We start from the raw sequence: 113,656 nt of genomic DNA on the forward strand, positions 1-113,656 counted from the left end.
GGCGCCGATACGGCAGCCGGTGCCGGCGTGATCCTCAGCAGCTTGCCGTCGGGCGCGGGCGCGTCCACCAGCACGTAGAGCGCGCCATCCGGCCCTTGCCGGACGTCACGGATGCGCTGGTTGCGGTCCAGCAGCAGGCGCTCCTCGTGCACGACGCGGTCGCCGTCCAGTTCGAGCCGGATCAGCGCCTTCGACGCGAGCGCGCCGAGGAACAGGTTGCCCTTCCATCCCGGCAACGCATCGCCGGTGTAGAACGCCATGCCGCTGAGGCCGGGCGACTTCATCCACACGTGGTGCGGCGGTTCCATTCCCGGTGCGGCGTTGCCTTGCGATCCGGGTACCGGACGCCCGCTGTAGTCCACGCCATGGGTGACCACCGGCCATCCGTAGTTGAGGCCGGGTTTCGGCAGGTTCAGTTCGTCCCCGCCCATCGGGCCATGCTCCGTCGCCCACAGCTGGCGGGTGACCGGATGCAGCGCAGCGCCCTGCACGTTGCGGTGCCCGTACGACCAGATCTCGCCGCGTGCGCCGGCTTTCGCCACGAACGGATTGTCGGCCGGCACCGTGCCATCGGGATGGATGCGCACGATCTTGCCGGACAGCTTGTCCAGTTCCTGCGCGGTCGCCGCGCCGACGCGGTTGTCGCCGTGGGTGACGAACAGGTCGCCCTGGTCGTCGAACACCAGGCGTGCGCCGACGTGCGTGCCATGCGAAAGCTTGGGCTCCTGCCGGTAGACGACGGTCGCATCGACCAGTGCGTTGCCCTGCAGCTTCCCGCGCACCACGGCGGTCCCGGCCTTGTTGCCGCGGAAGGTGGGTTCGGCGAAGGCCAGGTACACCAGGCCGTCGGTGCGGTAACCGGGTGACAGGACGACATCGAGCAGGCCGGCCTGGCCATCGACGAAGATGTTCGGCAGCCCTTCGACGGGCTCCGAGACGCCGCCGTCGGCACCGATCTTGCGCAACCGGCCGGCACGCTCCGTAACGAGCATTCCGCCATCGGGCAGGAACGCGACCGACCACGGATGGTCGAGTCCGACCACCTGCTCCGCTACCACGAAAGCCTGTTTTTCCGATGCGTAGGCCCGGGGCGACGGATCCTGCACCGTGCGCGGCGGCGCTGCGGGTTGCGCCACGGGCGCGTTCTGCCGGCAGCCGGCCAGCGCCACGAGGGCCAGGATCAGGAAGGAAGCACGCATCGTGGACTCCTGTCGGTGACGTCGGGCGGCGATGGTAGCACCGCGAATGTCCGCCCTGCCCCCCTGTCCCGCTTGGCCGGTGAACGTCCGAACCGCCGTTCATCTGGACAGCAACGGAACAGGAAATGCCGGGGACACCATGCCGCAGAAGCAACAGATCAAAGCCTTCATCCTGCAGAACTTCCTCTTCTCGGACGATCCGTCCGCCGTGGGCGATCAGGATTCGCTGATCCAGGGAGGCATCATCGATTCGACCGGCATCCATGAGCTGGTCTTCTTCCTCGAGGACGCGTTCAAGCTGCAGATCGCGGCCGAGGAAATGACGCCGGCCAACTTCGATTCGATCGAGACCGTCGACGCCTTCGTTTCGCGCAAGCTCGCCGTCGCCGTCTGATCCGGACGGCCCGTCGATGGAGCGCCTGACCGCCCGCCTCGCCAGGAACGCACGCAGCGCCCCACAGCGCGTCGCGATGATCGACGGCGCGCGGACGATCGCGTACGCGGACTTCTGGGCACAGGCGTGCGGCTTCGCCCGCTACCTGCGCGGCGCCGGCCTGCAACCGCAGGACCGCGTGGCCCTGGTGCTGCCGAACCGCATCGAGGGCGCCGTGGCGATCTATGGCACATGGCTGGCCGGCGGCGTCGTCGCGCCGCTCAATGCGCAGGCGCGCTCGCGCGATTTCGGTCCGTGGCTGCGGCACTCCGGCGCGCGTTTCGTCGTGCAGGAAGCCGGCCATCGCGACATGGAGCAGACGCTCGTCCACTGGGAAGGCGCGACATCCGCGCCGCTGGCGATCGAGCTCGCTGCGGAAGCGGCACTGCCGCAGGTGGACGGCGACGACACGGATTTCGCGACCGAAGGCGACGCCGACGCGACCTTGGCGCAGTTGCTGTACACCTCCGGCACCACCGGCGACCCCAAGGGCGTGATGCTCAGTCATGCCAACGTGGCGTCGAACACGGACGCGGTGGTCGCCTACTTGGGACTGACGCCGGACGACACGGTCGTCAGCGTGTTGCCGTTCTACTACGCCTACGGCGCTTCGGTACTCCACACCCACCTCGCCAGCGGCGCCTGCATCGTGCTGGGGCCGAGCATGGTGTTCCCGATCCAGGTGCTCGACGCCGTCCAGCACCACCGCGCCACGGGTTTTTCCGGCGTGCCGTCCACCTACGTGCTGCTGATGGACATGCTGGAGCGGCGTGGCCATGACCTGGCTTCGCTGCGCTACCTGACCCAGGCCGGTGGCGCGATGGCGCCCGCCATCGCTGACCGCGTGCGCGGCCTGCTGCCGGAGGTGCGCCTGTTCCTGATGTACGGGCAGACCGAGGCGACGTCGCGGATCAGCTGGCTGCCGCCCGAGCGCCTGGACGAGAAGCGCGGTTCGGTCGGCATCCCCGTGCAGGACACCCACTGGCGCATCCTCGCCGAGGACGGCACCGCCGCCGGCGTCGGCCAGGGCGGCGAGGTCTGCGTGCGCGGGCCGGGCATCATGCTCGGCTACTGGAACAACCCGGCCGCCACCCAAGCCGTGCTGCGCGACGGCTGGCTGCACACCGGCGACCTCGGTTACGTGGATGCGGAGGGCTACCTGTTCCTGCAGGGCCGCCGCAGCGACATGATCAAGACCGGCGCGCACCGCGTTCACCCCACCGACGTGGAAGAAGTCATCGCCGAACTCCCCGGCATCCGCGAGGTCGCGGTGGTGGGCATCGACGACGACGCACTGGGCCAGGTCATCAAGGCCTTCATCGTCGCGGACGAGGTGCTGCCGCGTGCCGAAGACCGCATCAAGGCGCACTGCCGTGCGCGCCTGGCCGCCTACAAGATCCCCCGACTCATCACCTTCGTCGACGCCCTGCCGCGCACTGCGTCCGGCAAGGTCCGACGTGTCCAACTGACGGAGCAGACCGCAAGCCCATGAGCCAGCTCGACCACCACGTCCTCGACATCGACTACCAGAGCGAAGCCGACCGCATCTGCGCGCGCCTGCGCGAGATCACCGCCCGCCAGCTGCACCGGCGCGGACTCGTCGTCGCGATCTCCGGCGGCATCGACAGTTCGGTCAGTGCCGCACTCGCGGTGCGTGCGCTGGGCGCCGACCGCGTGTTCACGCTGATCCTGCCCGAGCAGGATTCCTCCGACGACAGCGCCGCACGCGCGCACATCCTGGCCGAGCATCTCGGCGTGCGGACCGAAACCGTCGACATCGCCCCCGCGCTGGCGGCGATCGGCTGCTACCGCGCCCGCGACGAAGCCGTGCGCAACACCCTGCCGGAGTACGGCGAGGGCTGGAAGTTCAAGATCGTCATCGACGGCGGCACCGAAGGCCGCATCAACCGTTTCCGCCTGATCGCGCAGTCGCCTGACGGCGCGATGCACGAACGCGACCTCGCACTGGCCGACTACCTCACCATCGTCGCCGCCACCAACTTCAAGCAGCGCATCCGCAAGACGCTGGAGTACTTCCACGCCGATCGCCTGAACTACGGCGTCGTCGGCACCCCGAACCGGGTGGAGTACGACCAGGGTTTCTTCGTCAAGAACGGCGACGGCTCGGCCGACGTCAAGCCCATCGCGCACCTGTACAAATCGCAGGTGTACGGCATGGCGCGTCACCTGGGCCTGCCCGAGCGCGTCTGCGCGGCGATCCCGACCACGGATACCTACAGCCTGAGCCAGGGCCAGGATGAGTTCTATTTCGCCCTGCCGTACCAGCAGATGGACTTGGCGATCTGGGCGCTCAACCACGACCGTCCCGCCAGCGAGCTCGCCACCGCCCTGGGCATCACGCCGGCGCACGCGCAGGCCGTCTACGACGACGTCCGCAACAAGCGCAGGACGACGAAGTACCTGCACATGGCGCCGGTCCTGGCCGGCGACGTTCCCGAACTGGACTGAGCGATGAACGCCATGCCCACCTCACCGCAGTACCTCGTGGAGGCCGGCCGCCCGGCGCGCGACCGGGATACGGTGCTGGCGCTGTGGCGCGGCAACCTGGGCCAGGACGCCCGGATGACGGCGAAGTACGAATGGTTCTACCTGCGCTGCCCGCATGGCGAACCGCTGCTCGAGTTGTTGCTCGATGTGCCGGGCCAGACCCATGTGGGCACCGCGTCCGCGGGTCGCCGTCGCCTGTCGTGGCGGGGCCAGGAGCTGCGTGCCGGCGTACTGGTCGACCTGGCGGTGTTGCCGCAGCACCGCTCGCTGGGGCCCGCGCTGATGCTCCAGCAGGGGCTCATCGCCGCGGCGGACGAAGCGCTCGATGTGCTCTACGGTTTTCCGAATCCCAAGGCCGCGCCGGTGTTCAAGCGCATCGGCTATTCGCAGCCGACGCACCTGGTGCGCTACGCCCGCGTGCTCCGGCATGCGGGCTATCTGCGCAGCCGCATGCCGGCCTGGCTGGCGACGCCCGCCGGTTGGGCCGCCGATGTCGCGATCGCGTGTCGCGACGCCTTCACCCGCCTGCGTGGCCCGTCCCTGTGTTCCGCCTGGGCGGACCAGGCCGATGCGCGCATCGACGCGGTGTGGGCCGAATCCGCGAAGGACGACGCCGTGATGGCGGTCCGCGACGTCGCCCACCTGCGCTGGCGCTTCGACGAATCCCCGTTGGCGACCACGCGCTACCTGCTGGTGAAACGCGAGCAGGATCGTGCGCTGCAGGCCTGGTTCGCGGTGCAGCGCATCGAGGGCACGTTGCACGTGCGCGATTTCTGGTCGGTGGACGGCGCGCGCGGCATGGCCGCGGCGCATGCCGGCGAGTTGCTGAGTGCGGCGCGCAAGCTGGGCTGCAGTGCGGTCTCGGTGGAAATCTGCGCACCGGAAGCACAGCGCGCGGGCTGGCATGCGGTCCACTTCGTGGAACGCGGCCATCGTCCGGTCTTCATGCGCTGGACCTCGCCGGAGGCCGCCTTCGCATCGGCGCCGATCTTCCTGACCTCGGCGGACGAGGACGAGTAACCCGCCGCCCCGCATCGCGGGGCAGGCGATCAGGCCAGGCGGCGCGCCTGCCGCCGGAACAGGTACAGGGCCAGCAAGTCGTCGCGGAAGCGACCCTGCGCATCCACCACGGTATCCGTCTCGAAACCCGTGCGCCCCAGCAGCCAGCCCACGCCGGACACGGTCGGGTTCAGCACGGGCACGCTGGTGAACACCAGCTCGTACCCCGCCTCACGCGCTCGCTGGGCGATGCCCGCATCGAACGAACCGTGCGGGAACGACATCGACTCCGCACTCGCCTGCGCCTGCCCCAGCTGGTGCGCCAGCGACGCGCGTGCGCCCGACAATTCCGCATCGAGGTCGGGAGCGAGCTTCATCGGTGTGTGCGTCTTGCCGTGCAGGCCCAGCGCAACACCGCCGGCCTGCAGGCGCTGCAGTTCGTCCACCGTCACCATGTGCCGGTGGCCGTCGTCGAGCTTGGCCATGAACGGCGCGAGCACCTGCGTCCTGACGCCGGCATCGAGCGCCTCAAGGCGTGCGATGACAGCGCGCAGCGAGGTCATCGATTCGTCTCCGGCCGATGCGGCCTCGCCCGCGGGCAACGCGTCGGACAGCTCGCGCACGGTCACCGCGCCGCGCCGCCATGCGGCGATCAGACGCTCCTGGAAGAAGGGCTGCCGCGTACCCACCGCATCGGCGACGACGAACATCAACGCGGGCAGGCCCGCCCGCTCCAGCGCGGGCAACGCGTAGTCGGCGTTGTCGGCCCAGCCATCGTCGAAGGTGATCAGCAACGCCCGCTTGGGCAACGTGGCGCCCGTCCGGCGCGAGGCGAGCACCTGCTCCAGCGACACCACGTTGTAGTGGCGCCGGAAGAACGCCAGCGACTGTTCGAGCCACCCGGTGGCCAACGTGTAGTCCGGATCGCAGGTGGTCCAGCGCGGATCGTCCGGACTCAGGGTACGATGGAACATCACGACGGTCAGGCTGTCCGCATTGCGCAGCCGGTGATAAAGACCGAGCAGCCCACTGGTATAGAGCAGCTTCTTGGAGACGTCCTTCAGCATGGCGGCCCGCATCGAAGTTTCAGTGATTATACCGACGTACAACCGTCGGGACCTGTTGCCGCGCGCGATCGATTCCGTGCTCGCGCAGACCCGTACCGTGGACGAGATCATCGTGATCGACGACGGCTCCACGGACGGCACCGACGACATGCTTCGCGCGCGCTACGGCGATCGCGTGCGCTACGTATGGCAACCGAACGCCGGCGTATCCGCCGCGCGCAACCACGGCCTGCGGTTGGCGCAGGGGCGCTACCTGGCCCTGCTGGACAGCGACGACCTGTGGTTGCCCGAGAAGACCGCGCTTCAGGTCGCCTTCCTGGAAGCGCATCCCGATTTCGGCATGGTGCTGTGCGACGTCGAGCGCGTCGACAGCGAATACCGGCACATCGACGTGTTTCGTCGCCGCGACACGTTGCGCGAGGACGGCTGGGTGCTGCGCTGGATCCTGCACAATCCTGCCCTGGCGCCCGCATCCGTGTTGCTGCGCCGGGACGTCGTCGACCAGCTCGGCGGTTTCGACGAGGGACTGCGCACGGCCGAAGATCTGGAGTTCCACCTGCGCGTGGCACGGCACTGGAAGATCGGCGTGGTCGAACAGGCGCTGGTCCGCGCGATGCGCGGCCACGACGGCCTGTCGGCGGCCGACAGTACCTACGACGACTATGTGCGCGTGGTCGAGGCCGCCGTGGCCGATGCGCGCGGCAGCGTGGACGACCGGGAGCTCGACGAAGCGCTCGCGGGTACCTACGTCCGGAACGCGCGCGGCATGCTGATCCGCGGACGCTGGAAGGACGGCGCCACGCTGGCCCGGCGCGCCTGGCGCCTGACCCGCGACGCGCAGCTGCGCGGCCAGATCAGGGCGCTCGTGCCCTTCGGCCTCAAGCGCGCGTTGCGCAGCCTCGTGCCGGGCTGATCCCGCGGCACGCGCCGGCGATGCGCGCTCAGCGCGCGCCACGGCCGAACAGCACCACTTCCACGGTCTGCAGCAGGATCATCAGGTCGAACACCAGCCCGTGGTTCTTCACGTAGAAGAGGTCGAACTTCAGTTTCTCTTCCGCATCGCGCACCGACGCCCCGTAGGGGTAGCGAAGCTGCGCCCAGCCCGTCAGGCCCGGCTTCACGCTGTGGCGCACGCCGTAGTAGCGCACCTCGTCGTTGAGCATGTCGACGAAATGCGGGCGTTCGGGGCGCGGACCGACGAAGCTCATGTCGCCGCGCAGCACCGCGATGATCTGCGGCAGCTCGTCCAGGCGCGTCTTGCGGATGATGCGGCCGACCCGCGTGCTGCGGTCGTCGTCCTTGCTCGCCCACACCGCCACGCCGTTCTTCTCGGCATCCACCCGCATGCTGCGGAACTTGGTCAGGGTGAAATGGCGCCCGCGTTCGCCGACGCGCGTCTGGCTGTAGAACACCGGACCGCCCGACTCCAGCCACACGGCCAGGCCCACCAGGATCATCAGCGGCCAGCTCACCAGCAGCAGCACACTGCCCGCGACCAGGTCGAAGAACCGCTTGCTGAGGCGGCGCGGCGTGGAGTAGTCGAAGCCACCCGAGAACACCAACCACGACGGGTCCACCGCATTAAGCTGGACCATGCCGGCCTCGCGCTCGAAGAAGCTGGACAGGTCGACGACAGACATGCCGCGCTGAACGCAGAGCAGCATCTGCTCCATGGGCAGCCCGCCGCGGCGTTCGTCGGGCGCGATCACCAGCTCATCGATCTGCAGGCGCTCGGCCAGGTCGTGCAGGCCCTCTTCGCCGCGGTGGATCAGCAGGTCTTCGCGCACCTGGACGGGCTGGCCCGGCACCGGCACGAAGCCCACCACCGTGAACGTGCGGCGGTCCGAGCGGCGACGCATGCAGGAATTGATGAGGTCGGCGTTGCGCCCGGCACCCAGGATCAGCACCCGCTGCTTGAGCACGTCCGAATGGAAGAGGCGAACCCAGGCCACGCGCACCAGCACGACGCCCGCGAGGCCGATGGCCAACGAGATCGCCAGGACGCCGCGTCCGAGGTACGCCTGCGGCAGCAGGTAGTAGAGGACGACCAGCGCGATGCCGCCGAAGGCGAACGACAGCGCCACGCGCAGGACGAAGTCCATGCGGGTATGCCGCACGTGCGTCTGGTAAAGGCCGAATGCCGTCATCGCACCGGTGAGGGCCAGCGCCACGATCAGGGCGCGCCAGGGCGTCTGCTCCAAGAACTGGACCTGGTACTCCGGCTCGGTATGGAATCGGATCCATGCCGCCGCCATGACGGCCGCGAACAGAACGACCACTTCCCCCAGCCACAGGAACCGGATCACCCGGTCCTTGCGGCTCTTGTGTGTTGCCTTCATCGACATCCCCCTGATGCGGCGCTGGCTCCGGCTGCCAAGCCAGGCCGCGCTGTGTTCGTTCCGACGCCAGCGACCGTGACCCTTCCAGGGCCCGTGGCCGCCGCATCCCAATGCACGTACATGTCCGACACATTGTTCCAACGCGACTTGCCGGCGCCTCCGGACAGGCCACCACAAAAAAGCCGCCCAGTGGGCGGCTTCAGGACTCCAGGCGGAATCGACGATCTCAGGGTCTGATGACGCCCCTGCGATAACGCGCCGCCGGCGACTGCCGCCAGCGCGGCCGGTCCCTGGCGGGCGTCGGCGCGGTGGCATCCGGCGTCGCCACGGCCGGCTGGGAGGCCGTGACGGGCTGCGCCGTTGAGCCCGGCAGCCCGCCCGGGATCAAGGGATGCGCGCCGTTGACCCGGATCGGGTCGGACACCTGGTCGATATCGAATTGCTCGAAGGCGCCAACGTCGATCCTGCCCTCCAGCGACAGGCGGGCGTGCGCATCGCCGATGGCCAGCTTGGTCCTCACGGGAGGATCAAACGCAGGCAGGAGCTGCGGCGACGGGAACGGGAATGCGCCGGGGGCAGGCGGCGTGTTGTTGCCGGCATTGAGCAGCGGACTTCCCGCGCGCGGGCGCAGGTTCCGCTGGGCCAGGTCGACGAACATCGGGTCCGTGCCGCGCAACGTACCGCTCCATTCGCCAGGCACCAGCGTGGCGGCGGTCTGGACCCAGTTGTTCGAGCCGGACACCTTGCGCCCGTCGGACCACGGCTCGCGGCTCTGCGGTCCGCAATACGGCGTGTCGACATTGCTGGCCGGATTCTCCCGCACGATCGCGGGCGCGCTACCCGACGCCGGCTGGTAGACCACGTTGTTGTGCATCTCCAGCGAGCCTTGGCCCAACTGGACCAGCACGGCATTCGCCGAGCCGGAACGGTCCAGCAGGATCGTATTGTTCACCAGGCGCGTACGGCCCTGGTTGCGTCCGTTGAGGTCGCCGCCGATGCGCAAGGCATTGCCCGAACGACTGGTCGATCGGTGGATGATCACGTTGCCGACCAGTTCCGCGTCCTCGCGGCGCAGGTCCGCGTTCCAGCCCGCCTTCTGCGTTTCGCAGTCCGGCCCGATCAGCTCGACTTCGTGCAGGTCCGAGCCCTCGATCCAGTTGTAGTGGATCTCGGCACGCTGGTGGCGCACGCGCACGAGCACGCCGCCGGTGGCGCTGTGCACGTAGTTGTAGCGCATGCGGAACACGGTATCGGGGTACGTTACCTCGTCCGATTGTATGTAGAGGGCGTGCCGTCGATCGCCCTGACCGGAACGCGCGATCTCGCTGTACTCCAGCGTAAAGGAGCCAGAATTCTGGTCGGCGGCGAGGATGCCGTGCGACGGGCAGTCGTGCACGTACGCGTCGCGGACGGTCGCGTTATGGGCTTCGCTGAAGATGCAGCTGCTGGTGCCGCCGGTGACTTCGAAGCCTTCGAAGACGATGTGGTTGGACTGCTGGAACTTGATCGTGTGCGCGCCCCCCGACAGCACCGGGCGGGTGACGCCCGCGACGCGGCGCCAGCGGATCGTCACCGGGCTCGCCGCGGTACCGCTGTCGTCGTCGCCCACCACGATATTGCCCGCATAGGTGGTCCCACCGTCCACTTCGACGATGTCCCCCGGCGCGAGGTTGACGCTGTTGAAGAACGTGGTGAGTTGGGTGTACTGGCGGCCGGGCCCGACGTTGTACGTCGCCGCCGCGGCGCTCAGCGGCACAGCGGCGAGCAGCCCCAGCCCGAGCAGGGGTTTGGAAAGAAGCATCAATTCGACTCCCGCGACTTTGCGCGTTCTGTAGTTCCCCTGCCCGGCCATTCTCGCGGCCCGGGCGTGAATGCCCTGCTAATCCAGGCCTCGATTATGCAAACGGGATGAGACGCTCGCCTCAAATCCGGCATCGGCTTGCCGTCATCGGAGCAGGTGCATGCTCGCCCGGCCGCACCGCCTTCGAAAATGTTGCCGGGAAGTTATTGACGGGTGAAACCGCTTCGTGCAGAATTCCGCGTCTAACGAAACGCGCCCGTAGCTCAGCTGGATAGAGTACCTGGCTACGAACCAGGCGGTCGGGAGTTCGAATCTCTCCGGGCGCGCCATCTCGAAACAGGCAGACTTAAGGTCTGCCTGTTTTTTTTCGTCCGCATGCTGCTCCCGCACGCGCCGCGGGCGCGGCGAGCCGATCAAAAAAAAGAAGGCCCCGCGATGCGGGGCCTTCTTTTTTCAAACTGGCGGAGTGAGAGGGATTCGAACCCTCGATAAGGCTTTTGACCCTATACTCCCTTAGCAGGGGAGCCCCTTCGGCCACTCGGGCATCACTCCGGGTCTTGTTGCCCGCCGCAGTCGTACCGCAGCGGCCGCATAGAATAGCGGCTCACCGCGCAGGCGGCAAACACATTCACTCCGAAGTGGCGTTCTCCGATGCGGAGGGCGAACCGATTTCTTCACCGCGCTGGATGCGCTGATAGATTTCTTCGCGATGCACGGCCACATCCTTCGGCGCCGTGATGCCGATACGCACCTGGTTGCCTTTGACGCCAAGCACGGTCACCGTGACCGAATCGCCGATCATCAGGGTTTCGCCGACACGGCGGGTCAAGATCAACATGTTTCTTCTCCGTAATCCGGCAAGGATAGTGCCGGGGGCGCGCCTGCCTCGTGAAAAGGGGCTGGCGGCTTCCTGGTACATTCATGAACCTAAAGCATGTTAGCGGCCGGGGGCGCACGGCCGCAAGCACCGCATAGTCCAATAAGGGGGGTCAGCCGAGGCGTTGCTGAACCCATTCAGGAACGCCCTGAAGGGCCGTGGCAAGGGCGGGTCCGTCCTCACCACCACCCTGGGCGAGGTCCGGGCGACCACCGCCCTTGCCCCCGATCTGACTGGCGACATGGGAGAGGAGTTCCCCGGCCTTGACCCGCCCGGTTGCGGCACCGTTCACGCCGGCGACCAGGGCCGCCTTGCCGTCCGCGGTGCCGGCCAACAGGATGACCGCGTCGCCCAGCTGCTGCTTCAGGCGGTCCATGGCGTCGCGGAGCGCCTTGCCGTCGAACCCCTCCAGGCGGGAAGCCAGGACCCGGATGCCGCCCACGTCCACGGCGGAACCGGCCAGGTCCGAGGTGGCGCTGGAAGCGGCCTTGGCTTTCAACCCCTCCAGTTCCCGCTCGAGCTTCTTCTGACGGTCGGCCAACGCCCGAACCTTTTCGACCACCTCCGTCGCGTTGCCACCCAGCAGCGCGGCGGCCTCGGCCAACCGGTGCTCCTCGTCGGCCACGTAGTCCAGCGCGCCCTGCCCCGTGACGGCCTCGATGCGACGGACGCCCGACGACACGCCGCCTTCACTGACCAGCTTGAACAGGCCGATGTCGCCGGTCCGGCCGACATGCGTGCCGCCGCACAATTCGGTGGAATAGCCACCCATCTTCAGTACGCGGACGTGTTCGCCGTACTTCTCGCCGAACAGCGCCATGGCGCCGAAGTCCAACGCTTCCTGCATGCCCATGTTGTGGACTTCGGCTTCGTGGTTGGCACGGACCTGCGCGTTGACCCGGCGCTCGATTTCGGCCAGTTCGGCGGCCGTCAGCGGCTGGAAATGGGAGAAATCGAAGCGCAGGCGATCCGGCGCCACCAGCGAACCTTTCTGCTGGACGTGCGTGCCCAGCACTTCGCGCAGCGCTGCGTGCAGCAGGTGCGTCGCCGAGTGGTTGAGGATGGTGCTGGCGCGGCGCGCGGCGTCGACCGACGCGACCACATGGTCGCCGACCTTCAGGCTGCCCTTGGCGACGCGCCCGACATGGCCATGGAACTGGCCCGCGAATTTGAGCGTATCGGCGACATCGAATTCGACGCCTTGTTCCGCCAGCACACCGGTGTCGCCGACCTGGCCACCGGACTCCGCATAGAACGGCGTGCGGTCCAGGATCACCACCGCCTCGTCGCCCGCATCGATGGATGCCACCGGACGACCGTCCTTCAGCAGTGCGACGATCTGCAGGCCACCGGCATCGAGTTGGTCGTAACCCAGAAAGCCCGTCGGCGACATCTGCGCGACCAGATCGGCAGGCAGGCCGGTACTGGAGGCGAACTTGCCGGCAGCGCGCGCGGTTTCCCGCTGCTGCTCCATGGCCGCATCGAAGCCGGCCATGTCCACCGTCAATCCGCGCTCGCGCGCGATGTCGGCGGTCAGGTCGACCGGGAAGCCATACGTGTCGTACAGACGGAACGCATCCGCTCCGGGAATCACGCCATCGGACACACGCGACGCGACGTCGTCGAAGATGCGCATGCCGGCGTCGAGCGTCTCGGCGAAGCGTTCTTCTTCGGCCTTCAACGCCCTTTCCACGAGGTCCCGGGCAGCGGGCAGTTCCGGATAGGCGTCCCCCATCAGGTCGGCCAGCGTGCCGACCATCTTGTGGAAGAACGGCTGCCGCACGCCCAGCATCCAGCCATGGCGCAGCGCGCGGCGGATGATCCGGCGCAGCACATAGCCACGACCCTCGTTGGAAGGCAGCACGCCATCGACGATCAGGAAGCTGCAGGCGCGGATATGGTCGGCGATGACACGCAGCGACTTGTTCTCCAGATCAGCCGTGCCGGTCAGCTCGGACGCCTTGCGGATCAGCGCCTGGAACAAATCGATCTCGTAGTTCGTATGGACGTGCTGCAGCACCGCGGCGAGGCGTTCCAGGCCCATTCCGGTGTCGACGCATGGGGCCGGCAGCGGCACCAGGGTGCCGTCCGGCTGGCGATCGAACTGCATGAAGACGTTGTTCCAGATCTCGATGTAGCGATCCCCGTCCTCGTCCGGAGAACCCGGAGGGCCGCCGGCGATGTGGTCGCCATGGTCGTAGAAGATCTCGGTGCATGGACCGCAGGGACCGGTGTCCGCCATCTGCCAGAAGTTGTCCGACGCGTAGGGCGCACCCTTGTTGTCGCCGATGCGGACGATGCGTTCGGCCGGCAGGCCGATCATGTTGTGCCAGAGGTCGTAGGCCTCGTCGTCGGTGTGGTAGACCGTGACCAGCAGGCGCTCCTTGGGCAGCTTCCAGACTTCGGTCAGCAGCTCCCACGCCCAGGCGATGGCGTCCTTCTTGAAGTAATCGCCGAAGGACCAATTCCCCAACATTTCGAAGAACGTGTGGTGCCGCGCCGTGTAGCCAACGGAATCAAGATCGTTGTGTTTGCCGCCCGCGCGCAAGCAGCGCTGCACATCGGCCGCGCGCACGTAGCTGCGCTTCTCCGCACCCAGGAACACATCCTTGAACTGCACCATGCCAGAGTTGGTGAACAGCAAGGTGGGGTCGTTGCCGGGCACCAGGGAGGCGGAGGGCACGATGGTGTGGCCCTTGCCGGCGAAGAAATCGAGGAAATCCTGGCGGATCTGGCGGGTGCTGAAGGTCGTGGGCGTGGTCATCTGGCAGGCATTGGCTGGAAGGCGCATCCTGGCGCCGCGTATCCGCGATATGCGGGTGCGGCCGGGCGGAAGCAACCCAATGCACTAGATTATCAGGCCGCCCCGTCCCAGTCCTCCGCCCCTGCCCGGCTGGCGGCCCTGACGCTCGCGCCATCGAAACCACGACGGAGCAGAAAATCGGCGATCTTGCGCCGCTGCGCGATATCGGCCGGATCGACTGGACCGAAACGCCGGCGGACGAGGTCGCACGCCGTTTCGGTCCAGTCGCCGTCGAAGGTGGCCATGGCGGCTTCCACCGCCTCACGATCCAGCCCGTGGGTGGACAGTTCGGCCCGGATCCGCAGCGGGCCATGGCCACCGGCAGCCCGGCTGCGGACCAGGGTCTCGGCAAAGCGCGTGTCGCTCTGCCATCCCTCGTCCACCAACCGATCCACGGCCGATCGCACTTCGGCCGCGTCCAGGCCGCGGGCGGTCAACTTGCGGGACAGCTCTCGCCGGGAGTGTTCCCGGCGCACCAGCAGACCCAGGGCGCGTTGCACGGGCGTCTGCTCGGCGGTCCGGCGACGCGGCTTGCGGCCGCCCTCGCTTTCACCCGCCACGCTGGACACCCCGCGACGCCATCAGCGCTTACTCATCACCGTCGTCGTCGGCCTTCTCATCACGCTTGGCTTCTTCCGGCTGGAACTTCTCGCGAAGCTCGGCTTCCAGCTTGGCTGCCACCGCCGGATTCTCGCGCAGGAAGGTCCGCGCATTGTCCTTGCCCTGGCCGATGCGTTCGCCGCCGTAGCCGTACCAGGCGCCCGCCTTGTCGACCAGCTTTGCTTCCACGCCCATGTCGATCAGTTCGCCTTCGCGGCTGATGCCTTCGCCATACAGGATCTCGGTGACCACCTGCTTGAAAGGGGGGGCCAGCTTGTTCTTGACCACCTTGATCTTGGTCTGGTTACCGATGATTTCGTCGCCCTTCTTGATGGCGCCGATGCGACGGATATCCAGGCGAACCGAGGCGTAGAACTTCAGCGCGTTGCCGCCGGTCGTGGTTTCGGGACTCTGGCCGGGCATCATCACGCCGATCTTCATGCGCAGCTGGTTGATGAAGACCACCAAGGTATTGGAGCGCTTGATGTTGCCGGTCAGCTTGCGCAGCGCCTGGCTCATCAGGCGTGCCTGCAAACCGGGCAACTGGTCGCCCATTTCGCCTTCGATTTCCGCCTTCGGGGTCAACGCGGCCACCGAGTCGATGACGACGATGTCGATGGATCCCGAACGCACCAGCATGTCCGCGATCTCGAGCGCCTGTTCGCCGGTATCGGGTTGCGACAGCAGGAGATCGTCGACGTTGACGCCCAGCTTGGCGGCGTAGATCGGGTCCAGCGCATGTTCTGCATCGATGAAGGCTGCCGTGCCGCCCTGCTTCTGGCACTCGGCGATGGCCTGCAGCGTCAGTGTCGTCTTGCCGGAGGATTCGGGACCATAGATCTCGACCACGCGCCCCTTGGGCAGGCCGCCGATACCCAGCGCCAGGTCCAGCATCAGCGAGCCGGTCGGGATGATCTCGACGGGCTCGATGACCCGGTCGCCCATGCGCATCACCGAGCCCTTGCCGAACTGGCGCTCGATCTGGGTCAGGGCGGCGGAAAGGGCGCGCTTCTTGTTCTCATCCATCGTCGTGGTCCTAGTCAAAGTGGTCAGGTGCGATCAGTGTGGAGGGGGCCCATCGCACAGACTGCGACGGAGCGGGCATGAGGGAGATTAATTACCGACGCAGCGCCAATGGATCGGCGATCGACGCATGTACCGGTCGGAGATTGCCCCGTGACAGGGCCGGGAAGCGCGAAGGGGACGCGGGCACTCACCGGTTCGGCCTCACCAGCCCGCAGTACAGGCCCTCGATGGCGAAGTCCTGGTCCGGCAGCACCTCGATCGGCGCGTAGTCGGGGTTGCGGGGCAGCAGGCGGATGCGGTCCTTGCCGATCTTCAGCAGCTTGACGGTGATGGCGTCGTCGATGCGTGCCACCACGATCTGGCCCGAGCGGGCGTCGCGGGTGCGGTGCACGCCGATCAGGTCGCCATCGAAGATGCCTTCATCACGCATCGAATCTCCTTTTACCTTCAGCAGGTAATCCGGCGCCGGCGCGAAGAAGGCACGGTCCAGCAGGACATAGTCGTGATGGTCGGCGTCCGCCCCGATGGGGGCGCCGGCGGCGACCTGCCCGAGGACGGGTACTCGCAGCCCCTCGTCGTTGGCGGCGGCCGGGAATGCCAGGCCGGATTGGGGCGCGGGCGGCGCCTTGAGGACCCGAATGCCCCGCGCGCGACCGGGCACGCGTTCGATGGCGCCCGCCTGCTCCAGCGCTTCCAGGTGGTACTGGGCCGCCCTGACGCCCTTGAAGCCGAACGCCTTGGCGATCTCGGCCTGCGACGGGGGCATGCCCTCGGCTTCAAGCCGTTCGGCGATCAGGGTGAGGATGGCGAGCTGGGTGTCGGTCAGGTCCATGGTTAGTAGTAATACTACTAACAGAGTGTGCTGGCAATACCTTCTTGCCCCTCAAGGTTGGCGATACGTGGCTAGAGGAGCTCCAGCCCCTGCAACGCCCTGGCGACGGTCTGCCGACGCACGGCGTCCCGATCGCCGTCGAAACGGAAGACTTCCGCGCGGGCGTACCCACCGCGCCGCTTCCAGCCAATCCAGACGGTGCCCACCGGCTTGTCCGCGCTCCCGCCCCCCGGGCCCGCGATGCCGGTCACCGCGACCGCGATGCTCGCGCCCGAATTGACCAGCGCGCCGGACACCATTTCGATGACGGTCTCCCGGCTGACCGCGCCGTGCGTCTCGAGGGTCTGCGGCCGCACACCGAGCAATGCCTGCTTGGCTTCATAGCTGTACGCCGCCATGCCGCAGTCGAACCAGTCCGAAGAACCGGCGATGTCGGTCACGCATTTCGCGATCCAGCCCCCGGTGCAGCTCTCTGCGGTGACCAGGTGGTCGCGCGCCTGACGCAATCGATCGCCCAGCGCCTGGGCGAGGACGCGCAGTGCTTCATCCGAGGGAGCGGACATCGTGGTTCCTACATGGTGGGGGTATGCCTGTTGTAGCCCATTTGCCCGCCGCCTGTCGCGCCGTTTGCGGACACCGGAAAGAAAACGGCCCGCCAGGGGGCGGGCCGCTCGCCACGATCAGCGAAGGGGGATCAGTAGCGGACGCGCAAGGTCACGCCGTACATGCGCGGCGCACCCAGGAACGCGTTGAAGGTGTTGAAGGGATTGTTCGGCGCCGGCGAGACGTTCTGCAGCGGACCATCGAAACCGACCTGCACGTAGTCCTCGTCGGTGATGTTGGTGCCCCAGAACTCCAGCATCCAGCGCTGATCCTGTGCGCCGATGCCGAAGCGCGCATTGGCCACGGTGTAGGCGTCCTGCATCTTCTCCGGATCCAGGTCGGAGCCGGTGTTGTACTTGGACACGTACTTGGCGCCGATGTTGAATCGCGCCGTCAGGCTGCCCACGTCCCATTCGTACGTCACCGACGCCGAGCCGGACCACTTCGGCGCGAAGCTCATCTGCGAGCCCGGGAGCTTGTACAGCGCACCCGTCGGCGCGACGAAATCGCCACCGGAGATGTTGTCGCCGTACTTGGTGTCGGCATACATCAGGCCGCTCTGGAACATCAGTCCCTTGATCGAACGGGGCTGCCACAGCAGTTCCGCGTCCAGGCCCTGCGAGGTGACTTCCGGAATCGAACGCACCACGAAACTGGTGCCCAGGAAGCTGTTGAGCTGGAAGTCCTCATACTTCTGGTGGAACAGCGTGGCATTCAACAGCAGGTTGCCATCCAGCCAGGTCGTCTTGGTGCCCAACTCGTAGCTGTCGACGAACTCACCCGGGAACGAGGTGTCCAGCACCGGGATGATGCCGTTCGCACTGCCGCTGCTCAGTCCGTTCGAGGACTGCACGCGGTCCAGATTGAAGCCGCCCCCCTTGTAGCCGCGCGCGAACGAGGCGTAGGTCATGATGTTGTCGTTCCAGCGGTAGGCCGCCTTCACCGTACCCGACCACTCCTTCTCTTCGCGCTCCTGCACGGTGTCGCGCGTGGCCGCGTTGTGCAGCGGGTTCGCCCACGGCAGGCAGCCGTAGCCGATCACCGTCGGGGCGGCGGCGACCGCCTGCGCCTGGGTCAGGCCACGTGCCATCAGCGCGCCCACCACGCCCGCCTGGTTGGCGAGCATCGCGCCGCAGCCGGCGCCGCCGTTGGGGTTGCTGTAGTTGGAGACCAGGTGCTTCTTCTCCCGGGTGTAGCGCAGGCCCAGGGTGATGTCGAGCGCGTCCGTGGCGTGCCAGGTGTTGTTGGTGAACAGCGCCGTGCTCTTGGCATTCTGCTTGTAGTTGTCCAGCGCGCCCAGGCCGGCGAAGACCGTGCCGAACGGCCGGCCGGACGCCTGGGACAGGAACAGCGGCGCGGTCGGCGACTGGCCCAGGGCAGGATTGATGATCGACAGCAGGGCGACCGACAGGTACGGCTCGTAGTGCGGGCCGATCCGGTACGTTTCGGTGCGGTCGAGGTCCTCATCGGAGTAGAACGCACCCACCATCCAGTCGATACGTTCCGTCGAACCGGTCAGGCGAAACTCCTGACTGAAGGTGTCGAAGCCGGTGAAGGATTCGTCCTCGTCCGCGTTGCGGTACAGGATGTCGGCCGTGCTGAAATCGTAGTCCAGGCCGTTGATGGCCTCCCACGTGCGCTGGGCGGTGATCGAGGTCAGCGTCGCATTGCCGAACCACGGCGAGTCCCAATTGACCTCCACCGATACACCGCTGTCCTTGATGTCCTGCGTGGTCGGGCGGTTGCTGTAGGCCACGCGGTCGAACGGATCGTCGCCCGGGGCAGCCACGGCCTGACCATTCACCAGACGATTGAGGATGGCCGCCGTCGCGCCGACCGTGGTCTGCACGGCGGTGCAGCAGTTCTCCTCGCGGCTGGTGAAGTCACCGGCCACGAGGATGTCGAGGGTGTCGGTCGGCTCCAGCAGCAGCTTGCCGCGCACGGTGTGGAAGTTCTGGTCGTAGTCGTCGGTTTCCTTGCGCGGCCCATTGCCGGTGCGCACGTCCATCCAGCCGTCGCGCTTGCGCTTGGCGGCGTAGATGTTGAAGGCGCCGACTTCGCCCAGCGCGTCGTTGTAGGCTCCGGACACGCCCATCGCACCGTGGTTGCCCACCGTGACTTCGCCTTCGGCGCTCTGCATATATCCCGGGCGGCGGGTCACCACGTTGATGACGCCCGCGGAGGTGTTCTTGCCGAACACGGTGCCCTGCGGACCCTTCAGCACTTCGATGCGCTCGAGCTGGCCGAGATCGCCGAAGCCCACGCTGTTGCGCGGGCGGTACACACCGTCGATCACCACGCCGACCGAGGACTCCAGGCCCACGTTGTCGCCGACCGTGCCGATGCCGCGGATGCGCGCGGTGGTGATGGCCTCGCTCTGCGTGCTGGTCACGGTCATGCCCGGCACCAGCACCTGCAGGTCCTTGATGTCGCGCACGCCGGTATCCTGCAGCAGCTGCTCGGATATGGCGGTTACCGCGATGGGCACGTCCTGCATGGCCTCCTCGCGCTTCTGCGCGGTGACCGTCATGGTCGCCAGTGTGGTGGGCTCTTCTTCTGCAGCCGGCGCGGCGGCCTGCTGTGCGTAAGCCTGCGAAGTCGCGCACAGCGCGCCGAAAACGGCGAGCGAAAGCGCTTTGTGCCTGGGCAATGCCTTGACCATGTTCTCCCCTCCCAAGGGTCATTTTTATGAGCGACGGGCTTGCAGTGATCCCGATGTTGGCGCGCGGCGATGCCGCCATGAAGAACGCAACTCCCCTTGCGTCCATTGCGAAATTAACACCCGCTTCACAGCGCGGCATTCTGCACTGCGTCGATACGCAGGCCATCACTTTGGCATGGATAAGCCACTGATTTTACGAACGATCGTGCGGAACCATGGTTACGCCAAACTCGCTCATTCCGCCTGCCGTCGCCGTGGACAGGGTGCCGCAATGCCTTCCCGAGGGCTGCCGAGACGAGCGGTGCCGGCGTGGCCTGCGGCTACAATCAGCGTCCTTTTTGCCTCCCCTTCCCGCTGGCCTCGTGAGCAAAGACAAGTCGGAACACACGCCCCTGATGAAGCAGTTCTTCGCCGCCAAGGCGGAGTACCCGGATCTGCTGCTGTTCTTCCGGATGGGCGACTTCTACGAATTGTTCTATGACGACGCGCGCAAGGCCGCCCGGCTGCTCGACATCACATTGACCCAGCGCGGCAGCTCGGGTGGCGCGCCGATCCCGATGGCCGGCGTGCCGGTTCACGCTTACGAGGGCTACCTCGCCCGGCTGGTGGCGCTGGGCGAATCGGTGGCGATCTGCGAGCAGATCGGCGATCCCGCACTGGCCAAGGGCCTGGTGGAGCGCAAGGTCGTCCGCATCGTCACCCCCGGCACGGTGACCGACGAAGCGCTGCTCAACGAGCGCCGCGACACGCTGCTGATGGCGGTGGCCCGTGGTCGTTCCGGCTACGGCCTGGCGTGGGCCGACCTGGCCGGTGGCCGTTTCCTGGTCAATGAAGTCGACAGCGACGACGCGCTGGAGGCCGAACTCGCGCGCCTGGAGCCGGCCGAACTGCTGTTGCCGGACGAAGAAGGCTGGCCCGCGTTCCTGCAGCAGCGCACGGGCACGCGCCGGCGCGCGCCCTGGCTGTTCGATCCGGACAGCGGCCGCCGGCAGCTGCTGCAGTTCTTCGGCCTGCACGACCTGACCGGCTTCGGCATCGAGGACAAGGCGTTGGCGACCGCCGCCGCCGCCGCGTTGCTGGGGTATGTGGAAGAAACCCAGAAGCAGCGGCTGCCCCACCTCACCGCGATCGCGGTGGAATCGGCAGGCGATGCCATCGCGATGAACGCGGCCACCCGCCGGCACCTGGAGCTCGATACCCGCGTCGATGGCGATACCCGGCACACCCTGCTCGGCGTGCTGGACACCACCGTGACCCCGATGGGCGGCCGCCTGCTGCGGCGCTGGCTGCACCGTCCCTTGCGCGACCGCCGCGTGCTCGGCGAACGCCACCACGCCGTGGCCACGCTGATGGGCGGCGCGGAACGGGACCTGCGGATCGGCTTCCGCGCGCTCGGCGATCTCGAACGCATCCTCACCCGCGTCGCGTTGCGCTCCGCGCGCCCCCGCGACCTGTCCACCCTGCGCGATGGCCTGGCGCTGCTGCCCGACGTGCGGGCGAACCTCGCACCGCTGGATTCGCCGCGCCTCGGCGCGCTGGCCGCGGAACTCGGCGAACACGCCGACACCGCGGCCCTGCTGCTCGCCGCCGTGGCGCCGCAGCCGCCGCTGAAGCTCAGCGACGGCGGCGTGCTGGCCAACGGATACGACGCCGAACTGGACGAACTGCGCCAGCTGAGCACGAACGCGGACCAGTTCCTGATCGACCTGGAAGCGCGTGAGCGCGAAAGCAGCGGCATCGCCACGCTCAAGGTCGGCTACAACCGCGTGCACGGCTATTACATCGAGATCAGCAAGGGCCAGGCCGAACGCGCGCCGGTGCATTACACGCGCCGCCAGACCCTGACCGGTGCCGAGCGCTACATCACCGAAGAGCTGAAGCAGTTCGAGGACAAGGTCCTCTCCGCGCGCGAGCGCTCGCTGTCGCGCGAGAAACTGCTGTACGACGCCCTGCTGGACGCCCTCAATGCGCGCCTGGAACCGCTCAAGCGCTGCGCCGCCGCGTTGAGCGAGCTCGACGTGCTGGCCGGCTTCGCCGAACGCGCGCAGGCGCTGGACTGGGCGCAGCCCGAATTGAGCGAGGCGCCCGGCCTGCGCATCGAGCGTGGCCGCCACCCGGTGGTGGAAGCCGTGCGCAAGGAGCCCTTCGAGCCCAACGACCTGTTGCTGGAAGGCGATGACGGCGACGACGGACGTCGCATGCTGGTGATCACCGGCCCGAACATGGGCGGCAAGAGCACCTACATGCGACAGAACGCGCTGATCGTGCTGCTGGCCCACATCGGCAGCTTCGTGCCGGCATCGCGCGCGGTGCTGGGCCCGATCGACCGCATCCTGACCCGCATCGGCGCCGGCGACGACCTCGCGCGCGGCCAGTCGACCTTCATGGTGGAGATGGCGGAAACCAGTTACATCCTCCACCACGCCACCGCGCAGTCGCTGGTGCTGATGGACGAGATCGGCCGCGGTACCTCCACGTACGACGGCCTGGCGCTCGCCGATGCGGTGGCGCGCCACCTGGCCACGGCGAACCGCTGCTACACGCTGTTCGCCACGCATTATTTCGAGCTGACCGCACTGGCCGGCGAACGCGGCAGCGGTATCGCCAACGTCCATCTCGATGCGGTCGAACATGGCGATGCCCTGGTCTTCATGCATGCGGTGAAGGAAGGCGCGGCGGACCGGAGCTTCGGCCTGCAGGTGGCCGCACTGGCCGGCCTGCCCAGGACCACGCTGCAACAGGCGCGCCGGCGCCTGGCGGAACTGGAACAGCGCGGCCGCGAGACGCACGCGTCGGACATGGCGCCGCAGGCGCTCGATGCTCCGCAGCAGTTCGGGCTCTTCGCCGCTGCCCCATCGGCCGCGCAGGAGGCGCTCGCCGCCCTCGACCCCGACGATCTGACGCCGAAGCAGGCCCTAGAAGCGCTGTACCGGCTCAAGGCCCTGCTCTAGGCCGGGCACCCTCCGCAACGACACCCTGCCGGCTTCACTGCGGCAGGTGATGCGCGCACGTCCCTACAACACCTGCGTAACGCGCGCGGAGTATCGTGACGCTCCCCCAGCGGGGCTTCGATGGCGCAGCGCACCATTGAATGGCGCTATCGGATCCTTCGCCACAAACGATTTTCATTGATCGTCCGCAGTACCTAGTCTGGTCGTCATCCGCCAACGCCCTCGAGGACGTGAGCCCATGCTTCCCACTCAGGTCCGCCCCGACGCCGCGCCTGCGGACCGTCCTCCCCCGCCTCCCTAGAACACGCCGCACGAGGACTTCGCCGAGCCCTCGCGCGCGACGCCATCGTGTGCTCCCCATTCCAACCGACGACCCACCCACCGCCACAGGAAGGAAACCCATGACGACCGAATCCAAATGCCCGTTCCACGCGTCCGCCGGCGGCGGTACCGGGAATCGCGACTGGTGGCCCAACCAGTTGCGGCTGGACCTGCTCAATCAGCATTCCGCACGTTCCAATCCGCTGGATGAAAGCTTCGACTACGCAGCCGCCTTCAAGAAGCTCGACTACCACGCTCTGAAAAAGGACCTGCGCGACGTGATGACCGATTCGCAGGAGTGGTGGCCCGCGGACTTCGGCCATTACGGCGGCCTCTTCATCCGCATGGCCTGGCACAGCGCCGGCACCTACCGCATCGGCGATGGCCGCGGCGGCGGCGGGCGCGGTCAGCAGCGGTTCGCGCCGCTCAACAGCTGGCCGGACAACGTCAGTCTGGACAAGGCCCGCCGCCTGCTGTGGCCGGTGAAGCAGAAGTACGGGCAGGCCATTTCATGGGCCGACCTGATGATCCTGGCCGGCAATGTCGCACTGGAGACGATGGGCTTCCGCACCTTCGGCTTCGGCGGCGGCCGCGAGGATGTGTGGGAACCCGACCAGGATGTGTACTGGGGCCGCGAGACGACGTGGCTTGGCGGCGACGTCCGCTACGCGCATGGCTCGGAAGGCGTGGAGAAGCCGGCCGATGAAGGCGTGCTCGTCTCCGACGACGATGCCGACGGCGACGTGCATTCGCGTCGGCTGGAGAACCCGCTCGGCGCCGTGCAGATGGGCCTGATCTATGTGAATCCGGAAGGCCCCGACGGCAATCCCGACCCGTTGCTCGCGGCGCACGATATCCGCGACACCTTCGGCCGCATGGCGATGGACGATGAAGAAACCGTCGCCCTGATCGCCGGTGGCCATACCTTCGGCAAGACGCACGGCGCGGGTCCGGCCGACAACGTCGGTGCCGAGCCCGAAGCCGGCGACCTGGAGCAACAGGGCTTCGGTTGGCACAACAAGTTCGGCAGCGGCCGCGGTGGCGACACCATCACCTCCGGCATCGAGGTGACGTGGACGCAGACGCCTACACTGTGGAGCAACAAGTTCTTCGAGAACCTGTTCGGCTTCGAGTGGGAACTGGAGAAGTCGCCGGCCGGCGCCCACCAGTGGGTCGCCAAGGACGCGCCGGAAGACGTGCCGTTCGCGCACGACAAGACGAAGAAGCAGCGGGTGAAGATGCTGACCACCGATCTGTCGCTGCGTTTCGATCCGATCTACGGCCCGATCTCCAAGCGCTTCCTGGAAAATCCTCAGGCGTTCGCCGACGCGTTCGCCCGCGCGTGGTTCAAGCTGACCCATCGCGACATGGGCCCGCGCGTGCGCTACCTCGGTCCGGAAGTGCCGAAGGAAGAACTGATCTGGCAGGACCCGCTGCCCACCGCCGACCACGCGGTCGTCGAAGCGGCCGACGTCGAGTCGCTCAAGAGCAAGATCGCAGCGTCCGGCCTGTCGGTCGCCGAACTCGTTTCCACGGCATGGGCCTCGGCCTCCACGTTCCGTGGCGGCGACAAGCGCGGTGGCGCGAACGGTGCTCGCCTGCGCCTGTCGCCGCAGAAGGACTGGGCCGTCAACCGCCCGGACTCGCTGGCCAAGGTACTGAAGGCGCTGGAGCGCATCCAGATGGAGTTCAACCTGGATGCGAGCGGCGGCAAGAAGATATCGCTGGCCGACCTCATCGTGCTCGCCGGTGGCGTGGGCGTCGAACAGGCAGCGAAGGCCGGTGGCATCACCCTCACCGTGCCGTTCCGTCCGGGTCGCACCGATGCGCGCCAGGACCAGACCGATGCGGAATCGTTCGCGGTGCTTGAGCCGTTCGCCGACGGCTTCCGCAACTATCTGAAGGCACGCTCCGCGGTGCCGGCCGAGCATCTGCTGGTCGACAAGGCGCAGTTGCTGACGCTGACCGCGCCGGAGATGACCGCGCTCGTCGGCGGCCTGCGCGTGCTTGGCGCGAATGCGGACGGTGATGCCGGCGTGCTGACCGACAAGCCGGGCACGCTCAGCAACGACTTCTTCGTCAACCTGCTCGACATGGGCACGGAGTGGAAGGCCACCGGCGCCAACAGCTACGCCGGGCACGACCGCAAGACCGGCGCGAAGAAGTGGACGGGCAGCCGGGTTGACCTGGTGTTCGGCTCCAACGCGGTGCTGCGCGCCCTCGCCGAGGTCTACGCCAGCGCGGACGGTAAGGACAAGTTCGTGAAGGACTTCGCCGCCGCCTGGGTGAAGGTGATGGAACTGGACCGCTTCGACCTGCGCTGATCGTCAACGCGGTACCTCAAGACGCCGCATGACCCGCCCGGGCATGCGGCGTCGCCGTTTCCGCCGGTCGGCCCGCTTTAACTGTGAGTCGGCGATCGGTCAGATTGGCGCTAGCATCATCCGCGGCTTCCCACCCCCGTCCAGGAGGACGAACGCACGATGAGCAACGCTTCCCTCGCAGAAGAACTCTTCGCCCAGTTGCAGGGCGCGCCGATGCAGCAGGTTTCCCAGCAGCTCGGCATCGGCCAGATGCAGGCGTCCAGCGCCGTCGGCGCCGCGCTCCCACTGTTGCTGGGTGCCCTCGGCCGCAACACCGCGCAGCCGCAGGGCGCGGAAGCGCTGTTCGGCGCCCTGCAGCGCAACCACAGCGGCCTGGATATCGGCAGCGTGCTGGGTGCGGTGCTGGGCGGCGCAGCGTCACCGCAGGCCAATGGCGCCGGCATCCTCGGTCATGTCTTCGGCGGCCAGCAGAACCGCGCGGAACTCGGCCTTGGCCAGGCGACCGGTCTGGGCGGCGAACGCGCCGGCCAGTTGCTGAAGATCCTCGCCCCGATCGTGCTCGCCTTCATCGCGCAGCGCATGACCCAGGGCAGCGCGCAGAACAATCCGCTTGGCCTGGCCGAAGTGCTGGGCCAGGAGCAGCGCCAGGTGCAGCAGCAAGGCGGTCTCGGCGGTGGTCTGTTGGGTGCCGTGCTGGACCAGGATGGCGACGGCCAGCTGGGCCTGGGCGACATCCTGAAGATCGGCAGCGGCATGTTCGGCGGCGGACGCTGAGCCTCGGACATCCGCGATGACGAAGGGCGCCTCGGCGCCCTTCGTTCTTTACATCGCGTCGATGTCGCCCAGCGCGCGGATCAGGCGTCGCGCACGCTTGTCGGGTTTGGAGTGCGGCGCCTGGTAGCCCGTGCGCTCCGCTCGGCGCAACGCCAACGCGGCGTCGCGCTTCTGTCGCGACGCCTCCGATTCGAGATACAGCGCCTGCGCGACAGGTGCCGGGCCGCGTTGGTCGCTCACCCCGCGCACTTCGACCTCGTAGATCTCATCGCCGCGCGTGATCGCCAGAATGTCGCCCACGCGCACGGCGCGCGAGGACTTCGCACGCTGCCCGCCCGCGTCGACCTTGCCCGTCTCGACGGCGTGCTTGGCGACGCTGCGGGTCTTGAAGAAGCGCGCCGCCCATAGCCAGATATCCAGCCTGACGGCGTCCATTGAAGCGTCTTTTTCCGACATTCGAGAAATGTGGGCCGACTGCAGGCCGAAGGAAGAGACAGGTATCGGACAGGGCACGATCTTGCCACCCTGCGATGCCGCGAACAATGAAAGCCGCGCCGCTACGGCAGCTCGTAAAGCCCCGCCCTTTCGGCGATGGTGCGCGACAATTCCACGCTCCGGGGTGCGGCGAGCCCGCCATACTGCGCATCCACGGATGCCAGAAGACGCCCGGCTTCTTCCAGTTTGCCTTCGGCGATCCGGGCAGCCACCCCATCGAGCTGCTTCCCGATGCGCTTGTCCAGTTCGGCCAGGCAAGCACCGGCTTCGGCATTCTCCTGGATGGGCTTTTCCACAGCATCCATCGCCCTGCTGAAGCCACGCCCATCCGGGACCCAGTGCTCGACGCCGTTCTGGGGCACCAACCGGACGCCTTGCATGCACAGCATCTCCAGATTCTTGCGCGTGCGTGCATCCTTCGAGCGATTGGGCGAATCGTTGCCGCCCGTCGAGAACACGAAGCGCGTCTGCCGCTGCATCATGCGCGACAGGCTCTCGGACGGCAGGGTGAAGCCGCTCTCGCCCCCCAGCGCATCGCTGCCGCCCGCAAGGAACACGCCACGGAACACGTCGGGGTAGGCCATCACCGTACGCTGCGCGGTGCGGGACCCTCCCGAGAAACCGCCGATGTAGACCCGTTCCGGATCCAGCGCGTACCGGCTCCGCACGTACTCGTAGCCGTGCAGCGCCAGCGGCACGCGTCGATCGAAGATGTTCTCGATATTGCTGGACCGGCGCGACGCCACATAGATGATGTGCCGGTCACGAAACACCTTCCACCAATCGTGCGGCACCTGGATGTCGTCGGCGGGCCAGATGAACACCATCAGGCCGTACTTCCCGTTCGCGTCGGGTTCGGGAACGAACAGCTCGAACGGTTCTTCGCCCGGCGTGATCGTCTGCTCCTGCAGGCTGAAATCCACCTTCTCGCGAAACTTGACGATGCGGTCCTGGGTGACCGGCGTGAGCAGCCGCGACGTGAGTTCGGACGCCGATGCGAGCGGAGACAGCGTGTCCAGGGTGAACGGGCGACTGGGCGAATTGGCCGCGGCCAGGCCGCCCGACAGGACAAAGGCGACGACGGTCGTCAGGAAGCGGAACAACCGGAGTGCGGGACGACGCTGCATGGGACGCTCGTTCGAAGGGCGGGGAGAACCGGAAATCACTGCACCGATCAAGAAGCCGCACGGAGCGCCGGAACGCAAACGGCCACCCGAGGGTGGCCGTTCGTGCACCGCATTCAGCCGGATGTTACTCGGCAGCGGCAGCCAGGCGCGCGGCCTTGGCGGCGGCGTTGGCGGCCAGGTCTTCCTTGATGCGGGCAGCCTTGCCTTCCAGGTCGCGCAGGTAATACAGCTTGCCGGCGCGGACCTTGCCGCGGCGCTTCACTTCGACCGAGTCGATGGTGGCGCTGTGGGTCTGGAACACGCGCTCGACGCCGTAGCCGTGCGAGATCTTGCGCACGGTGAAGGCGGAGTTCAGGCCGGCGTTCTTCTTGGCGATGACGACGCCTTCGTACGCCTGCACGCGCTCGCGATTGCCTTCCTTCACCTTCACGTTGACGACGACCGTGTCACCGGGGCCGAACGCGGGCAGCTCGCGCGTGATCTGGGAGGCTTCGAATTCCTGGAGGAGCTTGCTCATGTTGGCACCAATGCTTGTATGCGTGATCGTGTCTTGCGACAGCGGAAACTGATGCAGTCGCCGAATTGCGCTGCACGATATTGTTATGGGGTCCGGGGGCGAGAACCGCCCAAGGGTCGCGCATTCTACCGGATTTCCCGCCCGGGTGGCTACCCTGCCCCGTCCCGGTCGGCCAGCCCGGCCCGGAAGGCCTCCAGCAGGGCCCGGTCGGCCTTGGACAGGCCGGCCTCGTCCAACAGGTCCGGTCGCCTCAGCCAGGTCCGGCCCAGGGCCTGCTGGCGCCGCCAGCGCGCGATGGCCGCGTGGTCGCCGGAGCGCAGGACGGCCGGCACGTCGCCCAGCAGATGGCTCGACGGCTGGGTGTAGTGCGGGCAATCCAGCAGGCCGTCGCCCTCGAAACTGTCCTGGACCGCGGAGTCCGCGTCGTTCAGCGCGCCCTCCTGCAGGCGGCCGACGGCGTCGATGACCACGGCCGCCGCCAGCTCGCCGCCGGACAGCACGTAGTCGCCGATCGACAGCTCCTCGTCGACCTCGGCCTCAAGGAAGCGCTCGTCCACGCCCTCGTAGCGCCCACACAGCAGGATCATGCGTGGGAGGGCGGCCAGTTCGCGCGCCTTCTTCTGGGTCAGCGGCGCGCCCTGCGGGCTCATGTAGATCACCGGCGCCGGGGCCGGATCCGCGGCGCGCACCGCCGCCAGGCAGGCCTGCAGCGGTTCGATCAGCATCACCATGCCGGGGCCGCCGCCGAACGGGCGGTCGTCCACGCGGCGGTACCCGCCGGTGGCGTAGTCACGCGGATTCCAGCCATGCAGCGAGAGCAGCCCGCGTTCCTGCGCACGCCCGACCACGCCCACGGCCGCGGCCTGGGCGATGAAGTCGGGAAACAGGGTCATGACGTCGATGCGCATGGCGATCGGCTGCAGCTCGGTGGGAAAACAGGGTAACCGCCGCGACAGGCGACGGCGAGGCGCTTAGAACTCGGGGTCCCAGTCCACCGTGACCACACCCGCTTCGAAATCCACCGAGCGGACGAAATCGGGTTCGACGAAGGGAATCAGCCGTTCGCGGTCGCCGCGTGCGACCAGCACGTCGTTTGCGCCGGTGGAAAACAGATGCGAAACGGTGCCGAAGTCGGTGCCGTCGCTATTCATCACGCGCAGACCTTCCAGATCGACCCAATAGAACTCGCCGGGTTGCGGCGGCGGCAGCGCCGAACGCGGCACGTGGATCTCGGTGCCGTGCAGCGCCTCGACCGCTTCGCGGTCCTCGACATCGGGCAGCGTCGCGACGAGGTGCTTGCCGGACGCCTTGCCGCGCACCCCGGTGAGCGCGCGCTCAGCGCCACGCGCATCGCGCAGCGTCCACGGCTGGTAGCGGAAGATGGCGTCGCGCGGCTCGGTCCAGGATTCGATCTTCACCTGGCCGCGCACACCAAAAGCGCCCAGGAACCTGCCCAGCAGAATCATCTTCTGCGGATCGGTCGGGCGCTCTTGGCTCATGCGAAAAGGCCGCGCGCGAAGCGCGGCCGGACCACTCAGGCCGCCGGAGCGGACTTGGTGGCTTCCTTGTACAGGTTGCGGACCTTCTCGGTCAGCTGGGCGCCGTTGCCGACCCAATGATCGACGCGCGCGATGTCGAGTTCGACACGCTTTTCGTTACCGGCGGCGACCGGGTTGTAGTAACCCACGCGCTCGATGTTGCGGCCGTCGCGCGCGCTGCGCGAGTCGGTGACGATGATGTGGTAGAACGGACGCTTCTTCGCGCCGCCGCGGGTGAGACGGATCTTGACCATGGTGTTTTCCAGTGTTGCCCAGTCGCCAGAATGGCGAGGTAAGCCGGCTATTCTAAGCCATTGAATCGGTCAGGAAAACCCACCCGGGGTCTTCAGCCTCCCCGGTCAGGCCAGCGGCTCCCAGAGCGAGGCCTCCCACGCCCCTGCCATCCGTGCCATCAGGGCAGTATCAATGCCCCATGCGACAGCGTCGACGCCCACCACCGGCTGTAACCCACTGGCGTTGCAGGCAAAAGCGGCCTTGAATCGCCCGAGGTCATCCTGCTGGACCGGTGTCGACCGCTGCGGCACCCCGGCCCGGGTCAGGGCGCCCTGCAGTAGCCGTTCAGCCGTGCCCCGCAGGGCCGGCCCCTCGGGCCAGGTAACGGCGTCGCCATCCCACAGGCCGAGGTTCCAGATCGAGCCCTCCACGACCTGCCCCGCCGGATCGACGAACAGCGCATCGTCGAACCCGTCCGCCAACGCCTGCCGGCGGTAGTGGAACAGCGGGAACGTGCCCACGTGCTTGAACTGCGGCAGCGGGCGCACGAACGGGTAAGTCTTCACGCGCAGCGCCGGCTTCTCCGTCGCGGCGGGCGGCGACAGCGTGACCAGGACATCCGGCGTCACGGCGCGCGCCGGATCGCGGTAGTCGAAGTGCATGGAAAACACGGTGATGCGCACGGACGCGTCACGCAGGCCGGCCGAGTCCAGCGCATGCGCCGCCTGCCGCAGGGCCGCAGCGCCCTCGAGCGCGGTGCCGAACAGCGCCTGGGTGGCGTCTTCGAGTCGCTGGATGTGCAAGTCGCGGCCCTGCACCGCGCCGTCGCGCACCTGCATCGAGGTGAAGTGGCCGTAGTTGGCCAGCGCCAGCGCGCGCAACGCATCCGCGAGGGCGGGTTCACCGTTGAGGAAAGCGAGGGTCATACCGCCGGATCTCCGCTTCAATCAAATGTGGGAGCGACGTAAGTCGCGATGAACGGAGGCAAGATCGCGACTTACGTCGCTCCCACAACAAGCGAAAGCATCAGCGGAACGGCATGCCGCCGCGGCCGCCCATCATGCCCTTCATGTTGCGCATCAGGCCCTTCATCCCGCCGCCGGCCAGCTTGCCCATCATTTTTTCCATCTGCTGATACTGCTTCATCAGCTTGTTGACGTCGGCCGGCGTCAGGCCTGCGCCCTTGGCGATGCGGGAGCGGCGCGAACCATTGAGCAGCGCCGGATTGCGGCGCTCCTTCTTCGTCATCGAGTTGATAATGGCGATCATGCGCGGCACTTCCTTGCCCTGCTGCACCTGCTGCTTCACGTGCTCGGGGATCTGGCCCATGCCGGGCAGCTTGTCCATCAGGCCGCCGATGCCGCCCATGTTCTGCATCTGCTCCAGCTGGTCGCGCATGTCGTTGAGGTCGAACTTCTTGCCCTTGATGACCTTCGCGGCCAGCTTCTCGGCCTTCTCGCGATCGACGCTCTGCTCCACCTGCTCGACCAGAGAAAGCACGTCGCCCATGTCGAGGATGCGGTTGGCCACGCGCTCGGGGTGGAACACATCCAGACCGTCGGGCTTTTCGCCGACGCCGATGAACTTGATCGGCTTGCCGGTGATGTAGCGCACCGACAACGCCGCGCCGCCGCGCGCATCGCCGTCGGTCTTGGTCAGCACCACGCCGGTCAGCGGCAGCGCTTCGCTGAAGGCCTTGGCGGTATTGGCGGCGTCCTGGCCGGTCATCGCGTCGACGACGAACAGCGTCTCCACCGGCTTGACCGCCGCGTGCAGCGCCTTGATCTCGGCCATCATGGCCTCGTCGATCGCCAGGCGGCCGGCGGTATCGACCAGCAGCACGTCGACGAAGGACTTGCGCGCATCGTCGATGGCGGCGCGGACGATGTCTTCCGGCTTCTGGCCGGCGTCGGACGGGAAGAACAGCACGTCCACCTGCTGGGCCAACGTCTTCAGCTGCTCGATCGCGGCCGGGCGGTAGACGTCCGCGCTGACCACCATGACCTTCCTCTTGCGCTTCTCGCGCAGGTGTTTGGCCAGCTTGCCGACGGTGGTGGTCTTGCCGGCACCCTGTAGGCCGGCCATCAGGATGACGGCGGGCGCGGGCACGTTGAGGTTCAGGTCGCTGGCCTGCGAGCCCATCACCGCCGTCAGCTCGTCGCGGACCACCTTGATCAGCGCCTGGCCCGGCGTCAGCGACTTCAGCACTTCCTGGCCCACGGCGCGCACCTTGATGCGCTCGATCAGCGCCTGCACCACCGGCAGGGCGACGTCGGCCTCCAGCAGGGCGATGCGGACCTCGCGGGTGGCCTCGCGGATGTTCTCCTCGCTCAGGCGGCCACGGCCGCGCAGGCGTTCGATGGTGCCGGAGAGTCGCTGGGTCAGGGATTCGAACATGGAAGCAGGCACGCCAGGGGAAAACGGAGGGCGATTATAGCGGCCCCGGTCTTCCGCCTCCGTTCCGTGCACGCTCGGGCCGCCCACGCCCCTGCGCCGGCCCTGCCCGCTGTGCGACACTCACCGGATGACAGTCATTCTCATCGCCATTGCGCTCTATCTGCTGGCCGCCGGCCTGCTGGTCCGGTCCGTGGCCCGCGATACGGGCGAAACCTCGCGCCCCTGGCTGTGGCCGGCACTGGGCGCGGTGGTGCTGCACGGGGCCTACCACCTGCTGGTGGCCTGGCGCACGCCGGGCGGCCCGGACATGCATTTCTTCGCCGCGCTCTCGCTGGTGGCACTGGGCATGGCGGCGATGACACTGCTGGTCGCGATCCAGGGCCGGATGGCGGCACTGGGCGTGGTGGCGTTTCCGCTGGCGGCCGCACTGCTGGCGGCCTACCACGTCTATGGCCACCAGGCCTCCAGCGGCCTGGACTGGCGTCTGCAGCTGCACGCCTGGCTCGCCCTGCTGGCCTATGCCGCGTTGGCGATCGCCGCGCTGCTGGCGGTGATGCTGTGGGCGCAGGAACGCGCCCTGCGCCGGCGCGAATTCCACTTCTGGCTGCGCGCCCTGCCCCCGCTGACGGAACTGGAAGACCTGCTGTTCCGCACGATTACGGTCGGCTTCATCCTGCTGACCGCCACGCTGCTGACCGGGGTGCTGTTCGTCGAGAACTTCTTGATCCAGAAGCTCACCCACAAGACCGTGCTCAGCGTACTGTCGTGGCTGGTCTTCGGTGGCCTGCTGGTAGGCCGCTGGCGCTACGGCTGGCGCGGCGCCAAGGCCGTGCACTGGACCCTCACCGCGATGGCGCTGTTGCTGCTGGCGTTCTTCGGCAGCAAGTTCGTCTATGAAATGGTGTTGAGGCGCTCCTAAGCGCCGCCCTACTCCGCTGCCGCCTCCAGCGCCTGCGACAGCCGCTCCACCGACACGACTTCCAGGCCCTTGAACGTGCCCGACTTCGGCGCGTTGCCCTTGGGCACGATGGCGCGCTTGAAGCCGTGCGTGGCCGCTTCGCGCAGGCGCTCCTCGCCGTTGGGCACGGGGCGGATCTCGCCGGACAAGCCTACTTCGCCGAAGGCGATGGTCTTCTCGGCCAGCGGGCGGTCGCGCAGCGAGGACAGCACGGCCAGCAGCACCGGCAGGTCGGCCGCGGTTTCCTGCACGCGGATGCCGCCGACGACATTCACGAACACGTCCTGGTCGCCCACCACCACGCCGCCGTGCCGGTGCAGCACGGCCAGCAGCATGGCCAGGCGGTTTTGCTCCAGGCCCACCGCCACGCGGCGCGGGTTGGACAGCGGTGAGCTGTCCACCAGTGCCTGCACTTCTACCAGCAGCGGGCGCGTGCCCTCGCGGGTGACCATCACGCAGCTGCCGGGCTGCTGGACGCTGCCGGACAGGAAGATCGCCGACGGGTTGGGCACTTCCTTCAGGCCCTTCTCGCCCATCGCGAATACGCCCAATTCGTTCACCGCGCCAAAGCGGTTCTTGAAGGCACGCAGCACGCGGAACCGGCTGCCGCTCTCGCCTTCGAAATACAGCACCGCGTCGACCATGTGCTCGAGCACGCGCGGGCCGGCGATGCCGCCCTCCTTGGTCACGTGGCCCACCAGGAACACGGCCGTGCCGGTTTCCTTGGCGTAGCGCACCAGGCGCGCGGCGCTCTCGCGTACCTGGCTGACCGAACCCGGCGCGGCGGTCAGGGATTCGGTCCACAGGGTCTGCACGGAGTCGGCGACGATCAGTTTCGGCCGCGCCACCGAGGCGTGCTGCAGGATGGCCTCGATACCGGTCTCGGCCAGGGCCTGCAGGTTGTCCAGCGGCAGATCCAGGCGCACGGCACGGCCGGCGACCTGGGCCAGTGATTCCTCGCCGGTCACGTACAGGGCCGGCAGGCTGGCCGACATCCGGGCGAGGGCCTGCAGCAGCAGCGTCGACTTGCCGATGCCCGGGTCGCCGCCCACCAGCACCACGGCCCCCTCCACCAGGCCGCCGCCCAGCACGCGGTCGAATTCGCCGATGCCGGTAGTCACGCGCGCCTCTTCGCTGTGGCGCACGTCCTTCAGGGCGGTGATCTTGGGGGTCTCGGCCTTGCCGGCCCAGCCCGAGCGGCGGGCGGCGGCGGGAGCGCCGGCGGCGGTCTCCAGCACGATCTCGCTGAGGGAGTTCCACGCCCCGCAGTCGGCGCACTGGCCCTGCCACTTGCTGTGCTCGGCCCCGCATTCGGTGCAGACGTAGGCGGTACGGGACTTGGCGGAGGTCTTGGCCACGGGGAACCTGTCGGGACGGCGAGCGGCTACTGTATCGGGCGGCCGTCTCCGGGGGCGAGACCCGGAAAAAACAAAGCCCCGCCGAAGCGGGGCTTTGTCACACCTGGTGCCGGAAATAGGAATCGAACCTACGACCTACGCATTACGAATGCGCCGCTCTACCAACTGAGCTATTCCGGCGGAGCCGCGAATTTTAGGGGTTGGGCGGGGGCGGGTCAATGTGGGTTTTCGAAGGCATGCAGTTGGCACAGGAGGATGGCATGGCGGCCCTTACTCCCCGTCCACCGGAGGCGAGACGTAGGCGGGCGCCTGCTCGACCCAATCCGGGGCGCAGTCCAGGCACACATTGCGCTTGTCAGCCGCGGTGAGCCCATCTGCGACTGCCGGGATCGTAGCGAAGGCAGACACTGCCGTTCGACGTCTGCGTGAAGTCGATATCCAACGTCTGCGCCTGCTGCCCCTTGCTACGCAGCGTGGCTTGATGGCGAGCCTTGATGTCAATGAAAACCGCAAGGTGCGAAGCGGCATCGAGCGGCAATACTTCCTTATCGTTGACTTGCAAGGTGATGTCGCCCTCCCTTGCCTCCGCAGGCAAGCCCTGTCCGGACAGGCACAGCATGCCGTCGTTTTCGGTGATGGGCCGTGAAGCCCATGCAGACATGGACACCCCCCACAAGGCGATAATCAAAACGACCTTTGCGATGGCCATACCCTTTCTCCTGTACCAATCGAAAATCAGATGCGGCTTTGCCCGACTACGGGCACAACCCATGCTGCTTCGCCAGCGCGGCCTTCTCCGGCTCCGTCTTCGCCAGGTAGTCGCAGACCAGGCTCTTGCCGTAATCGGATGAGACCTGGTTCGCCTCGGCCGAATTGATGTAGGCGATGGTCTTCTTGAAGCAGGGCGCTTCGAACATCGCGGCGATGGCGTCCTTCTTCGGCGGGGGCAGCTTTTCAAGCTCCGAGAGCAGGTCGTCGAGCGTGGCGACCCGGCGGGCGGCGTCGGCCAGGTCGGTCCCGCTCTCGGACGCGATCAATGCCGCGCAGTGCTCGGCTTCCTGTGGCGTAAGCAGGCGGGACAACGGCACGTCGAGGCGCGCCGCCAGTGCGTTGACATCGAACGCGGCGATCGAGCCTTCCATCATCGCCTTCTCCGCGGGCTCGGTGGGCATCTGCTCGCGCATCGACTGCAGGATCACCTCATGCCCGCGGAACACCTCGAACAGATACGTCACCAACTTCGCGGACCCGGAGGCGGGTGCCGTCTGGGCCGCCACGGCGCCACACAGCAGGAGCAGCAGCGCGGCTCCCGCCGCCATCGTCGAACGCTTCATTCATTTCCCCTGGAATCATCTGGCCTGGGTCGCCCGGCCCGCAGGCCGCCGTCCCCTTGCACCCACGGCGCCCGACACGACGCGCCTTCCCCTGGATGTGGGTCGATCTTAGGTGGGACGGAGGCCGTCGAAAAGGTCACCGCGGCGCCGGACGCGGACACGATGCCGTCACTGGCACTCTCAACGCGCGGCGGGTGAGGCGGTCGAAGGCGTGGCTTTCAGCTCACGCCAAGCGGCGCGCAGCACGCGCGACGAGGAACGCAGGAACATCACCAGCAGCGCAGCCGCGATCAGCAAATCGGGCCAGCCCGCCCCGAACAGCCACACCAGCGCGGCAGCCAGCAGCACGGCGCCGCCTTCGAAGATGTCGTTGCGCGAGCATTCCCAGGCCGAAGCCATGTTGACGTCGCCCGTGCGGTGTGGCGTGAGCAACCACAGGCACACGGCATTGGCCGCCAGGTTAAGCGCCGCGGCGATGCCCATGCCTTCGAACATCGGCACCGCGGGGTTGGCCAGCCGCCAGGCGATCTGCGCACCCACCGCCACGGCCGCGCCCAGGATCAGCAGGCCCTTGAAGAAGGCGACTTTCGCCTTGGCCCGCATCGACGCGCCCACCACCGCCAGGCTGATCGCATACGTCAGCGCGTCACCGAGGTTGTCGAGGCTGCCCGACAGCAGCGAGGACGAGTGCGAGTACCACGCCGCGAACGCCATCATCGCGAAGGTGGCGACATTGATGGCAAGGACGACGCTCAGCACACGGCGCTGCTTCGCCTGCAGCGCGGCGACATCGACCACTTTCCCGCATCCGCAGCATTCCGACATGACGATCCCGATCAGATGATGGCGTGAGTCGCTGCCGGATGCTGCCCGTGCCGGGTGTCAGCTGACCAGCTGCAGCCGCAGTTCCTTGGGCAGCGCGAAGACCATGTTCTCCGGTTCGCCGTCCAGTTCACTGACGCCACCGGCACCGAGGTCGCGCAGGCGCTGGATGACGCCGTCGATCAGCACGTCCGGCGCGGAGGCGCCGGCGGTCACGCCGATGCGCTGCTTGCCTTCGACCCAGCGCGGGTCGATCTCGTGCGCGCCGTCGATCAGGTACGACTCCACGCCATCGCGCTCGGCCAGCTCGCGCAGGCGGTTGGAGTTGGAGCTGTTCGGCGAACCGACCACCAGCACCAGATCGCACTGCTTGGCCAGGTCGCGCACGGCGTCCTGGCGGTTCTGCGTGGCGTAGCAGATGTCGTCGTTCTTCGGCCCATGGATGGCCGGGAACCGCGCCTGCAACGCCTGGATGATGCCGACCGTATCGTCCACCGACAGCGTGGTCTGGGTGGTGTAGAACAGGTTCTCGGGCTGGCTGACCTCCAGCGTGGCGACCTGGTCGATGTCCTCCACCAGATAGATCCGCCCTTCCCCGCCCTCGCGGTTCCACTGCCCCATCGTGCCTTCCACCTCGGGGTGGCCGGCGTGGCCGATCAGCACCACGTCACGACCGGCGCGGCAGTGGCGCGCCACTTCCAGGTGCACCTTGGTGACCAGCGGGCACGTGGCGTCGAAGACTTTGAGACCGCGCCGGGTGGCTTCGCCGCGCACGGCCTGCGAAACGCCGTGGGCGCTGAAGATGACGGTGGCGCCGTCCGGCACTTCGTCCAGTTCTTCGACGAAGATCGCGCCGCGCTGCTTCAGGTCGTCGACGACGAAGCGGTTGTGCACCACTTCATGGCGCACATAGATCGGCGCGCCCAGTGTTTCGATGGCGCGCTTGACGATCTCGATGGCGCGGTCGACACCGGCGCAGAAACCACGGGGATTGGCTAGCAGGACGTCCATAGGACCGAATTCTACCGAAGGCGGGAACGGGGGGAGATGAACCGGCATCCGCAGACGGACCCGCCCGGCACCTTAGCCCCTCGCCCGCGTGCGGGAGAGGGGAACGGGGTGAGGGCCGGCCGCCGCGATGCCACCCGGCTCAATCGCGCTTCTTCTTGCCGTCGAACAGCCCGAACAGGGCGATGCCGATGGCGCCGCCCACCACCGCGCAATCGGCGATGTTGAACGCGGGCCAGAAGTGGCCGCGCCAGTGCCACTGGATGAAATCGATCACATGGCCGTGGATCTGGCGATCGATGACGTTGCCCAGCGCGCCACCGATCACCAGGGCGTACGGCAGCGCCTGGCGCCAGTCGGCGCGACGCGTGCGCGACAGCCAGAAGCCCAGCAGACCGCTGATGCCCACGGCCAGCACGGTGAAGAACCAGCGCTGCCAGCCGCCGGCGTCGGCCAGGAAGCTGAACGCCGCGCCGGTGTTGTAGGTGCGGTACCAGTTCCAGAAGCCGTCGATCACCGGGATGGCGGTGTATTCCGGTAGCGACGCCAGCACCCAGGCCTTGGACCACTGGTCCAGGCCGATGACCACCGCCGACAGCAGCAGCCAGAGGAGCGCGTTGGGCTTGGGGGCGGCCGCCATCAGAACCACTCCCGGGTTTCGCCGTCGCCGTCGATGTTGCTGACGCAGCGGCCACAGAGTTCCGGATGCTCGGCATGCGCACCGACGTCGGCGCGGTAGTGCCAGCACCGCACACACTTGGCCTTGGTGGTCGGCGTGGCGAGCACGAAGACCTCGTCGGCACTGACTTCGGAGACGGTGACGTCGCCGCTGATGAAGAAGAACCGCAGTTCCTCCGCAAGCGGCCGCCACTTCGCGGCGGTGGCGGCGTTCACCGAGACGGCTATCTCGGCTTCCAGCGCAGCGCCGATCAGACCGTTGGCGCGCATCGGCTCCAGCACCTTGGCGACCTGCTCGCGCAGGGCCAGCAACTGGTCGAAGTCGGCCGCGTTCAACGCGGCGTCCGCCGGCAGCGGGGCCAGGCCGTCGTACCAGGTGGCGAACAGCACGTTGTCCGTGCGCTCGCCCGGCAAGTAGCCCCACATTTCATCGGCGGTGAAGCTCAGCACCGGCGCGATCCAGCGCACGAAGGCCTCGGCGATCAGGTACATCGCGCTCTGCGCACTGCGGCGCCCGCGCGAATCCTCGCGCATGGTGTACAGACGGTCCTTGGTGACGTCCAGGTACAGCGAACCGAGGTCGACGCTGCAGAAGTTCAGCAGCGCCTGCACGATCTCGGCGAAATCGTAACGGTCGTACGCCGCCTTGATCTTCTCCTGCACCTCGTAGGCGCGATGCACGATCCAGCGGTCCAGCGCGACCATGTCGGCCGGCGCCACCAGGTCGCGCGCAGGCTCGAAGCCGTTGAGGTTGCTGAGCAGGAAGCGCGCGGTGTTGCGCAGGCGACGGTAGGCGTCGGCATTGCGCTTCAGGATTTCCTGCGACAGCGACATCTCGTTGCTGTAGTCGGCGCTGGCGATCCACAGGCGCAGTATGTCCGCGCCGAGGGTCTTCATGATGTCCTGCGGCTCGATGCCATTGCCCAGCGACTTGGACATCTTGCGCCCGTGCTCGTCCACGGTGAACCCGTGAGTGAGGCACTGCTTGTACGGCGCCTTCTTGTCGATCGCCACGCCGGTCAGCAGCGAGGACTGGAACCAGCCACGGTGCTGGTCCGAGCCTTCCAGATAGAGATCGGCCGGCTTGCCCAAGCCGCGCTCCAGCAGCACGCCTTCGTGGGTGACGCCGGAATCGAACCAGACATCGAGGATGTCGGTGATCTTGTCGTAGTCCTTGGCTTCATCACCCAGCAGCTCGGCCGCGTCCAGCGTGTACCAGACGTCGACGCCGCCCTGCTCCACGCGGTCGGCCACGGCGCGCATCAGCTCGACGCTGCGCGGATGCGGCTCGCCGGTTTCGCGATGCACGAACAGCGCGATCGGCACACCCCAGGTGCGCTGGCGCGAGATGGTCCAGTCCGGACGGCCGTCGACCATGCCGGCAATGCGGGCTTCGCCCCACTGCGGGAACCAGCCGACCTGCTTGATCGCTTCCAGCGCGTCGGCGCGCAGGTGGGCCTGCTCCATCGAGATGAACCACTGCGGCGTGGCGCGGAACGCGATGGGCGTCTTGTGCCGCCAGCAGTGCGGGTAGCTGTGTTCCAGCTTGCTGAAGGCGAGCAGCGCGCCGCTCTGCTTCAGCACATCGATGATGACGTCGTTCGCCTTCCAGATATGCAGACCGGCCAGCTCCACGCCATGCGCAGCCGGCGTGGACGGCAGGTAGACGCCCCGGCCGTCGACCGGGTTGATCTGCGCGGCGGTGTATTTGTCCAACAGGCCGTATTGCTTGCTGACGACGTAGTCTTCCTGGCCGTGGCCGGGCGCGGTGTGCACGGCGCCGGTACCGTCTTCGGCCGACACGTGGTCGCCGAGCAGCACGGGGATGTCGCGCGTGTCGTAGAACGGATGCGCGAACAGCAGGCCTTCCAGCGCACTGCCATTCACCCGTGCATGCACCACCAGGTCGGTGACGCCGTAGCGCTGCAGCGCGCGAGCGGCCAGCGCATCGGCCAGCACCAGCCAGCGGCGCTTGCCATCGTGCGCGGGACCTTCGACCAGGGCATATTCGAGCTCGCCGCCAATGGAGATCGCCAGCGAGGCAGGCAGCGTCCATGGCGTGGTGGTCCAGATCGGCAACGCGACCTCGACATCGCCGGGCACGGCGGCGCCGAACGCGTTCGCCACCGCCTGCGCGTCGCGCGCGGCGTAAGCCACGTCCACCGCCGGCGACACCTTGTCGGCGTACTCTATCTCCGCCTCGGCCAGCGCCGAGCCGCAGTCGAAGCACCAGTGCACCGGCTTCACGCCACGGGTCAGGTGGCCGTTGGCGACGATCTTGGCCAGCGCACGGATCTCGTTCGCTTCGAAGCGGAAATCGAGCGTCTTGTACGGGTTGTCCCAGTCGCCGATCACGCCCAGGCGCTTGAAGTCCTTGCGCTGGATGTCGATCTGCGACTCGGCGTATTCGCGGCATTTCTGCCGGAACTCGACCGCATCGAGCTTCACCCCAACCTTGCCGTACTTCTTCTCGATGGCGATCTCGATCGGCAGGCCATGGCAATCCCAGCCCGGGATGTAGGGCGCATCGAAGCCGGCCAGATAGCGCGACTTGACGATGATGTCCTTCAGGATCTTGTTGACCGCATGGCCCAGGTGGATCGCGCCGTTGGCGTACGGCGGGCCGTCGTGCAGCACGAACAGCGGGCGGCCCTTGGCGTTGTCGCGCAACTGCGCGTACAGGCCCTGGCTTTCCCAGCGGGCCAGCGTGTCCGGCTCGCGCTTGGGCAGGTCGCCGCGCATCGGGAAATCCGTGGCGGGCAGATGGAGGGTGGCTTTGTAATCTTGGGTCACGGGCGTGATCAACGTGCGGCTTCTGTTGGAGAGTCCGCACAGGGATGTGCGGGCTTTTGCTCAGGGACGAGCAATACGCCGCGCGCCTGATCGGCATCGCGGTGCATCTGCTCGGTGAGGCTGGGCAGATCGGGGAATTTCAGTTCGTCGCGCAGCTTGGCGACGAATTCGACTTCGATATGGCGCCCGTAGAGGTCGCCGGCGAAATCGAACAGATGGGCTTCCAGCAACGGCTCGACGCCATCGACCGTGGGGCGTGTGCCGAAACTGGAGACCGACGCCCACGGGGCATCGCCCACGCCGTGCACCCAGGTGGCGTAGATGCCGGACAGGGCCGGCGTCTTCGGGAAGCGAAGGTTGGCGGTGGGAAACCCGAGCGTGCGGCCGAGCTGCTTGCCGCGCACCACCCGGCCGCCGATGGCGTAAGGCCGCCCGAGCAGCCGGGTGGTCGTGGTGAAGTCGCCGCCCTTGAGGGCTTCGCGGATGCGCGTGCTGGAGACGCGTTCGCCATGCACTTCGACCGGCGGGATCGCGTCGGCGCTGAAGCCGAGTTCGCTGCCCATCGTCTGGAGTAGCGCGACATCACCGCCGCGGCGATGGCCGAAGCGGAACTCCGGACCGATCCAGACTTCGCGGGCGGCCAGGCGGCCGACCAGCAGGGTGCGGACGAAATCCTCGGCGGACATCGCCGAGAGCTTCGCATCGAAGCGCAGCAACCCGACGCGGTCGGCGCCCAGCTCCAACAGGCCTTCGACCTTGGCGCGGGCCAGGGTCAGCCGCGGCGGCGGATGGTCCTTGGAGAAGAATTCGCGCGGCAAAGGCTCGAAGGTCACCACCACGCAGTCGACGCCCAGCGCCCGGGCACGCGCGACGGCATGCCGCACCAGCGCGCGGTGGCCCGAGTGAAGGCCATCGAAGGCGCCGATGCAGACCACGCTACCGTGCGGGCTCAGAAGCCCGCCATCGACGTCACGGAACAGCCTGCTCATGGAATCCTGTCGGGGCGGATCGGCCGGTGCGGGCGATCCGGGAGGGATGCAATAACTTTGAAGTATAGCCGGGCGTGCCGGCCCTCAATGGCCACGCAGGTCTCGGGGACGGATGCCCTGCACCCACAGCAGGCCGGCATACAGCGCGCCCCCCGCGCCCACCATCACCGCCAGGCGCCAGCCACGGTCCCACCAGGCCCACGGGGTCCAGTCCGGCCAGAGCACGCGGAAGGCCAACACCACCAGCGTCATCGCCACCGTCGCCACGCCGATCTGGCGGAGGAACCGGCCCCAGCCGGGCTGCCGCCGGTACACGCCCGCCTTGCGTAGCAGCCAAGCCAGCTGCAGCGCATTCACCCAGCCGGCCACCGCAATGGCCAGCGCCAGCAGCGCATGCGCGCCCTGCACTTGGCCCAGGGCCTGCTTCAGGTCGCCGCCCGTGGCCTGCAGGGCCTGCCGGCCCGGCTCGGTGCCGTAAAGCATCGCGGCGAAGAACAGCAGGGTGCACAGCGCATTCGTCAGGACCGCCACCACGGCCGCCTTCACGGGCGTGCGGGTGTCTTGACGCGAGTAGAACGCCGGCGCCAACACCTTCACCAGCAGGAAGGCCGGTACGGCGATGGACTGCGCCATCAGGCTCCAACTGGCCATCTGCACGTCGGTGGCGTCGAACTTGCCGTACTGGAACAGCGTGGCCAGCAGCGGCTGCGCACACAGGATCAGCCCGGCGCAGGCGGGCAGGCCGATCAGCAGGCAGAGGCGGAAACCCCAGTCCAGGCCTTTCGAGTACCCCTCAGGATCGGTCTCGGCATGGCGGCTGGACAGATGCGGCAGGATCACCGTGCCGATCGCCACGCCGAACATCCCCAGCGGGAACTCCAGCAGGCGGTCGCTGTAGTACAGCCAGCTGACGCTGCCGCTGATGAGCAGCGCCGCCACCCACGTATTGAGCAGCAGGTTGAACTGGGCCACCGATGAGCCGAACAGCGTGGGCACCATCAGGGTCAGGATCTTGCGGACGCCGGCATGGGCGAAGTCCAGCCTCGGGCGCGGCAGCAGGCCCAGGCGGGCCAGCGACGGCAGCTGGAAGCCCAACTGGAGCACGCCCGCGGCGAACACGCCCCAGCCCAGCACCATCACCGAGTAGTCCATCAGCGGCGCCAGCCCGACGGCGGCGGCGATCATGGACAGGTTCATCAGCACCGGCGACAGCGCGGGGATGGCGAACCGCTGGTAGCTGTTGAGGATGCCGCCCGCCAGCGATGCCAGCGAGATGAACAAGGCATAGGGGAAGGTGATCCGCAGCAGGTCGGTCAGCACCTGCATCTGCGCGGCGTCGAAGTTCGGCGCGATCAGGCGGGCGATCTGCGGAGCCAGCAGGATCACGATGGCGGTCAGCACCAGCAGTGCCGCGGCCAGAGTGCCGGTGACCCGGTCGATCAGGGCCTTGACCTCCTCCGGGCTCCGGGTGGCCTTGTACTCGGCCAAAACCGGGACGAAGGCCATCGAGAACGAGCCTTCGGCCGACAGCCGGCGCATGAAGTTCGGGATCCTGAACGCCACGAAGAAGGCATCCATCATCCCGCCCGCACCGAACACATGGGCGTAGACTTGATCCCGGACCAGTCCCGAGAGCCGGGACAAGAAGGTCATGGAGCTGAAGATGGCGGCGGAGCGCAGGAGCTTCCCGCTCATCGGGGCCGATCCCCCGACAGAATCGCCAGCTTGACGCAACCCATTGAATGCCCCATAATTTCCGGCTCGATTATCCGTCTTCCGTTCAACCCCTGAATTCTCTCAGGTATTCACCAGGAATCCCACTGTGGCCAATATCAAGTCCGCCAAGAAGCGCGCCAAGCAGACCGTCGTGCGCAATGCGCGCAATGCCGGTCAGCGTTCGATGCTGCGCACCGCCGTCAAGAAAGTCCTCAAGGCCCTCGACGCCAACGACGCCGCCGGTGCCCAGGCTGCGTTCGTCTCGGCCCAGCCGATCCTCGATCGCCTGAGCTCGCGCGGCCTGATCCACCGCAACAAGGCCGCTCGCCACAAGAGCCGCCTGAACGCCCGCATCAAGGCGCTGCAAGCCGCCTGATCCAGCGGTACACGGACGCGAAGACACGAAACCCGCCGGAAGGCGGGTTTCTTTTTGCCTGCCCGCCGCCAGACCCTGCGCAAGCGGGGGATAAGGAAAACCCGCCTTCCGGCGGGTTCCTGGGTCAGCCTCGGGCGGCCTCGTCCGCCTCTTCACGCTGGCGGTCGAAGAAGGCCATCACGTCCTTCATGATCGGCCAGGTGCCTTCGCGCGAGATGGCCGAGACCTGGTACCACGGCTGGGTCCAGCCCAGCTCGGCGATGATCTGCTCCGCGCGCTCCTTGGCCTCGTCCTCGAACATCAGGTCGGCCTTGTTGAGCACCAGCCAGCGCGGCTTCTGCAGCAACTCTGGGTCGTGCTTCTCGAGCTCGCGCTCGATTGCGCGCACCTGCTCGACCGGATCGATGCCTTCCACGCCACCCTCCATCGGCGCCATGTCCACCAGGTGCAGCAGGATGCGCGTGCGCTGCAGGTGGCGGAGGAACTGCGCACCGAGGCCGGCGCCATCGGCGGCGCCTTCGATCAGGCCCGGGATGTCGGCGATGACGAAGCTGCGGTGCGCCTCGACGCTGACCACGCCCAGGTTCGGGTAAAGCGTGGTGAACGGGTAGTCGGCCACCTTGGGCGTCGCGGCCGAGACGGCGCGGATGAAGGTGCTCTTGCCCGCGTTCGGGAAGCCCAGCAGGCCGACGTCCGCCAGCAGCTTGAGCTCCAGCTTCAGCAGGCGTTCCTCGCCTTCCTCGCCCGGCGTCGCCTTGCGGGGCGCGCGGGTGATGGAGCTCTTGAAATGCATGTTGCCCAGGCCACCCTTGCCGCCCTTGGCCACCAGCAGGCGGTCGCCGTGCTGGGTGAGGTCGCCGATCACCTCGTCGGTGCTGACGTTGGTGACCACGGTGCCGACCGGGACAGTGATGGTGAGGTCTTCGCCGGCCTTGCCGTACATCTGCCGGCCCATGCCGTTCTCGCCCCGCTGGGCGCGGAACGTCGTCTGGTGGCGGAAGTCGACCAGGGTGTTGAGGTTCTCGTCGGCGAGCAGCCAGACGCTGCCGCCACCGCCGCCATCGCCACCATCGGGGCCGCCCAGCGGAATGAACTTCTCGCGGCGGAAGCCCACGCAGCCGTTGCCGCCATTGCCGGCGGTGACCAGGATTTCAGCTTCGTCTACGAGTTTCATGGCAAAGGGTTCGTTTCAATCGATGGGTTGCGGGATGCGCGGGACGTCAATGCCCCGCAAACGAAAAGCCCCGCACGCGGCGGGGCCCTTCGCGACGCGTGTGCGCGAAGCCTCAGGCTTCCGCCACCACGCTGACGGTGCGGCGCTTCTTGGCGCCCTTGACCGAGAACTCGACCTTGCCGTCGACCAGCGCGAACAGCGTGTGGTCGCGACCCAGGCCGACGCCCGGACCCGGGTGGAACTGGGTGCCGCGCTGGCGGATGATGATGTTGCCCGCATCGATCGCCTGACCACCGAAGACCTTGACGCCCAGCATCTTCGGATTGGAGTCGCGGCCGTTGCGCGAGGAACCTACGCCCTTTTTGTGTGCCATGACTGCTTCTCCTTACTTCGTGATGCCGGTGATTTCGATTTCGGTGTAGTGCTGCCGATGACCCTGGCGCTTCATGTGGTGCTTGCGGCGGCGGAACTTGATGATGCGGACCTTGTCGGCGCGGCCATGGCCGACGACCTTGGCGGTCACGCTGGCGCCCTTCAGGGCGTCGCCCAGGCTGATGGTTTCGCCATCGCCCAGCATCAGGATGTTGTCGAAGGTGATCTCGTTGCCGGCTTCGGCCTCGAGCTTCTCGACGCGGAGCGTCTCGCCCTTCATCACGCGGTATTGCTTACCGCCAGTGACTACGACTGCGTACATGTGGATTCCTTGGTTTCTGTAGTTATTTTCTGGAGCCTGCCTGCCATCGAGGGCGGACAGAAGCGGAATTGTAGTGGATTCATGCGGTTAGGGTCAACCACCCCCTCCTTCCGGCCACTCTGTACCGATTGCGGACAGAATCCGCCCTCGGGGCCGCCGCATAGTGCCCGGCTGCGGCAACCACCGCGCCCTCCAGCCCTTGGGAATCATGCACTTGCCCACATTTCCTTCCCGCACCTGCTCGCCGCGGCGCACGGACCTGTCCGCGTCCCGCCGTTCCGGCAAGACCGGTATCGATAGCCCCAATCCCGCCTGACCAGGCTCTTTCTTCCGAACCTCCCTGCACTGGTGCAGGGGGCGATTTGCCCCCATCTGAGCAGATCGCTACGCTTCCTTGTTCGCTTTCCGGATCCCCCACCCGATGGCCATGGACTTCATCCGCATCCGCGGTGCGCGGACGCACAACCTCAAGAACATCGATCTCGACCTTCCGCGCGACAAGCTGATCGTGATCACCGGCCTGTCCGGCTCGGGTAAGTCGTCGCTCGCGTTCGACACCATCTACGCCGAAGGCCAGCGCCGCTACGTGGAGTCGCTGTCCGCGTACGCGCGGCAGTTCCTGTCGGTGATGGAGAAGCCGGATGTCGACCACATCGAGGGCCTGTCGCCGGCGATCTCGATCGAGCAGAAATCGACCAGCCACAACCCCCGCTCCACCGTCGGCACGATCACCGAGATCTACGACTACCTGCGCCTGCTGTATGCGCGCGTCGGCCTGCCGCGCTGCCCGGACCACGGCTATCCGCTGGAGGCGCAGACCGTCAGCCAGATGGTGGATCAGGTGCTGGCGCTCGACGGCGAGCAGCGCTACATGCTGCTGGCCCCGGTGATCCGCGAGCGCAAGGGCGAGCATGCCCAGGTCTTCGACCAACTGCGTGCGCAGGGCTTCGTCCGCGTGCGCGTCGATGGCGAGCTCTACGAGATCGACGCCGTACCGGCGCTGGCATTGCGGCAGAAACACACGATCGAAGCGGTGATCGACCGTTTCCGCCCGCGCGAAGACCTCAAGCAGCGCCTCGCCGAGAGCTTCGAGACCGCCCTGAAACTGGGCGACGGCATGGCCCAGGTGATGTCGCTGGACCAGCCCGAATCCGCGCCGCTGCTGTTCTCGTCGAAGTATTCCTGCCCGGTCTGCGACTACTCGCTGCCGGAGCTGGAACCGCGCCTGTTCTCGTTCAACTCGCCGGTCGGCGCCTGCCCCACGTGCGACGGCCTCGGCGTGGCCCAGTTCTTCGACCCCGCTCGCGTGGTCGTGCACCCCGAACTGTCGCTGGCGGCTGGTGCCGTGCGCGGCTGGGACCGCCGCAACGCCTACTACTTCCAGCTGATCGCCTCGCTGGCCAAGCACTACCGCTTCGACGTGGACGCACCCTGGCAGTCGCTGCCGGAAGGCGTGCAGAAGGCGGTGCTGTACGGCAGCGGGGAAGAAGTCATCACCTTCACGTACCTCACCGAATCGGGCGGGCGCACGCAGCGCAAGCACCGTTTCGAGGGCATCGTGCCGAACCTCGAGCGCCGCTACCGCGAGACGGAGTCGCCGGCCGTGCGCGAGGAACTGGCCAAGTACATCAGCGACCGGCCCTGTCCCGATTGCCAGGGCGCGCGCCTCAACAAGTCCGCGCGCAACGTGTTCGTCGCCGACCGTCCGCTGCCGTCGCTGGTGGTGCTGCCGGTGGACGAAGCGCTGGCGTTCTTCCGAGGGTTGGACCTGCCCGGCTGGCGCGGCGAGATCGCCGCGAAGATCGTCAAGGAGATCGCCGAGCGGCTCGGCTTCCTGGTCGATGTCGGCCTGGATTACCTCACCCTCGAGCGCAAGGCCGATACGCTGTCGGGTGGCGAAGCGCAGCGCATCCGCCTGGCCTCGCAGATCGGCGCCGGCCTGGTCGGCGTGATGTACGTGCTCGACGAACCCAGCATCGGCCTGCACCAGCGCGACAACGAGCGCCTGCTCGGCACGCTGACGCGCCTGCGCGACCTCGGCAACACGGTGATCGTCGTCGAGCACGACGAGGACGCCATCCGCATGGCCGACTATGTGCTCGACATCGGCCCCGGTGCCGGCGTGCATGGCGGCGAAATCGTCGGCCAGGGCACGCTGGACGACCTGCTGAAGGCGCCACGTTCGCTGACCGGCCAGTACCTCTCGGGCAAGCGCCAGATCGAGGTGCCGAAAGCGCGCCACAAGGCGAACCCGAAGATGACGCTGCACCTGCGCGGCGCCACCGGCAACAACCTGAAGGATGTCGACCTCGACGTGCCGTCGGGTTTGTTCACCTGCATCACCGGCGTGTCCGGCTCGGGCAAGTCGACGCTGATCAACGACACCCTGTACGCGCTGGCCGCCAACGAGATCAACGGCGCGTCGCACAAGCCGGCGCCGTACCGCGAGGTCACCGGGCTGGACCTGTTCGACAAGGTCGTCGACATCGACCAGTCGCCGATCGGGCGCACGCCACGCTCCAATCCGGCGACCTACACGGGCCTGTTCACGCCGTTGCGCGAACTGTACGCGCAGGTGCCGGAAGCGCGCGCGCGCGGCTACTCGCCGGGCCGCTTCAGCTTCAACGTGCGCGGCGGCCGCTGCGAGGCCTGCCAGGGCGACGGCTTGATCAAGGTGGAGATGCACTTCCTGCCGGACGTATACGTGCCCTGCGACGTCTGCCACGGCAAGCGCTACAACCGCGAGACGCTGGAGATCCTCTACAAGGGCTACAACATCAACGACGTGCTGGAAATGACCGTCGAGGACGCGCTGACCCTGTTCGAGCCCGTGCCGTCGATCGCGCGCAAACTGGAAACACTGGTGGACGTCGGCCTGAGCTACGTCAAGCTGGGCCAGAGCGCGACGACGCTGTCCGGCGGCGAGGCGCAGCGCGTGAAGCTGTCGAAGGAACTCTCCCGCCGCGACACGGGACGCACGCTGTACATCCTGGACGAACCGACCACCGGCCTGCACTTCCACGACATCGAGCACCTGCTCGCCGTGCTGCACAAGCTGCGCGACGACGGCAACACCATCGTGGTGATCGAACACAACCTGGACGTCATCAAGACGGCGGACTGGGTGGTCGACCTCGGGCCGGAAGGCGGGCACCGGGGTGGGCGCATCCTGGCCACCGGTACGCCCGAGGACATCGCGGCGCATCCGGAATCGCATACCGGGCGTTTCCTCGCCAAGCTGTTGCCCGCAGCCAAGTCGCCGAAGCCCACGAAGCCGGCGGCCGTCGCCAAGCCCGACGTGCTGCCGCCGCGCAAGTCCGCCACCAAGACCACGAAGAAGAAGGCCGCACGATGAGCGACTCCCACGACGCCGGCCGCAGGCTGCTGGCGAAGATCCCGATCAGCGTGCGCTGGCGCGACATGGACAGCATGGGCCACGTGAACAACGCCAAGTACATCTCGTACCTGGAAGAAGCGCGCGTGCGCTGGATGCTGACGGTGCCGGACGTGTCGATGACCGACCGCATCGCGCCGGTCGTGGCCGCGAACAACATCAACTACAAGCGGCCGCTGACCTGGCCGAACGACGTGGTAGTGGAACTCTACGTCGACCGCCTGGGGACCAGCAGCGTCACCATCGGTCACCGGATCGTGTCGGCCAAAGACGACAGCGTGCTGTACTCGGACGGCAACGTGGTGGTCGTGTGGATGGACACGCAGACCGGCCACAGCGCGCCGTTGCCCGCGGCGATCCGTGCGGTATCGGAGTAACCACAAGAGCGTTGTGGGAGCGACGTAAGTCGCAAGCTTTTCCCGAGGCTGAAAGAAGAGCTCGCGACTTACGTCGCTCCCACACCATAGTCCGCGGACATCAGGGTGCGCTCTTGCGCACCTCGAACACGACGGGCAACGAGCGGCCATCGGCCAGCTTCAGCGTGATCACCGGCTTCTCCCCCGCGGCCAGCGGCTGGTAGGGGCCATGCAGCATCAGGTGCAGGCCGCCCGGCTTGAGCTCGGCGGCCTTGCCGGGCGCGATCGGCAGCGCGACCACTTCGCGCATGCGGCTGACACCGTTCTCCTCGCGGGTTTCGTGCAGCGAGACGTCGTCGAAGGCGAGGCTCTCCGCACCGACGATGCTGATCGGCGCCTTGCATGGATTCTCGATACGGACGAAGCCGGCCATCATCGGCATCGTGACCGGCGGCAGGCGTATCCAGGCCACCTTGGCGACAGGCAGGCAACCGGCCGCGTGAGCGGTACCCAGGCACGACATCAACAGGGCCGACAGGCCGATCATTTCGAAGCGACGGTTCATGCGCCTATGATACCGGCCTGACTTCAGGGAGCGGATGAATGACAGGCCTCATCGAAACCACCGACCACGGCGACATCCGCGAGATCCGGCTGGCGCGTGCGCCGGTCAACGCCCTCAACACGGACCTGTGCCGCGCCCTGATCGATGCGCTGGGCGGGGCGCTCGACGACGGCGTGCGCGGCATCGTGCTGGCCGGCAACCCGAAGATCTTTTCGGCCGGCATGGACGTGCCTTACCTGATGTCGCTGGGCGACGACCGCAAGGCGTTGCTCGATGCGTGGCAAGCCTTCTTCGGTGCCGCGCGCACGTTGGCGGAGTCGCGCGTCCCGGTGGTCGCCGCGATCACCGGGCATGCGCCGGCGGGCGGTTGCGTGCTGGCGCTGTGCTGCGACTACCGCGTGATGGCGCGCAGCCCGGACCCGGCGCGCCCGTTCGCGCTGGGCCTCAACGAAACCCAGGTGGGCCTGGTCGTACCGGAAGGCATCCAGCGCCTGATGCGCCGCGTGGTGGGCCCTTATCGCGCCGAACGCCTGCTGGTGGCCGGCGAGATGGTGCCGGCCGAGCGTGCGCTGGAGATCGGCCTGGTCGATGAACTGATCGACCAGGAGAACGTCACCGCGCGTGCCATCGCCTGGCTGCAGCAGTTGCTGACCCTGCCGCACCACCCGATGCTGCAGACGCGCGCCCTCGCCCGCCGCGACCTCGTGGAGGCACTCGACCCGGCGCTGATCCAGCTGGAGCGTTTCGTCGATGCCTGGCATGCGCCCGATACGCAGACCGCCCTGCGCGCGCTGATCGACAAGCTCAAGAAGTAACCGCCCCTCAGAGCAGCCACACCTCGACCCGCTCGTTGCGGTCGCGCTGTCCGCCACCCGCCAATGGGCGCACGTCGCCCAGGCCGACGGAGCGCGTCACGGGAATGCCGTTGCGGGTCAGGTAACCGGCCACCATGTCCGCGCGCTCGTTGCTGAGCATGGTCGGCAACAGCCGGTTGCCCGGGTCGTGGTCCGCGAACGCGACGACCACCAGCGAACGCCCTTGGTTCTCGGGCAGGCGCATGAAGGCCACGAGGCGCTCCATGTCCAATGCGCTGCGGCTCTCGAACAGGGTACTGAGCGAGGCCATGTTGAAACGCATGCCGACCGGCAGCCGGGTGGCGCCTGCGACGGCTTCCCGGTAGGCCTGCACACCCGGCAGCCGCCCCGGCTGGATCGCTGTGCGCAGCATCACTGACTGCAGGCCCACGGCCTCGACGGCGCGCTGTCCATCGCGACCCACCGCGTACAGCGCCAGACTGCGACCCAGCGCCGACATCAACGGCGCGCCATACAGGCGATACCGGCGCACCAGCGGGTAATCCTCGCTGGCCACGTTCAGGCGCGTGGGCAGCACCGCGGCACCGCCGTCGGACACGGCCAGCGTGCGGGTGCCGGGAGGGATGCGGGTCGTCAGTTCGACGATGGCCAACGCATGGCGGTCTTCCGCAGCCGCACGGGCGGCCTGGCGCAGGCGCGCGTGCTCGAAGGCGCCACTCGTGGCGCCACCCTGCATCACGCGCTGCTGGAGGAACTCGCGGCTGCCCCCCGCTTCCGGTCCGGCATGTACGTGGATGAGTGCATCCTCACCGCCGAGCTGCGACCACGAACGGATGCGTCCGGCGGCGATATCGCGCAACTGCGCGACGCTGATCTTGCGCACCGGGTTGCGGTCGTTGACCACGATGGCCAGGCCGTCCAGGGCGACGGTGAATTCCTGCTCCGGCGACCCCAGGTCGCCCAGCTGCCAGCCCGCATCGCGCTCGCTGGCGGTGGGTGCGCGCGCCATCATCGCGAGCTCCGCATTCCCATCCACCAAGGCCTGGAAGCCGTTGGCCGATCCGCGGCGATCGATCTCCACGACCAAGGACTCGCCATCGCGAACCGCCGTGATTTCCATGCGGTCGGGGCGCGGCGTGCGCCGCTCGATCCCCGTATAGCCGATGGAGCGAAGCCATGCGTCGACGATGCGCGGCATCACCTCGGCACCGATGGTGTTGGATCCATGGATCCGGAGACGCTCGGCCTCCGTATCCTGCGCGGCTACAGGCACGCTGGCACAGCACAGCATCGCGGCCAAGACGGCCGCGTTGAGCAGACGATGAAGCATGGACGATCCCCCTGACGAAACCGCGGGAGCGTGCCGTGCGTCGATGACAGGGCCATGACGGCCCCGCGAAGGTTCAGTCGCCGCGGGCGACCGGGCGCGCAGGATTGCTGATCCAGCCGCTCCACGAACCGGGATAGAGGCGCGCGCCGTGCAAACCGGCATGTTCGAAGGCGAGCAACAGATGGCAGGCCGTCACTCCGGATCCGCACATGAGCACGGCGTCCGCCGGAGCGCGATGGCCGAGCAGCAGCGACAATTCGGCGCGCAGTTCGTCGGCCGGCTTGAAGCGGCCGTCGCGCAGGTTCTGCGAGAACGGACGGTTGAGCGCGCCGGGCACGTGGCCCGCGACAGGATCGATAGGTTCGATCTCGCCCCGGAAGCGCTCGGCTGCGCGCGCATCGATGAGCCAACCACCGGTGTCCAGACGCGCCACGATGTCTTCCGCATCGACAAGCTGGCTTGCGTCGAATCGCGAGGGGTACGCGCCGCCTGACGCGGGCGCCGGAGCCTCGGCAGTCTCCCTTCCACCTGCAGCGCGCCAGGCCGCCACACCGCCATCGAGCACGGCAACGCGGGCGTGACCCAACAGCTTGAGCAGCCACCACAGGCGCGCGGCCGCCATGCTGCCGTCGCCGGCGTCGTAGACCACGACCTGATGCGAGGGCCCGATGCCCCATTCGCCGAGCTTGCGCGCAAACGCGTCGCTGTCAGGCAGCGGATGGCGGCCAGCGCCGACCTTCGAAAGATCCGACAGGTCCTGATTGAGGTCCGCATAGACGGCACCCGGCAAGTGCGATTCGGCGTAGGCCTGGCGACCCGCATCGGGCGCCGCATTGAGCATCACGAAACGCGCATCCACCAGCCGCAGATCCGGATCATCGAGGGCGGCGGACAACGTCGGTGCATCGACCAAGGTCGTCCAGTTCATGCAAGCTGCTCCAGGCGTTGCCGCAGATTGGACAGGATGGCGGCCGTTGCGCCCCAGATCCGCTGCCCCGGCCAGGCGTACTCGAGCACCGCACGACGGCGGCCGCGATAGTCGACTTCGACGCGGCGCAGGTTGTCCGGTGCCAGCAGGTACTCCAGCGGCACCTCGAACACATCGGCGACCTCGCCGGGTTCCGGCATGGGCACGAACGCGGGATCGATCACCGCGACCACCGGCACGACGCGGAAACCGCTGATGGTAGTGAACGGGTCGAGGAAGCCGAGCGGCACGGCCTGCGAGGCCTGCAGGGCGATCTCCTCGCGGCTCTCGCGCAGTGCGGCCGCCACGACATCCGCGTCGGTGGGCTCGATGCGCCCGCCGGGGAAACTGACCTGGCCGGCATGATGACGCAGACCGTCCGTCCGCCGCGTCAGCAGCACCTGCGTGCCGCTCTCGCGCGGGACGAGGCCGGCGAGCACCGCGGCCTCGGCCAGCGGGCCCGGCGGCAGCAGGTCGATGAGTTCTTCGTGGTTCCAGCCGGGCGTACGCGGCGCCGCACCCAGGGGGTGCAGGGCGCGCTGCAGGACGGCCGCCTCGCGCAGCTGCTCGACGAACGGCATGCGTACGCGTTCGCGCGCGGGCAGTACGGACTCCATCAGGCGCAGGCGTTCGTCATCGTTCATCTGCGACCAGCGTGCGATCTCCGAGGTGGTGCGCAGGCAGCCCCGGCAGAGGCCGTCGTCGTCCAGCGTACAGACGCCGGTGCAGGGGCTGAGCACGGCGCGGAAAGCGGTATTCATGTCATCGGACACCTGCGGAGGGTAGCGCGAAAACGCGCCCTGCCGCGCAAAGCACTGCGCCGGCACGAGGCCGGCGCAGGGATGGAACGATCAGGCGGGAATTACTTGGCGCTGACCAGCTTGATCTCGAACACCACCGCCACGTTCGGCGGGAAGCCCGTGCGCGGGTCGGCGCCATAGGCCTTGTCCGGCGGCAGCGCGACTTCCCACTTCGAACCGACCGGCATCTGCAGCAGCACTTCGCGCATGGCCGGCATCTCGATGGCGCTGACCTTCACGTCCTTCATCTGCTGCGCCGGACGCGCTTCGGTCGGACGCTGGCCGAACGGGTAGGCACCCGCGACCTGCAGTTCCACCGTGCTGGCCTGGGTGGGCTTCGCGCCGGTGCCGTTCTCGAGCACCTTGTACGCGACGCCGCCCGGCAGCGTCTTGACGCCCGCCTGGCCCTTGAAGCTGGCGATGAACTGGTCGCTCTTGGTCTTGTTCTCGGCCGCGACCTTGTCGTACTCGGCCTTGGCCTGCTGCGCGCGGCCCTGCTCACGCTTCTGGAAGGCTTCCAGGGCGGGCTTCAGCTGCTCGCTGGTCAGCGCTGGCTTCTGCTTGGCGAACGCATCCTGCAGGCCCTTGACCACGGAATTGATATCGAGCTGCTCGCCACGGGCGGTCAACTCGGCCAGATTGTTGCCATAGTCGTAGCCGAAGTAATAGCTCAACTTGCCCTTCTCGGACGAGACGTCCTGGGCCAGGGCGCTGCCGGCCATGGCGAATGCCGCAACAGCGACCACTAACGAACGCAACTTCATCAAAACTCTCTCCGGGATGGGCGGCATACCGCCTGGAATGGACGCGCTAGGATAGCGGCCGGGGCGCTTAACCGCCACTGACAGCAGGCTGCTCTGACCGGCGCTCCGGGACGGAGTTCCCTCTTTACCGAAATTTTACAAAACGCCTGAAAATCCCATGTCTGAAAGCCTTGTCCTCGTTCATGATGCCGATGGCATCCGTCGTCTCACCGTCCATCGTCCGGACAAGCTGAACGCCCTGAATGCCGCCACGCTGGACGCGCTGCAGGTCGCCTTCACGGCCGCAGCCGAAGACGCCTCCGTGCGCGTGGTCGTCCTGACCGGCGCGGGTCCGAAAGCTTTCGTGGCCGGGGCGGACATTGCCGAAATGGCGGGCCTGCGGGCCACCGACGGCCGCGATTTTTCGCTGCGCGGTCAGCGGCTGATGCGCACCATCGAGACCCTGCCCAAGCCGGTCGTCGCGATGGTCAACGGGTTCGCCCTCGGCGGCGGGCTGGAACTCGCGATGGCCTGCCACCTGCGCATCGCCGCCGACACCGCCAAGGTCGGGCAGCCGGAGATCAACCTGGGCCTGATTCCCGGCTTCGGCGGCAGCCAGCGCCTGCTGCGGCTGGCCGGGCGTGCCGCCACGCTGGAACTGTGCCTGCTGGGTGCTCCGATCACGGCGGAGCGGGCGCTGCAGTTGGGTATCGTCAACCGCGTGGTGCCGGCGGCCGAACTCGAAGAAGAAGCCATGAAGGTGGCGGCGCAGCTCGCGGCCTCGGCACCGCTCGCCCTGCGCGCGACGCTCGATGTCGTCAACATCGGTGGCGAGTGCGGCATCGAGGAAGGGCTGCAGTACGAAACCGCGCAGTTCGGCCTGATGTTCTCGACCGACGACATGCGCGAGGGCACCCGTGCCTTCACCGAACGCCGCAAGCCGGCCTTCACCGGCCGCTGAGTCGTGTCAGCGCCCTGCCCCGGCTGCGAACAGGCGCGACGCCTGTCTGCCCTGCTGGCGGACGATGACGTGGACGCCGCGCTGGACGCGGGACTGATGGCCTGGACGCCCTGTCCGGACCACGCTGCCGCACAGGCCGGCCCGATCGTGGATGCGCAGTCCCGCCTGCGCACGGCGTGGGCGGCGCGCGAGCGCTATCGCCAGCGCACGATGCGACTGGCGCGGCGTGCAGCCGAACGCGAAGCGCGACGCATCGCGGCGCAGCCCCGCGGGCCGTCAGCGCCCGTCAGGCCCGCCTTGCCGGCCGCCGCCGCCGCCATCCTGGAACGCGCGCGCGCCAAGGCCGCGGAGCGCACGAAACCATGAGTGCGCCGCGGCGGAGCCCGACCCTCAAGCGCGATGAAGTGGTGGAACTGTTCTCGCGGCTGCGCGAACTCAATCCGCGCCCGACGACGGAACTGGAGTACACCACGCCGTTCGAGCTGCTGGTCGCAGTGACGCTCTCCGCGCAGGCGACCGACGTGGGCGTGAACAAGGCGACACGACGACTCTTTCCCGTCGCCAACACGCCGACGGCGATCCTGGCCCTCGGCGAGGACGGATTGAAGAAGTACATCGCCACCATCGGCCTGTTCAACGCGAAGGCGAAGAACGTCATCGCCACCTGCCGCATCCTGGTCGATCAGTACGGCGGCGAAGTGCCGCGCTCGCGCGAAGCGCTGGAGAGCCTGCCCGGCGTGGGCCGCAAGACGGCGAACGTGGTGCTCAACACGGCCTTCGGCGAGCCGACCATCGCGGTGGACACGCATATCTTCCGCGTCGCCAACCGCACCGGCCTGGCCCCGGGCAAGGACGTGCGTGCGGTGGAGGACAAGCTGCTGAAGGTGGTGCCGGCGGATTTCATGCAGGATGCGCACCATTGGTTGATCCTGCATGGGCGCTATGTGTGCAAGGCACGTAAGCCGGACTGCCCGCAGTGCGTGATCCGCGATCTCTGCCGCTTCAAGGACAAGACGGCGGCCTGACACGGCCGCCGTCCGTCGCGGACCCTACTTTTCGTCCCGCTCAAGGAAAGGCTTTCGCGGCAGCCGTTCTTCGCGCATCGCCGCGTGGTAGGCGAACGAGGCGATGATCGCCGCCGCCTGCTTCAGGTCTTCCGGCACCACGTGGTCGTACGTGTCCAGGTGGGTGTGGTGGACATGGGTGAAGTAGTCGGCCGGATCCTGCACGAACTGGAAGCCCGGCAAGCCGACGCGGTCGAACGAGATGTGGTCCGTGCTGCCGGTGTTGCGGGTGGTCACGATGGTCGCGCCGATGTCGGCGAACGGCTCCAGCCAGGCCTTGAAGATCGGCACCGCGGCGTGGTTTTCCTGCGCATAGATGCCGCGGATGCGCCCGGTGCCGTTGTCGAAGTTGAAGTACGTCGAGAAACGGTCGTAACCGCGCTGGCGCTGCAGCGGGCCCGTGCCGCGCTGGTACGCGCGGGGCAGCGCCTTCTGTTCCGGGTCTGTCGGCGCCGGATAGTCGGCCAGGTAGCGGGCCACGTAACCCGCAGAACCATGCAGCCCCTGTTCCTCGCCGCCCCACAGGGCGAGCCGGATCGTACGACGCGGCTTCACGCCGATCGCCTTGAGGATGCGCATGGCCTCCATCATCACCACCACGCCGGCGCCGTTGTCGCTGGCGCCGGTGCCGGTGTGCCACGAGTCCAGGTGCGCGCCGATCATCACCACCTCGCCCGCTTTGCCGCCCGTGCCCGGGATCTCGGCGAAGGTGTTGCTGGCCGGCAGGTCCTGTTCGCTGGTGAAACGGGAGTCGACGTCGATGCGCAGGCGCACCGGCTGCTTGCCCTGCACCGCGCGCACCAGTGGGTTGTAGTGCTCGGTGGGCAGCACCAGCTCGGTGACGCCGACCGGTTCGTCCGCCTTGCGTGCGCCGCCGCCGGTGGCGCGGATGATGCCGTTGTCCCAGGAGCTCAACGACAGCGTCGCCAGCACACCCTCTTCCGCCAGGAAGGTATTCAGTGCCTTGGTCAACGCCTGGCGCTTGCGGTATTCCTCCAGCCGCTTTTCCTGCGCATCCGGCTCGGCGTCCGCGGCGACGGGAAACGTCTGGAGTTCGCCCAGCTCGGTCTCGTCGTAGCGGCGGAAGTCGGCTTTTTCGGCCGGCTTGTACGCCCGCGCGTCGTCCAGCAGGACGATCTTGCCGCGCAGCTTGCCGCGCTGCTTGTCGATGTCCGTCAGGGTCTTGAACGACGCCAGCACCACCTCGCCTTCCACCGGGCCATCGGTGCCGCGCGTCCAGGCCTTCGGCAGCGCATGGACGGGCACCTGGCGAGGCGACAGCATCTCGATCCGCGCGGAACTGAACTCCCAGCCACGGCCGAACGCGGGATCGAACACTTCATCGTGCACGCCGACGAGGCCCCAGCCGGAGAGCTTGCCGCGCGCCCATGCGCTGGCGCGGGTGTAGTTGGGCGACGCGGTCAGGCGCGGCCCCACGGTTTCGGTCAATTCCTTCAGGTTGGCCGCGGCCTGCGAGCGGTTGAACGCCTCGTGCCGGATCTTCGCGACCACATCCAGGTCCACAGGCTCTGCCGCCTGCACGCCGCCCGCCATCACGCACATCGCCATGCTGGCGACGACCATCAGCCGCTTCATCCAACCCCCTGATTGATAAGGATCCCCATCCCTGTGGTCCTGGGCGTACACCCGGGACCGCCCCGCAGTGTCCCCGCTGGGCCGGATCGGGACCCCTGCCAATGGTCATGGTCGGGGGCCGGAAACACGAAGGCCCGGGATGCGATCCCGGGTCTTCGTGCAGCAGGAGCGGCGCAGGCGCGCCGCGCGGCTTACCAGGCGAACTGCGTGCGCAGCGCGTACTGGGCGGTCTCGTCGCCGGTGACTTCGTTGTCGCCCTGCGTGAAGTTGAACATGAAGCGCAGGTTCGGGTTGACGTAGTAGTTCACGCCGAGGATCCAGCTGGTGACTTCGCGGTTCAGCGTTTCGTTCTCGACATAGTCGTAGCGGCCGGTCAGTTCCCACAGGCCCTTGTCGGCGACCTTCGGCGAACCGAACACGCCGGTGGCGCCCTTGTACGGCTTGTGGCCGCCATTGAGCATGAAGCTGCCCTGCGCGTAGTACGTTTTCACGTCCTGGTCGCGGCCCAGCGGCTGGCCGTAGGTGGCATCGGCGTACTCGGCCTGGAAGAAGGCCGGACCGAACGAACCGGCGGCTTCCACGGCCATCACGTCCACGGTGTTGCGGCTGGCGCCGGTGGTGGTGGCGATGACCTGCGACGGACCGCGACGGCCGGCGTAGTTGGACGTGGCGACCAGGTCGGCCGAGCCCAGGTTGTTGTCTTCGAAGCTGTACCAGGCACCGAAGTGCAGCGTGCTGTTGTCGGTGTTGATCGGCGCGAACGTCACGCGGCCGGCAGCGCCGACGCCCTCGTTACGCGTGCCGGCGGCACCACGCAGGTTGAACACGCTCAGGCCGGCGGTGTAGTTCTCGCCGGCGCGCAGGTAGCCCACGCCCTGCTGGAACTGGCGGCCGTTGAACAGGCCGGTCGCGGAGGCGAAGGGACGCTCCATGGTCAGCAGCTCGTTGGAGCTGGTCAGCTCTTCCATCGCGCGATACGGCTTGAAGTGACCGATGGTGAACTTGCCGCCCAGCGCCGACTTGGCGATGTACACGTCGCGGAAGCCGTCCAGGCCGCCGCCGGCGCCGAAGTCGTTCTCCATCTTGTATTCCCAGCCGTAGGCCTTGCCCTGCAGGGTCAGGCGCGCGCGGCGGAACTCGGTGGTGCCGGTGGTGCTGGCCAGGTCGCGGTCGAACGCGTAGGTGTCGAACTGGATACGGCCACCGACGCTGGCTTCGAACTTGCCGTCGGCCGAGGTGATCTTCAGGCCGCCCTTGGTGTCGACCTTCGGCGAACCGGTGTTGAGCTTGTCCAGCTGCGAAGCGGTGTCGATGTTGACGTCGGACTGCGCGTCGCTGCGCTCTTCCAGCTCGGCCACCTTGGCCGACAGCGCTTCCAGCTGCGCCTTCAGTTCGGCGATCGTCTGATCGCGGGAATCGGCGGCGGACGCCGAGAAGCTGGTGCTGCCCATGGCGACGGCGAGCGCGGCGGCCAGGAGGGAATAACGCATGGTGACTCTCCGAGTGGAAGTAGAAGTAAGAGCGCAGGCTTCGTGGGCACCTGCCTCATTCCGAGATCACCTTCGGAATTCATTAAGCGCCCGTCAAAGATGCGCTAAAGGATGGGAGTGAAATCTTGCAGTCACATGTGCGTTTCGTGACCGGAATATGACAAGCGCGCATCACCGCCTGCCTCCCGCGGGCCTCCGTGGTGTGCGGCGCTATAGATAGGTATGCGCGCGCCGCCGAATCGCCCTCGTCGCTCGCATGCCGGATGGATGCCGCTCCCGGGCGGGCGCCCGCGCGGCACGCGCCGCATCGCCCGTCACGGGACTGTCTTAATCGCGACACCGGGCTGTCACACAAACGTCGTGGAATGGCCACCCAACGGGCACGCCCGTGCCTTTCACCCTGCCTTCTCCCAGGAGACTTCCGTGTTGAACTCGATCAAATCCCGCGTGGCGCTGCTGGCGCTGGCGTCCGCCTTCTCCGCGCAGGCGTTCGCGGCCGACGTGACCGGCGCCGGTGCGTCGTTCGTGTATCCGGTGATGACCAAGTGGTCGGCCGACTACGCCAAGGCCACCAACAACCGCGTGAACTACCAGTCGATCGGTTCGGGCGGCGGTATCGCGCAGATCAAGGCCGGCACGGTGGACTTCGGCTCGTCCGACGCCCCGCTGAAGCCGGAAGAGCTGGCCAAGTACGGCCTGGCCCAGTTCCCGTCGGTGATCGGCGGCGTGGTGCCGGTGCTGAACGTGGCCGGCCTGAAGCCGGGCCAGCTGAAGCTGGACGGCCCGACCCTGGCCAACATCTTCCTGGGCACCATCAAGACCTGGAACGACCCGGCCATCGCCGCCCTGAACCCGGGCGTGGCGCTGCCGGCGCAGCGCATCACCGTCGTCCGCCGCTCGGACGGTTCGGGCACCACCTTCAACTTCGCCAACTACCTGTCCAAGGTCAGCCCGGAGTGGAAGAGCAAGGTCGGTGAAGGCACCACCGTGCAGTGGCCGACCGGCGTGGGCGGCAAGGGCAACGAAGGCGTCGCCGCCTACGTGAAGCAGATCAAGGGCGGCATCGGCTATGTCGAGCTGTCGTACGCGCTGCAGAACAAGATGGCCTACGCCAGCCTGAAGAACGCCTCGGGCAACTTCGTGCAGCCGAGCGACGAGTCTTTCGCCGCCGCGGCCGCCAGCGCCGAGTGGGGCAAGTCCAAGGACTTCTACCTGGTCATGACCAACGCTCCGGGCGCGAACTCCTGGCCGATCACCGCTACCAACTTCATCCTGATGTACAAGGCGCCGAAGAAGGGCAACAAGGACGCCCGCGACTTCTTCCGCTGGGTCTACGCCAATGGCGACGCCCAGGCCAAGTCGCTCGACTACGTGCCGCTGCCGCCGGCGCTGGTGCAGCAGATCGAGACGTACTGGAAGGCCAACCTGAAGTACTGATCGCAGAACCGCCGGCACGGTCTCTCCCCCATGCCGGCACCGGGGTCGCGCTCCCTCCCGCGCGATCCCATCCCTGGCGGGCCTTCGGGCCCGCTTTCTTTTTCGGCTCCGGACCGGCCGCTGTCGCATGACAGTGCGAGACCGGGGTGTCATCACGATGTAACAAAAACATCATTTCATAGCGTGGATCACAAACGACCCGTCTGGAGCGACCATGCACGTCCGTAACGCCCGCCTGGCCACGCTGGCCCTGGCCACCACCCTCTTCGTTGCAGCCTGCGGCGGCAAGACCGACGCCCCGGCCGCCACCGCAGGGACCGAAGGCGCTTCCGCGCCCGCCGAGGGCGCGCAGAAGATCTCGGCCGAGATCACCGGCGCCGGCGCGTCCTTCATCTATCCGCTGATGGCCCGCTGGTCCACGGACTACAACAAGGCCACGGGCGCCAAGATCAATTACCAGTCGATCGGTTCCGGCGGCGGCATCGCGCAGATCAAGGCCGCGACCGTCGACTTCGGTTCCTCCGACAAGCCGCTGTCGCCGGAAGAACTGGCGCAGGCCGGCCTGGGCCAGTTCCCGTCGGTGATCGGCGGCGTGGTCCCCGTCATCAACGTGGAAGGCCTGCAGCCGGGCCAGCTGAAGCTCAACGGCACCGTGCTGGCGGACATCTTCCTGCACAAGATCACCACCTGGAACGACCCGGCCATCGCCGCGCTGAACCCGGGCGTCACCCTGCCCACCGGCAAGATCAACACCGTCCACCGCTCGGACGGCTCGGGCACCACCTTCAACTTCGTCAACTACCTGTCCAAGGTCAGCCCGGAGTGGAAGGACAAGGTCGGCGAAGGCACCAGCGTCAACTGGCCGGGCGGCGTCGGCGGCAAGGGCAACGAAGGCGTGGCCGCCTACGTGCGCCAGCTGAAGGGCTCGATCGGCTATGTGGAACTGGCCTACGCCGAGCAGAACAAGATGTCGTACGCCTCGCTGCAGAACGCGGCCGGCCAGTTCGTGCTGCCCACCGCCGAGAGTTTCGCCGCCGCCGCGGCCAGCGCCGACTGGGCCAACGCGAAGGACTTCAACCTGGTCATCACCAACGCCCCGGGCGAACAGGCGTGGCCGATCACCGCCACCAACTTCATCCTGGTCTACAAGCAGCCCAAGGACGCGGCGAAGGCCAAGCACACGCTCGAATTCTTCAAGTGGGCCTACCAGCAGGGCCAGGCCCAGGCGAACGAACTGGACTACGTGCCGCTGCCGCCGGAACTGGTGGGCCAGATCGAGCAGTACTGGAGCACCGAGATCAAGCTCTGAGTGATCCCCACCGGGCCGCCTGTGACGGGCGGCCCGGTGTCATCACGCGGTAACGACGTACCCGTGCACTAGCCAGACCGCCACACCCGCCCTCCCCCACCCTTCGGGTTGCATGAACGCCACTGCCCTCCCCGCCTCCCTGACGGACGTGCGCACTGCGAAAGACGCGCGCGCCGACACGCTGTTCCGGCTGACGCTCACCGCCGCCGGCCTGTTCGTCCTGTTCTCCCTGATCGCTGCCGCCGTGTCGATGCTGTGGGGCGGTCGGGAAGCCCTGCAGACGTTCGGCCTGGGCTTCTTCACCAGCACCGAGTGGAACGTCGGCACGCGCGAGTTCGGCGCCCTGGTGCCGATCTTCGGCACGCTGGTCAGCGCCGGCATCGCCATGCTGATCGCGGTGCCGGTGAGCTTCGGCATCGCGGTGTTCCTGACCGAAGTCGCGCCGGCCTGGATGCGCGGCCCGGTCGGCATGGCCATCGAGCTGCTGGCCGGCATCCCTTCGATCATCTACGGCATGTGGGGCCTGTTCGTGCTGGCGCCGCAGCTGAGCGAACACGTCTATCCGTGGATCAACGACAACCTCGGCCAGTTGCCGCTGGTCGGCGTGCTGCTGTCCGGCCCGCCGCTGGGCATCGGCATGATGACCGCCGGCCTGGTGCTGGCGATCATGGTGATCCCCTTCATCTCGTCGGTGATGCGCGAGGTCTTCCTGACCGTGCCGGGCCGCCTGAAGGAATCGGCGTACGCGCTGGGCTCCACCAAGTGGGAAGTGGTCTGGGACATCGTCCTGCCGTACACCCGCTCGGCGGTGATCGGCGGCGTGTTCCTCGGCCTGGGCCGCGCGCTCGGCGAAACGATGGCGGTGACCTTCGTCATCGGCAACGCCTACGCCATCAGCCTGGCGCTGCTGGAACCCGGCACCTCGATCGCCGCGACCATCGCCAACGAGTTCGCCGAAGCCACCGACCCGCTGCACAAGGGCTCGCTGCTGCTGCTCGGCTTCACCCTGTTCGTGCTGACCTTCATCGTGCTGGCGATCGCCCGCCTGATGCTGCGCCAGCTCGCCAAGCGGGAGGGCAACTGATGTCCGCTTCGCTCTACACCTGGCGCAAGGTCAAGAATGTCGCCGCGCTGACCCTGTCCATCGCCGCGGCGCTTTTCGGCCTGATGTGGCTGGTCTGGATCCTCTGGACGACGATCACCAAGGGCATGGGCAGCCTGAACCTGGATCTGTTCACCCAGATGACGCCGCCGCCGAACGAACCGGGCGGCCTGGCCAACGCGCTGTTCGGCAGCGTGGTGATCAGCCTGCTGGCGATCCTGCTCGGCACGCCGATCGGCATCGCCGCCGGCACCTACCTGGCGGAATACGCCAACAAGCACTGGTTGGGCGAGACCGTCCGCTTCGTCAACGACATCCTGCTGTCGGCGCCGTCCATCGTGCTGGGCCTCTTCATCTACACCGTGATGGTGGCGCAGATGGGCCACTACTCGGCGTGGGCCGGTGCGGTGGCGCTGGCGTTCATCGCCTTGCCGGTGATCGTGCGCACCACCGACGAGATGCTGCGGCTGGTGCCGCAGCAGATGCGCGAGGCCGCGCTGTCGCTGGGCGTGCCGCAGTGGAAGGTGACCACCCAGGTGCTGATGCGCTCGGCGCTGCCGGGCATCGTCACCGGCATCCTGCTGGCGCTGGCGCGCATCAGCGGCGAAACCGCGCCGCTGCTCTTCACCGCCTTCAACAACCAGTTCTGGAGCACGGATCTCAACCAGTCCATGGCCAACCTGCCCATGGTGATCTTCCAGTACGCGATGAGCCCCTACGACTCGTGGAATTCGCTGGCTTGGGCCGGCGCCTTCCTCGTGACCGGCATGGTGCTGATCCTCAGCCTGATTGCGCGAACCATCCTTCTTCGAAACAAGGTGACCCATGAATGACGCCGCCCGCATTGCCGTGGTGACGCCGCAACGCCACGACGAACACGCCGCCCCCGCCAGCGTGAAGCTGGCGGCCAAGGGGCTGGACTTCTACTACGGCGATTTCCACGCATTGAAGAACATCAACCTGGAGATTCCGGAAAAGCGCGTCACCGCGCTGATCGGTCCCTCCGGCTGCGGCAAGTCCACGCTGCTGCGCGTCTTCAACCGCATCTACTCGCTGTACCCGAAGCTGCACGCCAAGGGCGAGGTGCTGTTGGATGGCGACAACATCCTGGACACCAAGTACCCGATGAACCGCCTGCGCAGCAAGGTGGGCATGGTGTTCCAGAAGCCGGTCCCGTTCCCGATGACGATCTTCGAGAACGTGGCCTATGGCATCCGCCACCACGAGCGCCTGAACAAGGCCGACATGGACGTGCGCGTCGAGCAGGCGCTGCGCCAGGCGGCCCTGTGGGACGAAGCCAAGGACAAGCTGAAGCAGAGCGCCCTGGGCCTGTCGGGCGGACAGCAGCAGCGCCTGTGCATCGCGCGTGCCGTCGCGCTGCGCCCGGACGTGATCCTGCTGGACGAACCGACCTCCGCACTGGACCCCATCTCGACCAGCAAGATCGAGCAGCTGATCGAAGAACTGAAGCACCAGTACACCATCGCCATCGTGACGCACAACATGCAGCAGGCGGCGCGCGTGTCGGACTACACGGCCTTCATGTACCTGGGCGAGTTGGTCGAGCACGACGCCACGTCGACGATCTTCTCCAACCCCGGCAAGCAGCAGACCGAAGACTACATCACCGGACGTTTCGGCTGAGGACGCCCATGAACACCCAACCCAACGACCATATCGTGAAGAGCTACGACGAAGAACAGCGCCGCATCGTGGCGGAGATCGTCCGCATGGGCGAAACCGCCGTCGCCCAGCTGGAGGCCGCGCTCGACGTGGTCGAACGCCGCGACGACAAGGCGGCCCAGCGCATCATCGCCAACGACGAAGCCATCGACGCCATCGAGCACCAGGTGGCCCATGACGTCATGCACCTGGCCCTGCGCGGCCCGATGGCCCGCGACCTGCGCGAGATCCTCGCAGGCCTGCGCATCCCGGCGGACATCGAACGCATCGGCGACTACGCGGCCAACGTCGCCAAGCGCTCGATCGCCCTGAACGTCTCGCCGCCGATGCCGCAGATCACCGGCCTGCGCGCGCTCGGCAAGCTGGCGGCCCGCCAGGTGCGCGACGTGCTGCTCGCCTACCAGAACGGCGACGCCGAACAGGCCGTCCAGGTGCGCGAACGCGACGCCGAGCTGGACGCGCACTACACCGCGCTGTTCCGCGAGCTGCTGACCTACATGATGGAAGATCCGCGCAACATCACGCCGTGCACGCACCTGTTGTTCATGGCGAAGAACCTGGAACGCATCGGCGACCACGCGACGAACATCGCCGAGAACGTCTGGTTCCTGGTGCACGGCGAACAGCCGCTGCCGCCGCGGGCCAAGCGCGACGACACCAGCACCACCGGCGCCGTCTGAGTTACGCGCCGCACTGCAGCACGCGACAGGCCCCGCCCCGGCGGGGCTTGTCCGTTCCGGGCCCCGCACAAACAGAGCGCTAACGTCGCGCGGCTACAATCGCGCCACGCTGATGCGGATCCCCCGCACGCCTGGGAGAGAACACGATGTCCAAGACCACCAAACCCGCCGCCGTCGCTGTCGCGCTGGCCGGCGGCATCCTGCTGGCCGGCTCGAGCTTCGCGATGGAACCGCTGGCGCAGGGCTACCTGCTGGCCGCGCCCGAAGCCGCGAAGGCCGGCGAAGGCAAATGCGGCGAGGGCAAGTGCGGCATGGCCAAGGCCGACACCGACAAGGACGGCAAGGTCTCGCAGGCCGAGTTCGCCGCCGCCCATCCGGACAAGGCGGCCGACTTCGCCGGCATCGACACCAACAAGGACGGCTTCATCGACGCGGCCGAGCACAAGGCCCACGCCGGCGCGAAGGGTGCCGAGGGCAAGTGCGGTGAAGGCAAGTGCGGCGAGGGCAAGTGCGGCGGCGACAAGAAGACCGGCGACAAGTAAGCCCATGGCCTCGGGCCCCGGCTGAGCCGGGGCCTGCGGCATCCACCGGATGACCACACCTCTCCCCACCGCATCGGCCGGCCTTGGCCTGCGCCGCGCGCTGCTCGACGACCTGTTGACGCCGCCTGCGGGCGCGTTCGATTTCCTCGAATGCGCGCCCGACAACTGGATCGGCGTGGGTGGTCGCTATGGCGACGCGTTGCGCGCGCTCTCGGCGCGGCATCCGATCACCTGTCACGGCCTGTCGCTGTCGCTGGGCGGCATGGCACCGCTGGACGACACCTTCCTCGCGCGCACGCGCCGGTTCCTCGACCAGCACGACGTCGCGTTGTACAGCGAGCACCTGAGCTACTGCGCGGACGACGGGCACCTGTACGACCTGATGCCGATCCCGTTCACCGAGGAAGCGGTCCACCACGTCGCCGCACGCATCCGCCAGGCGCAGGACGCGCTGGGCCGGCGCATCGCGGTGGAGAACGTCTCCTACTACGCCGCGCCCTACCAGGCGATGGCGGAAGCCGATTTCATCGGCGCGGTCCTCGACGAAGCCGACTGCGACCTGCTGCTCGACGTCAACAACATCTTCGTCAACGCCATCAACCACGGCTACGACGCGCGTGCGTTCCTGGCCCGCATGCCGTCGGCGCGGATCGCCTCGTACCACATCGCCGGCCACTACGACGAAGCCGACGACCTGAAAGTGGATACCCATGGCGCGCCAGTGAAGGACGACGTGTGGTCGCTGCTGTCGCTGGCTTACGCCACCCACGGCGTGCGGCCCACCCTGCTCGAGCGCGACTTCAACTTCCCGCCGTTGGCCGAACTGGCCGCGGAAGTGCAGCGCATCCGCGACCTGCAAGCGCCGCATGCCGGCGCGACCGCGCGCGCCACCCATGGCTGAGCGCCTGCACGACCAGCAGTTCGCGCTATCGCGGCACCTGCGGGACCCGTCGGCGCATCCGCCGCCGCCCGGCATCGAGGAACGGCGGCTGGCGATCTACCGCGACCTGTTCTTCAACAACATCGAGGGCCTGTTGGCCGGCAATTTCCCGGTGATCCGCCAGACCCTGGGCGACGACGCGTGGCGCCGGCTCGTACGCCAGTTCTACGCGAACCATCGCAGCCACACGCCGCTGTTTCCCGAGATCGCGCGCGAGTTCATCCGCTTCCTCGAAGGCCGCGCGCCCGACCCCGATACGCCGTGGCTGCGCGAGCTCGCGCACTACGAATGGGTGGAACTGGCCCTGCAGATCGCCGATGACGCCGTGCCGGCGCACGACCCGGACGGCGACCTGCTCGCAGGCGTTCCCGTGGTGTCGCCGTTCGCCTGGGCATTGGCGTATCAATGGCCCGTGCACCGCATCGGCCCGGACTACCGCCCCGCGTCGCCGCCGGATGCTCCGACCTGCCTGCTGGTGCGGCGTGGCGCCGACCACCAGGTCCGCTTCTCCGCCCTGTCGCCGCTCGTCTACCGGCTGATCGAACTGCTTGGCGAGCGACGTCGTAGCGGTGCGGAAGCGCTCCGCCAGTTGGCCGACGAAGCCGGCGTCGACGACGTCCCTGCCTTCATCGAGCAAGGCGCGGCCATGCTGGCGCGCATGCGGCAGGAAGGCACGCTGTCGGGCACCGATCCCGCCGCGGCACCGTAGGAGCATTGGCTCGCGGTTGGGTTTCCAGCACAGGAAGCCGTGCCGACCTCTGCTACCCTTTCGCGCATGGAAAACGCCGCCGAAACCGCCCGCACCACGCCCATGGCCCGCCGCTTCCGCGGCTATCTGCCCGTGGTGGTCGACGTGGAGACCGGTGGCTTCGACTGGAACCGCCACGCCCTGCTCGAACTGGCCGCCGTGCCCCTCGACCTGGACGAGAACGGACTGCTGGTACCCGGCACCACCTCCAGCGTGCACCTGCATCCGGCGCCGGGTCTGGAGATCGATCCCAAGTCGCTGGAAGTCACCGGCATCGACCTGGACCATCCGTTCCGTTTCGCCAAGCACGAGAAGGATGCGCTGGACCACGTGTTCGCGCCGGTGCGCGCGGCGGTGAAGAAGCACGGCTGCCAGCGTGCGATCCTGGTGGGCCACAACGCGCACTTCGACCTGAACTTCCTCAATGCCGCGGTGGCCCGCGTGGGCCACAAGCGCAACCCGTTCCATCCCTTCAGCGTGTTCGACACGGTGACCCTGGCAGGCGTCGCCTACGGCCAGACCGTGCTGGCCCGCGCCGTGGCTGCCGCGGGCTTCGACTGGAATGCGGAAGACGCCCACTCCGCCGTCTACGACGCGGAGCAGACCGCGCGCCTGTTCTGCACGATCGCCAACGCGTGGCCGCGGCCGGTGTAACGACCTTCCGTCCGCCACGCTGAGCGGCACGCTGCGAGGAGCCGATATGCTGGAACGCATCCTGGGCATCGCCCACCACGCCACCTGGCTCTTCTTCGTCGGCTACTGGATCTGGAGCGCACGCGGCATCAAGGCGCCGGTGCGCACGCAGTCGCCGTGGCTCCGTCTGATCGCGTACTGGTTGCCGTTGGCGCTGGCCGTCGTGCTGCTCGGGCCGGGCGGGTGGTTCGGCGACAGCGTGCTGCAGGAACGCTTCGTACCCAAGCACGTCGCGGTGAAAGCGATCGGGCTGGCGTTGACGGTGGCCGGCATCGCATTCGCCTGCCGGGCACGCCACCTGCTGGGGCGCAACTGGAGCAGCGAGGTGCAGATCAAGCAGGACCACCAGCTGATCCAGGCGGGCCCTTACCGGTGGGTGCGCCACCCGATCTACACCGGCTTGTTGCTGGCTTTCTTCGGCACCGCCCTGAAAGTCGGTGACTGGCGCGGACTGCTGGCGGTCGCGATCGTCGCAGCGTCGTTCTGGTTCAAGCTGCGGCAGGAGGAACGCTGGTTGCTCGAGCGCTTCGGCGCGCCGTATGCCGACTACATGCGCCGCACGCGCGCCCTGCTACCGGGCGTGCTCTGACGGGCGCGTACGTCCATGACGATCACCGCCATCCTCGCCGACATCACCACGCTGGACGTCGACGTCATCGTCAACGCGGCGAACGCATCGCTGCTCGGCGGCGGGGGCGTCGATGGCGCGATCCATCGTGCCGCCGGCCCCGACCTCGTGCACGAATGCCGGCTGCTCGGTGGCTGCAAGACCGGTGAAGCGAAGATCACGAAGGGATACCGGCTGCGGGCGCGGCATGTCATCCACACCGTCGGGCCGGTCTGGCACGGCGGCGGCCAGGGCGAGCCGGATCTGCTCGTCGCGTGTTACCGCAACAGCCTGGCGCTGGCGGAGAAGCACGGCCTGCGCAGCATCGCCTTTCCCTGCATCAGTACCGGCATCTTCGGCTATCCCGCGGACGCTGCGGCGCACATCGCGGTCGATACGGTACGCGCAGTACTGGATGCGTCGGCGGCGCCGCTCGACGTGGTGTTCTGCTGCTTCTCTTCGGAAGACCTGGCGCACTACCAGACCTTGCTCGCCTGAACTAGGCCTCGCCGTTGGCCGCGGTCTGCACCGGGGAACGCGAGGTCATCGCAGCGCCCGCGGACGCGACGATGATCGCGGCGATCGCCAGCCACTGCAGCATAGACAGCCGTTCGTGCAGGAACAGCAGCCCGCACAGTGCGGCGATAGCGGGTTCCAGGCTCATCAACATGCCGAACGTGCGCGTCGGCAGCTTCGTCAGCGCCACCATCTCCAGGCTGTAGGGAATCGCGGTGGATAGCAGCGCCACCGTCAGCGCGACAGGCAGCAGTGCCGGCGCCAGCAAGGCGGTACCCGCATGCGCCACGCCGAACGGCACCGCGACCGCCGCGGCGATGCAGCTGCCGATGGCGACCGTCTGCGGCCCGTGCGCGTTGCCCGCCTTCTGGCCGAATACGATGTACATCGCCCAGCACGCGCCCGCGCCCAGCGCGTACGCGGCGCCGACAAGATCAAGCGGCTGGCTGCCCTGTTCCGGCACCAGCAATACCAGGCCGACGACGGCCAGCACCACCCAGACCACGTCGCGCAGATGGCGCGAGCCGAACAGTGCCACCGCGAGCGGCCCGGTGAATTCCAGCGCGACCGCGATGCCCAGCGGCACGGTTTCCAGCGACTTGTAGAACAGCAGGTTCATCAGGCCCAGCGAGGCGCCATAGCACAGCAGCAGCGGCCACTGCTCGCGGGTGACGCGCACGCGCCACGGCCGGAACACCATCACCAGCATCAACGTGGCCAGTGCTAGGCGCAGCGCCGTCGCGCCGGTGGCACCGACGGCCGGAAACAGGCTCTTCGCCATCGAGGCGCCAGCCTGGATGGACAGCATGGCGACCAGCAGCAGCGCGATGGGCTGCCACGGCGAGGCGGCGTGGGAACGGGACAGGGACTGCATGACGGAGCACCTGCACGGCGGGGGCGTGCGCTTGTGGGACGAGGGGACTGCGCACTATATTGCGCAATCGAAGCTTAGCGTATGCGCAATATATTGCGCAAGCCCTACCATGAGCGTACTTGAACACGTGGCCGAAAACGTCCGCCGCCTGCGGACCGCCGCCGGCCTGAGCCAGCAGGCCCTGGCCGAAACGGCCGACGTCAGCCGGCGGATGCTGGTGGGCATCGAGTCCGGCGACGCCAATGTCAGCCTGAACACCCTGGACCGGATCGCGGAGGCGCTGCAGGTGAGCTTCGCCGACCTGGTGAAGGCGCCGGCCAACGACCTGCGCCGCATCGAAGCCCTCGCCTGGCAGGGGCGCACGCCGGGCTCGCGGGCGGTGCTGCTGGCTACCGCACCGGCGGCGCATGACGTCGAACTGTGGGCGTGGACACTGATGCCAGGCGACCGCTACACCTGCGGCGCGGATCCGGCCGGCTGGCACGAGATGTTCTTCGTCATCGAAGGGCAACTGGTGGTGGAGCTGCCCGAGGGCGAGCAGACCGTCGACGCCGGCGACTTCTTCGTCTTCCCCAGCGACCGCGACTACGCCTACCGCAACGGCCGCGACACGCCGCTGCGCTTCATCCGCAACGTCGTGCACTGATCCTGCAGCGGCCTACTTCGCGGGCGGCGTGATGCCGTGGCGGCGCAGGATGGCGCGCACGCGGTCCAGCGGGATCGCGTCGACCGTCTCTCCGTTGCCGCTGACCGGGGTCGCCATGAAGATCGAGTTGTAGATCGCCTCTTCGACCGCTTCCACACTGGCCTGGAACACCGCGCTCATCTGTTCGTTGGCGAGTTCCGAGGTGTCCAGCCGCGGCGCGTCGAAGACGCGCCTTACCGAATCCGCGGTCGAGAACGCGATGACATAGTCGCCGCTGCCGTTGGATGCGGAACTGCCGGTGCGCCCCAACCCCATCATCGCGCGCGAGGCGACGCGGCGCAGGTTGCGGTCGGCGAGCGGCGCATCGGTGGCGATGACGATGATGATGGAACCGTCGCCCCGATCATCGGCGAGGCCACGGCGACCTTCGGCCTGCATGGCGACCGCCTGCTGGAACGCGTAGCGGTCCAGTTCGCGTCCGACCGGCGCACCGGACACCTGCAGCACGCCGCCGAAATTGCTCTGCACCAGTACGCCGATGGTCCACCCGCCCAGCGACGCGGGCAGCTTGCGCGACGAAGTGCCGATGCCACCCTTCCAGCCGAACGCCACCGTGCCGGTGCCTGCTCCCACGCTACCCTCCTGCACCGGACCGTCGCTGGCCATGTCCAGCGCGCGCCGCACCGCCTCGGCGGTGACCGGCCGTGCGCGGATGTCGTTGAGCCCGCCATCGTTGGTCTCGCCGACGACGACATTGAGCGATCGCACCTGCTGCATGTCGGGGCGTTCCAGCATCCACGCCGCCATCGCATCGGCCGCCTTCCACACACACAGCGTGCAGGTCAGCAGGATGGGCGTTTCCAGCTCGCCCAGTTCGTTCACCTGGGTGCTGCCGATGAACTTGCCGAAGCCGTTGCCGACATGCACCGCTGCCGGCACGCGCGAGCGGTAGGCATTGCCCGGATGCGGCAGGATGGCGGTGACGCCGGTGCGCACGGTATCGCCCTCCACCAGGGTCACCTGCCCCACGCGGACGCCCGCGACATCGGTGATGGCGTTGTGCGTGCCGGGGGCGAAGATGCCCGGCGCCACGCCGAGGTCGCGTGCACGGGCGCGCGGTGCGTCCTGCGCGGCGGCCGTTGCGGACACGACGGCCAGCAGCAGCGCCGCCAGCCGGTACAGGGAACGGTGCGGCGTGCCGGGCATGCGGATTCCTTATTGGCGTTGGCGGACGGCTTCGAACAGGGTGACGCCGGCGGCGACCGACACGTTGAGGCTCTCGATCTCGCCCGGCATCGGGATCTTCACCAGGCCGTCGCAGTTCTCGCGCGTCAACCGGCGCAGGCCGTCGGCTTCGCCGCCCAGCACCAGTGCCACATTGCCGCGCAGGTCGAGCGAGTACAGCGACGCTTCCGCTTCGCCGGCGAGGCCGTAGATCCACACGCCGAGTTGCTGCAAGTCGCGCAGGCAGCGCGACAGGTTGGTGACCTGCACCACCGGGATGGTGTCGGCGGCGCCCGCCGAGGTCTTGCGCACGGTGGCATTCACGCCCACCGACTTGTCCTTGGGGATCACCACCGCGGTAACGCCGGCCGCCGCAGCGCTGCGCAGGCAGGCACCGAGGTTGTGCGGGTCCTGCACGCCGTCCAGCACCAGCACCAGCGCCTTGCCTTCCGCAGCTTCGACCAGGCCCTGCAGTTCGCCCTCGTCCCAGGTCTTCGCCGCGGCATAGCGCGCCGCGACACCCTGGTGGCGCAACGAACCGGCCACGCCGTCGAGTGCCTGCCCGGTGACCCGGCGCACGTCGATGCCCTTGCGGCGCGCGTTCTCTTCGATCTCGGTCAGGCGCGCGTTCTTGCTGCCGCCTTCGACCAGCACTTCGCGCACGTTGTCGGCATCGTTCTCGATGGCCGAAGCCACCGCATTGACGCCGACGATCCACTGGTTCTGCTTGCTCATGCGCTACGCGGCCGCGTTGGGAAGGCGGGCATTATCGCACCGACCAGCCGCTCAGCGCGGCGGCCAGGCCGGCGTGTCGTGGTCCGGGTGCTGGAAGGACACCACGTCGGCGAGGAACGCGGCCGCACCCTCGTCCTCTTCGGTACGCCGCTGCGGCAGTGCCGGCAGGCCATCCACGTAGGGCAGCTTGCCCTCCACGCCATACTGCACCCACGGCGCCAGTCCGGCCGGTTCGTCGAAAGCGCCCGCGGCGATCGCCACGCCATCCGGTGCCTCGTAGGTCAGCGGCGTGCCGCAGTCGGCGCAGAAGCCGCGCTGGACCACGTTCGACGAGCGGAAGCGTTTCGGTTCTCCACGCGTCCATGCCAGCAGTGCGCCGCGCGTGGACACCAGCGGTGCGTAGTACGCACCGAATGCTTTCTGGCACATGCGGCAATGGCAGATGGACGCATCCTTGAGTTCACCCGTGACGCGAAAGCGGATTGCGCCGCATTGGCAGCCGCCGGTGTGCACGGTATCGGCCACGGCTCAGTACTTCTGCTTCTTGCGCTTCGCCGGCTGCCCGCGCGTCGGTGGCGGCGGCAGCCCGGTGTCCTTCGTCTTGTCCTCGACCAGGCGGAAGTCGATCTTGCGCTCTTCCAGGCTGGCCTTCAGCACGATGATGCGCACGCGGTCGCCCAGGCGGTACGACAGGCCACGGCGTTCGCCGGAGAGCGTCTTGCGGACCGGATCGAAGTGGTAGTAGTCGTGCGGCAGCTGGGTCACGTGGACCAGGCCGTTGACCTTGGACGCGTCAAGCTCGACGAACAGGCCGAAGCTGGTGACGCCGCTGATCACGCCGTCGAACTGGCCGCCGACATGCTTCTCCATCCACGCGGCGCGGAAACGCTCGTCCACCTCGCGCTCGGCTTCGTCGGCACGGCGCTCGCGCTCGGAGCATTGCAGCGCCAGTGCCGCCATGTCGCGCGGGGAGTACTGGAACGCGTCCACCGGCTTGCGCGACAGGCCATGCTTGATCGCACGATGCACCAGCAGATCGGGATAGCGCCGGATCGGCGAGGTGAAGTGCGCGTAGGACGCCAGCGCGAGACCGAAGTGGCCGATGTTCTCGGGCGCGTACACCGCCAGGCTCTGGCTGCGGAGCAGGACCGACTCGAGCAGCGCGGCATCCGGCCGTTCGCGCACCTTCTTCAGCAGCTGGGTGAAATCCTTGGGCTGCACCTTGCCCCACGGCGGCATCGACAGCTTGAACTCCTTGAGGAATTCCAGCAGGTCCATGTACTTCGTTTCCGGCGGCTTGTCGTGGATGCGGTAAGGCGCGGGGATGTTCGCCTTCAGCAGGAAGCGGGCCGCCTCCACGTTGGCGGCGATCATGCACTCCTCGATCAGCTTGTGCGCGTCGTTGCGCACCAGCATGCCGGCCTGGGTGACCTCGCCCCGGTTGTCCAGCACGAAGCGGACTTCCGAACTCTCGAATTCGATGGCGCCGCGCTGCGTGCGCGCCTTCGCCAGCACGTGGTACAGCTGGTACAGGCGCTCGACATGCGGCAGCACCGGCGCGATCTGCGCACGGGTCTCCTCGTCGTTCTCGCCGACGGCCTTCCACACCTGTGTGTAGGTCAGGCGCGCGTGCGAGTTCATCACCGCCTCGTAGAACTTCGACGCGGTCACCTCGCCCTCGCGGTTGACCTGCATGTCGCAGACGAAGGTCATGCGGTCGACCTTCGGATTCAGCGAGCAGATGCCGTTGGACAGCGTCTCAGGCAGCATCGGCACCACGTAACCGGGGAAGTAGACGGAGGTCGCGCGCTTCTGCGCCTCGTCGTCCAGCGGCGTGCCGGGACGCACGTAGTGGGAGACGTCGGCGATGGCGACGATCAGGCGGAAGCCGTCGCGGGTGGGTTCGCAATAGACGGCATCGTCGAAGTCCTTCGCGTCCTCGCCGTCGATCGTGACCAGCGGCGTGGACCGCAGGTCGACGCGGTCGCCGACCATCGCCGGCTCCACCACGAGCGGAACCGCGGTGGCTTCGTCCAGCACCTCCTGCGGGAACTCGTGCGGCAGGTTGTGGCCGTGGATGGCCGCCTCGACGACGAGCGACGGCGTGAGGCTGTCGCCGAGCACGGCGATCACCTTGCCGATGGGCGGACGGCGCGCATCCGGCGCCTGGGTCAGTTCGACGACGACGAGCTGCCCGTCGCGCGCGCCACCGGTCGCGTCCTGCGGGATCTGCACGTTGCGCTGGATACGCTTGTCGTCGGGGGCGACGTAGGCGATGCCGACTTCGAACCCGAAGCGGCCGATCAGGCGGGTGACGCCGCGCTCCAGCACGCGCGCGATGCTGCCCTCGCGGCGGCCGCGACGGTCGATGCCTGTGACGTTGGCCAGCGCGCGGTCGCCATGCATCACCTTGCGCATTTCGAACGGCGGCAGGAACAGGTCGTCGCCCCCGCCCGTGTCAGGGCGGAGGAAGCCGAAGCCGTCCGGGTTGGCGATCACCGTGCCGGCGATCAGGTCGGTGTGCTGGACCGGAGCGAAACCACCGCGGCGGTTCTGCACGAGCTGGCCGTCGCGGACCATCGCCCCCAGACGCTTGGAGAGGGCCTCGAAGCGGTCGGGTGCATCCAGGCCGAGCGGACCGGCGATCTCCTCCGCGGTCTGCGGGCCCTCCGCCGCTTCCAGGAAACCGAGGATGGCCTCCCGGCTGGCGATGGGCTGGTCGTAGCGCTGCGCTTCGCGCTGCGCATGCGGGTCGACGAAGCGGCCCGCCGCGCGTGGCGGCGGACCGGCACGGTGGGAGGCCGAGGCGCCGGGCCTGGCACGGCCGCCCGATGCGGGCTGGTCGGGCATCCAGGGTGGCAGGCTTTTCTTGGCGGGCTTGCCCGGCTTGCCGGCAGGCGTGCCACCGGTCTTGGGGGCGTTGCGGGATGCCGGCTTCGGGCCGGCCTTGGCGGGCGCGCCGGGCTTCTTGCCGCCGCCGTTCTTGGTGTTCTTGGTCATCGGCGCATCGTACACCCCGCCTGAACAACACCGTGCGAAGACACCCGTTGACATTCCCCCGCCCTGTCCTCAAAATGCGCGCCTCGCTTACCTGCCCAGGTGGCGGAATTGGTAGACGCACTAGTTTCAGGTACTAGCGGGTAAAACCGTGGAGGTTCGAGTCCTCTCCTGGGCACCACGCAAAACGAAACCCTCGCGCAAGCGGGGGTTTTTCGTTTCCGGGCATCGCTCACGCGCGCTCAGGCGTTGAGACCGCGACGGGTAGAATTGCGGCAAGACACTGCTGCAGACGAATGCACCCGATGAGCGACACCATCCGCCCCACCTTCCACGGCTTCGAACAGATCCCGCTCCGCGAATACGCCGAACGCGCCTACCTCGACTATTCGATGTACGTGGTGCTCGACCGCGCCCTGCCCTTCATCGGCGACGGATTGAAGCCGGTACAGCGACGCATCATCTACTCGATGAGCGAGCTGGGCCTCAACGCCGGCGCGAAGCCGAAGAAGTCCGCGCGCACCGTGGGCGACGTGATCGGCAAATACCACCCGCACGGCGACAGCGCCTGCTACGAAGCGCTGGTGCTGATGGCGCAGCCATTCTCGTACCGCTATCCGCTGATCGAGGGCCAGGGCAACTTCGGCTCGCCGGACGACCCGAAGTCGTTCGCGGCCATGCGCTACACCGAGTCCAAGCTCACCCCCATCGCCGAAGTGCTGCTGGGCGAACTCGGCCAGGGCACGGTGGACTGGGCGGCGAATTTCGACGGCACGCTCGAGGAGCCCACGTGGCTGCCCGCGCGCCTGCCGCACCTGCTGCTCAACGGCACCACCGGCATCGCCGTGGGCATGGCCACCGACGTGCCGCCGCACAACCTCAATGAAATCGTCAGCGCGTGCATCCGCCTGATCGACGACCCGGACGCGACCGTCGCGGACCTGTGCGAGCACGTGCGCGGCCCGGATTATCCCACCAAGGCGGAAATCATCACCGCGGCGTCGGACCTGCGCGCGATGTACGAAAACGGCACCGGCAGCGTCCGCGCACGCGCCGTGTGGCGCAAGGACAACGCCAACATCGTGATCGAGGCGCTGCCCTACCAGGTCTCGCCGTCGAAGATCATCGAGCAGATCGCCACCCAGATGCGGGCGAAGAAACTGCCGTGGCTGGAGGACATCCGCGACGAATCCGACCATGCCAATCCGGTGCGCGTCGTGCTGATCCCGCGCTCCAACCGCGTGGATGCCGAACAGCTGATGGGCCACCTGTTCGCCACCACCGACCTGGAGAAGAGCTACCGGGTCAACCTCAACATCATCGGGCTCGACGGCCGTCCGCAGGTCAAGAACCTGAAGATGCTGCTGACCGAATGGCTGGCGTTCCGCAGCGACACCGTGACGCGCCGTCTCAAGCACCGGCTGGAGAAGGTCGAGCGCCGCCTGCACCTGTTGGAAGGGTTGCTGGTCGCGTTCCTCAACCTGGATGAAGTGATCCGCATCATCCGCACCGAGGACGAACCGAAGGCCGCGCTGATCGCCCGCTTCAAGCTGAGCGAGGACCAGGCGGACTACATCCTCGAGACCAAGCTGAGGCAGCTCGCCCGCCTCGAGGAAATGAAGATCCGCGGCGAGCAGGACGAGTTGCAGGCCGAGCGCGAGAAGATCGCCGGCATCCTGGAATCCAAGGCCAAGCTGAAGAAGCTGATCAAGGACGAACTGACGGCCGACGCGAAGAAGTTCGGCGACGCCCGCCTGTCGCCCCTGGTGCAGCGCGATGCCGCGCAGGCCCTGGACGAAACCGAACTGGTCGCGAGCGAGCCGATGACGGTGGTGGTGTCGGAGAAGGGCTGGATCCGCGCCGCCAAGGGCCACGAGGTGGACGCTGCCACCCTCTCCTACCGCGACGGCGACGGCCTGCTGGCCGCGGTGCGCTCGCGCAGCACGCAGCAGGTCGCCTTCCTCGACTCCGAAGGCCGCAGCTACTCGACGGCCGTGCATACGCTGCCCTCGGCGCGCGGCAACGGCGAACCGTTGACCGGCCGCTTCTCGCCGGCGGCGGGTGCGTCGTTCCAGGCGTTGGCCAGCGGCGACAACGACAGCCGGTTCGTGCTGGCGTCTTCGCACGGCTACGGCTTCGTCACCCGCTTCGAGAACCTCACCGGGCGCCAGAAAGCGGGCAAGGCGATGCTCAACCTGACCCCGGGCGCGGGCGTGCTGCAGCCGGCCCAGGTGCCGAACGTGGAGACCGACCGCATCGTCGCCGTGACCAGCGCCGGCCACCTGCTGGCGTTTCCCGTCAGCGAACTGCCCGAGCTGGACAAAGGCAAGGGCAACAAGCTGATCGAGATCCCGAAGGCCAAGCTGGGCACCGAGCGCGTCGTCGCCATCGCGGCGGTGACGCCGGGCAGCACATTGCTGGTCAAGAGTGGGCAGCGCACGATGAGCCTGTCGTTCAAGGACCTGGACGAATACGTCGGCGCGCGGGCGACGCGCGGCGGGTTGTTGCCGCGCGGCTGGCAGAAAGTCGACGGACTCGAAGTCCAGTAGTTCACCGCATGGGCGCGCTGCGGCGCGCTCATGATCGCCGCCGCCCGCAGCTTCAGGGGGCGCGGCAGAAGGTCGACGGACTGGAAGTCCAATAGTTCACCGGACGGGCGCGCTGCGGCGCGTTCGTCATCGTTATCGTCCGACCACATTTGAAGGATTCGCCGATGGACGCCGATTTCTGGTTGCAGAAGTGGCAGGAAGGCCAGATCGGTTTCCATCGCAGCGACGTGATGCCGCTGCTGGAGAAGCACTGGCCGTCGCTGCAACTGCCTTCAGACGCGCGCGTGCTCGTGCCGCTGTGCGGCAAGTCGCTGGACATGCACTGGCTGGCCGCGCAGGGCCATCGCGTGCTCGGCGTGGAACTGTCGCCACTGGCGGTGACGCAGTTCTTCGAGGAGGCCGGGCTGGAACCCGTGCGGACCACGAGCCGCTACGGCGACCACTTCAGCGCAGGGCCGGTGGAGATCATTCTGGGGGATGCCTTCGGGCTGGACCCGGCGCTGCTCGCCGACGTGGCCGGTGTGTACGACCGTGCCGCCCTGATCGCGCTGCCGCCTGACCTGCGCCTGCGTTACCGCGACACGGTCTACGCGTCCCTGCCTGCCGGCTGCCAGGGGCTGCTGATCACGCTGGAGTATCCGCAGGCCGAGAAGGCCGGCCCGCCGTTTTCGGTGGAACAGCCGGAGGTCGAGGCGCTGTTCGCCGCACCGTGGCGGCATACGTTGCTGGAGCGGCGCGACATTCTGGACCAGGAGGCGCGCTTCCGCGAAGAAGGCCTGAGCGCGTTGGAAACCGCGGTCTACCGCCTGCGCCGGGGCTGACGCCGGCGGTTATCCGCCGACGGCTTCGCCGTCCAGCTTGGAGGTCAGGTACAGCTGGATGCCCAGACGCTTGATCAGGCCCAGTTGCTGCTCCAGCCAGTGCGCGTGATCTTCCTCGGTGTCCTGCAACTGGGTCAGCAGGATCTCGCGCGTCACGTAGTCGCCATGCTGTTCGCACAGCGCCACGCCCTTGGCCAGGTGGGTGCGCACCGCGTACTCGACTTCGAGGTCGCGCTGCAGCATCTCCTCGACCGTCGTGCCGGCGGTGAAGGCCTCCGGGCGCATGTCCGGGTCGCCCTCGAGGAACAGGATGCGGCGCAGCAGCGCGTCGGCGTGCTGGGTCTCTTCCTGCATCTCATGGTCGATGCGGTGGAACAGCGCCTTCAGGCCCTGGTCCTCGTAGCGCCGCGAATGGATGAAGTACTGGTCGCGCGCGGCGAGTTCGCCACGCAGCAGGAACTTGAGGTATTCGACGACGTCGGGGTGGCCTTTCATGGGGGCGGCTCCTGTAACGAGGCGCACAGGATGCCCGATCCCGCGGACCGGCGACCGAATCGGAATCAGTCGCGTTCTTCGTCGCATCGCGGCATGGACCGTCATCGCTTCCGTGGAATAATCGCCCCGCCCGCCCCTACCCTCAGGACCCGCAATGCTGAAGTGGACCCGGCGCATCGCGCTGCTGCTGTTGGCCCTGGTGGTACTGGTGGTGCTGGTCGCTTGGTGGATGCTGCGGGGAAGCCTCGCGCAGCTGGACGGCGAGACCGGCCTGGCCGGCCTGTCGGCCCCGGCCAGCGTGCAGCGCGACGCCCTGGGCGTGGTCACGATCGATGCCGCCAGCGAGGCCGACGCGGTCCGCGCGCTCGGCTACGTGCACGCGCAGGAACGCTATTTCGAGATGGACTTGATGCGCCGCAGCTCGGCCGGCGAACTGGCGGAGCTGTTTGGGCCGATCGCCGTCGACCTGGACAAGGAACGCCGCGTGCACCGCATCCGCGCGCGCCTGGGCGAGCATCTGGACGCCTTCGCCGGCAGTCGAATGCCGCAACTGCAGGCCTACGCCGACGGCGTGAACGCGGGGCTCGCGGGTCTGCGCTCGCGCCCCTGGCCCTATCTGCTGCTGCGGCAGGAACCGCGCGAATGGGAGGTGCTGGATTCGGCGCTGACCGGCTACGCCATGTACTTCGATCTGCAGGATGCGCAGAACGTGCGCGAGCTGGGCCTGTGGCAGATCCGCCAGCACGTGCCGGAGGGTCTCTACACCCTGCTCGCCCACGATGGCACCGAGTGGGACGCCCCGCTGTTCGGCGAAGCGCGCGGCAACGCGCCCCTGCCGGATGCCAGCCAGGTGGACCTGCGCACGCTGCCGATGCCCAAGACGGATTCGCACCAGCGCCTGGCCGACAAGGGCACACCCGGCAGCAACAATTGGGCGGTCGCGGGCGCGCTGACGGCCGATGGCCGCGCCATCGTCGCCGACGACATGCACTTGGGCCTGCGCGCGCCCGGCATCTGGTTCCGCGTGCGCCTGCGATATCCGGACCCGCATGCGCCGGGCGGCAAGGTCGATGTGTCCGGCTTCAGCCTGCCGGGCCTGCCGGCGATCATCGTCGGCAGCAACGGGCGCGTCGCCTGGGGCTTCACCAACAGCTACGCGGACACCGCGGACTGGTATCCGGTGAATCCCTGCAAGGACAAGACGACGACGGGGTGCGATGCCGTCGAGCGCCATGCGGAAACCATCAAGGTGGCCGGCGGCGAAGACGTGGCGTTCGAAGTGCTCGACACGCGCCACGGCCCTGTCGTGCATCGCGCGAAGGGCGATCGCCCCGCGCTGGCGTTGCGCTGGGTGGCGCAGCTGCCCGGTGCGTTGAACTTCGGCCTGTCCGAACTCGCCCGCGCCGACGACCTGTCCGCCGCGCTCGCCGTCGCCCAGCGCACGGCCACGCCCGCGCAGAACCTCGTCGTCGCCGACCGCAACGGGCGCATCGCGTGGCGCATCCTCGGCCCGCTGCCTTCGCGCGCCGGCGCATGTGCGCATGCCCTCGACGGTGCGGCGCCTGCAGCGCCCACCGACGAAGCGGCGACTACCTGCAAGCCCTGGGATCTGTCCTACCAGCTCTCGCCCGTGCTGACATCGCCGGAGAGCCACCGTCTCTGGACCGCCAATGCGCGCGTGCTGGACGGCGCTGCACTGGCCCGCGTGGGCGATGGCGGCTATGCGTTGGGCGCGCGTGCGCAGCAGATCCGTGATGGCCTGATGGCGAAGGACCGCTTCACCGAAAAGGACCTGCTGGCGATCCAGCTCGACGATCGCGCGTTGTTCCTGGAGCGCTGGTGGGCGCTGCTGCAGGCCGAAGCGAAGAAACGGCCGGCGGATGCCTCCCTCAAGGCCCTCGCCGATGCCGGCAAGACCTGGGACGGCACCGCCAACATCGATTCGGTCAGCTACCGGCTGGTCCGCGCCTGGCGCCTGGCGGTGCATGCACGCATCGCCGACGGCCTCACCGCGCCCGCACAGGCGGAACTGGGCGACGCCTTCATCATGCCCGATCTGCCGCAGCTGGAAGGCGTGGTATGGCCGCTGCTCGAGCAGCGCCCGGCGCACCTGCTGTCGCGCCGCTATGAAAGCTGGGATGCGCTGCTGGAAGATGCGGCGAAGGAAGTGCGCGACGACCTCGCCGGCCAGGGACCGCTGGCCGAGCGGCGCTGGGGCGAACGCAATACCGCGAAGATCTGCCACCCGTTGGCCAACGCATTGCCCGCCTTCCTGAAGCCACGCCTGTGCATGCCGGGGGAACCGCTCGCCGGTGACGGCGCCATGCCGCGCGTGCAAGGCCCGTCCTTCGGCGCATCGGAGCGCATGGTGGTATCGCCCGGGCATGAGGCCGACGGCATCATCCATATGCCCGGCGGCCAGAGCGGCCATCCGATGTCGCCGTTCTGGGGCGCCGGCCATGACGACTGGGTGCATGGTCGGCCGACGCCGTTCCTGCCGGGCGAAGCCACCCACACGCTCACGCTGCGCCCCGCCAACGCTCAGCCCAGATAATGCTCCGGCACCGCCAGCCCCTGCTGGCGGAAGAAGCTGAGCTGGTCGAAGTAGCCGCGCTGGAAGACGATGCGGTCGTCGCGTACCTGGAAGAAGCCACACCCGCGCAGCCCCAGCGGATCGCGCCACGCGAGGACGGCCCACTCGCCGTCCTCGAGGATCTGCTCCACCTCGCACACCATCGTGGCGCGCGCGAATTCGGTGCGGAACAGCGACGCGATCGCCTCGCGCCCGTGCAACGGGTCGGTCACCACCTGATGGTTGACGGCATCCTCCGCATACAGCGCGGCCAATCCGTCGACATCCGCTGCGTTGAAGCAGCGGACCCATTCGCGCACGACCTCGGACGGCGTCATGTCGATGCACCCTGCAGTGCGGACGCGTGCACGCCGGCGACGGCACGGCCGGACGGATCGGCCATCTTCGCGAAGCTCGCATCCCAGGCGATCGCCGCCGGCGACGAACAGGCGATCGACTTGCCGCCCGGCACCGTCTCGGCGCAGGCCTGCCCCGGATAGTGCTGCTCGAACAGCGTGCGGTAGAAGTAGGCTTCCTTGGTCTGCGGCGGGTTGACCGGGAAACGCTTGTCGGCAGCGGCGAGTTCGCGGTCACTGACCTGCGCTTCGGCATGCGCCTTCAACCCGTCGATCCAGCCGTAGCCGACGCCGTCGCTGAACTGCTCTTTCTGCCGCCACAGGATCGACTCCGGCAGATAGCCGTCGAAGGCTTCGCGCAGCACGCCCTTCTCCATCCGCTGCGCACCGGCGTGGGTCTTGTCGATCATCTTGTGCGCCGCGTCCATCTTCATGGCGACGTCGAGGAACTCGACATCGAGGAATGGCACGCGCGGCTCCACGCCCCAAGCCATCATCGACTTGTTGGCGCGCAGGCAGTCGTAGTTGTGCAGCGCGTCCAGCTTGCGCACCAACTCTTCGTGGAACTCGCGCGCGTTCGGCGCCTTGTGGAAGTACAGGTAGCCGCCGAAGATCTCGTCGCTGCCCTCGCCCGACAGCACCATCTTCACGCCCATCGCCTTGATCCGGCGCGCGAGCAGGTACATCGGCGTGGACGCCCGGATGGTGGTGACGTCGTAGGTCTCGATGTGGCGGATCACTTCGGGAATCGCGTCCAGGCCCTCCTGGAAGGTGTAGGTGAAACCGTGGTGCACCGTGCCCAGTGCCTTCGCCGCGACTTCGGCCGCCGCCAGATCCGGCGAACCGTCCAGGCCGATGGCGAAGGAGTGCAGCCGCGGCCACCACGCCTCCGTCTTGTCGTTGTCCTCGATGCGGTGGCGCGCATAGCGCGCGGCCACCGCGGCCACCAGCGACGAGTCCAGCCCGCCGGAGAGCAGCACGCCGTACGGCACGTCGGTCATCAGCTGGCGATGCACGGCACGTTCGAACGCGTCGCGCAGCGCCTCCTTCGGCACCTGCACGCCTTCCACGGCGGCGTAGTCGCGCCAGGGTTTCTCGTAGTACTTCACCAGCGCGCGCGTGGCGGTGTCGTAGTAATGGCCCGGCGGGAATTGCGCGACGTCGGCGCAGATCGGCGCCAGCGCCTTCATCTCGGAGGCCACGCACAGGCGACCTTCACGGTCATGCCCCCAATAAAGCGGGCACACGCCGACCGGATCTCGCGCGATCAGCGCACGCCCCTCGGCCTTGTCCCACAGTGCGAAGGCGAAGATGCCGTTGAGGCGGTTGAGGAACGACGCCGGCTCGTCTTCGCGGTACAGCGCGTTGATGACCTCGCAATCCGAGCCGGTCTGGAAGGCGTAGTCCTGCGTCAGTTCGCCCTTCAGTTCGCGATGGTTGTAGATCTCGCCGTTGACGGCCAGGACGAGGTCGCCGTCGGCCGAGCGCAACGGCTGCGAGCCGCCGGCGGGATCGACGATGGCCAGCCGCTCGTGCACCAGGATCGCGCCCTCGTCGTGATGGACGCCGCTCCAGTCCGGACCGCGGTGGCGCTGCTTCTGGGACAGCTCCAGCGATTGCCGTCGCAGGGCCGCAATGTCGTCGCCGGGCTGCAGCCCGAAGATTCCGAAGATGGAACACATGGGTGGAAACTCCTGGTGGGGTTCGGAATCGGGGACCCGAAACGAAGAAACCCGCATCTTGCGATGCGGGTTTCTGGAATCCGGCAGGTCTTTCTTTGCCTAATCGCAGAGCCGCACCGCCCCCGTCCCGTTATTCGGGCGCAGGTTGTTGCGGTTATTGGCGATGGTGGCGCGGCAAGGCATGGGGCGACCGTAACCGGTCCGGCCGGGGCCGCGCAACTGTTTCATGCGTAAGGGAACCGGGGCGCGTGCCGTGGTCAGGCTGCAGGCCGGGTCAGCATCAGCCGTTCCACCAAGGCCTGGTACAGGCCCGGCAGCGCTTCCAGGTCGGTCACCCGGACATGTTCGTCCACCTTGTGGATGCTCGCGTTGACCGGCCCGACCTCGATGCACTCCGCGCCCAGCGGGGCAATGAAGCGCGCGTCCGAGGTGCCGCCGGCGGTGCTCTCTTCCGGTGGCGCGCCGGCGAACTCGCCGAGCACCGCCCGCGCCGTGGCCCGCAGGTGGCCTTCGGGCGTATAGAACGGCTCGCCGCCGCGCAGCCAGCGGATGCTGTAGTCCAGTCCGTGCTTGCGGAAGATGCCTTCGATCTCCTGCTCCAGATTCTCCGCCGTCCACGAAGGATTGAAGCGCAGGTTGAACACCACCTGCAGCTCGCCGGGGATGACGTTGCTGGCGCCGGTGCCGGCGTTGATGTTGGAGATCTGCAGGCTGGTCGGCGGGAAGGTCTCGTAGCCCTCGTCCCAATGGCGTGCGGCGAGTTCGTCCAGCGCAGGCAAGGCCTTGTGGATCGGGTTGAGCGCCTTGTGCGGATAGGCGACATGGCCCTGCACGCCGTGCACGCTGAGCGTGCCGGTCAGCGTGCCGCGCCGGCCGACGCGCAGCAGGTCGCCCAGTGCGTCCTTCGACGATGGCTCGCCGGTGATGCACCAGTCGATCCGCTGCCCACGTTCGCGGAACAGCGCGGCGACCTTCTTGACGCCGTCGTGTGCGTCGCCTTCCTCATCGGACGTGACCAGCAGCGCGACCGTACCCGGATGGTCAGGGTGCGCATCGACGAAGCGCTCGAGTGCGATCGTGCACGCGGCCACGCTGCACTTCATGTCCGCCGTGCCGCGCCCATAGAGCACGCCGTCGCGCACGGTCGGCACGAACGGATCGCTGGTCCAGGCCGACAGCGGGCCCGGCGGCACCACGTCGGTGTGGCCCAGCAGCACCAGCACCGGCGCGCCGCTGCCGTGGGTCGCCCACAGGTTGTCGGTGTCGCCGAAACGCAGGTGCTCGCAGTGGAAGCCCCACTGGCCCAAGCGCGTCGCCAGTACCTGTTGGCAACCCGCGTCATCCGGCGTCACCGAGTGGCGACGGATCAATTCGCTGGAAAGTTCGACGACATCGCTCACGTGCCGGCTCCGAACAGCTTCTTGAAACCATTGTCGCTGAAGCCCTGTGAAAAGCCCGCCACGTCATCGACCACCACCGGGCGTCGGATCAGCTGCGGATACTCTTTCAACAGGAGCTTCCATTCGGCCTCGGAACCGGGCGATTTGCGGTTCTCGGGCAACTGGCGCCAGGTGGTCGACGACTTGTTGATCAGCGCATCCCAGCCACCCGCTTTCTCCGACCAGTCCTTCAGTGTTTCAGGGGCCTGCCGGTTGTCGCGGTAGTCGACGAACGTGTACGCGACGCCGAAGCGGTCCAGCCACTTCGTCGCCTTCTTGCAGGTGTCGCAGTTCTTCAGGCCGTAAAGCGTCGTCGCCATCGTTCAGTCCGCCAGCCCGCGCAGCAGTTCGTTGACGCTGGTCTTGCTGCGGGTCTTCTCGTCGACCTGTTTGACGATCACCGCGCAATACAGCGAGTGCGAGCCGTCGGCGGCCGGCAATGAGCCGGATACCACCACGCTGCCCGGCGGCACGTAGCCGTAGGTGATCTCTTTCGTTGCGCGGTTGTAGATGCGGGTGGACTGGCCGATGAACACGCCCATGCCGATCACGCTGTGGTGGCCGACCACCACGCCTTCGACCACTTCCGAACGCGCGCCGATGAAGCAGTGGTCCTCGATGATCGTCGGGCTGGCCTGCAACGGTTCGAGCACACCGCCGATGCCGGCACCGCCGGACAGGTGGCAGTGCTTGCCGACCTGCGCGCACGAACCCACCGTCGCCCACGTGTCGACCATCGTGCCTTCGCCGACGTGCGCACCGATGTTGACGAAGCTCGGCATCAGCACCACGTCCTTGCCGAAGTAGCTGCCCCGGCGGGCGATCGCGCCCGGCACGACGCGGACGCCGAGCTTGCGGAAATCGTTCTCGTCGAACGCGCCGAAACGCGCTTCCACCTTGTCCCAGAACGGCGCCGGATAGGCCTCGACCAGTTCCATCTCGTTGACGCGGAAGTACAGCAGCACCGCTTTCTTCAGCCATTCGTTGACCTTCCAGCCGCCTTTGCCATCGGGCTCGGCCACGCGCAGCTTGCCGGCTTCCAGGCCTTCGATGGCCCTTTCGACGGCATCGCGGGTGGAGCCTTCGATCTCGGCCGCCGTCAGCTCCGCGCGACGCTCGAACGCGCTCTCGATGGTGGACTTCAGTTCTTCGGTCTTGGTGGCTTTGCGGGTCATCGAACGTCCTGCTGGGTTCTGCTCACGTGGGGGTATCGAGGCCGGCGCGCAGCGCGTCGCGCAGTGCGTCCTGCTGGGCGGCATCGGTCAGGGGCTGGTCGTGTTCGTCGGTGATCTGGAACACGTCCTCGGCGCGCTCGCCGAAGGTGGCGATGCGCGCATCGTGCACGCGCAGGCGCTGGCGGCGCAGCACCTGGGCGACATCGGACAGCAGGCCCGGGCGGTCGGGCGCGACCAGGCCAAGGATCGTGCGACGCCCGTCCGGCGTGGTGCCGAACTCGATGCGCGGCGCAAACCGGAAATGCTTCAACTGGCGCGGCACCGCGCGGCGCGAGGTGCGCACGCTGTCCAGTGGACGCGCCAGCGCCTCGCCCAGGCCCTGCTCGATGTCGCCCGGGTCGCGTGGCGCATAGGCGTCGGCAGGCAGCACCTCGAACGTATCGAAGATCGCGCCCTGCGGCCCCACCAGCACGCGCGCCTGGTGGATGGCGAAACCCATCCGGTCCAGCGTGGCGAGGATGGCGGCGAACAGGCCGTCGCGGTCCGGCGAATGGACGAAGACTTCCATCGCATCGGCATCGTCCGCGATCCGGCGCGCACGCACGCGCGTCTCGCCTGGCGCGGCGCCGCGGATGGCATGGGACTGCCAGGCCAGTTGCTCCGGACGGAAGCGCAGGAAGCTCTCCTCCGGCATCGTCGCGAACAGCGCGTCGGCCTGCGCCGCGGTCATGCCCTGCACTTCCAGCAGCGCGCGCACGCTGCCGCGCGCTTCGGAGAGGCGCTCGTCCACGGCCACCGGATTTTCCAGGCCCTCGCGCAGCACGCGGCGCGCGGCGAAGTAGAGGTCGGCCAGCAGGCGGTCCTTCCACGCGTTCCAGAGCTTGGGGCTGGTGCCGGCGATATCGGCACAGGTGAGCAGGTACAGATAGTCCAGCCGCTCGCGATCCTTCACCAGCGAGGCGAAGGTGTGGATCACGTCCGGGTCGGCGATGTCCTGCTTCTGCGCGGTCACCGACATGCGCAGGTGCTGCTCCACCAGCCAGGCCACCAGTTCGGTGTCGGACTCGCTGAGCGCATGCGCGGCGCAGAATTCGCGCGCGTCGACGGCACCGAGTTCGGAATGGTCGCCGCCGCGGCCCTTGGCGATATCGTGGAAGAGTCCGGCCAGCAGCAACAGCTCCGGCTTGCGCAGGCGCGGCCATACTTCGTGCGCGATCGAGAAACGCTCGTCGGCGCGGCCGGCGGCGAACGCGGCGATGTTCCGCAGCACCATCAATGTGTGCTGGTCGACGGTGTAGACATGGAAGAGGTCGAACTGCATCCGTCCCGACACGCGCGCGAACGCCGGGATCCATTGGCCGAGCACGCCCAGCCGCGCCATGCGGGTGAGCGTTTCCACTGCGCGCGGTCCGCGCAGCAATGCCATGAAGGCATCGCGCTGGCTGCGTGCGGCCTGCGGATACGACGACAGCTTCGGCAATGCCTCGGCCAGCGCGCGCGCGGTACGCGAATGCAGTCCGCGGACTTGCGGGTTCGCCGCCCATGCCGCAAACAGCGCGAAGACCTGGGTGGCATCGCCGGCGGGCCACGCGGCATCGCGCGCAGCGAGGTAGCCACGACGCAGAGCGAAGTGCGCGTCCAGCGGCTCGGCCAGCGCCTCGCCGTCAAACTGCTCCTCGAAACGCTGCAGCAGGCGGTCGCTGATCCGGCGCACGATGGCCGCGCTGCGATAGAAGCCCTGCATCATCTTCTCGACGCCGAGGTTCTCCGCGTCGTCGGCGAAGCCCAGGCGCTGGGCCAGGGTCTTCTGGTAATCGAAGCGCAGGCGTTCTTCGGCGCGCGCAGCGACCCGGTGCAGGCCGTAGCGCAGCCTGCCGAGTGCGCGTCGCTCGCGCGCGAGCGCCGCGGCTTCGTCCTGGCCCAGGTGGCCCATGCCCACCAGTGGCTCCAGGTCGCGCACGCCGAAGGTGCGCAACGCCATCCAGCCCAGCGTGTGCAGGTCGCGCAGGCCGCCGGGGCCGTCCTTGATGTTGGGTTCGAGGTTGTCGGAGGTGTCGCCGAAGCGCGCGTGGCGGATGCGCAACTCCTCGCGCTTGGCCACGAAGAAATCGCGTGGCGGCCAGACCCGCGCCGGACCGATCGCATCGATCAGCAGGCCCTCGTCCAGCGGCTCGCCAACGATCAGGCGCTCTTCGATCAGGGCGGTCAGTACCGTCTGGTCCGCGGCTGCGGCCGCCGTGCATTCGGCCGCCGAACGCACGCTGTGGCTGATCGGCAGGCCGGCGTCCCACAGCGTCGCGAAGAAACGCGCCACCGCATCGTGGTGGGCCTGCTGCACGTCACTGCCGGCCAGCAACAACACGTCGACGTCCGACTGCGGGAACAGCTCGCCGCGCCCGTAGCCGCCGACGGCGAACAGCGCCATCGGCGCGTGGTCGGGAATGCAGCGCAGCCAGGCGTCCTTCAGCAGGTGGTCGACCGCGCGTGCGCGCAGGGCCAGGATGCGGTCCATGCCGTCGTCCTGATCGAAACGCTTGTCCAGCCGCGCGTCGGTGTGGCCCAGCGAGGCGCGGGCCGCGGCCGACCAGGCGGCGTCATCGGCGACGTCCGGGCCGATGTCCGGAAGCCGCGTCGCATGTCCGTTCGCGGCTGCCGGGACGCTCACAGGTCGTTGTCGTCGCCCGGCACGCGGGTCAGGATCTCGACGCCATCCTCGGTGACCGCCACGGTGTGCTCCCACTGCGCCGAAAGCTTGCGGTCCTTGGTCACGACGGTCCAACCGTCGGGCAGCACCCGGGTGTGGCGGGCGCCCTCGTTGATCATCGGCTCGATGGTGAAGGTCATGCCCGGCTTCAGCACGACGCCTTCGCCCGAACGGCCGTAGTGCAGCACCTGTGGCTCGTCGTGGTAGACCTTGCCGATGCCGTGGCCGCAGTACTCGCGCACCACGCTGAAGCGCTCGCCCTCGGCGTACTGCTGGATCGCATGGCCGACGTCGCCCAGGGTCGCGCCGGGCTTCACCGCGCGGATGCCGCGGAACATGGCCTCGCGGGTCACGTCCACCAGGCGCTTGGCCATCACCGACGGGGTGCCGACGACGTACATGCGGCTGGTGTCGCCGTGCCAGCCGTCCTTGATGACGGTGACGTCGATGTTGAGGATGTCGCCGTCCTTGAGCACCTTCCCTTCGCTGGGGATGCCGTGGCAGATGACGTTGTTGACCGACGTGCAGACGGTCGCCGGGAAGCCCTTGTAGCCCACGTTCGCCGGGATCGCCTGCTGCACGTTGACGATGTGATCGTGGCAGATGCGGTCCAGTTCGGCGGTGGTCACGCCCGGCTTCACGTGCGGGGCGACCACCTGGAGCACTTCGGCGGCCAGCCGGCCGGCGATGCGCATCTGGACGAGGTCTTCGGGGGTTTTCAGCTGGATGGCCATTGGCCGATTATCCCCCATTTGGGCGTCCGGCTGAACGCCCGGGCCGCCCCGCCCCTCCTGCCGGCTCGCCCGTATTTGCGGCTAGGCACCGGAAGCCTCTATAATTCCGCGGCTTCGCGCCCGGGTACGCCCGGCCGGACCGCCCACGTCGGGCGTCACCGACGAATCCACACCTGTCGCCACCGCCCGTGCCGGGGTGCCCTTCATCCGAAGGGTTCGGTCACGGAAGCGACAGGGAGGCCCAACCCCGGAACCCTGCCCTCGCGGGCACCGCCTTCCTTTTGCCTGGCGGCGGGTTCCTTATCAGGAGTAGAGCAATGCCCCAAGTCACCATGCGCCAGATGCTGGAAGCCGGCGTCCATTTCGGCCACCAGACACGCTACTGGAACCCCAAGATGGCGCCGTACATCTTCGGTGCCCGCGGCAAGATCCACATCATCAACCTCGAGAAGACCGTTCCGCTGTTCAACGACGCGATGAACTTCCTCTCGGGCGTCGCCCAGAAGCGCGGCACCATCCTGTTCCTGGGCACCAAGCGCAGCGCGCGCGAAGCCGTGAAGGAAGAGGCCGTGCGTTGCGGCATGCCGTACATGACCCAGCGCTGGCTGGGCGGCACGCTGACCAACTTCGCCACCGTGAAGAAGTCGGTCGCCCGCCTGAAGGAACTGGAATCCGCCGAAACCGACGGCACCTTCGAGAAGCTGGTCAAGCACGAAGTGCTGGGCCTGCGCCGCGAGCGCGACAAGCTGGAAGCGTCGCTGGGCGGCATCAAGGAAATGAACCGCCTGCCGGACGCGCTGTTCGTCATCGACATCGGCCATGAAGACATCGCCATCAAGGAAGCCAAGAAGCTCGGCATCCCGGTGATCGCGGTGGTCGACTCGAACTACGACCCGGCCCTGGTCGACTACGCCATCCCCGGCAACGACGACGCCATCCGCGCCGTGCAGCTGTACGCCCGCGCCGCCGCCGACGCCGTGCTGGAAGGCAAGGCCGCTTCGCCGAACGCCGCGACCGTCCGCGAGGAAGAGTTCGCCGAAGGTGGCGACGACAAGGGTGCCCGCCGCGCCCCGGCCAAGAAGGCCGCCGGCAAGAAGTCCGACGAAGCCGCCGCCGAGTAATCCGGCTGCAACGCCGCCGCGCCATGCTGCGCGGCGGCCATGTTTTTCCCTTCTCCCGTCGGGAGAAGGTGCCCGAAGGGCGGATGAGGGTGCGGTAAGGATGTCGGCGCTGCAAGCGTCGCGGTTCCGCCGGACCCTCACCCCAACCCCTCTCCCGATGGGAGAGGGGCTTTGCCAATCTAAACCGAGGTAATCCCGTGGAAATCACCGCTTCCCTGGTCAAGGAACTGCGCGAGCGCACCGGCGCCGGCATGATGGAGTGCAAGAAAGCGCTCACCGAGAACAAGGCCGACATCGACGCCGCCGCCGAGTGGCTGCGCAAGTCGGGCCTGGCCAAGGCCGACAAGAAGGCCGACCGCGTCACCGCCGAAGGCCGCATCGCCGTGGCCCAGGACGCCGGCAAGGCCGTGCTGGTCGAGATCAACTCCGAGACCGACTTCGTCGCCAAGGACAGCAACTTCATCGCCTTCACCGACGCGATCGCGCAGGCCGCGCTGACGTCCGGCGCCGCCGATGCCGAAGCCCTGAAGAGCGCCAAGCTCGCATCGGGCGAGACGGTCGAGGAAGCCCGTGCTGCCGCGATCGCCAAGCTGGGCGAGAACATGCAGATCCGTCGTCTGGTCGCCATCGACAGCGCCCACAACGTCGCGGCCTACGTGCACGGCGGCAAGATCGGCGTGCTGGTCGAGGTCAAGGGCGGCGACGCCGACCTGGCCCGCGGCCTGGCGATGCACATCGCCGCGATGAACCCCCCGCACAACAAGGCCTCCGACGTGCCGGCCGAGTTCGTGGCGAAGGAAAAGGAAATCGAGCTGGCCAAGATGTCCGACAAGGACAAGGCCAAGCCGGCCGACATCCTGGAGAAGATCATCTCCGGCAAGATCAACAAGATCGTCAACGAAGTCACCCTGTACGGCCAGCCGTACGTGCTGGACAGCGACAAGACCGTCGAGCAGGTGGTGAAGGCCGCCGGCGCCGACGTCGTCGGCTTCCAGCGCCTGGTGGTCGGCGAAGGCATCGAGAAGGTGGTGGAAGACTACGCTGCCGAAGTGATGAAGCAGGCCGGCCTGGCGTAAGCCACCGTCGATCCGGTGTGTGCAGGAAAGCCGCGGGGAACCGCGGCTTTCTTGTTTTCTGGAGTACGCATTCCGCGTATCGCGACCGTTCGTCGCGCCTCCCTAAAGTTTGCCCTTCCTGCGCCGAAACTGGTTACAAAGGTGACACTTCGTCACGCTTTGCTGGCATGCTGCCCGCAACCTCCTCTCAACGCAGTGCGCACCCGGATGCGTCCCGAACTCGAAGCCCAGCTCCTGAATTGCCGCAACCTGCCGAGCCCCCCGGGCGTGGCATTGCGCATCATCGAGCTCGCTCAGGACCCCGAGGTGGTGATGGCCACCGCAGCCGATGCGATCGGCCTGGATGCCGCGCTCAGCGCGCGCATGCTGCGCATCGCCAACTCGCCGTTGTACGCCAGCCGTCGCCGCGTGGAGAACCTGTCGCAGGCGCTGACGGTGCTCGGTCTCAATGCCACCCTGACCCTCGCGCTGGGGTTCTCGCTGGCCCGCTGCGGCAACGGCAGCCATCCGGTGGCGCAGGGCCGCGTCTGGCGCCGCAGCGTGATCGCGGCGCTGGCCTGCCGCCTGCTGGGACAGCACGCGGGCGTCCGCAAGGCCGAGGAGCTGATGCTCGCCGGCCTGCTGCAGGACATCGGCATGCTCGCCCTGCTCGAGGTCCTCGGCGAAGACTACGCGCGCCTGGTGGAGAACGCGGAAGACAATGCCGCACTGCTCGCCGCCGAGCGCGAATGGCTGGGGTGCGACCACGCCACCGTCGGCGGCTGGCTGGCGCGCCAGTGGAACCTGCCGGCGTTGCTGCGCGAAGCGATCATCGAAAGCGAACATCCAGCATCGGACACCGGCTTCAACGCGTGCGTGGCGGTGTCGGGCCATGTCGCCGACATCTGGCTGGCGACGGGCGATGCGGATCGCACCGACGCCGCGCATCGCGATGCCGCGTTGCACGCCGCCACCCGCCTAGGGTTGGATTACGCCGCTTTCCTGAGCCTGATCGAGGAAATGGTCGTCGCGCTGCCGGAAGTGTGCGCGATGTTCGACGTGCCACCCGCGCCGCCGGCCCGCATCCAGGCCCTACTGGACCAGGCGCGCGAACTGCTGGTGGTGCGCAACCTGCGCGAGATCCAGGAAGCCGCGCGCGCGCGCAAGGAAGCCGACGAACACGAAGACCGCGCGCGTCGACTGGCCGAGGAAGTGCGCCGCGACCCGCTGACCGGCGCGTACAACCGCAGCCAGCTGGAAGAAGTGCTGGAGAAGGAATTCGACGCCGCCACCCGCCATGGCTGGCCGCTGTCGATCGCCTTCATCGACCTCGACGATTTCAAGCAGGTGAACGACCGTTGGGGCCACCTGGTCGGCGACGAGGTCCTGCGCAACTTCGCCAAGGCCCTGATGCGGCGCGTGCGCAGCAGCGACATCGTCGCCCGCTACGGCGGCGAAGAGTTCCTGGTGGTGCTGCCCGGCATCGGCGAGGAAGCCGCGGCCCAGGTCGTACGCCGGATCCTGTCGGAAGTGTCCTGCGCGGCGATGGCCGACGTGAGCGGCCAGCCCCTGCATGTGACCTTTTCGGCAGGACTCGCCACGCAGGGCACGCTGGAGCAGTTCCGCCACGTCGACGACCTGCTGCGCGCGGCGGACGAAGCGCTCTACGGCGCCAAGCGCCAAGGCCGCAACCGCGTCTCGGTCGGCGCCGTCGGCCCCTGAGTCGCGCGCACCGGGTCGGCCGGCCACGCCCTCACCCGATCGGTCGACCGCTCAATCGCTTCCGAGGCGTTCCCGCAACGGCGCGAGATATCGCTCGTAGGCCCGCCATTTCGGCGTCTCTTGGACGTGGATGCGGTCGCGCACCTGCACCGCACTGGCCGTGACGATGCCCCGCGTGCGGGCGTGCATCCCCAGCATGTCCGGTTCGAACGCGATGCCGATGAACGCGCAGACCCGCCGGACCACCTGCTCCGGATCGCGGGTGAGTTGCGCGTAGTCCACGTCCAGTATCCGTCCCGGATAGCGGGCGTGCCAATGCGCCATCAGGGCGCGGTAGTGCCGGTAGAAATCGGCCAGTTCGCGCTGGTCGTAGCTGTACGGATTGGCGTCGGAGAACAGTTCTCGCAGGTTCGAGAAGCAGGTCTCCATGGGGTCGCGCACCATGTGCAGGATCTTCGCCTGCGGCAAGGCTTCGCAAATGAAACCCGCATTGAGGAAGTTCGAGGGAAGCTTGTCGGTGAAGTGGCCTTCGCCGGACAGCCGCCATGCCACGCCCTGCAGATAGCGCTCCCCGACCGCGGCGAAGTCGACGGCCGGGGCGCGTCCGACGATCTCGGGATCGATCACGCCGGCGCAATGATGGTCGGTCGCATAGCGCATCGCACTGGTGAAATCGTAGAGTTCACCCAGACCGCGCACGTCGGAGTGCCCGTCCAGCAGTTGCTCGATCAGTGTGGTGCCTGAGCGGTGCATGCCCACGATGAATACCGGCATGGCAGGCGCATCGGACGGTTGCCGCGAGGGCGAGGTGCGGGATTCGAAGCGCAGCAGCCGTTCGAACACCTCCTTCGACCGTGCCTCGTCGTAGCGCAGCGACGAGCGTTTGCTGGCGCACCCTTCCTGCAATGCACGCCACGCCTCGTCATGCAGGCCGAGGTCGTCCAGTTCCTTGTGCAGCGCGAAGGCGAGCAAAGCGCGATCCTGCGCGGTCCGTTGCGGGACCTGCAACTGCGCGCGGATATGCGCGAGGTGGTTCTCGCTGGCGCTCTGCCTGCGTACCTGGGACTGCAGCCAGTAAGCCTGCGCGATCTGCGGCGCACGCGCGAGGACCCGGGAGATGTCCTCACCCGCTTCGGCGAACCGCCCCAGGAACATCAGCACATGGGTGCGCGACAACAGCGTCGGCGGATAGTCGGGATCCGCGTTCCTGGCCTCGTCCAGGAACGCGATCGCGTGCTGCGGCAGTCCCGCATAGGTCAGTTGCGCGGCGATGGCGATCAACGAGGGAATCGGGATCCTGGACATCGGCAGCATGCGCTCGATGCACGCCAGCATGGCCGGGACTTCATTGAAGGTGCGCAGCCGTGCCAGCAGCTCCTTCAGGACGTCGGCACGCTGGGTCGGGAGCTCGCTGGCCTGCAATGCATAGTCGTGCGCGGCACGGTAATGTCCCACCAGCGATTCCATGTAGGACAACTGCAGCAGGATGTCCGGATCGCCGGGCGACAAGGCCGACGCCTGCAGATAGCACTCGATCGCCTGCCCGAAGTGCTTCGCGACGGCATGAGCCTGCGCCTGCGCGGTCAGGGCGGCCACCCGATCGGACATCGGTTCAGCCCCCATGTTCCGCCCGCTGCGCGTCGAGCATCAGGCGCAGGGGCTCCAGCTGCGGCGCATATCGCTTCCATGCCCCGATGCCGCCCGCGTGTATGGGGGAACGGACCTGCGAACTGCTGGCCGTGGACACGGGCGACGCGTTGGCCGTGATGTCCAGCATCCCCGCGGCGGGCGCCAGTCCGCAGAAGGCGAGCACGCCCTGCAGGGTTTCGTCGCCGGCCTGGACCAGCGCCTCGTAGTCCACGATGCGCACGGCTCCCCGTCCGCTTGCCTCCCAATGCCCCATCAGCGCCTCGAATCCCCGGTGATGGGCGGCCAGGTCCTCGAACGCGTAGCTGTAAGGATATGCGCCGCCTTCGAACGGCTCCTTCAGGTTCGAGAAGCAGGCATCCATCGGATCGCGCCGGACGCAGATGATGCGCGCTTGGGGAAGCGCCCGCAGTATCAGCCCGACGTTGAAGAAGTTCTGCGGGTTCTTGTCGATGAAGTAGTCATGGCCCGCGATCATCGGCGCCAGGCGCTCCAGGTAGCGCGCGCCGACCTTGGCCGGATCCAGCCCTTGCAGCTTCTCCCATCGCGACTCTTTCATTCCGCCCTTGTAGAAATGGTCTGACATTTCGCTTGTCGCCGCATCGAAGTCGTTGCGCTCGCCCAACGACGCGACCTGGGGATGATTGCCCAGTACGCGGTCCAGCAGCGTCGTTCCCGTGCGCGGCATGCCGACGATGAAGATCGGCACCGGCCCGGTCGATCCGCCAGCGACCGCAGGCGGGATGTCCCCTGGATTCGACCGTAGCAGTCTTTCGAACCCCCGCGCCTCCTCGTCCCGATCGTGCCGCAGCGTGCGGCGAACCAGGGCGGCGCCTGCTTCCAGTGCGGCCCAGGCGGGCCCCGCCTGATCCGCTGCATCAAGTTCCTTGAACAGGGCGTAGCGCAGCTGCGCGCTTTCGGGAGAGCCGTCGGCATGCTGCCGCAGCGCTGCCTCGACCCTCGGCACGCGGACGCCCGGGGGTCTGGAGGCCTGGTGGTACGCCAGGGTCCGATGCACGTACGCGTCGCTCGGGTTCAGTCGCAACGCGTACTCGTAGTGCTCGGTGGCTTCATCCAATCTCCCCAGGGACCTGAGCACGTTGGCGCGGGTGTGGCAGAGGAGCGCATTGGGTTTCACGCGCGCGCCCACGTGCGTCAGGAATTCGAGCGCCAGTGCGTGCTGACCGACCAGCCACAGATGCTGTGCGAGCACGGCCGCTTGCTGCAGGACTTCGCGATCGGACCAGTCCATCGACCGGATCAGACGGACGATCTCCGCATCTTCGGCAAAGGCGAGCAATCGCAGGCTCACGAAGCCCACGCTTTTCGCATCCTGAGTTTCAGCGCATACCCGGCCGGCCTGCAGGGCATGGTTTCGGGCCTCGACATAGCGATCGGCGATCTGCGCGAGCCGGGAAAGGCGCAGGTGTGGCCCCACCATCTTCGGCGCTATCGCCAGCATCGCTTCATAGCAGGCGCGGGCCGCAGGCAGGTCCGCCGCGGCTTCGTGATGATTCGCCTCGTTCCAGTGGCGCTGCAACGCTGGGTTCATGGTCATCGTCAGGGTGGAGCTTGCCCAAGCATATCCGCACGGGGATCGCCGTACTCAGGAGCGCACAAGAAAAAGGCCGCCCGAAGGCGGCCGAGAGAGCAGTGACTCATCGTTTTTCTTCGAACAACGTGGATCAGAAGTCGTACTGGACCATGAAGCGGACCGACCGGGGTGCCTGGTAGGAGCGCGGCAGCAGGTAGGTGCTCAGGGGGTTACCCGTCGCCGAGTCCTCCGCCACTTCGCTGACGGCCGTGACCTTCTGCGAATTGAACACGTTGAACACGTCAACCTTGAACTGCAGACCCGGTGCGAACGAGGGACGGAAAGCAACGTTCAAGTCCAGGCTCGTGGTCGTCGGCAGGCGCCCGGCGGTACCACGCGGCACCGCGCTCACGGTGGAGTCGTCCGACGCGCCGTTCTCGGAGTTGCTGCAACGCATGAAGCCCGAGCCATAGGGGTGCGGCGCGTAGTTGGTTACGGTCCCCACCGGCTCGAGCGGATTGGTATCCAGTACGCCCAGGCAGTTGATCGGGCGCCCGGTCTGGACGATCAGGTTTGCACCCAGCGACCATTCGTCAGTGAAGTCGTAGTTGCCGAATACCTTCAACGCGTGACGGCGATCGTTGGGCAGGTAACCGTAGGTATCGACCGTCAGTTCACGGTAGTCGAAGTCCTGGGTGGTGTTCGTGTCGCCCTGGCCGATGTCGGACTTCACGCCACCTTCGGTATTGCCCTTGTTGTAGCCGAGCGTGTACGAGGCCTGGAAGAAGAACTTGTCCCAGCTACCGTCCATGAACAGCTCGAGCGCCTTGTACGAACGCTTGGCGGGCGGGCTGAGGCGGTCGCCTTCCACCGTGTAGGTGGTGTAGACGCCGTCGCCGTTGAGGTCCGTGACCAGCACTGCATCTTCGCCCGGGTTGAACAGACGGCAATACGGGAAACCGGGGTTCGGCACCGTGTAGTCGAGTCCGTCGGCATCGGCCAGGTCGGTGATGGCGGTGTAATCGCAGTTGTCGTCGATGGCCGCCTTCAGCTTGCGGTAGATGCCGCGCGCACCGACGTTGAGGTGGTCGGTCAGCGTGGTCTGGAAGCCGAGGATGAACTCGTCCTGGTACATCGGATCGAGGTTCTTGCTGGCGATCGTGTTCGGATCATGTGCCTGGCCGTCTTCGCCGTTGATCAGGTTCAGCGGATTCAGCGGGTTGATCAGGATCGGCGCGCCCGTCACCGGGTCCACGCCCGAGAAACGGTTGTTGTTGGAGCGCTGGTAGATGGAGGCGCTGGAGCCGCGCACGGCCACGCTCGGCGTCAGCGGCAACGCATAGCGACCGGCGTTGCCGTAGATCTTCAGCGACGAATCGCCCTTAGCATCCCACGAGAAGCCCAGGCGGGGACCGAACTGGTTGTCGATCTTGACGAAGGCACGGCCGTCGGAGCCCAGGTTCTCGAACGTGTCCCAGCGGGCGCCGAGATACGCCAGGAAGTTGTCAGTGATCTTCCACGTATCCTCGAGGTAGTAGGCGCGCTGCTTGACTTCGATGGTCGTGCCGCGAGCCGTGGTCTGGCGACGGACCACATCGAACTCGTCGCCGGTGTTCGGGCGACCATCGGGGCCGTTGTTCGTCGAGTAGCGCCACAGCCAGCCGCCCACGTTGGCTTCGCCGGCCACCGATTCGTAGTTGTCCACGTCCACACCGAAGCGCAGCTGGTGCGGCCCGAGGATCCACTCCGCGTCGATGCGGTACTGGTCGCGGGTGTCCTTGTTGTTCGACGCCTGCAGCAACGCACCGTCGGTGAGGTGGCACAGGCTGCCGTAGGCGCCCGTGATCTCCTTGCGATAGCCGGGACGCACGTCGATGATGGCCGGGCAGCCGCCCAGGGCGGTGGTCCCGTTGATGTCGGTCGTATAGGCCGTGGTGATATCGCCGTTGTAGCTGACCCTCGAGCCGTCGGGATTCTTCAAGTACTGGCTGCGCTTGAACTCGCCATGGCCGTAGAGCGCGGTCAGGGTGAAGGTGTCGGTAAGGTAGCCGGTGTACTTCAAGACGTAGTTGTTGCCACCCTGCTCATCGTGGACGGTGCCGACATAGTTCGTGCGGTTCACTTCGCCCGGCGTGTTGTTGTAGACCCGGGTCTCGCTCTCCTGCTTGTCGGAGAACGCCGTCAGCTCGAGCTTGTTGCTGTCGTTGATGTTCCAGTCGAACTTGGCCAGCCAGGTCGGGTTCTTGATCGAACCGTTGCGGTTGGTGACCGCATCCACGTTGCCCCAGGTATCGGTGTCGGTCTTGCCATAGGACAACAGGCCGTACGCGAAGAGGGTGTCCTTCACCAGCGCGCCACCCGCCCACACCGCGCCGATCAGTTCGTCCTGCGAATCCTTGCTGTTGTTCTCGGCCACGTTGCCGTAGTCGCCCGGCACCAGCGGATTGGAGAACTTGTAGTCGTCCACGTCCGAACGCAGCGATTTCGGCGACCAGAACACGTTGGCGCCCGCCTTGAACTCGTTGGTGCCGCGCTTGGTGATCTGGTTGACCACGCCGCCGAGCGAACGCCCGAATTCCGCGCCGTAGCCGCCGGTCTTGATCTGCTGCTCGGCGATCGCTTCGAACGGAACCTTGGAGAAGTTCAGGCTCCGGAACGAGTTGGTGATGTTGAAACCGTTGATGTAGTACTGGTTCTCGGCGACGGACGAGCCGCCGAACGAGGCGAGGTTGCCGAAGGCGCCATCGCCACGCACCGTACCGGGGGCCAGCAGCGCCACCGAGGTCGTGTCGCGGGGTACGGGGATCCGGGCGAGCTGCTCGGAGGTCAGGATGGTGGTGGACTCGACCGACGACACGTCGATCGGATTGACCAGCTGGGAGCCGGTGACGGTGATCGTGCCGAGCGTGGTGGCACCGCTGCCGGAACCTTCCGCGCCGAAGTTGACCGCGGTACCCGTACCGACGTTGACCGAGACCTCGCGCGTCGACGTCGTGCCGTCTGCGCGCTGCAGGGTCACGCGATACGTGCCAGGCGACAGCGCGGAAACACGGTACGTGCCGTCGGCGCCGATCGCCACTTCACGGCTGAAGCCGGTGGCCGGGTTCTGGACCAGGACCTTCTCGCCCGCCGAGGCCTGGCCGAAGACCGCGCCGGAGGTATTGGATTGGGCGTAGATCGAAGAGTTGAAGCAGACGCCGAGCGCCACCGTAAGGGCGCTGCGTTTGAGTGTTCGATTGAACGTACGCTTGGACACTGTGCGACTCCCAGCTGCAGGTTGATTCACATGAGCGTCCGGACCGGCCCGCCCTCCGACCATCGTGACTTTAGTCACGCGACATTAGCCACGCGCCTTAATAGCAGGTTAATCAAATGTTGGAATTAGGTTACGCAATAATCGTGCAATACTGAGATGCTTGTCACAAAAAAAGCGGCATCTCACCTCCCTCGGCACTTGGCGTCGCTTCACAAATAGCGTAACGGCGCTAACGCTTCGCCTGGTCCGGCACGCGAAATCGGTCGCAAACGGCGGTGTCGCCGTCGATGGCCATCCCTCTGGGGTCAACGCCCTGCGACAGAAGTGTCGAGGCGCCCGGCGCGCGCAGGAACCCCGCGCGCGTGCCGGTTCAAGGGGTACTCGCCAGCCTTGGATGCCCGTTGGCGCGTGCCGGCAACGCAGGGCAAGGGCCGCCTTACCGCCCCAGCACCGAGACCGATGGGATGCGTTACGAGTCCGACAGGGCGGCGTCATTGCCCGCGCCCTGCGGAAAAGCCGAGGCTCCCACGCGGGGAATCCCGGGCCTCCTAGCTACTACTGCCTGGCCTGGTAGACCACTTCTTCATAGGGTTGCACGACCACCCAGCCCTCGCCCGCGAACCTCAGCTGCACGCTCTCTCCCGAGCCCCGGCCGAGCAGGGTACCCAGCGAGACGTTGGTGACGATTTCCGGCGTCAGCCCGCCCGACCACGCGACCGTGGCGTTCGGGTCGGTGAAGACGGGACCGGTCTGTGCCGTCACCGGCAACGTCAGCGGCTCGTAGTGGGAGGTGATGGCGACGATGCCATGGCCGCTCAGGCGCACGTTGAACAGACCGCCGGACAGCATGCCGGCCACCTTGCGCATCATGGTGATGCGGCTCTCGATGCCCGATTCCACCGCCAGCACATCGTTGCCGTTGACGAAGATCGACTCGCCCGCCAGGCGCAGGAGCGTGATCTTCTTGCCGGCGTCCGCCAGATAGACGCGGCCCTGGCCCTCGATCTTCATCAGCTGCATGCCTTCGCCGCTGACGGCCTTCTTCAGCAGGTTGCCCAGGCCCTGTTCCAGCATGCCCTGCCGGGTGAACTTCACCGCGCCCTTGCGCGCGACCATCGCGCCGGCCTTGGCCCAGACCAGCCCGTCCAGACGCACCTCGAGCAAGTGCGGGCTCTCCAGTTCGAAGGCGTCCGCACTGGCATCCTTTTCCCTGGAAGAAGCGATGAACTCCTGCAACGTGCGCACGCTCATGTCGATGCCTTGAAGGTCGTCTGACGGGAGCGCCATCATAGCCCGCACCCCTGGAGGCCTCCCATGCCGCAGATCCTGCCCGTCCCCCTTGCGCTGGATGGCGTACCGCGCGAGCCGATCGCCATCGACCGGCTGATCGCCGGCCAGCCCTCGCAAGCGGTCGCCAACGCATATTCCTCGCCGGATGCGCGTTTCCACTGCGGCGTATGGGAGGCCGATGCCGGCACCTGGCGCGTGAGCTACACCGAGCACGAGTTCTGCCACCTGGTCGCCGGTCGGCTTCGTCTGCGCGGCGACGACGGTGAAGAGACCGTGTGGGCGGCGGGCCAGAGTTTCGTGGTGCCGGCAGGCTTCAGCGGCACCTGGGAAGTAATCGAACCGGCGCGCAAGTTCTACGCGATCTACGAACCCGGCGACTGACGCGATAGCTGCGCTCGGATAGAATTACGCTGTTTGCCCCCACGCCGAGATCCCCATGACCGCACCCCTCGCTTATCGCCGCATCCTGCTCAAACTGTCCGGCGAAGCGCTGATGGGGGCCGAGGACTACGGCATCGACCCGGCCGTGATCACCCGGATCGCCAAGGAGATCATCGAGGCGCGCGACGCCGGTGCCGAGATCGGGCTGGTGATCGGCGGCGGCAACATCTTCCGGGGCGCGGGCCTGGCGGCCGGCGGCATGGACCGGGTCACCGGCGACCAGATGGGCATGCTGGCCACGGTGATCAACGCGCTCGCCATGCAGGATGCGCTGGAAAAGCTCGGCGCCAAGTGCCGGGTGATGAGCGCCATCAAGATCAACGACGTGTGCGAGGACTACATCCGCCGCCGCGCCATCCGCCACCTCGAGAAGGGCCGCATCGCGATCTTCGCGGCCGGCACCGGCAATCCGTTCTTCACCACCGACTCGGGCGCCGCGCTGCGCGCGATCGAGATCGGCGCGGACCTGCTGTTGAAGGCCACCAAGGTGGATGGCGTGTACGACAAGGACCCCAGCAAGCACGCCGACGCCAAGCGTTTCGACCAGCTGACCTACGACGATGTCATCGCCCGCGACCTGCAGGTGATGGATACGGCCGCGTTCGCGCTGTGCCGCGACAGCGAAGTGCCGCTGCGCATCTACGATCTGTCGGTGCCGGGCAACCTGATGCGCATCCTGCGCGGCGAGCCCATCGGCACGCTGGTGAAAGGCCGCAACTGACGCTCCGCCGCTGTAATAGTGTCCGTGCCGGGCCACCGGCACCCTAGTCGCCATGGGACACGGACACGGCGCACACGCACACACCCACGGCTCGGCCACCCGCGCCTTCGCGGTGGTCACGCTGATCAACCTCGCCTACACCGCCCTCGAGGCGGGGTACGGTTTCTACACCAACTCCCTGGCCCTGCTGTCCGACGCCGTGCACAACCTCGGCGACGTACTGGGACTGGCGCTGGCCTGGAGCGCCGCCGCGCTGGCGCGACGCCCCCCGCGCGGGCGCCACACCTACGGCTGGCGGCGTGCCACGCTCCTCTCCCCACTGGCCAACGCCCTGCTGCTGGTGGTGTTTTCCGGTGCCCTGGGCTGGGAAGCGGTGCGCCGTTTCAGCGCGCCGCCGGAGATTCCGGCCACCCCCGTGATCGTGGTGGCGGCGCTGGGCATCCTGGTCAACCTGGGCGCCGCGTGGCTGGTCCGCGACGGGCATGCGCACGACCTGAACAAGCGCGGCGCCTTCCTGCATCTGATGGCCGATGCCGCGGTCTCGTTCGCCGCGGTGCTGGCCGGCATCGGCATGGCGACGCTGGGCTGGGCCTGGCTTGACCCCGCCACGGCCCTGCTGATCGCCGTCGTGGTCGCCATCGGTTCGTGGAGCCTGCTCCGCGACAGCTTCGCCGCCGCCATGGATGCGGTACCGGGCAGCGTCGATCCCGAGGAGGTCGGGCTGTTCCTGCGCGGGCAGCCCGGTGTATCGGCCGTCCACCATCTGCACATCTGGTCGCTCGGCGCCAACGAGATCGCCCTCACCGCCCACCTGGTGCGGGCCCGCGAAGACGACCACGATGCCTTCATCGATGCCACCGTCCACGCGCTGGACGATCGTTTCGGCATCAATCACGCCACCCTGCAGATCGAACGGGGCGCCGGCTGCGGCCACGATCTGCACGATGCCGCGCCGCATCATTCCCACTGAACGGCCTCTCGGCGGTCGGCAACGGCGCCGAATCGCCCTATAATCGGTCGTTTACAGGCTTTGCAACGGAAAGGGCGATGCTCAACGACATCAAGAAAGACGCGCAGGCGCGCATGACCAAGAGCATCGAGGCGCTCCGCCACACGCTGGTCAAGGTCCGCACCGGTCGCGCCTCAACGGCCCTGGTCGAGCACCTGAAGGTCAACTACTACGGTTCCGACGTGCCGCTGAGCCAGGTCGCCACGGTGACGGTTTCCGATTCCCGCTCGCTGACGATCACCCCCTGGGAGAAGCAGATCGTCGGCGCGGTGGAGAAGGCGATTCTGGCCTCGGACCTGGGCCTGACGCCGAACACCGCCGGCACCACGATCCGGCTGAACCTGCCCGCCCTCACCGAGGAGCGCCGCAAGGAACTGTCGAAAGTGGTCCATGGCGAAGGCGAGGACACCAAGGTCGCGATCCGCAACATCCGCCGCGATGCCAACCAGCAGGTCAAGGACCTGCTGAAGGACAAGCAGATCACCGAGGACGAAGAGCGCCGGACCGAAGACGAGATCCAGAAGCTCACCGACAAGTCCATCAAGGATGTCGATGACGTCGTCAAGGCCAAGGAACAGGAACTGATGGCGGTCTGAGGACTGCCATGTCCCCTGCCGCTTCCCCGTCCGTGCCCCGCCACCTGGCCGTCATCATGGACGGCAACGGGCGCTGGGCCGAACGCCGTCGGCGCCCGCGCGTCATCGGTCATCGCGCCGGCGCCCGCGCGGTCAACGTCTGCATCGACTTCTGCCTGGAGCGCGGGATCGGCGCGCTGACCCTGTTCGCGTTCTCGAGCGAAAACTGGGGCCGGCCGGAGGAAGAAGTCGGCGCCCTGATGAAGCTGTTCCTCAACGCGCTGGATCGCGAGGTGGAAGAGCTCCACCGTCGCGGGGTCCGCGTGCGCTTCATCGGCGACCGCACGCGCTTTTCCGCCGACATCCGTGCGCGCATGGATGCCGCCGAGGCGCTGACCCTCGACAACGCACGCCTGCACCTGGTGGTCGCGGCCAGCTACGGGGGACGCCAGGACATCGCGCACGCGGCGCGCGCGCTGGCGGAAGAAGTCGCCGCGGGCCGCCTGCGCCCGCAGGACATCGACGAAGCCGCGCTCGGCGGCCACGTGGCGCTGGCCGACCTGCCGGCCCCCGACCTTTTCATCCGCACCGGCGGCGACCACAGGGTAAGCAATTTCCTGTTGTGGCAGTTGGCCTATACCGAACTCTGGTTCACCGAGGTGCTCTGGCCGGACCTGGATGCCACCCTGCTGCAGCGCGCGCTGGACGATTTCGCGCAGCGCGAGCGGCGCTTCGGCCTGACCAGCGCCCAGGTGGCCGATGGCGCCACGGAGGACACTCCCGCATGAGCGCCACCCGCACCCGCGTCATCGCCGCGCTCGTCATGGCGCCGTTCGCCATCGGCGCCATCCTGCTGCTGCCGACCTCCTGGCTGGTCATGCTCGCGGCCCTGGTGTTCCTCATCGGCCTGTGGGAGTGGTTCAAGCTCGCCGAGATCGACGACACCCTGCAGCGGACCGTACTGCTGACCGCCAACCTGCTGTTGATGGTGCTGCTGGTCTGGGCGTCGCGCGGTTCCACCGACCTTGTACCCCTCCGCCTGATGGCGCTCGCCGGCGCCGTCTGGTGGCTGTTCGCGCTGCTGTGGCTCCGCTTCTTCCATTTCGCGTCCGACCACGAGACGTGGGCGCGCGTGTTCAAGCTGGCCGCCGGCACGCTGGCCGTGGTGCCGGCCTGGTGCGCGCTGGGACTGATCCACTCGTCCGAACCGAACGGGCATATCTGGCTGTTCACGGCGCTGGCCATCGTCTGGGCCGCCGACAGCGGCGCGTATTTCGCGGGCCGTCATTTCGGCGGCAGGTGGTTCGCCGGCCGCAAGCTGGCGCCGCGCATCAGCCCCAACAAGACGCTCGAAGGGCTGCTGGGCGGCCTTGCCGCGGGCCTCGTGGTCGCCGCCATCGGCGCGCTGATCGCGGGCGCGGGCGCGTCCTACCTGCCTGGCGTGCTGCTGGTCGCCATCTTCACCGTGCTGTTCTCGGTCGTGGGCGACCTGTTCGAAAGCCTGCTGAAGCGCCACGTGGGCGCGAAGGACTCGGGCGACGTGATCCCCGGCCACGGCGGCGTGCTGGACCGCATCGACGGCGTGCTGGCCGCCCTGCCCATCTTCGTGCTCGGCAAGGAAGTCTTCGGATTCTGAGCATGGCCGCACACGCACCCCGCAATGTGGCGGTCCTGGGCGCGACGGGTTCGATCGGCGCTTCCGCGCTGGACGTCATCGCCCGCCATCCGGATCGCTACCGCGCCAGCATTCTGGCCGCGGGCTCGAATGTGGACGCCCTGATCGCGCTGTGCGTTACGCACCGGCCGGACCATGCCGTGATTGCCGATGCGTCGCTTTACCCGCGGCTGCGCGATGGCCTGGCCGATGCGGGTCTTTCCACCCAGCCGCATGCGGGTGATGCGCCCCTCGACGCGCTCGTCGCCGACGGGGCATGCGACACGGTCGTGGCCGCCATCGTGGGCGCCGCCGGCCTGTCCTCGACGCTCGCGGCCGCACGCGCCGGCAAGCGGCTGCTGCTGGCCAACAAGGAGTCCCTGGTGCTCGCCGGTGAGCTCGTCACCGCCGCAGCCGAGGCCGCCGGCGCCGAGATCATCCCGATCGACAGCGAGCACAACGCGATCTTCCAGTGCCTGCGTTCACGACAGGCTCAGGGCGAGGTCAGCCGCATCGTGCTGACCGCGTCGGGCGGTCCGTTCCGGGGACGCAGCCGGGAAGAACTCGCGCAGGTCACCCGCGCGCAGGCCGTCGCCCATCCGAAATGGTCGATGGGGCCCAAGATCTCGGTCGATTCGGCCACCCTGATGAACAAGGGCCTGGAACTGATCGAAGCGCACCACCTGTTCGGCGTCGGCCGCGAGCGCCTGGACGTGCTGGTGCATCCGCAGAGCCTGGTGCATTCGCTGGTGGAATTCGTCGACGGTTCCACGCTGGCGCAGCTCGGCCTGCCCGACATGCGGACGTCGCTGGCGGTGGGGCTCGGCTGGCCCGAACGCATCGCCTCCGGGGTGCAGGGGCTCGACCTGCTCAAGCATCCGCGGCTGGAGTTCGAGGCACCGGACACCGACGCCTTCCCCTGCCTGCGGCTGGCCTGGGAGGCGATGGCCGCGGGTGGCACCGCGCCGGCGGTCCTGAATGCTGCGAACGAAGTCGCAGTTTCAGCCTTTCTTCAGGGCCGCGTGGGTTTCCTATCCATTCCCGCGCTGGTCGAGGACGCCCTCGCCGCGCTGCCCGCAACGCCGGCGGATTCGCTGGACGTCTTGCTGGAAGCGGACGCGCAGGCCCGACGACTGACCGAACGCAACCTCGCAGGCCACCCCTCCCCCATGAGCGCCGAGATCCGATGAGCGACCTGCTGGGCTCCATCTGGTGGATGATCGTGGCGCTGGGCGTCCTGGTGACCTTCCATGAGTTCGGCCACTACTGGGTGGCGCGCCGCTGCGGCGTCAAGGTGCTTCGCTTTTCCGTCGGCTTCGGCAAGCCGCTGTGGTCGCGCCGCGACCGCCATGGCACGGAGTTCGCGATCGCCGCGATTCCGCTCGGCGGCTACGTCAAGATGCTGGACGAAGCCGAGGGCGAGGTGCCTGCTGCACAGCTGGACCAAGCCTTCAACCGGAAATCGGTCTGGCAGAGGATCGCGGTGGTCGCTGCGGGCCCGCTCGCCAACCTCGTCCTTTGCGTGGCGCTGTTGTGGGTCATGTTCGTGCTGGGCAAGCAGGACTATTCGGCCACGCTGGGCGGCGTGAGCGGCATCGCCGCCGATGCCGGGCTGGAACGTGGAGACCGCATCGTCCGGATCGGCGACCGCGCGATCGACACCTGGACGGACGCCTCCATCGTGCTGACCAAGGCCGCCATCGACGGCGACGACGTGCCGGTGGAGGTCGAAACCGCCGCGGGCACCACCGCCACGCGGACGCTGGCGCTGTCGCGGCTGCCGGTGGATTTCGACCAGGAGAACGTGATCGGCCTGGCCGGCCTGACCTGGCGTCATTGGGTCGTTCCCGCCACGATCGGCAAGGTCGGCCCCGGCACGCCGGCCGACGGCGTCCTGTTGCCCGGCGACGTGGTCACGGCCGTGGACGGCCAGCACGTGCATGGCTTCAACGACATCGCCACCCAGGTGGACGCGCTGGGCAAGCGCGGCGGCCCGGCCATGGTCGAGGTCGACCGCGCCGGTGAACGGCTGGCCTTCGAACTCGAACCGCGCCGGATGAAGCGCCCAGACAATGGCCAGGACTACTGGGGCCTGGGCCTGGCGCCGCCGGACACCGCCCAGATGCCCGGCTATGACGCCACCCTGCACTATGGCCCGCTGGCGGCCGTGCCCGCCGCGCTGCGCGAGACCGGCAAGCTGACCGCGGATTCGCTGGGCATGATCCGCCGCATGCTGACCGGCGATGCATCGCTGAAGAACGTATCCGGCCCGATCACCATCGCCCAGGTGGCGAATGTATCGGCCAAACGCGGGCCGGACTGGTTCCTGTGGTTCCTCGCGGCGATGTCCCTGAGCCTGGCGATCATCAACCTGCTGCCCATCCCCGTCTTGGACGGCGGGCACCTCCTGTATTACCTTATCGAGTTGGTCAAGGGCAGTCCCTTGAGCGAGCGCCACATGGTGGCCGGACAATACGTGGGCCTGGCCGCGCTGGCGGGTCTGATGGGATTGGCGTTCTACAACGACATCCTGCGTCTGGTGACCTGATGCCCCTGAACTTTCTCGGGCCGGCCCGCTCCAAGGGTCGCCCCCAGCCGGCAAGCCCCGGGGACGCAGCCCTGCGCCCCACTCCTGCCTCGCAGGAATTACCCCAATCGGAAGTGATGATGACGCGACTGCCCTCCCGCCGCCTGCTTGCCCTCGCCCTGGCCTCGGCCATCGCCATGCCGGCACTGGCCCAGACGACGGAACCCGCCCCCGCACCCGCGGCGGCCGCACCGCTGAGCAGCGACACCTTCACTGCGACCGATATCCGCATCGACGGCCTGCAACGCATTTCGGCCGGCACCGTGCTGACCTACCTGCCGATCGAGCGGGGCGAGCAGGTCACGACCGCCGGCGTGGCCGAATCCATCCGGGCGCTCTACAAGACGGGCTTCTTCGAAGACGTCAAGCTGGATCGCCAGGGCGACATCCTGGTCGTCACGGTCACCGAGCGCCCCGCCATCAACAAGCTGACGCTCACCGGCAACAAGGACATCAAGACCGAAGACCTGACCTCGGGCCTGAAGGACATCGGCCTGGCCGAAGGCGAGACCTTCGACCGGCTGAGCCTGGACCGCGTGACGCAGGAACTCGTGCGCCAGTACAACAACCGCGGCAAGTACAACGTCGAGATCACGCCCACCGTCAGCCCGCTGGACCGCAACCGCGTGGACGTGACGATCACCGTCAAGGAAGGCAAGGCGGCGAAGATCAAGCACGTCAACGTCGTGGGCGCCGAGAAGTTCGAAACCGAGGACCTGCTGGAGAACTGGGAATCCAAGGAATCCAGCTGGCTGTCCTGGTACCGCCGCGACGACCAGTACTCCAAGGAAAAGCTGTCGGGCGACATGGAGCGCCTGAACTCCTATTACCTGGACCGCGGCTACGTGGACTTCAACATCGACTCCACCCAGGTGTCGATCAGTCCCGACAAGCGCGACATGTTCATCACCGCCGGCATCTCCGAGGGTGAGCAGTACAAGATTTCCGAGGTGAAGGTCACCGGCGACACCGTGCTGCCGAAGGAAGAGATCGAAAAGCTGGTGATCGTGAAGCCGGAGCAGACGTTCTCGCGCATCCTGCTGGAGATGACCTCCGACTCGATCACCGCCACGCTGGGCAACATCGGCCACGCGTTCGCGCAGGTGAATCCGATCCCGACGATCGACCGCGAGAACCGCACCGTCGCGATCAACCTGCAGGTGGTGCCGGGCCCGCGCGTCAACGTGCGCCGGGTCGTCTTCAAGGGCAACACGCGTACGTCCGACGAAGTGATGCGCCGCGAGATGCGCCAGTTCGAAGGCAGCTGGTTCTCGCAGGTGGCGGTGGACCGTTCGCGCGTGCGCCTGCGCCGCCTGGGTTACTTCGAGACCGTCGACGTCGAGACCACGCCGGTGCCGGGCACCACGGACCAGGTGGACGTGGTCTACACCGTGAAGGAAACGACCTCCGGCAGCTTCGTGTTCGGCCTCGGCTATTCGCAGCTCTCCGGCCTGACCACCTCGATCCAGCTGTCGCAGAACAACTTCCTGGGCGGCGGCAACCGCGTCGCCGTCGAAGCCCAGCGCAGCGACTACCTGCAGCGCTATTCGTTCTCGTACACCAACCCGTTCTTCACCGACGAAGGCATGTCGCTGGGCTACAACCTGTGGTGGCGCGAGTTCGACTATTCGGACTTCAACACCGCGCAGTACTCGACCACCAGCGCGGCCGCGCAGGGCATCCTGGGCCTGCCGATCACCGAGAACGACACCGTTTCGCTGCTGTTCGGCCTGGACAGCAACGAGATCCTGACGTTCCCGGGCTCCACGCCGGCGTCCATCATCGACTACATCAACGCGGTGGGTCAGCGCACCTTCCACGCGTGGCGGACCGAGCTGGGCTGGGCGCGCGACACCCGCAACGACTACTTCATGCCCACGGGCGGCACCTACCAGCGCGTGTCGGCGGAAATCGCGCTGCCGGGTTCCACCGTCGAGTACTACAAGCTCAACTACGAGTTCTCGAAGTACTGGTCGTTGAGCCCCTCCTTCGTGCTCAACACCCGTGCCGAGATCGGTTACGGCGACAGCTACGGCTCGGACATCTACCGCTACATCTGCCGCGTCAACGGCTCGGACCCGCAGATCCCGGGCCAGCCGAACACCACCCCGCCGTCGGCGGATGGCACCTGCGCGGACGGCGGCACGCTGGACAGGACCCTGGTCGCCACCGGCCTGCCCTTCTTCGAGAACTTCTACGCCGGTGGCACGCGGTCGGTGCGTGGTTTCCGCGACAACACGCTGGGCCCGCGCTCGGAAGTCATCAGCGGTTACCGCGGCCAGCCGCTGGGTGGCTCGTTGAAGACCACGGGCTCGGTCGAACTGATCTTCCCGAAGCTGTTCGACTCCAACGCAGCGCGCATCTCGGCGTTCTTCGACTTCGGCAATGTCTTCGATGGCGTCGACAACTTCGACGCCGGCGAACTGCGCGCCTCCACGGGTGTTGCGCTGCTCTGGCGTGCGCCGGTGGGCCCGATCTCGATCAGCTACTCCTTCCCGATCAAGAAGGAAGAGGGCGACGAGCTGGAGCGCCTGCAGTTCACCTTCGGCGGCGCGTTCTGACGGTAGCCACCGGCGGCATGAAAGACGGAAAGGGGGCGAAAGCCCCCTTTCTGCTGTCCACCATACGCCACCGTGAAAGCGGTCGGGCGTCCGCTGGCGCTAAACTACGCGCCTTATGACGCCACCCATCCACACCGCCCGCGCGCTGGCCGACCGCTTCGGCCTTGAACTGCGCGGCGACCCCGAACTCCGCATCGAAGGCGTCGCCACCCTGGGACGGGCGGAGCTTGGCCAGCTGGCCTTCCTGGCCAATACCCGTTACCGCGGACAGCTGGCCGAGAGCCAGGCCAGCCTGGTGGTGCTCCGTGCCGAGGACGCCGAGGCCGCGCCCGGCGCCGTCCTGATCGCGAAGGACCCGTACACGGCGTTCGCCAAGATGGCGGCCCTGTTCGACAGCAAGCCCGTGCGCGCACCCGGGATCCACCCCAGCGCCGTGATCGATCCCAGCGCGCGCATCTCCGCCGGCGCGCATGTCGGACCCTTCGTCACCGTCGGCGCGCACAGCGTGGTCGGGGACGGCTGCGTGCTCGGCCCGGGTTGCATCATCGGCGATGACTGCAGCATCGGCGACGGCAGCGAACTGATCGCGCGCGTCACCCTCGTCACCCGGGTGCGCCTCGGCAAGCGCGTGCTCATCCATCCCGGCGCCGTGATCGGTGCGGACGGATTCGGCCTGGCGATGGACAGCGGGCACTGGATCAAGGTGCCGCAGCTCGGCGGCGTGGTCGTCGGCGACGACTGCGAGATCGGCGCCAACACCACGATCGACCGCGGCGCACTCGACGACACGGTGCTGGAAGAGGACGTCCGCCTCG

101 protein-coding genes and 4 tRNA genes (2 of these 105 only partly in view) are annotated in these 113,656 nt (G+C 67.6%); 48 read left to right on the top strand and 57 right to left on the bottom strand.

What is annotated here, in order from left to right; genetic code table 11:
• Positions 1-1,199, bottom strand: partial view of a PQQ-dependent sugar dehydrogenase gene (locus BLT45_RS11520; RefSeq protein WP_093299883.1) — the 5' portion only. Its footprint begins 34 nt before the window's first position; 1,199 of the gene's 1,233 nt are visible here — the first part of the coding sequence; the start codon lies at positions 1,197-1,199; the stop codon falls past the left edge of the window.
• Positions 1,200-1,245: 46 nt separating this feature from the next.
• Between BLT45_RS11520 and BLT45_RS11525 the strand changes: the two genes are divergently transcribed.
• Genes BLT45_RS11525 through BLT45_RS11540 form a run of 4 tightly spaced genes read left to right on the top strand, consistent with a single transcriptional unit; the run spans position 1,246 to position 5,160 of the window.
• Complete coding sequence (locus tag BLT45_RS11525) at positions 1,246-1,593, top strand: acyl carrier protein (RefSeq protein WP_254771873.1); 348 nt, start codon at positions 1,246-1,248, stop codon at positions 1,591-1,593.
• Positions 1,594-1,609: 16 nt separating this feature from the next.
• A complete protein-coding gene (locus BLT45_RS11530) occupies positions 1,610-3,124 on the top strand; it encodes a class I adenylate-forming enzyme family protein (RefSeq protein ID WP_093299889.1) in 1,515 nt (504 codons plus the stop codon).
• Positions 3,121-4,101, top strand: coding sequence for an NAD(+) synthase (nadE, locus tag BLT45_RS11535; protein ID WP_093299892.1), 981 nt, complete (start codon positions 3,121-3,123; stop codon positions 4,099-4,101). The genes BLT45_RS11530 and nadE overlap by 4 nt, the downstream gene beginning before the upstream one ends.
• Positions 4,102-4,104: 3 nt before the next feature.
• Positions 4,105-5,160 (top strand): GNAT family N-acetyltransferase, encoded by a 1,056-nt coding sequence (locus tag BLT45_RS11540; protein ID WP_093299894.1) that lies wholly within the window; start codon positions 4,105-4,107, stop codon positions 5,158-5,160.
• 29 nt (positions 5,161-5,189) lie between these two features.
• On the opposite strand, the gene BLT45_RS11545 is transcribed toward BLT45_RS11540, so the two are convergent.
• Positions 5,190-6,218: a polysaccharide deacetylase family protein gene (locus BLT45_RS11545; protein WP_175455831.1), complete on the bottom strand. Its 1,029-nt coding sequence runs from the start codon at positions 6,216-6,218 to the stop codon at positions 5,190-5,192.
• Here BLT45_RS11545 and BLT45_RS11550 point away from each other — a divergent pair.
• Positions 6,205-7,119, top strand: coding sequence for a glycosyltransferase (locus tag BLT45_RS11550; RefSeq protein ID WP_093299900.1), 915 nt, complete (start codon positions 6,205-6,207; stop codon positions 7,117-7,119). The genes BLT45_RS11545 and BLT45_RS11550 overlap by 14 nt on opposite strands.
• 28 nt (positions 7,120-7,147) lie before the next feature.
• Here BLT45_RS11550 and BLT45_RS11555 read toward each other — a convergent pair whose 3' ends face one another.
• The gene (locus BLT45_RS11555; protein WP_093301965.1) at positions 7,148-8,545 is read right to left on the bottom strand and encodes a TIGR03013 family XrtA/PEP-CTERM system glycosyltransferase; all 1,398 of its coding nucleotides are present in this window, start codon (positions 8,543-8,545) and stop codon (positions 7,148-7,150) included.
• A gap of 226 nt (positions 8,546-8,771) precedes the next feature.
• The gene (locus tag BLT45_RS11560; RefSeq protein WP_175455832.1) at positions 8,772-10,346 is read right to left on the bottom strand and encodes a right-handed parallel beta-helix repeat-containing protein; all 1,575 of its coding nucleotides are present in this window, start codon (positions 10,344-10,346) and stop codon (positions 8,772-8,774) included.
• A 252-nt stretch (positions 10,347-10,598) separates the two neighbouring features.
• Between BLT45_RS11560 and BLT45_RS11565 the strand changes: the two genes are divergently transcribed.
• Positions 10,599-10,675: transfer RNA gene (locus BLT45_RS11565), tRNA-Arg, on the top strand.
• Positions 10,676-10,805: 130 nt separating this feature from the next.
• Here the strand turns inward: BLT45_RS11565 and BLT45_RS11570 are convergent.
• From BLT45_RS11570 to BLT45_RS11605, 8 genes are all read right to left on the bottom strand, one after another.
• A tRNA-Ser gene (locus tag BLT45_RS11570) sits at positions 10,806-10,898 on the bottom strand.
• Between the two features lie 76 nt (positions 10,899-10,974).
• Positions 10,975-11,184: a carbon storage regulator CsrA gene (csrA, locus tag BLT45_RS11575; RefSeq protein WP_093299906.1), complete on the bottom strand. Its 210-nt coding sequence runs from the start codon at positions 11,182-11,184 to the stop codon at positions 10,975-10,977.
• Positions 11,185-11,335: 151 nt separating this feature from the next.
• The gene (gene alaS / locus BLT45_RS11580; protein WP_093299909.1) at positions 11,336-13,987 is read right to left on the bottom strand and encodes an alanine--tRNA ligase; all 2,652 of its coding nucleotides are present in this window, start codon (positions 13,985-13,987) and stop codon (positions 11,336-11,338) included.
• A 92-nt stretch (positions 13,988-14,079) separates the two neighbouring features.
• Positions 14,080-14,586, bottom strand: coding sequence for a recombination regulator RecX (gene recX, locus BLT45_RS11585; RefSeq protein ID WP_093301970.1), 507 nt, complete (start codon positions 14,584-14,586; stop codon positions 14,080-14,082).
• A 28-nt stretch (positions 14,587-14,614) separates the two neighbouring features.
• Entirely contained in the window at positions 14,615-15,652 is a 1,038-nt protein-coding gene (recA, locus tag BLT45_RS11590) for a recombinase RecA (protein WP_093299912.1), read from the bottom strand.
• A 187-nt stretch (positions 15,653-15,839) separates the two neighbouring features.
• Positions 15,840-16,484: a transcriptional repressor LexA gene (lexA, locus tag BLT45_RS11595; protein WP_093299915.1), complete on the bottom strand. Its 645-nt coding sequence runs from the start codon at positions 16,482-16,484 to the stop codon at positions 15,840-15,842.
• 71 nt (positions 16,485-16,555) lie between these two features.
• Positions 16,556-17,047, bottom strand: a complete 492-nt coding sequence (locus BLT45_RS11600) for a CinA family protein (RefSeq protein WP_093299918.1) — start codon at positions 17,045-17,047, stop codon at positions 16,556-16,558.
• Positions 17,048-17,178: 131 nt separating this feature from the next.
• On the bottom strand, positions 17,179-19,749 hold the full coding sequence (locus tag BLT45_RS11605; RefSeq protein WP_093299921.1) for a TonB-dependent receptor: 2,571 nt from the start codon (positions 19,747-19,749) through the stop codon (positions 17,179-17,181).
• Between the two features lie 26 nt (positions 19,750-19,775).
• Between BLT45_RS11605 and BLT45_RS18370 the strand changes: the two genes are divergently transcribed.
• From BLT45_RS18370 to BLT45_RS11620, 4 genes are all read left to right on the top strand, one after another.
• Entirely contained in the window at positions 19,776-19,940 is a 165-nt protein-coding gene (locus BLT45_RS18370) for a hypothetical protein (RefSeq protein WP_175455833.1), read from the top strand.
• Between the two features lie 204 nt (positions 19,941-20,144).
• The gene (mutS, locus tag BLT45_RS11610; RefSeq protein WP_093301974.1) at positions 20,145-22,700 is read left to right on the top strand and encodes a DNA mismatch repair protein MutS; all 2,556 of its coding nucleotides are present in this window, start codon (positions 20,145-20,147) and stop codon (positions 22,698-22,700) included.
• 401 nt (positions 22,701-23,101) lie between these two features.
• Positions 23,102-25,345 (top strand): catalase/peroxidase HPI, encoded by a 2,244-nt coding sequence (gene katG / locus BLT45_RS11615; protein ID WP_093299924.1) that lies wholly within the window; start codon positions 23,102-23,104, stop codon positions 25,343-25,345.
• Positions 25,346-25,504: 159 nt separating this feature from the next.
• The gene (locus BLT45_RS11620; RefSeq protein ID WP_093299928.1) at positions 25,505-26,119 is read left to right on the top strand and encodes a DUF937 domain-containing protein; all 615 of its coding nucleotides are present in this window, start codon (positions 25,505-25,507) and stop codon (positions 26,117-26,119) included.
• A gap of 48 nt (positions 26,120-26,167) precedes the next feature.
• Here the strand turns inward: BLT45_RS11620 and BLT45_RS11625 are convergent, their stop codons facing one another.
• The 8 genes from BLT45_RS11625 to ffh form a co-directional block, all read right to left on the bottom strand.
• Positions 26,168-26,554 carry an RNA-binding S4 domain-containing protein gene (locus tag BLT45_RS11625; protein WP_254771874.1) on the bottom strand — a complete coding sequence of 129 codons (387 nt, stop codon included), beginning with the start codon at positions 26,552-26,554 and terminating at the stop codon, positions 26,168-26,170.
• A 122-nt stretch (positions 26,555-26,676) separates the two neighbouring features.
• Positions 26,677-27,717, bottom strand: coding sequence for a hypothetical protein (locus tag BLT45_RS11630; protein WP_139188006.1), 1,041 nt, complete (start codon positions 27,715-27,717; stop codon positions 26,677-26,679).
• 148 nt (positions 27,718-27,865) lie between these two features.
• Positions 27,866-28,258 (bottom strand): 50S ribosomal protein L19, encoded by a 393-nt coding sequence (gene rplS / locus BLT45_RS11635; protein WP_093299937.1) that lies wholly within the window; start codon positions 28,256-28,258, stop codon positions 27,866-27,868.
• 149 nt (positions 28,259-28,407) lie between these two features.
• Positions 28,408-29,166, bottom strand: a complete 759-nt coding sequence (gene trmD / locus BLT45_RS11640) for a tRNA (guanosine(37)-N1)-methyltransferase TrmD (RefSeq protein ID WP_093299940.1) — start codon at positions 29,164-29,166, stop codon at positions 28,408-28,410.
• 63 nt (positions 29,167-29,229) lie between these two features.
• Positions 29,230-29,757 (bottom strand): ribosome maturation factor RimM, encoded by a 528-nt coding sequence (gene rimM / locus BLT45_RS11645; RefSeq protein ID WP_093299941.1) that lies wholly within the window; start codon positions 29,755-29,757, stop codon positions 29,230-29,232.
• 35 nt (positions 29,758-29,792) lie between these two features.
• Complete coding sequence (rpsP, locus tag BLT45_RS11650; protein ID WP_056878379.1) at positions 29,793-30,050, bottom strand: 30S ribosomal protein S16; 258 nt, start codon at positions 30,048-30,050, stop codon at positions 29,793-29,795.
• A 105-nt stretch (positions 30,051-30,155) separates the two neighbouring features.
• A complete protein-coding gene (locus BLT45_RS11655) occupies positions 30,156-30,956 on the bottom strand; it encodes an aminotransferase class IV family protein (protein WP_093299943.1) in 801 nt (266 codons plus the stop codon).
• Positions 30,957-31,056: 100 nt separating this feature from the next.
• Complete coding sequence (ffh, locus tag BLT45_RS11660) at positions 31,057-32,427, bottom strand: signal recognition particle protein (RefSeq protein WP_093299946.1); 1,371 nt, start codon at positions 32,425-32,427, stop codon at positions 31,057-31,059.
• Positions 32,428-32,554: 127 nt separating this feature from the next.
• Between ffh and ccsA the strand changes: the two genes are divergently transcribed.
• The gene (gene ccsA / locus BLT45_RS11665; protein ID WP_093299949.1) at positions 32,555-33,346 is read left to right on the top strand and encodes a cytochrome C assembly family protein; all 792 of its coding nucleotides are present in this window, start codon (positions 32,555-32,557) and stop codon (positions 33,344-33,346) included.
• An 8-nt stretch (positions 33,347-33,354) separates the two neighbouring features.
• Here the strand turns inward: ccsA and radA are convergent, their stop codons facing one another.
• The 10 genes from radA to murJ all read right to left on the bottom strand — a co-directional run bounded on the left by radA (position 33,355) and on the right by murJ (position 44,062).
• Positions 33,355-34,743 (bottom strand): DNA repair protein RadA, encoded by a 1,389-nt coding sequence (gene radA, locus BLT45_RS11670; protein ID WP_093299952.1) that lies wholly within the window; start codon positions 34,741-34,743, stop codon positions 33,355-33,357.
• Positions 34,744-34,847: 104 nt separating this feature from the next.
• Positions 34,848-34,923: transfer RNA gene (locus BLT45_RS11675), tRNA-Thr, on the bottom strand.
• Between the two features lie 175 nt (positions 34,924-35,098).
• Positions 35,099-35,452: a hypothetical protein gene (locus tag BLT45_RS11680; RefSeq protein WP_093299955.1), complete on the bottom strand. Its 354-nt coding sequence runs from the start codon at positions 35,450-35,452 to the stop codon at positions 35,099-35,101.
• Between the two features lie 46 nt (positions 35,453-35,498).
• Positions 35,499-36,077 (bottom strand): hypothetical protein, encoded by a 579-nt coding sequence (locus tag BLT45_RS11685; RefSeq protein ID WP_093299958.1) that lies wholly within the window; start codon positions 36,075-36,077, stop codon positions 35,499-35,501.
• 180 nt (positions 36,078-36,257) lie between these two features.
• The gene (locus tag BLT45_RS11690) at positions 36,258-36,902 is read right to left on the bottom strand and encodes a cation efflux transmembrane domain-containing protein (protein WP_093299961.1); all 645 of its coding nucleotides are present in this window, start codon (positions 36,900-36,902) and stop codon (positions 36,258-36,260) included.
• A gap of 57 nt (positions 36,903-36,959) precedes the next feature.
• Positions 36,960-37,910: a 4-hydroxy-3-methylbut-2-enyl diphosphate reductase gene (ispH, locus tag BLT45_RS11695; RefSeq protein WP_093299964.1), complete on the bottom strand. Its 951-nt coding sequence runs from the start codon at positions 37,908-37,910 to the stop codon at positions 36,960-36,962.
• Positions 37,911-38,049: 139 nt separating this feature from the next.
• Positions 38,050-38,547, bottom strand: a complete 498-nt coding sequence (gene lspA, locus BLT45_RS11700) for a signal peptidase II (protein ID WP_093299967.1) — start codon at positions 38,545-38,547, stop codon at positions 38,050-38,052.
• Positions 38,547-41,378, bottom strand: a complete 2,832-nt coding sequence (ileS, locus tag BLT45_RS11705; protein WP_093301979.1) for an isoleucine--tRNA ligase — start codon at positions 41,376-41,378, stop codon at positions 38,547-38,549. The genes lspA and ileS overlap by 1 nt, the downstream gene beginning before the upstream one ends.
• 8 nt (positions 41,379-41,386) lie before the next feature.
• Positions 41,387-42,367, bottom strand: coding sequence for a bifunctional riboflavin kinase/FAD synthetase (locus BLT45_RS11710; RefSeq protein WP_093299970.1), 981 nt, complete (start codon positions 42,365-42,367; stop codon positions 41,387-41,389).
• Positions 42,368-42,451: 84 nt separating this feature from the next.
• Positions 42,452-44,062, bottom strand: coding sequence for a murein biosynthesis integral membrane protein MurJ (murJ, locus tag BLT45_RS11715; RefSeq protein WP_093299973.1), 1,611 nt, complete (start codon positions 44,060-44,062; stop codon positions 42,452-42,454).
• Positions 44,063-44,189: 127 nt separating this feature from the next.
• Here murJ and rpsT point away from each other — a divergent pair, with 127 nt between their 5' ends.
• Positions 44,190-44,459, top strand: coding sequence for a 30S ribosomal protein S20 (gene rpsT / locus BLT45_RS11720; RefSeq protein ID WP_055935648.1), 270 nt, complete (start codon positions 44,190-44,192; stop codon positions 44,457-44,459).
• Between the two features lie 124 nt (positions 44,460-44,583).
• Here rpsT and cgtA read toward each other — a convergent pair whose 3' ends face one another.
• From cgtA to rplU, 3 genes are all read right to left on the bottom strand, one after another.
• Positions 44,584-45,633, bottom strand: coding sequence for an Obg family GTPase CgtA (cgtA, locus tag BLT45_RS11725; RefSeq protein ID WP_093299975.1), 1,050 nt, complete (start codon positions 45,631-45,633; stop codon positions 44,584-44,586).
• Between the two features lie 112 nt (positions 45,634-45,745).
• Positions 45,746-46,006: a 50S ribosomal protein L27 gene (rpmA, locus tag BLT45_RS11730; RefSeq protein ID WP_062355042.1), complete on the bottom strand. Its 261-nt coding sequence runs from the start codon at positions 46,004-46,006 to the stop codon at positions 45,746-45,748.
• Between the two features lie 12 nt (positions 46,007-46,018).
• On the bottom strand, positions 46,019-46,327 hold the full coding sequence (rplU, locus tag BLT45_RS11735; RefSeq protein WP_062355039.1) for a 50S ribosomal protein L21: 309 nt from the start codon (positions 46,325-46,327) through the stop codon (positions 46,019-46,021).
• A gap of 421 nt (positions 46,328-46,748) precedes the next feature.
• Between rplU and uvrA the strand changes: the two genes are divergently transcribed.
• Complete coding sequence (gene uvrA / locus BLT45_RS11740; RefSeq protein WP_093299978.1) at positions 46,749-49,682, top strand: excinuclease ABC subunit UvrA; 2,934 nt, start codon at positions 46,749-46,751, stop codon at positions 49,680-49,682.
• On the top strand, positions 49,679-50,098 hold the full coding sequence (locus BLT45_RS11745) for an acyl-CoA thioesterase (RefSeq protein WP_093299980.1): 420 nt from the start codon (positions 49,679-49,681) through the stop codon (positions 50,096-50,098). Before uvrA ends, BLT45_RS11745 begins: the two co-directional genes overlap by 4 nt.
• Before the next feature lie 100 nt (positions 50,099-50,198).
• Here BLT45_RS11745 and BLT45_RS11750 read toward each other — a convergent pair whose 3' ends face one another.
• On the bottom strand, positions 50,199-50,642 hold the full coding sequence (locus BLT45_RS11750; RefSeq protein ID WP_093299982.1) for a copper chaperone PCu(A)C: 444 nt from the start codon (positions 50,640-50,642) through the stop codon (positions 50,199-50,201).
• A 38-nt stretch (positions 50,643-50,680) separates the two neighbouring features.
• Between BLT45_RS11750 and BLT45_RS11755 the strand changes: the two genes are divergently transcribed.
• Complete coding sequence (locus BLT45_RS11755; RefSeq protein ID WP_093299984.1) at positions 50,681-51,457, top strand: enoyl-CoA hydratase/isomerase family protein; 777 nt, start codon at positions 50,681-50,683, stop codon at positions 51,455-51,457.
• A gap of 7 nt (positions 51,458-51,464) precedes the next feature.
• Here the strand turns inward: BLT45_RS11755 and BLT45_RS11760 are convergent, their stop codons facing one another.
• The 4 genes from BLT45_RS11760 to BLT45_RS11775 form a co-directional block, all read right to left on the bottom strand.
• Positions 51,465-52,787 carry a substrate-binding domain-containing protein gene (locus BLT45_RS11760; protein WP_175455834.1) on the bottom strand — a complete coding sequence of 441 codons (1,323 nt, stop codon included), beginning with the start codon at positions 52,785-52,787 and terminating at the stop codon, positions 51,465-51,467.
• A gap of 73 nt (positions 52,788-52,860) precedes the next feature.
• Positions 52,861-53,715 carry a sulfurtransferase gene (locus BLT45_RS11765; RefSeq protein WP_093299990.1) on the bottom strand — a complete coding sequence of 285 codons (855 nt, stop codon included), beginning with the start codon at positions 53,713-53,715 and terminating at the stop codon, positions 52,861-52,863.
• The gene (locus BLT45_RS11770; protein WP_093301983.1) at positions 53,712-54,515 is read right to left on the bottom strand and encodes a CoA pyrophosphatase; all 804 of its coding nucleotides are present in this window, start codon (positions 54,513-54,515) and stop codon (positions 53,712-53,714) included. The genes BLT45_RS11765 and BLT45_RS11770 overlap by 4 nt, the downstream gene beginning before the upstream one ends.
• Positions 54,516-54,616: 101 nt before the next feature.
• Positions 54,617-55,318 (bottom strand): FKBP-type peptidyl-prolyl cis-trans isomerase N-terminal domain-containing protein, encoded by a 702-nt coding sequence (locus BLT45_RS11775; protein ID WP_093299992.1) that lies wholly within the window; start codon positions 55,316-55,318, stop codon positions 54,617-54,619.
• A gap of 157 nt (positions 55,319-55,475) precedes the next feature.
• On the opposite strand from BLT45_RS11775, the gene BLT45_RS11780 reads away from it, so the two are divergent.
• From BLT45_RS11780 to nth, 3 genes are read left to right on the top strand one after another with little or no spacing between them, the layout of a single operon-like run.
• Positions 55,476-56,258 (top strand): enoyl-CoA hydratase/isomerase family protein, encoded by a 783-nt coding sequence (locus tag BLT45_RS11780; RefSeq protein WP_093299995.1) that lies wholly within the window; start codon positions 55,476-55,478, stop codon positions 56,256-56,258.
• Positions 56,259-56,261: 3 nt separating this feature from the next.
• Positions 56,262-56,624: a hypothetical protein gene (locus BLT45_RS11785; RefSeq protein WP_093299998.1), complete on the top strand. Its 363-nt coding sequence runs from the start codon at positions 56,262-56,264 to the stop codon at positions 56,622-56,624.
• Complete coding sequence (gene nth / locus BLT45_RS11790) at positions 56,621-57,283, top strand: endonuclease III (RefSeq protein WP_093300001.1); 663 nt, start codon at positions 56,621-56,623, stop codon at positions 57,281-57,283. Before BLT45_RS11785 ends, nth begins: the two co-directional genes overlap by 4 nt.
• 24 nt (positions 57,284-57,307) lie before the next feature.
• On the opposite strand, the gene BLT45_RS11795 is transcribed toward nth, so the two are convergent.
• On the bottom strand, positions 57,308-58,918 hold the full coding sequence (locus BLT45_RS11795; RefSeq protein WP_093300004.1) for a M28 family metallopeptidase: 1,611 nt from the start codon (positions 58,916-58,918) through the stop codon (positions 57,308-57,310).
• 191 nt (positions 58,919-59,109) lie between these two features.
• Positions 59,110-60,408 carry an OprO/OprP family phosphate-selective porin gene (locus tag BLT45_RS11800; RefSeq protein ID WP_093300006.1) on the bottom strand — a complete coding sequence of 433 codons (1,299 nt, stop codon included), beginning with the start codon at positions 60,406-60,408 and terminating at the stop codon, positions 59,110-59,112.
• 423 nt (positions 60,409-60,831) lie between these two features.
• Here BLT45_RS11800 and pstS (BLT45_RS11805) point away from each other — a divergent pair, with 423 nt between their 5' ends.
• The 12 genes from pstS (BLT45_RS11805) (at position 60,832) to BLT45_RS11860 (ending at position 70,647) form a co-directional block, all read left to right on the top strand.
• Positions 60,832-61,845 (top strand): phosphate ABC transporter substrate-binding protein PstS, encoded by a 1,014-nt coding sequence (pstS, locus tag BLT45_RS11805; protein WP_175455835.1) that lies wholly within the window; start codon positions 60,832-60,834, stop codon positions 61,843-61,845.
• 214 nt (positions 61,846-62,059) lie between these two features.
• Positions 62,060-63,154 (top strand): phosphate ABC transporter substrate-binding protein PstS, encoded by a 1,095-nt coding sequence (gene pstS / locus BLT45_RS11810; protein ID WP_093300012.1) that lies wholly within the window; start codon positions 62,060-62,062, stop codon positions 63,152-63,154.
• A 112-nt stretch (positions 63,155-63,266) separates the two neighbouring features.
• A complete protein-coding gene (gene pstC, locus BLT45_RS11815) occupies positions 63,267-64,238 on the top strand; it encodes a phosphate ABC transporter permease subunit PstC (protein WP_093300015.1) in 972 nt (323 codons plus the stop codon).
• On the top strand, positions 64,238-65,089 hold the full coding sequence (pstA, locus tag BLT45_RS11820; RefSeq protein WP_093300017.1) for a phosphate ABC transporter permease PstA: 852 nt from the start codon (positions 64,238-64,240) through the stop codon (positions 65,087-65,089). The genes pstC and pstA overlap by 1 nt, the downstream gene beginning before the upstream one ends.
• Positions 65,082-65,900 (top strand): phosphate ABC transporter ATP-binding protein PstB, encoded by an 819-nt coding sequence (gene pstB, locus BLT45_RS11825; RefSeq protein WP_093300020.1) that lies wholly within the window; start codon positions 65,082-65,084, stop codon positions 65,898-65,900. The genes pstA and pstB overlap by 8 nt, the downstream gene beginning before the upstream one ends.
• 8 nt (positions 65,901-65,908) lie before the next feature.
• Positions 65,909-66,619, top strand: a complete 711-nt coding sequence (phoU, locus tag BLT45_RS11830; protein ID WP_093300023.1) for a phosphate signaling complex protein PhoU — start codon at positions 65,909-65,911, stop codon at positions 66,617-66,619.
• A gap of 146 nt (positions 66,620-66,765) precedes the next feature.
• A complete protein-coding gene (locus BLT45_RS11835) occupies positions 66,766-67,161 on the top strand; it encodes an HvfA family oxazolone/thioamide-modified RiPP metallophore (protein ID WP_093300027.1) in 396 nt (131 codons plus the stop codon).
• A 49-nt stretch (positions 67,162-67,210) separates the two neighbouring features.
• Complete coding sequence (locus BLT45_RS11840; RefSeq protein ID WP_093300030.1) at positions 67,211-68,062, top strand: HvfB family MNIO-type RiPP peptide maturase; 852 nt, start codon at positions 67,211-67,213, stop codon at positions 68,060-68,062.
• Positions 68,055-68,810, top strand: a complete 756-nt coding sequence (locus BLT45_RS11845) for an HvfC family RiPP maturation protein (RefSeq protein WP_093301986.1) — start codon at positions 68,055-68,057, stop codon at positions 68,808-68,810. Before BLT45_RS11840 ends, BLT45_RS11845 begins: the two co-directional genes overlap by 8 nt.
• Before the next feature lie 66 nt (positions 68,811-68,876).
• A complete protein-coding gene (rnt, locus tag BLT45_RS11850; protein ID WP_093300032.1) occupies positions 68,877-69,503 on the top strand; it encodes a ribonuclease T in 627 nt (208 codons plus the stop codon).
• 46 nt (positions 69,504-69,549) lie between these two features.
• Positions 69,550-70,131 carry a methyltransferase family protein gene (locus BLT45_RS11855; RefSeq protein WP_093300035.1) on the top strand — a complete coding sequence of 194 codons (582 nt, stop codon included), beginning with the start codon at positions 69,550-69,552 and terminating at the stop codon, positions 70,129-70,131.
• Positions 70,132-70,146: 15 nt separating this feature from the next.
• Positions 70,147-70,647: an O-acetyl-ADP-ribose deacetylase gene (locus tag BLT45_RS11860; RefSeq protein ID WP_093300037.1), complete on the top strand. Its 501-nt coding sequence runs from the start codon at positions 70,147-70,149 to the stop codon at positions 70,645-70,647.
• 1 nt (position 70,648) lies between these two features.
• Here the strand turns inward: BLT45_RS11860 and rhtA are convergent, their stop codons facing one another.
• Positions 70,649-71,539, bottom strand: a complete 891-nt coding sequence (gene rhtA, locus BLT45_RS11865) for a threonine/homoserine exporter RhtA (RefSeq protein WP_093300040.1) — start codon at positions 71,537-71,539, stop codon at positions 70,649-70,651.
• Between the two features lie 109 nt (positions 71,540-71,648).
• Here rhtA and BLT45_RS11870 point away from each other — a divergent pair, with 109 nt between their 5' ends.
• Positions 71,649-72,185 (top strand): helix-turn-helix domain-containing protein, encoded by a 537-nt coding sequence (locus tag BLT45_RS11870; RefSeq protein ID WP_217629561.1) that lies wholly within the window; start codon positions 71,649-71,651, stop codon positions 72,183-72,185.
• 12 nt (positions 72,186-72,197) lie between these two features.
• Here the strand turns inward: BLT45_RS11870 and BLT45_RS11875 are convergent, their stop codons facing one another.
• From BLT45_RS11875 to rnr, 4 genes are read right to left on the bottom strand one after another with little or no spacing between them, the layout of a single operon-like run.
• Positions 72,198-73,391, bottom strand: a complete 1,194-nt coding sequence (locus tag BLT45_RS11875; protein ID WP_093300046.1) for a DmpA family aminopeptidase — start codon at positions 73,389-73,391, stop codon at positions 72,198-72,200.
• A gap of 9 nt (positions 73,392-73,400) precedes the next feature.
• Entirely contained in the window at positions 73,401-74,144 is a 744-nt protein-coding gene (gene rlmB / locus BLT45_RS11880; RefSeq protein ID WP_093300049.1) for a 23S rRNA (guanosine(2251)-2'-O)-methyltransferase RlmB, read from the bottom strand.
• A gap of 51 nt (positions 74,145-74,195) precedes the next feature.
• The gene (locus BLT45_RS11885; RefSeq protein WP_254771875.1) at positions 74,196-74,669 is read right to left on the bottom strand and encodes a GFA family protein; all 474 of its coding nucleotides are present in this window, start codon (positions 74,667-74,669) and stop codon (positions 74,196-74,198) included.
• Between the two features lie 3 nt (positions 74,670-74,672).
• Entirely contained in the window at positions 74,673-77,144 is a 2,472-nt protein-coding gene (gene rnr / locus BLT45_RS11890; RefSeq protein ID WP_139188007.1) for a ribonuclease R, read from the bottom strand.
• A gap of 93 nt (positions 77,145-77,237) precedes the next feature.
• Here rnr and BLT45_RS11895 point away from each other — a divergent pair.
• The 3 genes from BLT45_RS11895 (at position 77,238) to BLT45_RS11905 (ending at position 80,511) form a co-directional block, all read left to right on the top strand.
• Positions 77,238-77,322, top strand: a tRNA-Leu gene (locus BLT45_RS11895).
• Positions 77,323-77,446: 124 nt separating this feature from the next.
• Complete coding sequence (gene parC / locus BLT45_RS11900) at positions 77,447-79,690, top strand: DNA topoisomerase IV subunit A (RefSeq protein WP_093300055.1); 2,244 nt, start codon at positions 77,447-77,449, stop codon at positions 79,688-79,690.
• 164 nt (positions 79,691-79,854) lie between these two features.
• Entirely contained in the window at positions 79,855-80,511 is a 657-nt protein-coding gene (locus BLT45_RS11905; RefSeq protein ID WP_093300058.1) for a thiopurine S-methyltransferase, read from the top strand.
• A gap of 9 nt (positions 80,512-80,520) precedes the next feature.
• Here the strand turns inward: BLT45_RS11905 and bfr are convergent, their stop codons facing one another.
• A complete protein-coding gene (bfr, locus tag BLT45_RS11910) occupies positions 80,521-81,006 on the bottom strand; it encodes a bacterioferritin (protein ID WP_093300061.1) in 486 nt (161 codons plus the stop codon).
• A gap of 154 nt (positions 81,007-81,160) precedes the next feature.
• Here bfr and BLT45_RS11915 point away from each other — a divergent pair, with 154 nt between their 5' ends.
• A complete protein-coding gene (locus BLT45_RS11915; protein WP_093300064.1) occupies positions 81,161-83,560 on the top strand; it encodes a penicillin acylase family protein in 2,400 nt (799 codons plus the stop codon).
• On the opposite strand, the gene BLT45_RS11920 is transcribed toward BLT45_RS11915, so the two are convergent.
• From BLT45_RS11920 to map, 7 genes are all read right to left on the bottom strand, one after another.
• Positions 83,548-83,916, bottom strand: a complete 369-nt coding sequence (locus BLT45_RS11920; RefSeq protein ID WP_093300067.1) for a nuclear transport factor 2 family protein — start codon at positions 83,914-83,916, stop codon at positions 83,548-83,550. The genes BLT45_RS11915 and BLT45_RS11920 overlap by 13 nt on opposite strands.
• On the bottom strand, positions 83,913-85,616 hold the full coding sequence (gene asnB / locus BLT45_RS11925) for an asparagine synthase B (protein ID WP_093300070.1): 1,704 nt from the start codon (positions 85,614-85,616) through the stop codon (positions 83,913-83,915). Before asnB ends, BLT45_RS11920 begins: the two co-directional genes overlap by 4 nt.
• Positions 85,617-85,873: 257 nt before the next feature.
• On the bottom strand, positions 85,874-87,016 hold the full coding sequence (gene dapE, locus BLT45_RS11930; protein WP_093300074.1) for a succinyl-diaminopimelate desuccinylase: 1,143 nt from the start codon (positions 87,014-87,016) through the stop codon (positions 85,874-85,876).
• A complete protein-coding gene (locus tag BLT45_RS11935) occupies positions 87,013-87,375 on the bottom strand; it encodes a Spx/MgsR family RNA polymerase-binding regulatory protein (protein ID WP_093300077.1) in 363 nt (120 codons plus the stop codon). The genes dapE and BLT45_RS11935 overlap by 4 nt, the downstream gene beginning before the upstream one ends.
• A 3-nt stretch (positions 87,376-87,378) precedes the next feature.
• Entirely contained in the window at positions 87,379-88,314 is a 936-nt protein-coding gene (gene dapD / locus BLT45_RS11940; RefSeq protein ID WP_254771876.1) for a 2,3,4,5-tetrahydropyridine-2,6-dicarboxylate N-succinyltransferase, read from the bottom strand.
• Positions 88,253-90,847, bottom strand: a complete 2,595-nt coding sequence (gene glnD / locus BLT45_RS11945) for a [protein-PII] uridylyltransferase (RefSeq protein ID WP_175455876.1) — start codon at positions 90,845-90,847, stop codon at positions 88,253-88,255. Before glnD ends, dapD begins: the two co-directional genes overlap by 62 nt.
• A 44-nt stretch (positions 90,848-90,891) precedes the next feature.
• Positions 90,892-91,668 (bottom strand): type I methionyl aminopeptidase, encoded by a 777-nt coding sequence (gene map, locus BLT45_RS11950; RefSeq protein ID WP_093300086.1) that lies wholly within the window; start codon positions 91,666-91,668, stop codon positions 90,892-90,894.
• Between the two features lie 317 nt (positions 91,669-91,985).
• Between map and rpsB the strand changes: the two genes are divergently transcribed.
• The 3 genes from rpsB to BLT45_RS11965 all read left to right on the top strand — a co-directional run bounded on the left by rpsB (position 91,986) and on the right by BLT45_RS11965 (position 95,566).
• The gene (rpsB, locus tag BLT45_RS11955; RefSeq protein WP_093300089.1) at positions 91,986-92,789 is read left to right on the top strand and encodes a 30S ribosomal protein S2; all 804 of its coding nucleotides are present in this window, start codon (positions 91,986-91,988) and stop codon (positions 92,787-92,789) included.
• 197 nt (positions 92,790-92,986) lie between these two features.
• Entirely contained in the window at positions 92,987-93,865 is an 879-nt protein-coding gene (gene tsf, locus BLT45_RS11960) for a translation elongation factor Ts (RefSeq protein ID WP_093300092.1), read from the top strand.
• 207 nt (positions 93,866-94,072) lie between these two features.
• Positions 94,073-95,566: a GGDEF domain-containing protein gene (locus BLT45_RS11965; protein WP_093300095.1), complete on the top strand. Its 1,494-nt coding sequence runs from the start codon at positions 94,073-94,075 to the stop codon at positions 95,564-95,566.
• 51 nt (positions 95,567-95,617) lie between these two features.
• Here BLT45_RS11965 and BLT45_RS11970 read toward each other — a convergent pair whose 3' ends face one another.
• The 4 genes from BLT45_RS11970 to BLT45_RS11985 all read right to left on the bottom strand — a co-directional run bounded on the left by BLT45_RS11970 (position 95,618) and on the right by BLT45_RS11985 (position 103,254).
• Entirely contained in the window at positions 95,618-97,174 is a 1,557-nt protein-coding gene (locus BLT45_RS11970; RefSeq protein ID WP_175455836.1) for a tetratricopeptide repeat-containing sulfotransferase family protein, read from the bottom strand.
• A gap of 4 nt (positions 97,175-97,178) precedes the next feature.
• Positions 97,179-98,765, bottom strand: a complete 1,587-nt coding sequence (locus BLT45_RS11975; RefSeq protein ID WP_175455837.1) for a tetratricopeptide repeat-containing sulfotransferase family protein — start codon at positions 98,763-98,765, stop codon at positions 97,179-97,181.
• A gap of 133 nt (positions 98,766-98,898) precedes the next feature.
• Complete coding sequence (locus BLT45_RS11980) at positions 98,899-102,003, bottom strand: TonB-dependent receptor (protein ID WP_175455838.1); 3,105 nt, start codon at positions 102,001-102,003, stop codon at positions 98,899-98,901.
• A 555-nt stretch (positions 102,004-102,558) separates the two neighbouring features.
• On the bottom strand, positions 102,559-103,254 hold the full coding sequence (locus tag BLT45_RS11985; RefSeq protein ID WP_093300108.1) for an AIM24 family protein: 696 nt from the start codon (positions 103,252-103,254) through the stop codon (positions 102,559-102,561).
• Positions 103,255-103,317: 63 nt separating this feature from the next.
• On the opposite strand from BLT45_RS11985, the gene BLT45_RS11990 reads away from it, so the two are divergent.
• The 10 genes from BLT45_RS11990 to lpxD all read left to right on the top strand — a co-directional run.
• The gene (locus BLT45_RS11990; protein ID WP_093300111.1) at positions 103,318-103,674 is read left to right on the top strand and encodes a cupin domain-containing protein; all 357 of its coding nucleotides are present in this window, start codon (positions 103,318-103,320) and stop codon (positions 103,672-103,674) included.
• A 55-nt stretch (positions 103,675-103,729) separates the two neighbouring features.
• On the top strand, positions 103,730-104,455 hold the full coding sequence (gene pyrH, locus BLT45_RS11995; RefSeq protein ID WP_093300115.1) for a UMP kinase: 726 nt from the start codon (positions 103,730-103,732) through the stop codon (positions 104,453-104,455).
• A gap of 52 nt (positions 104,456-104,507) precedes the next feature.
• Positions 104,508-105,425 (top strand): cation diffusion facilitator family transporter, encoded by a 918-nt coding sequence (locus tag BLT45_RS12000; RefSeq protein ID WP_093300118.1) that lies wholly within the window; start codon positions 104,508-104,510, stop codon positions 105,423-105,425.
• Between the two features lie 77 nt (positions 105,426-105,502).
• Positions 105,503-106,060, top strand: a complete 558-nt coding sequence (gene frr, locus BLT45_RS12005) for a ribosome recycling factor (RefSeq protein ID WP_093300121.1) — start codon at positions 105,503-105,505, stop codon at positions 106,058-106,060.
• An 8-nt stretch (positions 106,061-106,068) separates the two neighbouring features.
• On the top strand, positions 106,069-106,827 hold the full coding sequence (uppS, locus tag BLT45_RS12010; protein WP_093300129.1) for a polyprenyl diphosphate synthase: 759 nt from the start codon (positions 106,069-106,071) through the stop codon (positions 106,825-106,827).
• Positions 106,824-107,675: a phosphatidate cytidylyltransferase gene (locus tag BLT45_RS12015; protein ID WP_093300146.1), complete on the top strand. Its 852-nt coding sequence runs from the start codon at positions 106,824-106,826 to the stop codon at positions 107,673-107,675. The genes uppS and BLT45_RS12015 overlap by 4 nt, the downstream gene beginning before the upstream one ends.
• A 2-nt stretch (positions 107,676-107,677) precedes the next feature.
• On the top strand, positions 107,678-108,883 hold the full coding sequence (locus BLT45_RS12020) for a 1-deoxy-D-xylulose-5-phosphate reductoisomerase (RefSeq protein WP_093300152.1): 1,206 nt from the start codon (positions 107,678-107,680) through the stop codon (positions 108,881-108,883).
• The gene (rseP, locus tag BLT45_RS12025) at positions 108,880-110,241 is read left to right on the top strand and encodes an RIP metalloprotease RseP (RefSeq protein WP_093300156.1); all 1,362 of its coding nucleotides are present in this window, start codon (positions 108,880-108,882) and stop codon (positions 110,239-110,241) included. Before BLT45_RS12020 ends, rseP begins: the two co-directional genes overlap by 4 nt.
• Positions 110,242-110,360: 119 nt before the next feature.
• Positions 110,361-112,841, top strand: coding sequence for an outer membrane protein assembly factor BamA (gene bamA, locus BLT45_RS12030; protein WP_093301994.1), 2,481 nt, complete (start codon positions 110,361-110,363; stop codon positions 112,839-112,841).
• A 115-nt stretch (positions 112,842-112,956) separates the two neighbouring features.
• On the top strand, positions 112,957-113,656 hold the 5' portion of the coding sequence (gene lpxD, locus BLT45_RS12035; protein WP_093300158.1) for a UDP-3-O-(3-hydroxymyristoyl)glucosamine N-acyltransferase. Its footprint extends 320 nt past the window's final position; the window shows 700 of its 1,020 coding nt (coding positions 1-700); it begins with the start codon at positions 112,957-112,959; the stop codon falls past the right edge of the window.

The organism is Pseudoxanthomonas sp. CF385, assembly GCF_900104255.1.
Classification (GTDB): domain Bacteria; phylum Pseudomonadota; class Gammaproteobacteria; order Xanthomonadales; family Xanthomonadaceae; genus Pseudoxanthomonas_A.

Excerpts from the sequence above, each read along its gene's own strand:
- BLT45_RS11525 (WP_254771873.1), top strand. The coding sequence starts at position 1,246 with ATGTCCGCCCTGCCCCCCTGTCCCGCTTGGCCGGTGAACGTCCGAACC.
- BLT45_RS11530 (WP_093299889.1), top strand. The coding sequence starts at position 1,610 with ATGGAGCGCCTGACCGCCCGCCTCGCCAGGAACGCACGCAGCGCCCCA.
- nadE (WP_093299892.1), top strand. The coding sequence starts at position 3,121 with ATGAGCCAGCTCGACCACCACGTCCTCGACATCGACTACCAGAGCGAA.
- BLT45_RS11540 (WP_093299894.1), top strand. The coding sequence starts at position 4,105 with ATGAACGCCATGCCCACCTCACCGCAGTACCTCGTGGAGGCCGGCCGC.
- BLT45_RS11550 (WP_093299900.1), top strand. The coding sequence starts at position 6,205 with ATGGCGGCCCGCATCGAAGTTTCAGTGATTATACCGACGTACAACCGT.
- BLT45_RS11545 (WP_175455831.1), bottom strand. The coding sequence starts at position 6,218 with ATGCGGGCCGCCATGCTGAAGGACGTCTCCAAGAAGCTGCTCTATACC.
- BLT45_RS11555 (WP_093301965.1), bottom strand. The coding sequence starts at position 8,545 with ATGAAGGCAACACACAAGAGCCGCAAGGACCGGGTGATCCGGTTCCTG.
- BLT45_RS11560 (WP_175455832.1), bottom strand. The coding sequence starts at position 10,346 with ATGCTTCTTTCCAAACCCCTGCTCGGGCTGGGGCTGCTCGCCGCTGTG.
- csrA (WP_093299906.1), bottom strand. The coding sequence starts at position 11,184 with ATGTTGATCTTGACCCGCCGTGTCGGCGAAACCCTGATGATCGGCGAT.
- alaS (WP_093299909.1), bottom strand. The coding sequence starts at position 13,987 with ATGACCACGCCCACGACCTTCAGCACCCGCCAGATCCGCCAGGATTTC.
- recA (WP_093299912.1), bottom strand. The coding sequence starts at position 15,652 with ATGGATGAGAACAAGAAGCGCGCCCTTTCCGCCGCCCTGACCCAGATC.
- lexA (WP_093299915.1), bottom strand. The coding sequence starts at position 16,484 with ATGGACCTGACCGACACCCAGCTCGCCATCCTCACCCTGATCGCCGAA.
- BLT45_RS11600 (WP_093299918.1), bottom strand. The coding sequence starts at position 17,047 with ATGTCCGCTCCCTCGGATGAAGCACTGCGCGTCCTCGCCCAGGCGCTG.
- BLT45_RS11605 (WP_093299921.1), bottom strand. The coding sequence starts at position 19,749 with ATGGTCAAGGCATTGCCCAGGCACAAAGCGCTTTCGCTCGCCGTTTTC.
- BLT45_RS18370 (WP_175455833.1), top strand. The coding sequence starts at position 19,776 with ATGAGCGACGGGCTTGCAGTGATCCCGATGTTGGCGCGCGGCGATGCC.
- mutS (WP_093301974.1), top strand. The coding sequence starts at position 20,145 with ATGAAGCAGTTCTTCGCCGCCAAGGCGGAGTACCCGGATCTGCTGCTG.
- katG (WP_093299924.1), top strand. The coding sequence starts at position 23,102 with ATGACGACCGAATCCAAATGCCCGTTCCACGCGTCCGCCGGCGGCGGT.
- BLT45_RS11620 (WP_093299928.1), top strand. The coding sequence starts at position 25,505 with ATGAGCAACGCTTCCCTCGCAGAAGAACTCTTCGCCCAGTTGCAGGGC.
- BLT45_RS11625 (WP_254771874.1), bottom strand. The coding sequence starts at position 26,554 with ATGGACGCCGTCAGGCTGGATATCTGGCTATGGGCGGCGCGCTTCTTC.
- rplS (WP_093299937.1), bottom strand. The coding sequence starts at position 28,258 with ATGAGCAAGCTCCTCCAGGAATTCGAAGCCTCCCAGATCACGCGCGAG.
- trmD (WP_093299940.1), bottom strand. The coding sequence starts at position 29,166 with ATGCGCATCGACGTCATGACCCTGTTTCCCGACTTCATCGCCCAGGCC.
- rimM (WP_093299941.1), bottom strand. The coding sequence starts at position 29,757 with ATGAGCCAAGAGCGCCCGACCGATCCGCAGAAGATGATTCTGCTGGGC.
- rpsP (WP_056878379.1), bottom strand. The coding sequence starts at position 30,050 with ATGGTCAAGATCCGTCTCACCCGCGGCGGCGCGAAGAAGCGTCCGTTC.
- BLT45_RS11655 (WP_093299943.1), bottom strand. The coding sequence starts at position 30,956 with ATGACCCTCGCTTTCCTCAACGGTGAACCCGCCCTCGCGGATGCGTTG.
- ffh (WP_093299946.1), bottom strand. The coding sequence starts at position 32,427 with ATGTTCGAATCCCTGACCCAGCGACTCTCCGGCACCATCGAACGCCTG.
- ccsA (WP_093299949.1), top strand. The coding sequence starts at position 32,555 with ATGACAGTCATTCTCATCGCCATTGCGCTCTATCTGCTGGCCGCCGGC.
- BLT45_RS11680 (WP_093299955.1), bottom strand. The coding sequence starts at position 35,452 with ATGGCCATCGCAAAGGTCGTTTTGATTATCGCCTTGTGGGGGGTGTCC.
- BLT45_RS11685 (WP_093299958.1), bottom strand. The coding sequence starts at position 36,077 with ATGAAGCGTTCGACGATGGCGGCGGGAGCCGCGCTGCTGCTCCTGCTG.
- BLT45_RS11690 (WP_093299961.1), bottom strand. The coding sequence starts at position 36,902 with ATGTCGGAATGCTGCGGATGCGGGAAAGTGGTCGATGTCGCCGCGCTG.
- ispH (WP_093299964.1), bottom strand. The coding sequence starts at position 37,910 with ATGGACGTCCTGCTAGCCAATCCCCGTGGTTTCTGCGCCGGTGTCGAC.
- lspA (WP_093299967.1), bottom strand. The coding sequence starts at position 38,547 with ATGGCGGCCGCCCCCAAGCCCAACGCGCTCCTCTGGCTGCTGCTGTCG.
- BLT45_RS11710 (WP_093299970.1), bottom strand. The coding sequence starts at position 42,367 with ATGAGCAGGCTGTTCCGTGACGTCGATGGCGGGCTTCTGAGCCCGCAC.
- murJ (WP_093299973.1), bottom strand. The coding sequence starts at position 44,062 with ATGAGCGGGAAGCTCCTGCGCTCCGCCGCCATCTTCAGCTCCATGACC.
- cgtA (WP_093299975.1), bottom strand. The coding sequence starts at position 45,633 with ATGAAACTCGTAGACGAAGCTGAAATCCTGGTCACCGCCGGCAATGGC.
- rpmA (WP_062355042.1), bottom strand. The coding sequence starts at position 46,006 with ATGGCACACAAAAAGGGCGTAGGTTCCTCGCGCAACGGCCGCGACTCC.
- rplU (WP_062355039.1), bottom strand. The coding sequence starts at position 46,327 with ATGTACGCAGTCGTAGTCACTGGCGGTAAGCAATACCGCGTGATGAAG.
- uvrA (WP_093299978.1), top strand. The coding sequence starts at position 46,749 with ATGGCCATGGACTTCATCCGCATCCGCGGTGCGCGGACGCACAACCTC.
- BLT45_RS11745 (WP_093299980.1), top strand. The coding sequence starts at position 49,679 with ATGAGCGACTCCCACGACGCCGGCCGCAGGCTGCTGGCGAAGATCCCG.
- BLT45_RS11750 (WP_093299982.1), bottom strand. The coding sequence starts at position 50,642 with ATGAACCGTCGCTTCGAAATGATCGGCCTGTCGGCCCTGTTGATGTCG.
- BLT45_RS11755 (WP_093299984.1), top strand. The coding sequence starts at position 50,681 with ATGACAGGCCTCATCGAAACCACCGACCACGGCGACATCCGCGAGATC.
- BLT45_RS11760 (WP_175455834.1), bottom strand. The coding sequence starts at position 52,787 with ATGCTTCATCGTCTGCTCAACGCGGCCGTCTTGGCCGCGATGCTGTGC.
- BLT45_RS11765 (WP_093299990.1), bottom strand. The coding sequence starts at position 53,715 with ATGAACTGGACGACCTTGGTCGATGCACCGACGTTGTCCGCCGCCCTC.
- BLT45_RS11770 (WP_093301983.1), bottom strand. The coding sequence starts at position 54,515 with ATGAATACCGCTTTCCGCGCCGTGCTCAGCCCCTGCACCGGCGTCTGT.
- BLT45_RS11775 (WP_093299992.1), bottom strand. The coding sequence starts at position 55,318 with ATGAAGTTGCGTTCGTTAGTGGTCGCTGTTGCGGCATTCGCCATGGCC.
- BLT45_RS11780 (WP_093299995.1), top strand. The coding sequence starts at position 55,476 with ATGTCTGAAAGCCTTGTCCTCGTTCATGATGCCGATGGCATCCGTCGT.
- nth (WP_093300001.1), top strand. The coding sequence starts at position 56,621 with ATGAGTGCGCCGCGGCGGAGCCCGACCCTCAAGCGCGATGAAGTGGTG.
- BLT45_RS11795 (WP_093300004.1), bottom strand. The coding sequence starts at position 58,918 with ATGAAGCGGCTGATGGTCGTCGCCAGCATGGCGATGTGCGTGATGGCG.
- BLT45_RS11800 (WP_093300006.1), bottom strand. The coding sequence starts at position 60,408 with ATGCGTTATTCCCTCCTGGCCGCCGCGCTCGCCGTCGCCATGGGCAGC.
- pstS (WP_093300012.1), top strand. The coding sequence starts at position 62,060 with ATGCACGTCCGTAACGCCCGCCTGGCCACGCTGGCCCTGGCCACCACC.
- pstC (WP_093300015.1), top strand. The coding sequence starts at position 63,267 with ATGAACGCCACTGCCCTCCCCGCCTCCCTGACGGACGTGCGCACTGCG.
- pstA (WP_093300017.1), top strand. The coding sequence starts at position 64,238 with ATGTCCGCTTCGCTCTACACCTGGCGCAAGGTCAAGAATGTCGCCGCG.
- pstB (WP_093300020.1), top strand. The coding sequence starts at position 65,082 with ATGAATGACGCCGCCCGCATTGCCGTGGTGACGCCGCAACGCCACGAC.
- phoU (WP_093300023.1), top strand. The coding sequence starts at position 65,909 with ATGAACACCCAACCCAACGACCATATCGTGAAGAGCTACGACGAAGAA.
- BLT45_RS11835 (WP_093300027.1), top strand. The coding sequence starts at position 66,766 with ATGTCCAAGACCACCAAACCCGCCGCCGTCGCTGTCGCGCTGGCCGGC.
- BLT45_RS11840 (WP_093300030.1), top strand. The coding sequence starts at position 67,211 with ATGACCACACCTCTCCCCACCGCATCGGCCGGCCTTGGCCTGCGCCGC.
- BLT45_RS11845 (WP_093301986.1), top strand. The coding sequence starts at position 68,055 with ATGGCTGAGCGCCTGCACGACCAGCAGTTCGCGCTATCGCGGCACCTG.
- rnt (WP_093300032.1), top strand. The coding sequence starts at position 68,877 with ATGGAAAACGCCGCCGAAACCGCCCGCACCACGCCCATGGCCCGCCGC.
- BLT45_RS11855 (WP_093300035.1), top strand. The coding sequence starts at position 69,550 with ATGCTGGAACGCATCCTGGGCATCGCCCACCACGCCACCTGGCTCTTC.
- BLT45_RS11860 (WP_093300037.1), top strand. The coding sequence starts at position 70,147 with ATGACGATCACCGCCATCCTCGCCGACATCACCACGCTGGACGTCGAC.
- rhtA (WP_093300040.1), bottom strand. The coding sequence starts at position 71,539 with ATGCAGTCCCTGTCCCGTTCCCACGCCGCCTCGCCGTGGCAGCCCATC.
- BLT45_RS11870 (WP_217629561.1), top strand. The coding sequence starts at position 71,649 with ATGAGCGTACTTGAACACGTGGCCGAAAACGTCCGCCGCCTGCGGACC.
- BLT45_RS11875 (WP_093300046.1), bottom strand. The coding sequence starts at position 73,391 with ATGCCCGGCACGCCGCACCGTTCCCTGTACCGGCTGGCGGCGCTGCTG.
- rlmB (WP_093300049.1), bottom strand. The coding sequence starts at position 74,144 with ATGAGCAAGCAGAACCAGTGGATCGTCGGCGTCAATGCGGTGGCTTCG.
- rnr (WP_139188007.1), bottom strand. The coding sequence starts at position 77,144 with ATGACCAAGAACACCAAGAACGGCGGCGGCAAGAAGCCCGGCGCGCCC.
- parC (WP_093300055.1), top strand. The coding sequence starts at position 77,447 with ATGAGCGACACCATCCGCCCCACCTTCCACGGCTTCGAACAGATCCCG.
- BLT45_RS11905 (WP_093300058.1), top strand. The coding sequence starts at position 79,855 with ATGGACGCCGATTTCTGGTTGCAGAAGTGGCAGGAAGGCCAGATCGGT.
- bfr (WP_093300061.1), bottom strand. The coding sequence starts at position 81,006 with ATGAAAGGCCACCCCGACGTCGTCGAATACCTCAAGTTCCTGCTGCGT.
- BLT45_RS11915 (WP_093300064.1), top strand. The coding sequence starts at position 81,161 with ATGCTGAAGTGGACCCGGCGCATCGCGCTGCTGCTGTTGGCCCTGGTG.
- BLT45_RS11920 (WP_093300067.1), bottom strand. The coding sequence starts at position 83,916 with ATGACGCCGTCCGAGGTCGTGCGCGAATGGGTCCGCTGCTTCAACGCA.
- asnB (WP_093300070.1), bottom strand. The coding sequence starts at position 85,616 with ATGTGTTCCATCTTCGGAATCTTCGGGCTGCAGCCCGGCGACGACATT.
- BLT45_RS11935 (WP_093300077.1), bottom strand. The coding sequence starts at position 87,375 with ATGGCGACGACGCTTTACGGCCTGAAGAACTGCGACACCTGCAAGAAG.
- dapD (WP_254771876.1), bottom strand. The coding sequence starts at position 88,314 with ATGCCGCCCAGCAGGACGCACTGCGCGACGCGCTGCGCGCCGGCCTCG.
- map (WP_093300086.1), bottom strand. The coding sequence starts at position 91,668 with ATGGCCATCCAGCTGAAAACCCCCGAAGACCTCGTCCAGATGCGCATC.
- rpsB (WP_093300089.1), top strand. The coding sequence starts at position 91,986 with ATGCCCCAAGTCACCATGCGCCAGATGCTGGAAGCCGGCGTCCATTTC.
- BLT45_RS11965 (WP_093300095.1), top strand. The coding sequence starts at position 94,073 with ATGCGTCCCGAACTCGAAGCCCAGCTCCTGAATTGCCGCAACCTGCCG.
- BLT45_RS11970 (WP_175455836.1), bottom strand. The coding sequence starts at position 97,174 with ATGTCCGATCGGGTGGCCGCCCTGACCGCGCAGGCGCAGGCTCATGCC.
- BLT45_RS11975 (WP_175455837.1), bottom strand. The coding sequence starts at position 98,765 with ATGAACCCAGCGTTGCAGCGCCACTGGAACGAGGCGAATCATCACGAA.
- BLT45_RS11985 (WP_093300108.1), bottom strand. The coding sequence starts at position 103,254 with ATGAGCGTGCGCACGTTGCAGGAGTTCATCGCTTCTTCCAGGGAAAAG.
- BLT45_RS11990 (WP_093300111.1), top strand. The coding sequence starts at position 103,318 with ATGCCGCAGATCCTGCCCGTCCCCCTTGCGCTGGATGGCGTACCGCGC.
- pyrH (WP_093300115.1), top strand. The coding sequence starts at position 103,730 with ATGACCGCACCCCTCGCTTATCGCCGCATCCTGCTCAAACTGTCCGGC.
- BLT45_RS12000 (WP_093300118.1), top strand. The coding sequence starts at position 104,508 with ATGGGACACGGACACGGCGCACACGCACACACCCACGGCTCGGCCACC.
- frr (WP_093300121.1), top strand. The coding sequence starts at position 105,503 with ATGCTCAACGACATCAAGAAAGACGCGCAGGCGCGCATGACCAAGAGC.
- uppS (WP_093300129.1), top strand. The coding sequence starts at position 106,069 with ATGTCCCCTGCCGCTTCCCCGTCCGTGCCCCGCCACCTGGCCGTCATC.
- BLT45_RS12015 (WP_093300146.1), top strand. The coding sequence starts at position 106,824 with ATGAGCGCCACCCGCACCCGCGTCATCGCCGCGCTCGTCATGGCGCCG.
- BLT45_RS12020 (WP_093300152.1), top strand. The coding sequence starts at position 107,678 with ATGGCCGCACACGCACCCCGCAATGTGGCGGTCCTGGGCGCGACGGGT.
- rseP (WP_093300156.1), top strand. The coding sequence starts at position 108,880 with ATGAGCGACCTGCTGGGCTCCATCTGGTGGATGATCGTGGCGCTGGGC.
- bamA (WP_093301994.1), top strand. The coding sequence starts at position 110,361 with ATGACGCGACTGCCCTCCCGCCGCCTGCTTGCCCTCGCCCTGGCCTCG.